We start from the raw sequence: 115343 nt of genomic DNA on the forward strand, positions 1-115343 counted from the left end.
ATCCGGCAAAGCTCCAATCATTTCCCCTAATTTAATTTCAAATCGAAAAATATTTCAATGAACGTTTATCCTTTATATAGTCATACTTCCCAATGATTCACATACTCCTTAACCGGACACTAGTAATAGTATATCTAAAATAAGACTTTCCAAAAGTAAGATTATTTAGAATTTTATAGTTGCAACCCAGATAAATGTTTAATTTCGCGTTGAAATTTTTGGTTCGGATGTGAATTTTTTCACGCCGATTAAAAGGGAATCAGGAAGAAGACGAAATATTAGAAGTTTTACTTCATATTTTAAACTTCGCAAAGCCTGAGCTGTTCCCGCAACTGTAAGCTTAATTCCGATTTCACATCGGAATGTTTGTTGTTATCACTTCAAAAACCACTGTTCCTTTTTGGAATGGGAAGGTAAACAACAAGACGCGAGCCAGGAGACCTGCCAGAATATAACCAATAAATTCTTAGACTTTCGGGATAAAAGTCAGAGGGCAGATGAAAATAACGCGAAATTACATTTTATTTCTTGGCTTGCTTTGTGGCTTGCCGGTACTTGCTCAAAACGATACACTAAACGTTTTGGACGAGGTTTTTTTGACCGATACCAAGTTGAAAGATTTTTCTACCGGCCAGCAGGTTACTGTTTTAAGCGATTCGATTTTAAAGAAAAACGGGGCGCTGCTAACTTCAGCCTTAAATTTTAATACCCATATCTATTTTAAAGAGAATGGCCTGGGAATGGTTTCCTCGCCTTCTTTTCGGGGAACCACAGCTTCCCAAACCGCCGTTTTGTGGAACGGGATCAATATCAATTCCCAGTTTAACGGACAAACCGATTTTAATACGCTAAATGCCGGCGGATTTGACAATATAAGCGTGCGTGGTGGGGGTGGAAGCGTGGTTTATGGAACGGGTGCTATTGGTGGTACCGTTCATTTAAATACCAATCTTGATTTTAGCGGAAAAACGAAACAGGATATTTTCTTACAATACGGAAGCTTTAATACCTTGGATGCACGCTATAAAGTAAAAATTTCTGGAAAAAAATGGAGTTTGAGTATAGCCGCAGCCAGGAATTCTTCAGCTAATGACTATGAATGGCCGGTGGAAGGCAGGCAGAATGAAAACGGCGAATTTTATAACAATAACCTGAATGTTGGCCTGGCTTATCGTTTAAATGAAAAAAACACCTTAAAATTTTTTAGTGAGGTTTTTGATGGAGAACGCCATTTCTCATTAATTCGTCCCTCCGAAACCAAAACAAAATACCAGAATTTTGATACCCGAAACCTACTGGAATGGGTAAGTGAATTTGGGGATTTTGTCTCGGTGGCCAGGCTGGCACTTCTGGATGAAAACTACCGGTATTACGCGAATATTACTTCTGAAAATTATTCTTTTGGAGAAGCTCAAACCCTAATTGGCAAATACGATTTGAATTATTCGGTATCCAAAACGTTGGAGTTTAATGCCGTATTGACGAATACTTATACAGACGGTACCGGGTCTGGAATTACAGAGAACACCCGAAATATCTTTTCTTCAGCATTATTAATGAAGCATAGGCCATTTGAAAAGCTGCAATACGAATTGGGAATCAGGAAAGAATTAACCCGTAATTACGAGAGCCCGTTATTATTTTCTGCAGGAGCACATTATGAATTTACCGATTTCTATAGCTTAAAAATGAATGTTTCCAGAAATTTTAGGATCCCTACCTACAATGACCTTTACTGGGCTGGTGCCGGAAATCCAGAGCTTAATCCCGAAACTTCCAATCAGGTGGAACTGGGAAATCATTTTAGGCATAAAGACTTTAAATTTAGCCTTACCGGGTACTATATCCAAATTAATGATATGATACGCTGGCTGCCTTCAGAAAATGGTGTTTGGCGTCCCAGAAACGAAGAAAAAGTAGAAACCTACGGCCTTGAAGCCCTGGCCGGCTGGAAAAAGCAAATTTTTAAAGGCCACGAGATAAGTGCTTCGGGTACTTACGCCTATACGGTTTCAGAAAATATGAATACCGGTTACCAGCTTATTTATGTGCCTTTTCACAAAACCACAGGGGCACTTACTTACGCTTTTAAAGATTTCAGTATTGATTATCAGCTTTTATATAATGGAGAAGTTTTTACGAGATCTGATAATAATTCCCGTTATAATATGGATGCATATTTGGTCTCAAACCTGGGGCTGTCATACGATTTTAACAAAAAAAACACCTATAAAATTGGAGCAAGAGTGCTTAATATTTTTGATGAGGAATACCAAAGTGTACAAGACCGCTGGATGCCCGGTAGAAATTTTAATATATACCTAAACCTTAATTTTTAATCAGCATGATGCTGTATGTAAATAGGCATTACACCGGATTATTTTAAACCGCCTATTTGCTCAGCTTATTGCTAAAATTTAAAACCAATGAAGAGAATCAGTAAATTACTAACAATGGCCATTTTAAGTGGCTTATTTTTGAATTCATGTAGCAGTGACGACGATGCTATTGATAACATAGAAGAACCGCAGGCTCAAGGAGCCTTTACAAATGGTTTTTTTGTGCTAAACGAAGGGGGCTCGGGAGCAGGTAGCGTTACTTTTATAGATAATGAATTTCAAAATGTAGAACAGGGAATTTATCAGCAAGTAAATGGTGGAGATGATCTTGGGCAATTTATGCAATCTATTTTCTTTAATGAGGAGCTCGCTTATATCATTTCTAATGGCTCTAACTTGATAACCGTGGTAGATCGCTACACTTTTGAGCTGGTAGGGAAAGTGGATAGCGGATTGCAGGTTCCCCGATACGGAGTTGTTGAAAACGGGAAAGCTTATGTAACAAACCTTGCCGCCTTCGATAGCAGCACAGATGATTATGTAGCCGTTATAGATTTGGAAACTTTAGAGGTTGAGGAAAGCATTGCTTTGAATGCTCCTGCAGAGCATATTATAGAAGAAAACGGATTAATTTATGTGCAAAACGCTGTCTTTGGCTCAGGCAATGGAATTTCAGTTATTGATGCAGCTTCTTATGAAATCGTGAATACCATTAAGACTAAAGAAAACCTTAATTCTTTTCAAATTAAAAACGGGATGCTTTATGCATTAAGTTCTGCCACTCTTGAAAAAATTGATTTGGTATCTGGAGAGGTTTCTGAGATAGCTATTGTTTCTGATGCCGGAAGCGCAGCCAACCTTGATTTGGAAGATGGAATGATCTATTACACTATAGGGAATTCAGTATTCGTGATGGAGGAAAACGCTGAAACAGCACCTGAAGAAACCTTACTTTCTTATAGTAGCGATTCGCAGTGGGGAGTGATGTATGGTTTTGAAGTTAAAAACGGAAGAATTTATATAGCCGATGGTGGAGATTTTGCTTCAAATAGTTTTATTGAAGTTTATACTGCCAACGGGGAATTACTTGAGAATATAGAAGTAGGAGTAGGGCCTAATGGTTTTTACTTTAATGAATAAAATATTCTATTGAATTGAATTGCATAAAAAAGCCCCGTTTCAGCTAAGAAACGGGGCTGTTAGATTAAATATGGTTTTGAAGTTATTTTTTGATTTCAGCAGCTTTTTTCCTGATTTCTTCAGGAATTTCGTCTACATACATTCTTTGATAATCAATATCAGTCTCACCACTTTCTCCAATTTTAGAAAATCGCGAATCATAAGATAATGTCGGTATTGCCATTCTGTTACCGGTAATATCAGCAAGTGCTGAGGCTAACAATGGTTCTTCTGTTGTACCCAGTTTAATAAGATTTAAAATATCTTCTTCCGCTTCTATATCAGGAATTAATCCTTCCTCAGAATAAGCAACATCATTGGAATTTCTAGCTTCATAAATAAGTGGTTGGATAACATATTTATGATTTGGATTGCGGTTTTGTCTTGTATAGTTGGGAGAATCATATAAAGGAGCTGCAGCCTGGAATTTTCCAACCGTGCTTTCACCTACATGGATTACATTAATATAAGGGGCAAGGCCGTTCATTACCAGTTCACTGGCTGAGGCAGTAGAAGAAGTACCTATAATGTAGACTTTACTTAAGTTAAGGCTGTTAATAGTTTCACCTGTTCTAATTTCGTCATTAAACCTATCTACCAATTGTTCTTCTGTAAACTGGTTTTGTAAAAGGTCGTTCCAATTTTGTTTAGAAAAAATCTCACCATTAAACTGGCCTGTAACCATACTGGAAAGATCTACAGCACTTTCTACAGAGCCACCCCCGTTATATCTAAGGTCTAAGACCAACTCATCAATACCCTGAGCTTGTAAATCTCCGAAAACAGCGTTTAATTCATCATCAAAATCTGCAGTAAAACTATTATACATAACATAACCTACATTAATGCCGTCTATATCCAGAACTTTAGAAACTAAAATCGGATTTTCGGTGATTTGTACCTTGTTAAGCTCGAAAGTTTCACCAGTCTCGCTAATTTCATTATTATCATTAACTTCTGCTATAGAAATTGTATAGCCATCTCTGGCTAAAAGAGATTGGTAGTTGGTTAAATTCATAGCTTCCCCATCAATTTCTGTAAAAAGCATTCCTCTGGTTACCCCGGCTTCATCGGCAGGACTTCCTAAGATTACATAGCGAACGTAAGCTAAAACGCCGGCTTCCCCATATCTTACTAAACCGTATTTCATTCCTGTGGTGGTTCTTATACCACTCTGGTTGTTTTCTAAAATAGTATAGTCGTTTGTAATAAAACTAAAGCGGTCTTTTGGAGCTGGTACCTTAAGTCCGTTTCTAAAAAGGTCTTCCGGTGAATCAAAACTTGCCAACCACTCGTTTTTGTCTTCTTCAGAATCAAAATAATCTTCTCCCAGTTCTGGAACATCGGCTTCATAAACATAATAAATGCTCATGGCATCATATAGATAATTTTCGATTTCCAAATTAGGAGTCTCCCCGGGTTCTTCTCCACCTTCCACAACCGGAAAGCGTTCGTCATCTTGGTCTTTGGAGCAGGAGCTCAATATTCCGGTGGCAAGGAATAAAAGTAAAATCAGTTTATTAATCTTCATAAATGTTATGTTTGTTTTAGATTGCTAAAAATACCCACAATTAATTAAATTCAAAATCCTATTGTAACAAATATCATTGCTAATCGTTTTATAGATAAGAAGGTTATTAAACCAACCATAAATGAAACAACAAGCCTTCCTGGAAAAAATTAACCCGGTAAAAGATAAAATGTACCGGCTTGCTTTACGACTGCTTATCTCTAAAGAAGCGGCAGAAGATGCTACCCAGGAAGTAATCCTTAAATTATGGGATCGGGAACATAAGCTCAAGGATTATACCAATATTGAAGCTTTTGCAATGACATTAACAAAAAATTACTGTTTAGATGAATTAAAAGCGAAAAAGAATAATAATTTAAGAATTGTTCATCAGAATTATGAAAATAAATCAATTTCTCTTCAAAAAGGATTAGAAATTACAGATGAACTTAACTGGATAGATAAAATTGTAAATGAGTTGCCCGAACAACAAAAAATTGTTTTTCAGCTTAGAGATATTGAGCAATTAGAATTTGACGAAATTACTGAAATTACGAGGATGAAGCCAACTGCCATTAGGGTAGCTTTATCCAGAGCGAGAAAGAGAATACGGGAAAGCTTAACAAACAAGCATAATTATGGAATTACAAAAAATTAGAGAATTACTGGAAAAATATGATGCCGGTAAAACCACATTAGCCCAGGAAGATATGCTTCGTGAATATTTTCAACACAATGAAGTGCCAGATGATTTAAAAAGCTATCAGTTAATATTTGCTTTTTCAGAAAAATCAAGAAAACCAATTATGGAGCGGAAGGTACAATTGCCTGCTTCAGAGAAAGGGAATAAGTACTTATGGACGGCTATTGCAGCGAGTGTAATTCTGGTAGTAGGGCTATTCTTTTTTCAGAATAAACCTATGGAAATGAACGATAGCGATCTTGGCACTATTCAGGATAAGGAAGAAGCTTTACAAAAAAGTATGGAAGCTTTAAAAATGGTTTCCGAATTGATGAACGAGGGCAAGGAAGACCTTATTTATTTAAAAGAATTTAATAACACCAAAAATAAATTTATAAAAACTGAATAACCCATGAAAAAGATAGCAATAGTTATTATAATTGGCCTTTTGCCGGTAATAACGCAGGCCCAGTCTTTTGCCAAGTATGAAAACATGAAAGATGTTGATGCGATGGTAATGACCAGCAAGATGTTTAAAATGCTTGCCAAAGTAGATTTAAGCGAAGATAATCCTGAAGCCAGGGAATATTTGAAACTGATAGAGAATCTTGATGAAATTAAGATGTTTACCAGTACTACTGCTTCGGTAAGGAGCCAGATGCAAAAAGATGTAGAGAACTATTTAAGTTCAAATTCTTTAGACCAGTTAATGCGGGTGAAAGAAGATGGTAAGAATATTCGTTTTTACTCAAAAGGCGGAAAAAATGATAATTACGTAAACGAGCTGTTTATGTTTATGGAAGGTGAGAAGGAAGGGGAGCCAATTTCTGTGATTCTAAGTATCACTGGAGAAATAGACCTCTCGCAATTATCTCGCTTAACTTCAGACCTTAAAATTCCCGGGGCGGAAGAACTTAAAAATGTAGAAAAAAAATCTTAGATTAATTTTAATTCAACAAAAATGAAATCAATAAAAATTTTAGGTTTGGCTTTGGCCGCTGTTGCATTTGTTTCTTGTGCCAACGAGCCGAGTTTGCAGGAGTATTATGTAGAAAATCAACAGGATAATAAATTTATCGCTTTAGATATTCCTACTAGTATGTTCGCGAAAACTGAAGAGCTTGATGAGAATCAAAAAGAAACCCTTGAAAGTGTGAAAAAGATAAATGTCCTGGCTTTACCCGTAAAGGAAAGCAAAAAAGAATATGAAGCTGAAAAAGCAAAGCTAACCGATATTTTCCAGGATGAAAAGTATCAGCTTTTAATGAAATACGGTTCAAACAATCGCAGAGCGGAAATCTATTTTACAGGAGATGAGGATGCTATAGATGAAATTATCGTATACGGTTATGATGATGCTAAAGGAGTTGGAGTTGCCCGTCTTTTAGGAAAAGACATGAACCCACAGAAATTAATGGAATTAATGAAATCACTGGATAAAGGTGATATAGATGTAAATGGCCTTAAGGGAATAACAGGAATGTTTAAAACCGAACTTGAAGAATAGTTTTATTAGTTGAAATGAAGAGGTTGTTTGAAAGTGGCCGTCAATCTGAACTTGTTTCAGATCTAACTTGTTAGACCCTAAAATCAGGTCAGGGTGACATAAATGTCTTTCAAACAACCTCTTTTTTAGTTTAAATCCCCGTATAATTCTGCGGGGTAATTTTTTTAAGTTCTTCTTTTACTGCTTCAGAAACATCCAAAGTTTCAATAAAATCTGCGATGCTTTTTTTATTGATTTTTTCGTTGGTTCGGGTTAGCCCTTTTAGGGCTTCATAAGGGTTCTTGAAACCTTCCCGGCGCAAAATGGTTTGAATTGCCTCGGCAACTACCGCCCAATTGGCTTCCAGGTCTTGATTCAGCTTTTCTTCATTCAGCAATAATTTATCCAGGCCTTTTAAAGTGCTTTTAAATGCGATACTTGTGTGTCCCATCGGTACGCCAATATTTCTTAGCACCGTACTATCGGTAAGGTCTCGTTGCAGACGACTAAGTGGTAATTTTGCTGAAAGATGTTCAAAAATAGCATTGGCAATACCTAAATTCCCTTCGCTGTTTTCAAAATCTATAGGATTCACTTTATGCGGCATTGCCGAAGAACCTATTTCCCCTTTTTTAATCTTTTGTTTAAAATAATCCATAGAAACATAGGTCCAGATATCGCGATCTAGATCTATTAAAATGGTATTTATCCTTTTTAAACTATCAAATAGAGCAGCCATATGGTCGTAATGCTCAATTTGGGTAGTGGGAAAAGAATGGTGTAATCCCAGTTTTTTCTGAACAAAATCAGTCCCAAATTCTTTCCAGTCGGTATTTGGATAAGCTACTTTATGCGCATTGAAATTTCCCGTGGCTCCGCCGAATTTCGCCGCGTGAGGAACTTTATTTAAAAGATCGAGCTGAGACTCTAAACGGGTGATAAAAACTTCTATTTCTTTTCCTAAACGGGTTGGGGAAGCCGGTTGGCCGTGCGTTCTGGCCAGTAAAGGTATATTGGCCCAATCTTGAGAAAGTTGGGTGAGTTTAGCGATAATTTGTTCTACTTCCGGAATGTACTCAGCTTCAATCGCGTCCCTTAAACTTAAAGGAACGGCTGTATTGTTGATGTCCTGGGAAGTGAGGCCGAAGTGAATAAACTCTTTATGAGCTTCCAGTCCTAATTCATCAAACTTATTCTTTAAAAGATATTCTACGGCTTTTACATCGTGATTGGTGGTTTTTTCAATCTCCTTCACCGCTTGTGCATCAATAGTGGTGAAGTTCTCATAGATAGCACGCAAGTGGCTAAAAACCGAATGATCTACATCTTTAAGTTGAGGTAGCGGCAATTCGCAAAGCGCAATAAAATATTCCACTTCAACCTTTACACGATACCTTATTAGAGCTTCTTCGCTAAAATAAACTGAAAGTTGTTTGGTTTTGGAATGATATCTTCCATCTATTGGGGAAATGGCGGTTAGCGGTGTCATGTATTTGATTTAGAAATTAAAAGGCGTAAAGATACTGCTTCCAGATAATCTTTAAAACCGCAGTGGCATTTCTTTTTCCTTTTTTAGCTTTAGTTTTTTAAGCTGAATTTATCAAATCCTGTACAAGCTTAGTAACTCCTACTGAAGCCTTTTTAGCAATAATATGAAGGTTTCCTTTTTCTGAGATATTTGGTTTAGGGTCTATAAAGTAAACAGGGATCTCTTGAGCTGCAAAATCTACGAGACCTGCCGCCGGATAAACCTGCATTGAAGTTCCTATAATAATAAGTATTTCGGCTTCGGTAACAATTTCCATAGCTTTTTCAAACATTGGAACCGCTTCACCAAACCAAACTACATGTGGCCTAAGCTGATGGTTGAACTCGCAGAAATCACCAGGTTTAATATCCTGTCTCCAATCCATTACAAGTTTTTCATTAAAAGTGCTCCTTGCTTTTAATAGCTCGCCGTGCAAATGGGTGACCCTGGTACTTCCGGCTCTTTCGTGGAGATCATCGATGTTCTGCGTTATAATTTCTACATCAAATTTTTTTTCCAAATCGGCTAAAGCTTTATGTGCAGCATTTGGTTCTACTTCAAGTAATTGCCGCCGTCTTTTATTGTAGAAATCCAAAACTAACTCTTGATTGCTTTCCCATCCCATGGGAGAGGCCACCTCCATCACATCGTGACCTTCCCAGAGGCCATCAGCGTCCCTAAAAGTTTGTATACCACTTTCTGCACTAATCCCAGCTCCGGTAAGAATTACTATTTTTTTCATATTAATATAGTTTGCGAATCATTTTTATAAACCTTAACACCCGTTAAAACGTCCTATCCCGTATCTACAAATAGATCTGATAATTAAAAAAGCATTTGATTGCGTTTTATTGACTCTAAATTTATTAATAACTAAGTTTTTAAAAAATTAAAAATATTTCTTTTGAAACCGCCCGACTTCCTGTCGGGTTTTTTAATTTTAGCCTATGCAAAAAATCAACCTTCTGGCCCATCTGGAAACTTTTCTTACGCCAAGGCGTATTGCTTTATTTGACAAGGTGATTTCGCAGCGAACCAATCATTTTACGGTTGCTACGCAGGATGTTTATCAGCTGCATAATACCAGCGCTGTAATTAGGAGTTGTGAGGTTTTTGGAATTCAAAATATTCACGTAATAGAAGAACGAAAACCTAAACGAATTGACCGGGAAATTGCAATGGGCGCCCAAAAATGGGTAGATGTTAATCGGTATTCTACTTCAAAAGAATGCATCAAAGAATTACGAGCCAAAGGATATCAAATTGTGGCCACAACACCTTACGGAGAAAGTACAGCACTCAAAGATTTTGATATAGAAAAACCCTCGGCTATCTTCTTCGGAACAGAAAAAGACGGCTTAAGTGAAGAAATTTTGAAGGAAGCCGATTGTAGATTAAATATACCCATGGTGGGTTTTACTGAAAGTCTTAATATTTCAGTTTCTGCAGCTATTATTTTACAGAGTATTACTTCCAGATTAAAAAGCAGTGAAATTGGCTGGCAATTATCTGAGGAAGAAAAAATAGCTCTTAAATATCACTGGTTGAAAAAGTGTATAAAAAATTCAGATTCAATTATAGCACAGTACCAAGCAGAAAATTCATAAATTAGTTGAATAATTTTTTCTAATGACCCTTTTTTTCTACCTACTTATAGCATTTATTACGTTTATTGCTTTTCTACACGCCTGGGCGAAGAAGAGATATGACATCAGCCGAACGATGGTGATTAATTCTCCTCGCGATGTGGTGTTTAGCTATGTAAGGCAATTGAAGAAGCATCCACTTTGGGTACCCTGGTTTTCAAAACATCCTCAAGTTGTTTTAAAACATAAAGGTGAAGATGGTAAACTAGGTGCGGCTATTTACTGGAGAAGTAAAAACAAGGAAATAGGAGAGGGTATTCAAAAGATTATAAAAGTAAAACACCCCAGAGTTTTTGAAACAAGGATTTTATTTGTGAAGCCGGTTAAGGTTAGTTTGCTAACCTATTTTGCAGTAAAAGAAATAGAACCCGGAAAATCTAAAGTCGTTTGGGGAATTAGAGGAAATCTGCCATTTCCGCTTTCAGTTATAAGCTTGTTTTATAGTCCCGATAAATTGATGGGGCAGGATCTTGAAAAGGGCCTGATTAATTTAAAAACTAAAATGGAAAAAAGAGTAAAGGTTTAGTTGCGTTGTAAAACCCGATATTCTTCGTAGCATCCACTTAAAGCATCCAAAATTTGAAGATCGTTTGCCGATCTTAAAAAATCTTTAGAATAGCTGCAGCGTTGCAGAATTTCATCTATCTCTACCTTATTTATTGGAAGCAGGGCGATAAGAGTTTCCCTGTCAAATTTATTTCTAAGCAGTGTTCTAATTTCATCATCTTCTTTCATCTGCCTTAATTTCCGCATTTGTTTTGGTTTTTTTCCAAAAATATTATGCATCAAATCGGCAGGATTAAAGATTGCTCCTAAAGTACGGGAAACCGCACTGGCTGAGTTATCTCCACCTTCATAACCGGCATTTAATCCTGAGATGCTGTAGCGGTTATTCTCATAAATCGGAATATTTCTGGCGTCAATCTCAAGATATCCGGTAAGTGTTACAGGTTTTAAAACTACTTCTTCCAAAGCAATTCCCAATTCGGTCATTTTTACCTTTACATTTCCGTATTTAAGCCAGTCATTGGTAACTCTAACCTTAATAGATCTGAATCCTAAGTAAGAAAAATACAAAGTATCATTAACTGTCGCCTGCAGTTTAAAAGTTCCATCTTCTTCACTAACTGCACCTTTAACCTGGTTGAGGTTCACGATATGCACTTTTTCAATAGGTTTATCATCGGCCGCATTCATAACGGTTCCTGATATAACATCCTGTGAGAATGCCTGGAGAGATAAAAAAAGTAATAAAAGGGGAAAAAAGAATTTCTTCATAACAATTGGCGCCTAAATTATAAAATACTTATAAAAAACAATGCCATAATTTAAAATTTAGGCGCCAGATGTGAATTTAATTTTTGCTGCGTCTTCTTTTTAAGGAACTTTCAATGTTACTGCTTCGGTTACCGGATTTTTTTCCTCTTCCCGAATCACCAGAACCTTCTGATCGCCTGCGGCCACCACCTTTAAAATCAGGCTTTTTACCACTCTTGTTGAATTTGCCGCCTTTTCGGCCGCCTCCGCCACCGCCGCCACGTTTTCCCCGACCGCCGGTATCTGTAGTTTCTTCAACATTTATAAACCTACCCTGATGCTTAAAGTCTTTAAAAGTAGTTAAAACAGTATCGGTATTTTTTGTATCTGTATTAAAGAAAGAGAAACTGTCTTTTACATCAACTTTATAAACATCGTCACGTCCAAGATCCAGAGTTGCCTTAAGGAAATCCTTTAAGCTCATCCAATCGAATCCGTCTTTGGAGCCAACATTAATAAAGTAGCGTGTAGAATCTCCGGAACCTCCTCCATCTGCAGGAGCAGAAGGAGAACTTAATCCTTCAGAATTTTTGTAATAGTTGAAGAAACGGGTGAACTCTACAGAAAAGAACTTTTTGATAAGTTCTTCTTTAGTAAAATCTTCCAAAACTTCATTAATACTAGGTAAATAAGCTTCTATCTCAGGGTTAATCTTTGTTTCCTTAATATCATTGGCAAGGTGAAACAACTGAACACGACAAATTTCCATTCCGTCAGGAATATCTTTTTGTTCGAATTTCTGCTGAATAATACGCTCAATACTTTTGATCTTACGCATTTCACTTTTGGTAACAATAACCATGGAAACTCCACTCTTTCCTGCACGACCGGTACGGCCACTACGGTGAGTATAAGTTTCAATCTCATCAGGTAGCTGGTAGTTGATTACGTGAGTAATATCATCTACGTCAATTCCACGGGCAGCAACATCTGTAGCCACCAACATCTGGATTTGTTTGCTTCTAAAACTTTTCATTACCAAATCACGTTGGTTCTGGCTAAGGTCACCGTGCAATGCTGCAGCGCTGTAACCGTCTTCAATAAGTTTTTCAGCTACTTTTTGAGTATCTCTTTTTGTTCGGCAAAAAATTACCGAAAAGATATCTGGATTGGCATCTGCCAGTCTTTTTAAGGCTTCGTAACGTTGTCTTGAATTTACCAGGTAAAACTCGTGGGATACATTAGATGTTCCCTGGTTTTTAGATCCTACGGTAATTTCAATAGGAGTACGCATAAATTTCTTGGCGATAGTTGCAACTTCTTTTGGCATCGTTGCAGAAAATAACCATGTATGCTTTTCTTTTGGTGTATGTGAAAGGATAGCTTTAATGTCTTCGAAGAAGCCCATATTAAGCATTTCATCAGCTTCATCTAAAACACAATACTCAATTTTAGAGATATCTACCAGGTTACGATTAATCATATCCTGCATACGTCCCGGGGTAGCTACAATAATTTGCGCTCCACGTTCAATTTGTCTGGCCTGGTCTGTAATGCTGGCGCCACCATAGATGGCAACCGGGTTAAGACCTTTTTCAAATTTAGCGTAATTCTTTATTTCGTTGGTAATCTGCAGGCAAAGTTCACGGGTTGGTGAAAGAATTAATGCCTGGGTATGTCTTTTACTTACGTCAATTTTCTGGATAAGCGGGAATCCAAAAGCAGCTGTCTTTCCTGTACCGGTTTGGGCTAATGCCACCATATCGGTATCTTCGTTTAGTAAAACAGGAATCGCTTTTTCCTGTATTTCACTGGGGTCTGTAAAACCCATTTCTTCGACTGCTTTAAGAATAGAAGGGTTTAAACCTAATTGTTCAAATTTGTTCATATAAAAAATTAAATAAGCGGCAAAGGTACGGCTTAGATAGCAATTTACAGCTATCTACTTCCTTTATTTTGAAAGATAGGCGATTAGCGCTCTAAAAGCTTTTCCGCGATGACTAATCTTAGATTTTTCGCTTAAATTCATTTCAGCAAAAGTATATTCAAAATCATTGGGTTTGAAGACCGGATCATATCCAAAACCTTTGTCGCCACGTTGCTCTTTTATAATTTCTCCTTTACAAATTCCGGTAAAAAGATTTTGGTTCTCATTTAGATTTAAAGCGATAGCTGTTTTAAATTGCGCGTTTCGGTTTTCTTTGTTTTCTAACTGGCTAAGCAATTTTCTCACATTTGCGGTATCATCTTTATCATCGCCTGCATAGCGAGCAGAGTAAACCCCGGGTTCCCCGTTTAGCGCTTCTACTTCAAGTCCTGTATCATCGGCAAAACAATTATAACCGTAACGATTCTTTACGTGCTCAGCTTTTAAAATTGCGTTACCTTCTATAGTATCGGAAGTTTCCGGTATTTCTTCAGTACATCCAATATCATCTAAGGATAAAAGTTTTATGTAGTGCGGCAAAAGTGCCTTGATTTCAATCAGTTTATTTTTATTGTGTGTGGCGAATACAAGTTCCATAGGTTAAGTTTAACGGTGGTGGTAGGGTTCGTTTTTTAAAATAGTGAAAGCACGATATAATTGTTCGGTAAAGAATAATCGCACCATTTGGTGGGAAAAGGTCATCTGTGAAAGTGCGACTTTAGCATCAGCTCTTTGGTAAACCGCTTCAGAAAAACCATAAGGACCGCCAATCACAAAAATAAGCTGCTTGAGACCGCTGTTTAATCGCTTTTGAATATATGCTGAAAATTTTTCCGAAGAAAATTCTTTTCCATTTTCATCTAAAAGTACCAAATAGTTTGAATTCTGAACTTTAGCAAGGATTAATTCCCCCTCCTTTTCTTTCTGCTGATTTTCATCAAAATTTTTTGTCTTTTTTAGGTCTGGAATAATTTCAATTTCAAATTTATTATAAAACTGAAGTCGCTTTTTATAAACCTCAATAAGTTGTTTTAGCTCCCGGTTATCGGTCTTTCCTATGCAGAGTAATTTTATGGTCATTCGGTAGATTTAACGCAGACTTTGCTACATTTACAAAAATAAGTATTGCAAATGATCTCAAAAGAACAATTTGAAAAAGAAATAAACCTAATAATAGAAAATGCGCTTAGGGAAGACGTTGGAGAAGGTGATCATAGCTCCTTAGCCTGTATTCCTGCAGGAGCCAGAGGAAAAGCCAAACTTCTAGTAAAGGATAAAGGAATTTTGGCGGGTGTGGATTTTGCCCTGAAAGTTTTTGAAAAACTTGATCCTGAACTGAAAATTGAAGTTTTAATTAAAGACGGGAAAGCTATAGACCGTGGCGATATTGCATTTTATGTTGAAGGAAGTTCCCAGTCTATTTTAAAGGCTGAAAGATTGGTGTTAAATGCGATGCAAAGAATGAGCGCTATAGCTACTAAGACTAACACTTTTGTGCAAAAATTGGAAGGTACGAATACCAAAATTTTGGATACCCGAAAAACCACTCCCGGCATACGCGCTTTAGAAAAATGGGCAGTAAAGATTGGGGGAGGAGAAAACCATAGGTTCGCTTTATACGATATGATCATGTTAAAGGACAATCATATAGATTTTGCCGGCGGAATTTCCAAAGCTATTAACAAAACTAAAGATTACCTTAAGGCAAATGAACTTGATCTTAAAATAATTGCTGAGGCAAGAAATTTAAAAGAAATTGAAGAAATTTTAGAAAGCGAAGGTGTTTATCGAATTCTAATAGATAACTTTAATTATGAAGATACGCGGGAGGCGGTAAAACTTATAAATGGCAAATGCTTAACAGAATCCAGCGGTGGAATTACTCTGGAAACCGCACGTAAATATGCAGAATGTGGAGTAGATTATATTTCCAGTGGTGCACTAACGCATTCAGTTTACAATTTAGATCTCAGTCTAAAAGCAATATAATGTATGGCTCGAAATAAAGCTTTTCTAACTAAACTAGAGCAATTTTCAAATTGGTGGGAAAGTAAAACCAAAGGAATAGTATTGCCCGGTTTTGATGGTCTATCGCTTTACGATCTTTGGATAATTTATTCTGGCGGAATTATAAAAGGTACCTTTTCTACAAGAGCAAGTGCCATTGCCTTTAGCTTTTTTATGGCATTGTTTCCGTTTTTGCTGTTTATGCTTAACCTTATTCCCTATATTAATTTTATAGACGATTTTCAGCTACAGTTCCTTATTTTTATGGATTCTTTGCTTCCTCCCAATACCTCAGATTTTTTTAATGATATCTTTCTGGATATTGCTAATACGCCTCGTGGTGGTTTACTTTCAATAGCCTTTCTTGTATCAATTTTTTTAATGACCAACGGTATAAATGCTATTTTTACGGGTTTTGAATTTTCTTATCATACCAATGCGAACCGCTCTATTGTAAGACAATACCTGGTAGCGGTAAGTGTTTCTCTAATTATGTCTTTACTTTTATTAATTACCGTAATCTTAGTAGTGTATTTAACTTATGCCATAAGTGATTTTAATGAATTAGGTTTAGGATTTATGAACATTAATTCGGCTATCGTAAAATACCTTTTATTTATCCTGCTTATTTATATTGCAGTAGCTACCCTGTATTACTTTGGAACTAAAGAGGCCCGGCAGGCCCGTTTTTTTTCTATAGGAGCATTCTTCACCACCATCCTGATTTTGATCTTTACTTACTTATTTGGTTTATACATAGAAAATTTTTCTACCTATAATGAGCTTTATGGCTCGATTGGTGCATTATTAATATTAATGGTGTATATCTGGTTAAATTCTAATATATTGCTCTTAGGATTTGAATTAAATGCATCTTTAATAAAAATGAAGAAAAAAATTAAATAACTTAACACCCTAAAACCACATTAAAAATGAAAAAACTATTAGTTCTATTTGTGGCCGTCTTTGGCTTAAACTTAACTTCAGCACAAACCGAAATAGGTGGTGCTACATTACCTAATACTTTAGAATATGGTTCTGAAGAAATGATGCTTAATGGGGCCGGAATAAGAGAAAAGTTCTGGATGGACATGTATGCCGGTGGACTTTATCTGAAAAATAAATCGGGGAATGCTACGGAAATAATGAATAAAGATGAAGCAATGGCAATTAGATTGCATATTGTTTCAAAAATGATAACCAGCGACCGTATGATTGACGCGGTGACTGAAGGTTTTGAAAACGCAACCGGCGGAAATACGGCATCAATTTCAACAGAAATCAAAAAATTTATCAGCTTTTTTAAGGAAGAAATTAATAAAGGAGATGTTTTTGACATCGTTTATTTGCCCAGTAGAGGTTCAGTAATCTACAAAAACGGAAAAGAAAGTGGCTCAATTCAGGGAATGGAGTTTAAAAAGGCTTTATTTGGGATATGGCTTTCCAATAAACCGGCAGATGAAGACCTAAAAGAAGGTATGCTGGGTAAACAATAAAATTTAGAGATAATGAAAACCAAATTCAACTTACTTAACCTATTCCTTTTTGGATTTATCCTGATTTCTTCAGGGCTCCAGGCGCAAGGGGTATTTGGTAAATGGAAGGTAGTTAACGATGCCGGCCGTGTAAATTCTATCGTAGAGATCTACGAGGAGGACGATTTTGTCCATGGAAAAGTAATTAGGATTACAAAAGAAGAACACCGTGATCAAAAATGTACCAAATGCCCGGGTAAACTCAAAAACACACCTATAGAAGGCTTAAACGTAATTCGTGACTTTGTAAAAGAAGGCGACGAATATGTAGATGGTATCTTAATAGATCCAAAGTCTGGAAAAGAGTACAGTGGGAAAATTTGGGTTGACGACAAAAATCCCGATATACTAAACGTGAGAGGGTATATTGCTTTTTTCTATAAAACTAAAGTTTGGGAAAGAGTAGAATAATATTTTTGAAAATTTAAAACAATAAAAGCCATTCTTTTTTAAGGATGGTTTTTATTTTTGGAAAGCTTACTAGTTTGTAAGCATAGAAATGCTCTTGCGCAAGAGCCGCATATCTTGTAAATTTTTCAATTTAATGACCTGGGATTGTACCAGGGTACTTTACTTCGTCAATATGTCGTATTTTATAGATGTTATTTTACCACTTCCTTTACAAAAGCGCTTTACCTATGCAGTAACAAAGGAGGAAGCCGGTTTTCTGGAAGAAGGGATGCGTGTTGCTGTTCCATTTGGAAAGTCTAAAGTTTATACTGCTATAGCGGCTAAAATTCATCAGAACCCTCCGCAGGTTTACGATGCAAAGCCTATAAACCAGATTTTAGATAGAAGCCCTTTGGTGACAAAGCATCAATTAAAATTTTGGGCGTGGATCGCTTCCTATTATATGTGTGCTGAAGGTGATGTGCTAAAAGCAGCATTACCCGGTGCATTTTTACTGGAAAGTGAAAGTATAGTTCAGCTAATTAAAGATGCTGAAATAGATGAAACCCAACTTAAAGATGAAGAGTATTTGGTGATTGAAGCCTTGCAACGGCAATCCTCGGTAAAGATCCAGGAGGTGATGAAAATTCTGGATAAAAAAACCGTTTTACCTGTTCTTAATGCTTTGGTAGAAAAAGGTTTGGTGGTGCTTAATCAGGAAATTTATGAGCAATATAAGCCGAAAAAAATACGTTTTGTTCAATTAAATCCGGTTTATTATAATGAAGCTGAAATGCACCAGCTATTAGACGACCTGGAAAAAGCACCAAAGCAGAAAGAAGCATTATTAAGTTTTTTCAGCATAAAAGCACAACATAAAAAACCTCTAAAAGTTAAAGAGTTAAGCGAGAAATCGGGCGTTTCGGCAGCAATTATAAAAAGTCTGGTTAAAAAGAAAATTCTCGAGGAATATTATGAGAAGACCGATAGGGTAACTTTCAAGGGGGAATCTTCAGAAGCGGGAATTCAATTAAGTGAACTTCAGCATAAAGCTTTTTCAGAAATAAAGACCGGCCTGCAAGAACAGGATGTGTGTTTATTTCATGGTATTACCTCTTCAGGAAAAACCGAAATCTACATTAAACTTATTGAAAAAGTAATTGAGCGAGGTCAACAGGCACTTTATGTTTTACCTGAAATTGCTTTAACCACGCAATTAATTGAGCGACTGCGCGCTTATTTTGGAGATAAAGTTCTGGTATATCACAGTAAATATTCGGTGAATGAAAGGGTAGAGGTGTACCGGCATATTTTAGAAGATTCAGAAAAAGCACGAATTGTAATTGGTGCGCGTTCTTCTATATTTCTTCCGTTTGTAAATTTAGGCCTTGTGGTGGTAGATGAGGAGCACGAAACCTCTTTCAAGCAATTTGATCCTGCACCTCGTTACCACGCACGGGATGCCGCAGTGGTTTTAGCAAATTTCTTTAAGGCGAAAACTATTTTAGGATCGGCCACGCCTTCATTAGAATCTTATTTTAACGCGCAACATCATAAATATGCCCTGGTGGAATTAAACCGAAGATATGGCAATGTCCTGGAGCCTGCGATTGAAATTGTGGATATAAAAACCAAATACAAAAAGAAAGAGATGAAAGGGCATTTCTCTGATAAAATGCTCGCTGAAATTAAAGAAACTCTTAATGTTGGGGAACAGGTGATCTTATTTCAGAACCGCAGGGGGTTTTCTCCGGTGCTGGAATGCAACACTTGCGGGCATTCGCCTCAATGCCCTAACTGCGATGTGAGTTTAACCTATCACAGTCATAACAACCAGCTGCGCTGTCATTATTGCGGTTATCATATTGCGATGCAAAAAAAATGTATGGCTTGTGATAGTTCTGAAATTACTACCAAAGGTTTTGGAACCGAGCAGATAGAAACAGAATTGAAATCAATTTTCCCTGATTATAAAACCGCAAGAATGGATCAGGATACCACCCGTGGTAAATATGCTTACGAGAAATTAATCACTGCTTTTGAACAAGAGGAAATAGATATTTTAATCGGAACCCAAATGCTTACTAAGGGGCTTGATTTCAGAAAAGTGAATCTTGTAGGAATTATGAATGCCGATAATTTACTGAATTTTCCGGATTTTAGAGCGCACGAACGCAGTTTTCAACTGATGCTTCAGGTTGCGGGTAGGGCAGGAAGAACAAAAAAACGTGGCAAGGTTTTAATTCAAAGTTATAATCCGCATCACCAGATTATTCAGCAGGTTTCCATGGGCGATTATGCGGGGATGTATAAAGATCAGTTAGAAGAGCGGTATAACTATAAATACCCGCCTTTTTATCGTTTGATAAGGATTACATTGAAATGCCGTGATTATTCCAAAACCAACGAGGCTGCAGACTGGCTGGCGATAGGAATGAAAAATGTTTTTAAAGAGAACGTGCTTGGCCCGGAATTTCCACCGGTGGCCAGGATTAGGAATGAATATTATAAGAATATTCTGCTTAAAATTCCGCAGCAGCAATCATTGGGAAAAACAAAACAAGTACTTCAGAGAATTATGGAAAGTTTTAAAGCTATTGGAACTTTTAGAAGCGTAAAAGTGGTTATTAATGTAGATCCTATATAAAAGGAATTGAATGTTTATTAACACGTTATTCTGAACTGGTTTCAGAATGCAGGCTGGTTAACAAAGTAGGACCTGGAGACAGGTTCAGGTTGACGAGGAATTATAAAGTATATAATTCAATCCCTCATTGAGGGTTAATTACCCTAGGCTCCCCGAGGTTCTTGATTTAATTTATTGAATTGCACTCAATGCTTCAACAAGGTTATTTTTCTTGTGGCGGCTAAGCGGTAATTTTTGTTTATCGATCTCAATATTTTTAGAATTATAGCGCTCAATTTTATCGAGGTTTACAATGTAGGATTTATGGGTTCTTAGAAATTTATCGTTGGGTAGTTGCTCTTCAAAGGATTTCATTGTAGCAAGAACCACAAAGTTTTCTTTTTCGGTCACGAATTTAACGTAGTCTCCCAAAGCCTGGATGTACTTGAGCTTATTCAGAAAAACCTTACGATTTTTGAGGTTGCTTTTTACGAAAATGTAATCATCATCTTCAGGCGGAGCAGCGATTTGATGTTTTAATTTATAGAGGTTTATCGCCTTACTCACTGCATTGTTAAAGCGTTCTTTAGTTACCGGTTTATGAATATAATCTACCGCATCGTAATCAAAAGCTTTAAAGGCATATTGCGTTTTTCCTGTAACGAAGATAATTTGTGGTTTGTTGGGCAAATCGTCCAGAAGTTCAAAACCTGTTAACACCGGCATTTCAATATCGAGAAATATTAAATCGATTTCATTATCGAGGAGGCCATTTTTTGTTTCAATAGCGTTATTGTACTCGGCAACCAGTTTTAGGTTAGGATGATCTTTAATCAGCTTCACTATAGATAGACGTTGCAAGCTGGAATCATCAACGACAATACATTTGAGTAAAATTTCTTCCACGATAGTTAGGTTAAGTAATAACAATATTAAACATAATATCTCATAATAACAAGATAATCTTTACATTCGTCGAACAAATTTGAACTTAATCCTTCCTGATTAAGTGCGATTTAGATGTTCTGATGATAATGTAGAAATTTTGTAGTTTGTTCTGTTTAAATATTATGTTATAAGCCTTGAAGTTAGTTTACTTTTAAGCTTTGAAAATAGAAATAAATGAGCTACTTTTGCAGCCAAATTAATTTAAAGTAAATTTTTATGAACACTTATGAAACTGTTTTCATCTTGAATCCCGTTTTATCTGATGAGCAGATAAAGGAGACAGTTCAGAAATACGAAGAATTTCTTGTTTCTAAAGGGGCCGAGATGGTATCGAAAGAAGATTGGGGGCTTAGAAAATTAGCCTATCCAGTTCAACACAAAAAAAGCGGGTTTTATCACCTGTTTGAATTCAAAGCTCCAGGAGAGGCTATAGAGCCGTTGGAACTTGCTTTTAGAAGAGACGAGCGTATGATGCGTTATTTAACTGTAAGGTTAGACAAACACGCTATCGACTGGGCTGAGAAAAGAAGAAATAGAAGACAACAAGAAAAAGCGTAAGTATGGCTACATCTATTGAACAACAAGCAAAAGGTAAAAAAGACGGAGAGATCAGGTATCTTACTCCTCTTAATATAGAGACCAGTAAAACGAAGAAGTATTGTCGTTTTAAAAGGTCTGGAATTAAGTATGTCGATTATAAGGATCCAGATTGGTTAATGGGTTTCGTGAACGAGCAGGGTAAATTGTTACCTCGTCGTCTAACCGGTACTTCTTTAAAATACCAAAGAAAAGTGGCTGTTGCTGTGAAAAGGGCACGTCATCTTGCGTTAATGCCATATGTTGGTGATTTACTAAAATAAAAAGAGGCAATTATGGAATTGATACTTAAACAAGACGTAGATAATTTAGGCTTTAAAGATGACTTGGTAAACGTGAAGAACGGTTACGGCAGAAACTATCTTATTCCTCAGGGATATGCACATCTTGCAACTCCTTCAGCTAAAAAAGTATTAGCTGAAACCCTGAAACAAAGAGCTTATAAAGAACAGAAAAATATCGATGAAGCTAAGAAGCAGGCAGAAAAACTTAATAACGTAGAGATTAAGTTAACTGCTAAAGCTGGTGCCGGAGACAAATTATTTGGATCTATCACTAACGGCAATCTTGCCGAAGCTTTCGCTAAAGAAGGCATCGAAATTGATAAAAAATATATTAGCATAGCAGGTGGAAACATCAAGAGATTAGGACAGTACGAAGCAACTTTGCGTTTTCACCGTGAAGTAGTTACTACTTACAATTTCGATGTTGTAGCTGAAGCTTAATTTATTTTATTACAAAGTTAAAAGCCCGCTCCAGTAGTGGGCTTTTCTTATTTTAGTGAGACCCTAATTTACAAATAGCGAAGCTACGGAGTAAATTAGTAGGTCGAACTAATCCCGACGAAGGTCGGGATCCTTATTTTCGTCAAGCTGAACTGGTTTCAGCTTCTAACATGTTTTAATATACCAACAACTTAGATCCCCGATAAAAATCGGAGCAGGCTCTGAAATAAATTCAGGATGACTATTTTTTTTCGATATATTTTAATTTTACCAGAATGAAATATTCCAGATTAACAAAAGAACAGTTTGAAGAAATGAAGCAGGAATTTATCAATTTCCTGGCTGCACAATCCATAACTGCTGAAGAGTGGGATGATATTAAAAAGAATCAGCCAAAAGCGGCAGAGCAGGAGCTGGATGTTTTTAGCGACCTTATTTGGGAAGGTGTCTTAAATAAAGTGGAATTCCTGGAACATTTTTCGGCGAATCAAATTTATTTATTTCATATAACCGAAGTCACTATTCATCTCATTGCCATTAAAATAGAGCACGAGGGAGTAGATCTTACCACCCGAAAAGGATATAGCTGGTTGCAAACTAACTTGCTGGATGAATCTGTGAATATTTATACTTCATCCAAGGTTTTAAGTGACGACAGAAATAAAGATATTTTTGCACTTATTAAACAAGGTGCCAACATCACTAAAGGAGATCTTTATCGTTATTTCGATAATATGGTGGAAAGTAAATAATTACGATTGAAACTTTTCTTTTGCGAAGGTTGGAGATTAAGTTTAGAAAACTCCTATTCATCAAATAGAAATAGTATAAAAAAGGTAGCGTGGAATTGTTTGCAAATTCAGGGAAATCTAAGTTATCCTTAATATAGACCGATTTTCAACAGTATACAATTTACATTATCCAGTATTACTCATATCTAAGCGACTCGATAGGATCTTGTTTAGCTGCTTTTGCTGCGGGATAACTTCCGGCGAGAATAGCTACTAAAATCGTAATAGCGGTTGCCCAGATTATCGCAACCCAAGGGGTGGTAAAATTGAAATCGGCTGCGGCAGAAACGCCTATCCCGATCAATATTCCGAAGATAATTCCTACCAGCCCACCAATCTGCCCGATAATAAGGGTTTCCATAAAAAACTGTGTGGCGATGGTTTTGCGTTTTGCACCAAGGGCTTTCCTTACTCCAATTTCCCGGGTTCTTTCCGTTACGCTTACCAGCATGATGTTCATTAAAGCAATTGAAGAACCAAAAATGGTGATAATAGAAATAATCCAGGCAGCGATATTAAGGTAGCTGGTTATAGAAAAAATCCGGTTAATAAGATCGTCACTGCGTTCCAGGCCAAAATTATTTTCTTCCATAGGATTTAGTTTTCTGATACTCCTAAAGGTTAATATCGCTTCGTCCTGAGCACCTTCCAGTAATTCTTTATCGTCAACTTTAACGCTTACTGCATAATTTATTTGCGGCTGGGTAAACATAGACCTGGCAACCTGTATGGGCATTAAAATCCGTAAATCCTGGTTGTTCCCGAACGTAGAACCTTTAGATTCCAGGATTCCAATAACCCTGAATTTCCCTCCCCTAATACTAACAATTTTATCAATGGGATCCTGGCCTTTAAAAAGTCCTTCGGCTTTCGCGAAATCGGCTCCAAGAATAACCACGTTATTATTATTCTGAATATCAAAAATGTTGAATTCCCTTCCCGCCTCTACATTCAAACCAGAATTCTCCATGAAGTTTTCATTTACGCCAAGAACCCTTACTTCAGGATCGGTTTTTTCGTTGATGTATTTTACTTCCGCGCCGGAAGTCCCGGTAAAAGAAACCGCAGTTTGAGCCTGTGGATATTCGTAATTTTCTTCAAATTTCTTTACTTCCCGGTAACTGATTACCGGATTAATTTTTTCAACTTCCCCGCCGCCCTGGCGTTGGGAATTAAATTCATACCGCTGAATATTAAAAGTATTAGCACCCATGGAGGCGAAATCGCTACTAATAGTATTTTCCAGTGCGGTTACCGCACTCAAAATTCCAACCAGCGCAGTGATCCCGATAGCGATGATCAATACGGTAAGTATGGTTCTAAGTAGCTGACTTTTAATGGAATTAAAAGCAATGCTTATGTTTTCTTTGAACAATCCGAACATAGAATGTTTTTTCAGTGCTATTAAGTTAGACTTCAGAAGTTCCGGAATGTTACTTAAAATCTGAAATTTGTTTGGGTTCGGTTAAAATTTAAGATATTTGCAGCATTGTTTCAGCCGGTTTGCGGCGCTAACTTTAAACCAAAAACGGGAATTATCCCCTAAGATTTTATGGCACAAAAACCTTCTATTCCAAAAGGAACTCGAGATTTTAACCCGGCCGAAGTTGCCAAAAGAAATTATATTTTCGACATGATTAAAACCGAATTTAAAAAATTTGGCTTTCAGCCTATTGAAACGCCAAGTTTTGAAAATTCTGATACCTTGATGGGAAAATACGGGGAAGAAGGAGACCGTTTAATTTTTAAAATTCTGAACTCCGGAGATTTTCTAAAAAAAGCAAACTCTGAAGCTTACCAGGCCAAAGACAGTTTAAAAATCACTTCCTCTATTAGCGAAAAAGCCCTGCGTTACGATCTTACCGTGCCTTTTGCCCGTTACGTAGTACAACATCAAAACGAGATAGATTTTCCGTTTAAACGTTATCAAATTCAGCCGGTTTGGCGAGCCGACAGGCCTCAAAAAGGACGTTTCAGAGAGTTTTTTCAATGCGATGCCGATGTGGTGGGAAGCAAAAGCCTGTGGCAGGAAGTGGAATTTATACAGTTATACGACGCTGTTTTTTCGGCTTTAAAGCTAGAGGGTGTAACGATTAAAATTAATAACAGGAAAGTGCTTTCCGGTTTTGCCGAAGTGATTGGCGAGAAGGATAAGCTCATCGATTTTACTGTTGCGCTGGATAAACTGGATAAAATAGGAGAAGAGGGCGTGAAAAAAGAAATGCTGCAAAAAGGAATTTCTGAAAGTGCTATCGAAAAGATTCAGCCGATCTTTGGTTTACAGGGAAATTTTACCGAAAAAATCGCGGGGATTAAAGAAATCCTGAGCTCTTCTGAAACCGGAATGGAAGGGATTAAAGAGCTGGAATTTGTTGAAAAAGCCCTCCAAGAAATGCCGTTAAAGACCGCAAATCTGGATATGGATGTTACTTTGGCCCGCGGACTCAATTATTATACCGGGGCGATTTTTGAAGTTTCAGCTCCTGAAAATGTAAAAATGGGATCTATTGGCGGTGGTGGCCGTTATGACGACCTTACCGGGATCTTCGGCTTAAAAGATATGAGCGGCGTGGGAATTTCTTTTGGATTGGATCGAATTTACCTGGTACTTGAAGAACTCGGTCTTTTTCCTGATGCCGTCACCCAAAATACCAAAGCACTTTTTATCAATTTTGGCGACGAGGAAGCACTTTATGCTTTAAAGGCCGTTAACCGCTTAAGGACTGAAAATGTTATTGCTGAGTTATTTCCCGATGCAGCTAAGATGAAAAAACAAATGAATTATGCCAACAAACGCGAAATTCCATTTGTAATCCTGGCCGGGGGCGAAGAAATGCAGGCTGAAAAATTCACCCTTAAAAATATGAAATCTGGCGAGCAGCAAAAAGTAGGATTCTCTGAATTGGTAAAAGCTTTAGGTTAAAAATTGATCATCCTTAACCTTTATTGAGAAGATAATTCGACATTAGGAGAATTGTGATACTGTATTCTTTTCTTAATTTCTGAATGCTTTTTACAGGTTAATTTTTCTCTGGATGAGATTGCTTCAGCCGCCAAAAAAGCGGCTTCGCAGTGATGTCTGGCTTTATTTTTTCCGTCATTGCGAAGCTTTTTAGGTGAAGCAATCTCAAAGCAATAACGAATTTTTATTTCCTACGCGGTTTCACTCGCTTTATTCAAAGCTTCCATATCTTCTTTAGATAGCGAAACTTCAACTGCTTCAGTAAAAGATTTGAGGTGGGAAGATTGAGTAGCGCTGGCAATTGGGGCGCTTACCCCGGGCTTGTTCATTAACCAGGCAAGGGCTAAACCGGCTTGTGAAATATTGTGTTTTTCTGAAATTTCATCAAGGGATTTCAGAACTTTTTCTCCACGTTCATTCAGAAATTTATCGGCGAATATTTTTCGTTCTTTGCCTTCAAAATCTTCTTTTTTACGGTATTTTCCCGTGAGAAAGCCACTTGCGAGGGAAAAATAGGGGATCACCCCTAAATTATTTTTAGTACAAATTTCTTCGATTTCTCCTTCAAATTTATCGCGTACCATTAAATTATATTCAGGCTGAAAAACCTCATAGGAAGGTAAATCTTTGTCGGCGGCATCGTCTATTGATTTCTGTAATCTTTCCGCAGAAAAATTTGAAGCTCCTATATGTTTTATTTCACCACTTTCCATAAATTTTTGGTAAGCTTCCAGGGCTTCATTTACCGGGGTTTCCCCATCATCGAAATGCGTAAAATAAAGATCAATATAATCGGTTTGCAGTCTTAAAAGTGAATCTTTAACCGCGCCGGTAAGATAATCAATAGAACTATTTTTAGGCCCACCGGGCTGTAAACTGGAACCGCCCTTGGTGATTAAAGTGATCTTATTCCGTATTTTGCGTTCCTTCATCCATTTTCCAATAATCCTTTCTGAAGTGCCGTGCGGAACGCCATTGGCCCAACGGGAATAAACATCTGCCGTGTCTATTGTGTTAAAACCCAGCTCAAAAAGCTCATCCAGCATTTTAAAAGATTCTTTTTCGTCTAAAGTCCACCCAAAAACATTTCCACCAAAAATAATCGGTGCTGATTTTAATCCAGACTTTCCTAATTTAACTTTATCCATTTTATTGCTTTTTCTAAAATTAGGCATCAGTTAAAAGAAATAAGAATTATGATTAGGGTTTTGGATAGATTTAACTTTGATATCGTCTGGGATAATTTAAATGAACTTAATCGAGATGATGGTAAAATATAGACAGTGAGATTAATAATCTGTACTATTTTCTTCTTCCGTATTGGTTCTCTTTCGCCATATCACGTAAATAGCAGCAATTGTTCCCAATCCTAATACTAAAGCAAATAGTTTTGGAGGTGCATCCAACGTATTTGCCTGTTCAAAAGTAAAGGAACCAAACATGACGAAACTTCCTGCTAAAACTCCAAGCGTCATTAATATTTTTGATACGAGTTTCATACACCTTATATTTTCAAGATTCGATTGCGATAGAAGTTTTAAGATAACCGATATGAACTAGCGGAAGGTTAATTTAAGGTCAACTAATTGTTAAGACTGAATTTTATTTAATCAGATATTTATTTATATATTTTTTACAGGTTTTTAGTCACTTTTTAGATGGTGGGAGCAAGGAGTATTTCTTATACTAATGAGACTTGAAGAAATGAAAAGCAATGGAAGTTTTTACAATTTTAATTTTTGGTTTGTTGCTACGACAGTAATGACATTATTCAGTTACGTGTTTTCTAATTTTAAATCGAAACAGTTTAAGGCGCCAGAGTTGCTGAATAGTTTAATTTTCAGATCTGAAATAATTAAACTAAAACCTTCAAAAAATTACTTTTTAGCTTGGTTTATACATTTTGGAATATGTGGTTTGTTGCCGGAATTATTGGGGTCTTCGGTTGGAAAACGATGTTTAATTAAAAAGGAATCCGTCTGAAATTGACTTCCGCCAATTCTATCTACAACTTATTATCGCCCATATTTTATTCGGAATAAGCGCGGCTTTGTTACTCTCTTATTTCTAATTGATTTGCTCTGGAATTTCAGTAATTCCTAAAACAGAAAAATCAGGATTTTCAGCTAATTCAAATAAATTTTTCCCGGGCCTTTCAACAAAACAGGTTTGAAGTTTTGCCCTTTTTGCCCCCATAATATCCCAGGCGTGGGCGGCAACCATCAATGCCCTTTTTGGAGTTACCTGATATTTTCTAAGAATATGCTTATAGCTTTCAGGATGGGGTTTGTATTTTTTTATTTCCTCAACACTATGGATTCCGTCAAAATAAGAATCAATTTCAGCAAATTTCAGCTGTACTTTTAGAATATCTGGTTTACCATTACTAAAAGCAATCAGCTTATAACCTTCATTTTTCAATTGTTCCAAACCGGGTTTTACATCGGGATAGGGCGGAAGCTTCGTGATTTCCGAAAGAATATTCTTAATTTCTGGATCAGAAAATTCTTTATCAAACTTTCCCGAAATCATCTTAAAGGTAGCTGCGGCAATTTCACTAAAATTGCTGTAATTTCCGGTAGTGGTTTCCACCAGTGAATAGTGTAGCAGTTTGGGGAACCAAACATCAAAACCCATTTCGTTTTGCAGCGCGGCATTTACCTCTTCCTTTAAAGGGATTAAATTTAAAAGGGTTTCATTTACATCAAAAATTATGATTTTGGGCTTCATTACTAAGAGGTTTTGAAAAGGAAAGATAAGTTTTCTTTAGATAAAAAGCATAAAAAAATCCCTCCTGAAAAGAAGGGATTTCTTGTAGCGAGACCGAGATTTGAACTCGGGACCTCCGGGTTATGAATCCGACGCTCTAACCAACTGAGCTACCTCGCCATTTTTATTGTAATCCTGCTAGTAGCCTGACTTTACAAGCATTCGAGGTAATTGTGAATGCGGGTGCAAATATATAAACATTTTGTATTGCTACAAACATTATTTTCTAAAATATTTATTTTGTTTTCTTTTTATCCTTCCAATTAATATCTATATTGCCCGAAACTAATTAAATCTAAAAATGGAAGATAAGATAAAGTACGAAATGGAATTTCCAATTCAAGCTTCTCCTTCATTGTTATACCAATATATATCAACCCCTTCAGGATTAAGTGAATGGTATGCAGATAATGTAAATTCACGGGGCGAATTGTTTACTTTTATTTGGGAAGGAAGTGAAGAAAAAGCCAAATTGGTAAGCAAAAAAAGTGATGAACGCGTAAAATTTAAATGGCTTGATGATGAAGACACTCCATATTTTTTCGAAATAAGAATTCAGGTAGACGAAATCACCAAAGATGTCTCAATAATGATTACCGATTATGCCGAAGATGACGATGAAATTGAAGAAGGCAAAATGCTTTGGGAAAATATGATCTCAAACCTTAAACAGGTGCTGGGATCGGTTTAATATTCCTTAGATAAACATTACCTTTGCCCCGTTCTAAAAACGGGGCTTTTTTATGATAAATCTAAACGGAAATTTAGTAGAAGACAACCAGGCATCGCTTTCGGTAACCAATCGCGGATATGCCTATGGCGATGCAGTTTTTGAAACCATTCGCATAATTAGCGGAAAAATAATGTTCTGGGAGGATCATTATTTTAGGCTTATGGCTTCTATGCGTATTATGCGTATGGAAATTCCCGCAAATTTCTCTCCTGAATTTCTTGAAGAAGAGATTCTTGATCTGGTTAAAGAAAATGGCCTAGATACCACTGCGGCGCGTGTAAAATTTTCAGCCTATCGCGAGGAGGGTGGATATTACAGGCCTGTAACCCGTGAAATTGGATTTATAATCACTACGGAAGAACTTTCTGACGCTTTTTATTTGTTGAATGAAGATAATTATGAAGTAGAACTTTTTAAAGATCATTACATTACCAGTGGCTTATTCTCTACCATTAAATCAAACAATCGCGCGATAAACGTTCTGGGAAGTATTTTTGCTTCTGAAAATGGATATGAAAACTGCTTTTTAATTAATGAAAAGAAAAACGTGGTTGAAGCTTTAAACGGAAATTTATTCTTGGTAAAAGGCGACAAGATCAAAACACCGCCGCTAACCGATGGGGCATTGAACGGGATTACAAGGAAAAAATTACTGGAAATCATAAAAACCCTACCGGAATTAACCTTAGAAGAAACTTCAATTTCCCCCTTTGAACTTCAGAAAGCTGATGAATTGTTTATTACCAATGTAATTAAAGGAATACAGCCGGTTACAAAATACCGTAAAAAGAAGTTTGAGAATAAAGTAGCAAAAGATTTGCTTTCCAAATTAAACGTGAAAGCGAGATTGGGTTAGTTGTAACTTGGGTTTTCAGGGGCGTTGGACCATAAAAGGTATTCTCCGCCAAGTTGCATCATTTTATCTTTCCAGAAAGAGCGGTAAGGACGCTCTATAATATCTTTAGGATCTTCGTTGGTGGTAACTATCCAGGAATGTGAATTTAGCTCTTCGTTCAATTGATTTGCATCCCAACCGGAATACCCCAAAAAGAACCGTATTTCTTTTTCGCTAATTAAATCCTGATTAATAAGCTCTGTAACCACATCAAAATTACCACCCCAGTAAATGCCATTGGCAATTTCTACACTTTGCGGAATAAGATCCGGTATTTTATGAATAAAGTAAAGGTTGTCCTGTTCTACAGGTCCGCCATTGTAGATTTTAAAATTTGCGGAAAGGTCTGGAACGAGGTCTTTTAAAGTAAAATCCAATGCTTTATTAAGTATAAAACCTACAGAACCCGCTTCAGAATGATCTGCAAGCAAAACCACAGAGCGGTTAAATGCTACATCCCCAATAATGGATGGTTCTGCTACCAATAGATGGCCTTTGGTTGGTTTTAAAGCGATCATTACAGCATTGTTTTTAACTAAGCTAACATTAATTTAAAAAAAAATCAAATAAAATGCTAAAGTATTTTAATTTAAAAAGCCTCCCGGCTGGGAGGCTTTCAATCTTTTACTAATACAAATTATTAGTTTACAGCTTTTTGTAAATCTGCTCCGGCCTTAAATTTAACTACATTTTTAGCAGCAATTTTAATGGTTTTTCCGGTTTGTGGGTTTCTTCCTTCACGGGCAGCTCTTTTAGAAACTGACCAAGATCCAAATCCTACTAGAGAAACACGATCTCCTTTTTTAAGAGACTTTTCTACGTTTTCCAGGAAAGATTCTAAGGCTTTTTTTGCTGCTGCTTTTGAGATTCCAGCGTTTTCAGCCATTGCATCAATTAAATCTGTTTTGTTCATAATTTGAATTTTAAATAAATTGTTGGTTAAACATTCTGTTAAATTGCTTTACAAATTTATATGGAATTCTCGGCCGTGCAAGTAATATCAAGGGAAATGCAGGATATTGTTAATAAGTCGGCTATTTTGTTAATAAACAAGTCTAATTTTAGTTGATTTTTATCCGTTTCAGCAACCATAAGGCCTTAGCGGAATTTTGCTGTTTCCGAAAAATTGTATCCGTTTAAAAGTGATTTCACATCCATTTTTCGCTTTCCTGGAAGTTGTAATTCTTCAATAATAAGATAACCGCCCTGTGCTGCTACCTTCAGCATTTTATCTTCAATAATAATGCTTCCATTTTCCAGAGCATGACTTGCAGATTCTTTTCTACAATGATAAATCTTTACTTTTTCTTCTTTCTTATCGTTAAACAAAATGCACCAGGCTGCCGGATAAGGGTTTAGACCCCGAATCAGGTTATAAATTTGATTTAACGGATTGCTCCAATTGATCTTAGTATTCTCTTTATTTAACTTGGGGGCATCTTTTAGTAACTCGTCTAATGGCTGGGGAGTAGGAGAGAGATCGCCTTTTTCTATAAGCTGAAGGGTTTCTACCACCAGGCCAGAGCCCAGTTCCATTAGTTTATCGTGAAGTTCGCCAGCGCTTTCTTTAGGAGTTATATCAATTTCTTTTTGAAGGATCATCGCACCGGTATCTATCTTTTCATCTAAAAAGAATGTTGAAACACCGGTTTTTGTTTCATTATTAATAATGGCCCAGTTTATTGGTGCAGCGCCCCGATACTGCGGGAGCAGGGAAGCGTGAAGGTTAAAAGTGCCATATTCTGGTAAGTCCCAAACCACTTTAGGCAACATTCTAAAAGCAACCACGACCTGAAGGTTGGGGTCAAGAGCTTTAAGTTCTTCAATAAACTTTCCATCTTTCAAATTTGTAGGCTGTAAAACCTTTAAACCTTTGCTAACTGCGAATTTCTTTACCGGGCTCTCCTGTAATTTTCTTCCGCGACCAGCCGGTTTATCAGGGGCAGTAATTACACCAACCACATTATAATCGGCGTTTAGGATGCTTTCCAGGCTTGCCACGGCGAAATCTGGCGTACCCATAAATACTATTCTTAGTGATCTCATCATTTATTTATTTTGTAAATATTCCCTGACTTTCGGGAAATTAGTTCTTTGTCTAATAATAAGCGTAATACCTCTAAAACCTGTTCTTCAGGATAATTTATAACTCCAGTTAATTCTCTTGAAGAAGATTCTGAAGTTTTTAAAACTTTTATTATCTCTTTGTAAATCGCATTTTTAAGTTCCCTGGTTAAGGGCGCAGCTTGTTTTAGACAAACTGAGCAGATACCGCAGTTTTCTTCTTTTTCTTCTCCAAAATATGCCAGGAGTTGTTTACTCCGGCAAATCTTATCGTTTTCTAAATAAGCTAAAACCGAATCAATTTTTTCTTTTTTAGATTTATTATGTTGCTTTATATATGGCGCTAGCGGAAAAATCACCAAATCGTCTTCCCGTGGAACCAAAAATAATACGGTAGCATCGTGTTCGGTGAAAACGTATTCCAGCACCTGGTCTTTTTCCAGTTCTTCGAGGAATTTAAGCGCCATTTTCTGATCTACGTTAGATTTTTTGCACACCGAAGCCAGGTCTATCACGGTTTTATTTTCCAGGATTCCGCCATAAGTCCGTAGAAGAGCTTTTACAAAGCTTTCGTATTTCTGATTTTGATCTAAATAATACTGAAGTTGCCGGCCGGAAATCGTAAAATAAGCGCTTGTTTTTTTATGAAATTCCTTTGAGAGTTTTAACACGCTGCACCGATCTAAAAGCTGAAGTACCTCGTATGTTTTTGAGAATGGAAGTTCGTATTGGGCGCAAAATTGGGAAAAACTAAAATTGTGTTCGGTTTCTTCCCCTTCTCCATAAGCGATCCGAAAATAGGTGTTTAGCTTTTTATAAACCAGTTTTACATCTTCCAGCTGCGGTAAATTTGCAAGAAACTGATTCTTTAAAACCGGAACATCGCTTTTATTGGTAAGAATAGTTGCGAGAGCTTTTTCGCCATCCCTACCGGCGCGGCCGGCTTCCTGAAAATAACTTTCTATAGATTCAGGAAGATTTAAGTGAATTACCTGCCTAACATCAGGCTTGTCTATTCCCATTCCAAAAGCGGTGGTGGCTACCATTACTTGATGCTTGTTTTCCAGCCAACCGTTCAATCTTTTGGTTTTCTCTTTGGGTTGTAAACCGCCGTGAAAAGCATCAGCTTTATAGCCTTTTTTGTTTAATAAGTCAGCAATCTCCAGGCTTGCTTTTCGGCTTCGGACATAGATTATCGCTGCTTCGTTTTTATTATACAGTAATTGGTATAAGCGGTAATATTTATCTTCAGCTATTAAAACATTGTAGGCAATATTCGGCCGATAAAAAGAATCTTTTAGAACTTCAATATCTTCCAGTTCTAACTCCTTTACAATATCTTTTACCACCGCCGGAGTTGCAGTTGCGGTAAGTGCGATAAATGGTGTGCCGGGCTTTAAATCTTTTAAGAGCGAAATATTGCGGTAAGCTGGCCTAAAATCGTGGCCCCACTGCGAAATACAATGTGCTTCATCTACAGCGATAAGGTTTACATTCATCAATTTAATACGTTCCTGTACCAGATCCTGTTGTAGCCTTTCAGGAGAGAGGTAAAGAAATTTATAATTTCCGTAGATACAATTATCCAGAGCGGCATCAAGATCGCGATAAGCCATTCCGCCAATTAAGGCCATTGCTTTTATGCCCTTTTGTTGAAGCGCGTTTACCTGATCTTCCATTAGAGCTACCAGCGGAGAAACTACAATACAAATTCCTTCCTGGATTAATGCAGGGATTTGAAAACAAATTGATTTTCCTCCCCCGGTTGGCATTAAGGCCAACACATTCTTTTGCTCCAGGAGCCTTTCAATTACGGGTTCCTGTAGCGGTCTGAAGGACGAATGTCCCCAGTATTTTTTTAGTATGTGGTGCGCGTCCTGCAAATAGCCTGAATCAAATTTGATTTAAAATAAATGAGGTTCTATCAATCACTGAGGTTTTTGGGACTTCAATAGGGCTGTAACCGTAATTTTTGTAGGTTTCAAAAAGATGTTTTGCGATTAGACTGGCTTCTTTAAAAGATTCGTAGCGTTCGTTGTCGCTTTGGTAAATTTCTTCCCAGGGTGGTAAAAAGAATATCTTGTCGTAAGAATATTCTATACAGGCATCATTGAAATAAGAAGAATATTCAGTTTTAAAATAATCCATATAAGCCAGTACATCGGGGATGCCGCGGTCTATAAATATGGTTGAAGCAGAAAGCATATTGGCTTCACGATGCTGAATTTTTCGGCCTTCCAGTAATTTTTCGCTAAAGAGCAAAGGTTTTTCAAGAAATAACTGGTCTATTCCCTGTTTTTGGGCTTCTAAAGTAACCTGTCTGGAAATTTCATGAAGACATTCGTGCCCGCGTTTTTCCAACTGTCGGATTATAGAAGATTTTCCGGTACCGGGACCACCGGTAATTACAATTTTCTGTTTTTTCACGTTGCAAATTTCGACATTTGAAATTGATTATAAAAATGTATGTAATCCATGTATCTTTGCAGCCAAAATTTAAGTTAGAAAATTATGAGTGGAGCGAAAGATCAGGAAGAGTTTTATAACAAATTAAAATCACAGTTACAGGACACATCCCTGTGGCCATCTGAGTACCTTTATAAATTTATTGTGCCCGCAAAGTCAAATCAGGTTAAAGTCATTGATAAGATTTTTGATAATATGGGGGCGGTAATTACTACAAGAAAATCGAAAAAGGGAACTTATATAAGTACTTCGGTTAATGTACGAATGAAAAACCCCGATGCGGTAATAGAAAAATACAAAGAAGTCGCAGAAAAGGTAGATGGTGTAATCTCTCTTTAATCCCTCCAGAGGGGTTAATTCCCAATAGACTTGCCCCAATTGTGAGAGTATTTTCCGAATTACACCTAAAGGGCTTGCCTTGAAGTTTTAGATTTTTAATTTCTCAAATTTTTATCTATCCCGATAATATTTAGTATTTTGCAGCGATTAACTTCTACAGAAAATTACCTCGCAGTGAGCCTACGAGGCATTAAATGGAAGAACTTTTGATTTTGAGGCATGCCTCAGCGTATTTTAAGTCTCGATTATCGAGTAAAGTATCACCTTATAAATTTCAATTTTGACACACGCATTAGAATATAACTCCGAAAGGAAACACTTAATTATTCCCGAATATGGGAGACATCTTCAAAAAATGGTGGAAGAAGCCGTGGAAATTGAAGATGATAAAGAACGTAACCAGGTTGCGAAATCTATTATTGCCGTAATGGGTAATATGCAACCGCACCTTCGTGATGTACCCGATTTTCAGCATAAATTATGGGATCAGTTATTTATAATTAGTGATTTTAAGCTTGATGTTGAATCGCCTTTCCCTAAACCTACCAGGGAAATGCTGGCAGAGCGTCCTGAAATGTTAGATTATCCTCAGAACTTTCCGAAATATCGTTTCTACGGAAATAATATCAATAGGATGATTAATGAGGTTAAAGATTGGGAAGAAGGTCCTTTAAAAGAAGGTTTGGTTTTAACGATAGCCAACCATATGAAAAAATCTTACCTTAACTGGAATCGTGATACAGTAGAAGACGAGATAATCTTTGAACATCTTCGGGAACTAAGCGGCGGAAAAATTAATTTAAAGAACGCCGATGAAGATCTTAGCGATGCTTCCAGTCTAATTAGAAATAAGAAGAAGCACACCGGTAAAAACACTAATCCAAAAAAATCCAACCGCAAAGGTGGAGGTGGCCGTAAGCGTTACTAAAAATATTTTACTTTCATGGGAACTTTCCAAATTGAAGGCGGGCAGCAACTTAGTGGTGAAATTCAGCCACAAGGAGCCAAAAATGAAGCCCTGCAAATTCTTTGCGCCGTATTATTAACTTCAGAAGAAGTTGTGATTAATAATATTCCAGATATTCTGGATGTTAATAAACTAATCCAACTCCTGGAAAATCTGGGGGTTAAGATCAAAAAACTTGGAAAAGGATGCTATTCCTTTAAAAGTGATGATCTGGATTTAGATTATTTAAGCAGCGACCAGTTTAAGAAAGACGGTAGTGGTTTGCGAGGATCAATTATGATCGTTGGGCCTTTACTTGCTAGATTTGGCAAAGGATTTATTCCGAAGCCGGGCGGCGATAAAATTGGTAGAAGGAGACTGGATACGCATTTTGAAGGATTTATTAAACTGGGTGCAAAATTCAGATATAATAAAGAAGAGCGTTTTTACGGTGTAGAAGCTCCAGACGGATTAAAAGGTGACTATATGCTTTTGGAAGAAGCTTCAGTTACCGGTACCGCCAATATTGTAATGGCTGCTGTTCTTGCTGAAGGAGCTACTACTATATATAATGCTGCCTGCGAACCTTATCTGCAGCAACTTTGTACGATGTTGAACTCAATGGGTGCAAAAATTAGCGGAGTTGGTTCCAATCTTTTAACTATAGAAGGTGTAAATTCTTTAAAAGGTTGTGAGCATAGGATTTTACCCGATATGGTTGAAATAGGCTCTTGGATTGGGATGGCAGCTATGACTAAAAGCGAAATTACCATTAAAAACGTTCGCTGGGATATGTTGGGGATTATTCCAACTACCTTTAGAAAATTAGGAATCACTATTGAACGCAAAGGGGACGATATTTATATTCCTGCGCACACCAATGGTTATGAGGTGCAGAGCTTTATAGATGGCTCTATAATGAATATTAGCGATGCCCCATGGCCTGGTTTCACACCGGATTTATTGAGTATAGTTTTGGTTGTGGCCACGCAAGCTCGTGGAAGTGTACTTATTCATCAAAAAATGTTCGAAAGCCGATTGTTCTTTGTAGATAAACTGATAGATATGGGTGCTAAAATCATTTTATGTGACCCGCATCGGGCTACTGTAATTGGCCACGATTTTCAGTCGCAGTTAAAAGCTACTACGATGACTTCGCCAGATATTAGAGCGGGAATTTCCTTGCTTATCGCTGCGCTTTCTGCTAAGGGAACTTCTACCATTCATAATATTGAACAGATAGACAGAGGTTACGAAAATATAGATGAACGTCTTAAAGCACTTGGCGCGAGAATAGAGCGCGTGGCTTAAGGTTCAATTTTGAAATGATATAAAAAGTATTCGGAATATCTTGTTTTCGTCAAGCTGAACTTGGTTCAGCTTCTAACTTAACTGGAATTACAAATAATTTAGATCCTGGAATAAATTTCGGAGCAGGCTCTGAAATAAACCCGCCTGAACGTACGGGCAGGTTCAGGATGATGTATAAATAAAAAAATCCGGATGATTCATCCGGATTTTTTTATGCTGAAAATTTCAGAAACTAAACTTCAGTCTCGGCTTTTTTCTTGTTTTCTTTATAATGGAAAAGATTGTGCTCTTTAATCATTTTCGTGGTTTTTTCCGGAAGCATATCTTCCCAACCTTCTTTTCCTTCGCTAATCATTTGTAGTACTTCTCTCGAGTAAACATCAAGAATTTCAGGATTGTAGTTTTCGATATCTTCAACTCTTCCGTTATACTTAAAGAATTTATACAATTCCTTCATTCTTGGATGAACTTTTAAATTCTCACTGGTAGTGATTTCTCCAGTTTCAGGATCCTTAAGCGGATAAAGATATACCTTGAGGTCTTTAAAGAATAATTTACCAAAGGCTTCCAAAATACCACCACTTAAATGTCTATAATATTTCTCATCAAAAACATCAACCAGATTATTTACCCCCATAGTTAAGCCCATTCGCTGTTTGGAATATCTTGAGAAATATTCTACTACGCGATAATACTCCTGGAAGTTAGAGATCATTACGGTTTGGCCCAGGGAACATAAAAGTTTTGCCCGGTCCATAAAATCTCGTTCATCAATTTCGCCTTCGGCCCTAAGGTTAGAAAGAGTGATTTCAAAAATAACTTCAGTATTCTCTTTTTCTACTTTGCTTTCCTTCAGGAATAATTCAAGCGAACGCTCATACATGTCCATGTTTACCTTGGTCACCGGTCTAAAACTTCCACGAAGCGCAAGAATATTCTTTTTATAAAGAATTTTAGCAGGTAGTACGTTGTTCCCATCAGGCGCAAACATTACAGCATCCGTCATTCCGTTTTTAACAAGTTGTAAACTCATTAAACGATTGTCCACACCTTCAAATCGAGGTCCGCTAAAATTTATGGTATCAATCTCTATCTGATCTTTGTCTATATGATCGTAGAGATAACGTAAAAGTTTTTTGGGATTATCGTACTTGTAATAAGCGCCGTAAATTAGGTTTACGCCAAGTATTCCAAGAGTGTTTTGCTGATGGCGGGCATCGTTTTCGTGGAATCTAACATGCAGGCTAATCTCATTATAATCTTCCTCCGGACTCACCTGGTATCTGATTCCTACCCAACCGTGACCTTTATATTTTTTGGCGAAATCTATAGTTGCGACGGTATTGGCATAGCTAAAGAAAAGTTTATTAGGATGCTTTTCACGGGAAATTCGCTGTTCAATTAGGCCAATTTCATGGGAAAGCATCTTTTTTAGTCTTGCTTCTGTTACATATCTCCTATCATCTTCAACTCCGTAAATAGCGTCACTGAAATCTTTATCGTAAGCACTCATGGCTTTAGCAATGGTTCCAGATGCACCTCCAGACCTAAAGAAATTCCTTACGGTTTCCTGGCCGGCACCAATTTCAGAAAACGTTCCGTAGATATTTTCATTTAAATTAATGCGAAGTGCTTTGCTTTTTATAGAAGGAACGTTTTCAAATTCCTTATCGCCCATTATTGTAATTGGCATAATTTTTCTTTTAAGTGTGATTTCTTTTTTGTGTATACCAAAGGTACTAAAAACGGTAAGGTATTGAAAAAAAATATCTTTACTTTTGCATAAAACATAGAATTTTTGGAAGTAATATTTTTAGGCACAGGAACATCTCAGGGGATACCCATAATAGGAAGCAAACACCCTGTTTGTCTTAGTGAGAATCCAAAAGACAAACGGCTTAGGGTATCGGTTTTAGTAAAATGGGAAGACTATAATATTTTAATTGATTGTGGTCCCGATTTCAGGATGCAAATGCTCGAAAATCCTATAGAAAGCCTGGATGCAATATTATATACGCACGAGCATAACGATCATACCGCGGGTTTAGATGATATTCGTCCTTTCTTCTTTCGTCAGGGTGATATTCCTGTTTTTGCCCATAAGCGAGTATTAGATTCCCTCCGGAGACGTTTCGATTATATTTTTACTTCCAACAATAAATATCCTGGAGCGCCAGGTGTAAACGAAAACGAAATTGTAAACGAGGCTTTTTATTTTAAAAATCTTAAGATTACTCCAATAGATTACAAACATAACCGCTTGCAGGTTTTTGGGTTTAGGCTTAAAGATTTCGCTTATCTTACTGATCTTAAATCTATTGAAGAAGAGGAAGTTCAGAAATTAGATGGGGTAAAGGTTATGGTGGTAACTGCCTTAAGGATTGAGCCACATCATTCTCATTTAAACCTCGAGGAAGCACTGGAATTTATTGCGCGAGTAAAGCCAGAAAGAGCTTATTTAACCCATATTAGCCATTTGCTCGGCTTCCACGATGAAGTGCAGGAACAACTTCCCGAAAATGTATTCGTAGCCTACGATAACCTAAAAATCACTATTTAAGATGCGCAAGAATATATTGCTCTACCTTTTTATCTTTTCTCTTTTGTTTACCATTTTTATTTATGTGAACGATAAAAAAATCCTTGATTCCAGGGATGCCGATATTCAGGATTTAAAAGCCCAGGTTGAACGCCTGGAGATGGAAACCGATTCTTTAGCTGAATTAAACGAAAATGCGGGTTATTTCTCTTTGCTTGAAAATGAAGACGCGATGAGCTATTTTGAAAATAATGGGATTGAAGCTGCTGTTGTTTCTGAAACGATCGAAAATGAACTGATAAGTCAGAATAAAATAGATACCGATAATTCTTATGTACCTTTTGACGGAATGGAAGGTAATATGCACATTAACAAGGTCAAAATCCTAAATCATAAATGGGTGATTGCCGATTTTACCGATGGAACTTACTGGGGCGAGGTATTCTTTACCTATTTTATTGATGAAGAAGGAAAACCAGAACTTATAGCTGAAAAATCCTTTCTATATCCTGCAGCCAATTAAATACGCTTTTTAAGCCATTCCCGTAATTCAAAGAAATTCTGCGGAGCCACACCGTGACCTACCGGAAATTCTGAATAGCTGTTTTCGATATTTAGTTCGTCCAGCACAGGTTTGGTTTTACGAGCCCATTCTACAGGGATTACCTGGTCTACCGAGCCGTGAGAACAATAAAATGACAGCTTTGAAAAATCATTTTCCTCAAATTCCGGTTTCAAAATTCCTTTATTTATATAACCGCTAAGCGCGATAATATTTTTAACTTTTTCAGGATAGGAAAGAGCAACTGCATAAGCCAAAATACTTCCCTGGCTAAATCCTAATAGCGTTACATTTTTAGCATCTAAACTATAAGCTTCAATCGCATCATCTATAAATCCAGCGATTATTTCGCGTGATCCTTTAGCCTGCTCGTCATCGCTAAATTTTCCATCCTGGTTATCCCAGTGAATCGCATACCAGGCATTCCCGTAAGGTTGCATAGCGTAAGGCGCTTTTACCGATATCACGAATAACTCATCAGGTAATTCTTCAGCAAAAGAGAAAAGATCGTTCTCATCGCTTCCGTAGCCGTGCAGCATAATAAGCAATGGCGGCTTTTCGGTTTGAATTTTCGGTTTTCTTATAAGGTGTTGTAGAGAAAGTTCTTTGGTATTCATTTATTGTATTGTACTAAACCATTTTTGATAATAAGTCCCAAGAATTGGCACTTCTTTTTGTTCGCCCTGTATAGCGGTCACCAGGCCATAAATGCCTAAAACCGCAATAAAAATATAAAAGGCAGATGAAATTAGCCAGCTGTCAAACATTCCAACCAAAACTCCTAAAACGTAAAAAGTCACGTGAATTCCAAGTGCCTGCCTAATGTGAAATGAAGCAAACGGATTTTTATGCTCGTTGTTCATAAAATAGGCGATAATGGTGCCAATAATCGTAAGATAGGCAACAATGGCTGGGGTTTTTCCTTCTTCGGCAACAGTTTTCATAGCTGGTTATTTAAATACAAAGGTATTAAATTTAGCATGAAATTATAAACCAAAAACCCCCGCTTTGGTAATAATTCCCAAAGCTTTCCCTTGAAGTAGGTGTCCTTTAAAAATACTGTTTTTTGAAGTGGAATAGATATGCGCTTCAGAAAACTCGTATTTTTTCTTCGGAAGAAAGAAACTTAAATCCGCCGGATTTCCCTCTTCAATTTCTATGTCCTCAAGACCAAATCTTTGCTTTCCTTTGCATAAGATCTCAACAGCTTCTTCCGTAGAAAAGACCGTGCTTAAAGCTCCAAAAGCAGATTCCAGGCCAATACTACCATACAAAGCATTATCAAACTCTACTTTTTTATGTTCGGTGTCAATAGGGGTATGATCGCTGGTGATCATATCTATTGTTCCGTCTTTTAAACCTTTAATAAGGGCTTTTATATCCTCTTTTGTCCTTAGGGGAGGCAAAACTTTTGCACTGGTTTCAAAATCCTGCAGGAGTTCGTCGGTAAAGATTAAATTATGAATAGCAACACTACAACTTACATCCAAACCTTTCTTTTTGGCTTCCCTGATCAAGGCTACAGATTTTTTTGTCGAAATCGTTGGAATATGTAATTTCCCGCCGGTATATTCCAGAAGATAAAGGTCTCGTGTTATCTGTAATTCTTCGGCCAGGTTGGGGATTCCTTTTAATCCCAGCGAAGTACTGTTCTGTTCTTCGTTCACCATTCCTTTTCCGGCAATACGGTCTTCCTGCGGAAAAGATTGCACTAAAGCATCAAAATTTTGAGCATATTGAAGTGCTATTTTCAATAAATTAGGGTTTTTAATAGCCCGCTTATAATCCCCAAAAGCAATGGCGCCTCCCTGTTTCATATCAAAAAGTTCGGCAAGGTCAACACCTTCGCTTTTAATAGTTAAAGCCCCGGTAGGGAACATTTTAACCGGGTGATGCGCCGCCTTTGATTTTACTGAAGTAATCGCCCCATTATTATCAATTATCGGGTAAGTATTGGGATTTAGCGCAATGCTGGTAAATCCGCTTTTTGCGGCGGTATCCAGGCCGTTGGCTATGGTTTCACGCTCTTCAAATCCGGGTTCTCCAAAACTCACACTACTGTCAAACCAACCCCTGGAAACGTGAAGGTTTTCTTCATTAATCACTTTATCGGCTTTGGTGGAGATGTCTTTCCCTATTTTTTTAATGACCCCGTTTTCAATAAGAAGATCCAGCTTTTTATTGTTGTAAGCTGAATGTTTATCTATGATTTTGGCCGATTTTATGAGTAGTTTCATGTATTTATAATTTTAATCCGAATGTGTTGCAAATTTCTGATTCCAGCATCATACTGGTCATTTAAGATATTTTAAGAGGAGCATCTCTGCGGTTAAAAATATCAGCGCAAAAATAACTAAGCATTTCCAAAGCTCGTTGCTTTGGCCAGCTGCTTTTACTTCATCAAAATAAGATCCTATATCAGGGTGTATTTTTATGTTTTCTGTTTCCTTCGGAATATTATATTCCATTTCGCTTTCGCTTCTAGGGGAATTAAAACTAATAAAACCCTGGTTTTCGCCTTTATATTCCAGGGAATAGTTTCCTGGAGCAATGTCCAATCCAGTGGTTAAGATTTCTAAATTATCACCCATTACACGTTGCTGCGGAATAAAATTTTCGGTATCTGAAACGATGTGGACCACTTCGTCCTGTTGTGTTTCAAGCGGAATTTTAATTTCATCTTCTTTCCCGGTTTCGTAATAAAGGTTTGGCGTTTTTAAAGCCGTAAGTCCCATGTTATAAAAAACCGGAACTATTAAAGGAGAGTTTCTGAAATTAGAATTTTCAGTATTTAATGCTGCGGAAAATAGAAATACATTATTTCGTTCCTGTAAAAACCCGGAATTATCCTGAAATGAAATTACGTTACTTCCGTTTTGCATATTATAATAAGTCTGGACTTTTGGATAATCAAAATTCTCAACCCTTTCCTCAAAAATTCCGGTTAGCAAAGGATGATCAAAAGCGAGTTCGGTAATTAATTTTTCCTGGGTTCTTAATTCAGAGAATCTAGGTGCATTGAGCCTGCTAAGCAGATTATTATAGGAGTTTAGATCCATTTTTTCTGAAGGAATAATAACCAGTCCCACCGCATTATTTTGAAGGTTTACCAGGTTAGATTCCAGTGCACCGGAAAGTGTTTCCAATTCATTAAGTATTACCAGGTCGGCAGCATTTAGCCGATTAAAATCAAGCTGATTAATTTCAAATATTATAGTGTTAAATTCGGGAGGGGTAAGGATGCGGGTTAGAAAACTGGCATCTGTATCCTGGGTTATGACAACCACCTCGGCGGGTTTAAGTTTATTTAAGCTGAAAAATAACGAATTATCGTATTCTAAAGAGGCATCTTCAATGCTTATAATTCCGTTAGCAATTTCTTCTGCATTAATTTTAAAACTTGTTACTATGCTTTGATTTTCCTCAAAATTTACAGCTGTTTTTGCTAGAAGTTCTTCCCCGTTATACACCGAAACACTCACCGGTTCTAAAATCTCTGAAGTACTGCTCAACAAAACCTGTAAACTAATTTCCTCAGCTTCACGATTGCTTATAAACATTGAATCCAGGCTAATATTTTGCGTGTTTTCTGGAACTGCGGGAATAAGATGATAATTTAAAGCAGTAGAATCGATTAATTTTTCTGTATTGAGGTTTTGCTGAAAATCCGATATTATAATGCAATCTTTTTCGTTACCTGAAGCTTTTAAAAGTTGTTCTGCTCTTAATTTCAGGGTATTAAAATCTGAAGAATTTTCAGCGAAATCGAGGTTTTGAAGTTCAGGAATTAATTCTTCCGCAGAAAGGTTTCGGAATTCAGTATTATGGGTGAAAAGGCTTATTTCTTCGTTTTCAGGAAGGTTTTTAATCAAATCCTGAATGGCAGCTGACAGGAGTTCGCCGTTTTGTCCCGAGGCCTGCATACTGTAAGAATTATCTAAAAAAATCACTTTATTACTTGAAGCGGCTTCAGGGTTTTCGGCAGGAAAATAGGGCTGGGCAAAGGCGAGAATTAAAGCAGATAACATGAGCATTCTCGTAGCCAGAACCAACCATTTTTTTAATCGGGAGCTCTTTCGGGTTTGCCGAATCACCTTTTTTAGAAATTTTACGTTGGTAAAATCTTCTTTCTGGAAGCGGCGTAGTTGAAATAAATGAACAGCCAGCGGTATGAGTAGTAAAAACAGGGCATAAAGTAGTTCCGGCTGTTTAAATTCCATAAGGCTTTAAAAAGTTTTTCAAATATATGAAATGGAATTTAAGCTAAGGCCGTTTAATTTTGAATTTAAAAGTGGTGCCCTGGTTTTTTTCTGAAATAACATCAATAGAGCCCTGCATTTGATCGATATGCTTTTTCACTGTTGCCAGCCCGATACCGCTGCCGGGATTTCCGTGCCTGTCCTTTGCATCTAGCGTGGCAAAGAGTTCAAAGATCTTTTCAATATCATTTTTATTTATGCCATTGCCATTATCGCTTACTGCAAAACAATAATAAGTCTCTGTTGTTTTAAAGGTGATATCTACTTTTCTAATTTCCTTGTTGTTATATTTTAGAGCATTGCTTATAAGGTTCATAAAAACCTGACTAAGAGCGGCTTTATTGATATTTTTCAGATGGCCACTGTCCGGATAAGTGATTTCTACATTTTCTTCCAGCGAATATAGATCGGTGATCTTTTTTAATAGGGTGGGTAGGTGTACATCTTCAAAATCTTTTTCCAGAATGTGGTCACTACGGTAAAAGCTTAGAATGCCATCTACATAATTGCGCAGCGAATAGGAGGACTCTACTAGAAAGTCAAGATATTGCCTGCTTTGTTCGTCCAGCTTTTCCTTGTTTTCATCTTTGAGTAATTCGGTTAGAGAAATAATATTGGCGAGAGGCGATTTGATATCGTGTGAAACCAGGCTTGCAAATTTTTCCAGGTCTTTATATTTCTGCTTTAATTTTCGCTGAACGTGTTGAAGTTTTGTTTTTTGCTTTCGCGACTCAAAAAGATTTAAACTTTGATTTGCCAAAGCAAGTAAAGCTTTTTTCTGATCTTCGTCTAGTTTCCTGATTTTTGTATCAAAAATGCAGAAAACCGCTATGGCGTGACCATTTGAATTTAGTAGCGGCACCCCGGCATAAAAATGAAATTTGCGATCGTAAATTGGCTTCGCATTCTCAAAAAATTCAGGGTGGTCGTTGCTGTTAATTATAAAGATTTCTTCATCGGCATAAATTGTACGTTCGCAAAAGGAATTTTCTCTTTGATTTTCGGCCTGCTGGGTTCCATAAACCGACTTATACCAGATATTATTTTTTCCTATAATACTAATCTTGGCCACGGGAACCTCGCAAATTTGCGCTGCTAAGAAAGTTAGTTGATCGTAATCTTTATCTTCCCCAGATTTGAAGATGGCATATTCAGCAAGAGCTGACCGACGTAATTTTTCGTTTGAAGAAATATTTTTTTGCTGCATACCATCGGCTAATTTGCTCATTATTATTGATTTGAGAAGCTGAAATGCGTGATCAGGATTTTGTTTTATTTATCCCGACATCTTTTGATTTTGCAAACCATAGCTTAATTTAAGATAAAAAAAAATCTTGAATTCTCCGTGAAAAAGCAGTACCAATTAAGGTTTTCGCCTGATTGAAAAATTAAATCGAGTACCTATCCCTATTTCAGATTTAACTTTTAAATTTCCACCTAAATTTCCAACTAATCTTTTTACGGTAGATAGTCCTATGCCATTGCCTTTATTACCAGAACGGTCACTTATGGCTACGGTAGTGAAAAGTTTAAAAATATCATCCTCTTTTTCCTTAGGGATACCTATGCCGTTATCTTTTATACTAAAGTAATAGAAATCGGGGTTTTGGGAGAATTCTATATCAATTATAATTTTTGGCTTATCGTTATACTTTAGGCTATTGCCTAATAAATTTAAAAATATTTGTTCCAGGGCCGCACGGTTGGAGCTAATTATTGTATTATCTTCAGGAAGATTTATAATGCAATCTTCAGTAATATGTAAAAGGTCTATAATCTCTTCTAATAATTGATGAACATCAAATTCCTCATTATTTGAAGCGGCAATTTGATCGCTCTCATAATGATCTAAAATACCATTGATGTATCCACTAAGTCTTAATCCGGCTTGCTTCAGGTTCTTTAAATAATCTAAACCTTCCTCCCCAAGTTTTTCGCTGAACTTTGCTTTTAGAATATCTGCAGTGATAATCATATTTGCCAATGGCATTTTCATATCGTGAGAAACCACGCCTGCAAAATCTTTAAGCATTGCGTTATGTTCATTAAGTTGCTTTTGAATGTTCTCCAGATAATCGTTTTTTCTTTTTAATTCCAGAAGGATTTCTACTTGTTTAGCCAGTGATTTAAGGGCCTTCTTTTGATCCTGGTTTAATTTGTTAGGTTTTGTATCAATTACGCAAAGTGTGCCTAGAACCATTTTATCCGATTTCAGCGGCATCCCGGCATAATAAATTATAGGATCGTTTTCGGCAATTACAAAAGGATTATCTTCAAAACGCTTGTCTAACCTGGTGTCTTCAACTTCCATCAATTCTTCAGGTTCCAGAATGGCGTGACTGCAAAATGAAACATCACGATCTGACGAACATAAATCGGTGCCATATTTAGATTTAAACCATTGCTCGTGTTCGCCAACAAGGGAAATCAAGGAAATTGGGGTTTTGCAAATAAAGGAAGCTAACTGGGTAATATTATCGAATTCCTTCTCTGTAGGAGTGTATAGGATGTTAGCATCCTGAAGCGCTAGCAGTCGTTGACTTTCGTTTTCTGGAATCGCAGGACGTAACATATAATAGAAATTGAATTAAATCAAATTTAACAAATTTAACTGAATCCTGTTAAAGACTTCCTAATATTTTTCAAACACTCCCAGACCAAATAATGCAAAATCATATTTCACGGGATCTGTTGGATCCAGTTTCCTTAGCGAAGTATCTAACTCAGCTAAAGCTTTAGCATCATTAGCTTTTCGCTTTAAAAGTTTTAATTTTCTGGCTACATTCCCAGAATGTACATCTAAAGGGCAACTTAATTGAGAAGCATCAAGTTTTTTCCAAAGTCCAAAGTCTACACCGGCCTGGTCTTTTCGCACCATCCAACGTAAATACATATTTATTCTTTTTGCAGCAGAATTTTTCAGTGGATCACTTACATGTTTTTGTGTTCGGTGAGGATGTGAAATTTCAAAAAATACTTTTTTAAATTCGTGAATGGCCGGTTGTAGCGATTTTTTTTCAGCATTTTCAGTGAAAATAGCTTCAATCCCGTTGTGGTTTTTATATATGTTCTTTAAAGCTGAAATAAAATAAATAAGGTCTGTTTCGTTGAAAGTACGGTGAACAAATCCGGTTAAATTCTCAAGATCGCTTTCAGTATGGTTTAAAATAAAGTCATGCGGACTTCGATCCAGCATTTCCATTAGTCGATTTGCATTTTTAAGAATGCTTTTTCGGTTGCCCCAGGCTATGGTTGCAGTAAGAAATCCGGCAATTTCAATATCTTCTTTTTTACTGAATTGATGCGGAATTTGCACTGGATCTGAATCTATAAATTCAGGCGTGTTGTATTGCTCAACTTTAAAATCGAGAAAAGATTTGAGTTCACTTTTTTTCAAATTCCTAAATTTCCTTTTTGTCTATAATTTTTCCGTCCTGCATAGTGATTTTCCGGTCGGCCATATCGGCGAGTTCTTCGTTATGGGTTACAATCACAAAGGTTTGCTGAAATTCGTCGCGCAGCCTAAAGAATAATTTGTGAAGGTTTTCAGCAGATTCGGTATCTAAATTTCCTGAAGGTTCATCGGCAAAAATAACAGCCGGATTATTAATAAGAGATCTTGCGACAGCAATTCGTTGCTGTTCACCACCACTAAGTTCGGCGGGTTTATGATGTGCCCTGTTTTTGAGCCCTAAGAAGCCTAAAAGCTCCATGGCGCGTTCTTCAGCCTTTTCTTTGGGCGTATTATGAATAAATGCCGGGATACAAATGTTTTCTAAAGCGGTAAATTCAGGTAGCAACTGGTGAAACTGAAAGATAAAACCAATATTTTTATTTCTGAATTTAGATAATTCCCGGGAAGAGAGTTTATAAATATCAGTATAGTTGATTTCAAGCGTAGAATCTTGGTCTTTTTCAGGTTTATCCAAAGTTCCTAATATTTGAAGCAAAGTGGTTTTCCCGGCTCCCGAAGCTCCCACAATAGAAACTATTTCGCTTTTTTTGATATGGAGATCGAGACCTTTTAATACATGCAGGTCTCCGTAATATTTATGAATATTTTTGGCTATAATCATTTGTTTGTTCGATAATCGAGATTTTAAAAGCTTCAGGACTTTCCTCAAAATTAAATTAATACTCCCTAAAATGCCCTGTAACCTGGTTCGAGATATTTACACGAAATCAAGAATTATTTTCCAATAATGCCTCCTGGGGCTTGTCCCGAGGTAGTTTACTAAGGCTCGTGAAAATTAGCCAAATTAAGGAAAACCCCCAAGTTAGGAATGGAATATGTTTTTAACCTGATTGTAGTCTATATAATATACAATTCGCAGGCTAAGATTATGTCTAGCCGGCCTGTCAAACAAATTATCCATACTTCTTTGAAAATCCAGATAGCTTAATTCATCCTGGTTAAATATTGAATTTCTATACAATAAAATGGCCTCACTTCCCGGCGCAAATTGCCAGCGGTAGCTTAAGTCGAGGTTCCAGATATTAAAATTTGCATCCGGGTTGTAATTTTCTTCCCGATCATAATTTATTGAAGTTAAGCTTCCATCTTTATTTAATTTTGAAAATTTATCTTCTCCAAATTGCGCGACTGACCAGAAGTTACGAAAGCTTAAATTTAAAGCCTGTCTTGTGGTAAAATTATAATTCGCCTGAAGCGAGTTTTCAAAACTTTTCATATCCCTGTTTCCAAAGATAATGTCGCGGGGCTGTAGGGTCACGAAACTGGGACGATTAATCTCGTTATCATATTCAAAACCATAGATCACCAGAAACCTGTCGTTAAACCGAATCCTGGGTTTAAAACTGAAATTAAAACTTTCACGTGAATTTTCGCCAAAAACCTGATATGTTGAACGAACGTCTAATGCCAGTTTTTTTCTATAATCTGAAGAAATCCAGGCGTTTCCTGTAATGTTGGGTTGGTAGGTTATAAAAGTGTTTTCCCTGCGCGGTTCAAAAAAATCTTTAAAAGCTGAATTCACTTCGGTAAAACCTCCAAAGGCAAATCGGTCGCGGGTCATGGCAAACAAGCTTAGCCCGGCACCGCTGCCCATATCTATATCGGGACGGTAACGTCGCTGATGGTTTGCATATAACTGTATACTGTATTGATTAAAAATCCCGGTAGGCTCGAAAGTTTGATAGGAAGTATTCAGGAAAAAATTATTGTAATTGTTGGTGAAACTTATTCCTAAGTCATTAATATCATAAGTTTCGTTAGCTAGTTGGTGGGAAAGGCCGTACCTGAAATTTCCCTTGGTTCGTTTAACTGAAAATAAGGAAGCAAAACCGGTTTCATTTTGCCCTGGCAAATTCACGTTGCTCATTTTCGCTTCGCCAATTACATTAAAGGAGTTCGATTTATTAAAGGCGTCAAATAGAAATGCTGTGACATTTCCATCCCTAAAATGACCTTCCCTGGTCACGTTGGTATTGATTAAACTTATGGAAGAATTCTTATTAAAGCGCTGGTCCAGCACCAGGATATTATAATTAGCCAGCGGCTCTGTGATTTTTTCCCGGTTATTTCCAGTAAGAGTATCTCTAAAGATTGCCTTGGTTTCAGCCGTTACAGCATTAAAAAAGCCAACTCCCAGGCCGCGTTCGGTTCTTCCTGAAATTTTTAATGCATTTAAAAGATCGGTTCTTTCAGGGTTTTCCAGAATTTCTTCATTTTCAAGTTTTTCACGCTGTGCTTCATTAAAACCAATGGGAGTATTTCCTACCCGACGGGAATAAAAAAGATCGCCTTTAGTAAAAAGTTCGGTTCCTTCAGTGAAAAAAGCACGGTTCTCTCCAAAAATTTGCTCAAAAGGGCCTAAGTTGAGCTCCACATCATCATAAGCGACCTGGCCAAAATCGGGAACTAAAGTCATATCTAAGGTGAAGGCTTTGTTTATACCATATTTTACATCAAGACCGGCGTTAAAATTGTTTTCAGTTTGCCCATCAAAATTATCTATTTCGGCCGAAGTATAAGGATAAAAACTGAGTCGGGTAGGAGGTTCTATATTTTCTATACCGTTAAGCAAGCCGGTTTGCTGGCTCATTAATCCAACTGCTTTATTTACATAATTCCAGGTATAGCTTTCATTTCTATGAGAAATTTGACGTAAAAACTGAATTCCCCATTCCTGTTCCTGTTTTTCAGGAAAACGTAGCGCTGAATATGGAATGCGAATTTCAGCATACCAGCCATTCTCATCTTGAGAAACCGCAGCCTCCCAAACGATATTAAAACCAAAATCTGCATTCTCCCCGGTTATTTTGGCGTCTGCCCGGGTACCCGCTGCAGTAACCGCAAACCTTATTTGATTTTCACCATCGTCATAAGTATTAATATCTATCTGAAAGTAATCACTTTGCTCCAAATTATCCCTTTGTGTAAATTGCTTTACTATATTTTCAGGATTGTCGTCCATTAAAGAGGCGCCGATATAAATGGCGTCATTATCATAAGCTAATTTTACAGTGCTACGATGAGTTGCCGGAATGGGATCTCCATCCCCGGGGTAATACATCACAAAATCCTTTGCTTCTGAAAGGTTTTCCCAGGCTCCATCGTCTAAGATTCCATCTATAATAGGCGAATTCTGAATTTTAGTAGCTGAATAGTTTTTTCGCGGAATATTATCCACCTGCGCATTAATTTGATGACTAAAAATGAAGAATATTAAAATCAACCAGATTTTTGGATGCATTAATTGAGGATTAGGATGAAAAAGAGCTCAAATATATCATAGTTCTCAATCTCGACCAAAGCTTTGATTTAAATTCAAGTTAAACTCTCTATTTTTTGTTTATTAATACCTTAAATTTGCTAAACAAAATTAATCTATGAATTCAGAAAATTTAGAATTGGCAACTTTAGCTGGAGGTTGCTTCTGGTGTACCGAAGCCGTTTTTCAACGTTTAAAAGGAGTAGAACAGGTGCTTTCTGGCTTTACCGGTGGGAATATAAAGAATCCCGCTTATCGCGAGATCATTACCGGCAGAACAGGCCACGCTGAAGCTATTCAAGTTAGATTTAATCCAGAAATAATAAGCTTTCAGGAATTGCTGTATGTGTTTTTTGCCACACACGATCCCACAACGCTTAACCGTCAGCAAAATGATGTAGGTACACAATATCGCAGTGCCGTTTTTTATCATTCTGAAGCACAAAAAGAAACTGCTGAAAAAGTAATTGAGGAGCTGGAAGAAAGGGATATTTTTGAGAATAAAATTGTAACCGAAATTAGCGCGGTAAAAGATTTTTATATTGCAGAAAAAGAACATCAGGATTTCTATAACCAGCACAGGCAGCAGCCATATTGCCAGTTTATAATAGACCCTAAAATAAAAAAACTAACTGAAGTCTTTTCAGATAAACTGAAATAATAAAAAGATGGCTTATAAATTCAAAGAAGAATATAATATTGAAGTTACTGACGGGCTTCAGGAAAACTATAAAAATATCCTTGACGGAATTGGGGAGGATATAAGTAGGGAAGGTATAGAGAAAACACCAGAACGGGCAGCGAAAGCTATGCAATTCTTAACCCAGGGCTACAAAATGGATGCAGAAACCATTTTAAAGGAAGCCATGTTCAAGGAAAGTTATGACGAAATGGTGGTAGTAAAAGACATCGAATTGTATTCGCTGTGTGAACACCATATGTTGCCATTCTTTGGAAAGGCCCATATTGCGTATATCCCCAACGGCCATATTGTTGGTCTAAGCAAATTACCAAGAGTGGTAGATGTTTTTGCCAGGCGACTGCAGGTACAGGAACGCTTAACCCACGATATTCTGGAATGTATAAATAACACCCTTAAGCCAAAAGGAGTTGCGGTGGTTATTGAAGCAGTGCATATGTGTATGATGATGCGCGGTGTACAAAAACAAAATAGTGCAACTACAACTTCCGGATTTAGAGGACAATTTGAGAAAATAGAGACCAGGAATGAATTTTTAAAATTAATTAGCTCTAATCTTAGATAGGAAATTGGCACTTTATTTGCTTTATTTAATTAAAAGCAATTCAAAATGAAACTTTTAAAAGATAGATTATTTATAAAAGGCCTGGTTTACGATGCTATAGGTATGGCTTCCATGGCAATTCCAGTGGTAGGGCCGTTTCTCGATATATTATGGGCGCCGTATGCCGCCAAGAAAATGACGGAAATGTACCCCGGAAAAAAGGGTAAAGTAGCTTCGGTAATTGTATTTATAGAGGAGATTCTACCTGGAACAGATATCATTCCAACTTTTACGTTAATGTATTTCTATACTTTTATTTGGAGTAAAAAGAAGCAACCAAAAGAGCAAGTGATTGAAGTTGAGATTATAGAATAAAGTTTCTGAAATTGACAAATAATTTATACGAAACGAGATTCCAGCCTGGAATCTCGTTTTTTTTTGCATTTGTTTCATACTATTTAAAAACTCTTTAACAGCTAGCCTTCCCTGGTTTTTAATTGTTTTGTGTAATTTCCCGTGAATGTAAAATTTATACAATGTCAAAATTTAATCAGGACAGACCAAAAATAAACAGCCCCTCAAAAATTTCATTCTCCGGCTGGAAGAAAATAGCTTTTATAATAAAGGATAAAATAGGTGAAAATAACCTGACCATTGTTTCTGCCGGAGTTGCTTTCTATGCGTTTTTAGCCATCTTTCCAGCAGTTATGGCTCTTGTTTCTATTTATGGTTTGGCGGTAACCCCGGCGCAAATTGAAAATCAATTAACACAACTTGGTACAATTATACCAGAAGAAGCTTTTGGTATTGTAGAGGAGAGGTTAGAAAATTTTATTTCAACTTCAGGAAGTACATTAGGCTGGGGAATGATTATAGGAATACTATTTAGTATTTGGAGTGCTAATAAAGGTATGAAGTCATTATTTACTGGTATTGATATTGCTTACGCTACACCAAGTGAGCGTGGATTTATAAAACAAAATGCGCTTACTTTATTGTTCACGTTTGCTGCCATAATATTAGTTATTTTAAGTATGGGTTTGATTGTGGTTTTTCCCGCCCTCGTAGAGGAGTTGGGTCTACCTCAAAATATAGAGAACCTCATTAGCTGGTTGCGCTGGCCAATTTTGGCCATAATTGTCGGCCTGTTTCTTTGCATTGTTTATAAATACGCACCAGAGCGAACTAACCCAAAATTGAGATGGGTAATTCCCGGCGCCCTGGTTGCAACTATTCTATGGTTAATCGCGTCCTGGGGCTTTTCTTTTTATGTAAGTAATTTTGGAAGCTATGGAGAGGTTTACGGTTCTATTGCAGCTGTTGTTATTATGATGTTATGGCTCTTTATTACTTGTTTTACAATTCTACTGGGAGCTCAAATCAATTCTGCTTCAGAAAGATACGCAAAGAAAATAGCATCTTTCAATTAAAATTTTAATCCCTCATTGAGGGTTTAATTCCCCCGAGGCCTGCCCGAATCATTCAGGCGGGCTCGCCTCGAAATTATAAAATAGTTTTCCAATTCATACCTAATGGGCTTGCCCCGAGGTTCTTGATTGAAATTGTCTCTCGATAAGTTCGTTAAAACTGTGTTATTTGAAATCTTTTTAACGTTACAGATGCCGAATTACTACGATATTTATTTAACCGAAATTATCGAGGTAAAACTAATAAAATAAGAATTATGAATAATCAAGTAGTAGAAACAGGATTAAAGTGGCTGAAAAGGGCTGTAATCCTAAAGGCAGGAAAAGCGATATTGAAAAATCCGGCAAGTATGCTTGGGGTTGGTGTTATAGCCGCCGGAGCCGGAATTGCGGCTTATAGTTTAATTAAAAAGAATAAAAAGAAAGATCTAACACATATTGATAATATTGAAAACAATAATCCTGAAGTTAAAGGGGATAAGAAAATTATAATATAAAATTGCTTAAATATTTAGACCTCACAGCCCCGATCGTGATCAGGACTGTGAGGTCTTTTTTTTGATTTTTTATAAAACAGTCTTTTCGAAATCCTGTTTGCTTTATTAAATTAAAGCAACCATCTAAGCGAAACCGAAATATTTCTTCCAATGTTAGAAATACCATCTGGCTTTAAGCGGGATAGATGTGAGATGTAATCTTTATTCAGAATATTATTTGCGCTTACACCAATTCTCATTTCTGTTGAATTTATTGCAAATTGACCTCCAAATCCTGCGCCAAGAAGACCATAACCCCCGGTTCTTGTTTCAAAAATACTTACGTTATTTTGATCAAATACATTTTTTAGTCTAACAAATGCATATTTACTATAAATCTTCTCATCAGGATTATCGAATTCCAACCTGAAAGTATTGGTTAAAGAATTTGCCGGAATCAATGGTAAATACTCTCCATTATTTCTTTTTCCCGTCACTGTTTCAAAACTACTTTCCAAATGTAGCCAGTCTAAAGGATGCGGGTGAATATGTACACCTATTTCTCCGCCGTACAATTCAGCATTGTTCTGAGTGTATTCAAAAACAGGGTTTCCTTCAATTAACTCGCCCGTGGGTTCCAGATAAATATAATTGTTCACCGTATTGTGAAATCCATTTACGAAAGCTTCAAAATGCTTATTTCGCCATTCTAGTGAAAGATCTATCTGAAAATTCTGTTCATTCTCAAGATTTTGATCTCCAACTTCATATCTATTGGTTCCGTGGTGGGAACCGTTGGAAGTTAATTCAGATAAATTTGGCGCCCTAAAACCGGTGGCGAGATTTAGCCTTGCGCTTAGGTTTTCAGTGACAATATATTTTGCACCCAGCGCCCCGTTAATACTTTTGTAAGAATTGTCTACGGCAGCAATTTCTCCGCCTTCATGATCGTTCTCTTCTTCATGTTCTTCCCCAGCTTGTTCATCTTCGTGTGCTTCTACGGCTTCACTATCAATACTACGGGTGTCAAACCTTAATCCACCCTGAAAATCCCATTTTTCAAAATGCACGTGGGTAGTGGCAAACACACCAAAATCTGTAGTTACCGCATTCGGAATTAAAATCTCTTCGCCGTAATTGGTATTGGTTTGGTGCATTCCCTGTACGCCTAAAATGGTTTCAAACCTTCCGGTTCGGGGTAAATTATACTGTAGGTTATAATTTAAAGTTTCCAGATGCATCTCCAGCGCAGGGTGATCGGCACCTTCTTCCTCCTCGAGGTGTTCTTCCTCTCCTACATGTTCTTCTTCCCCGTGTTCCTCTTCTTGATGACGTTCTTCAAACTCTTTTCGGTTATTGTATTGATAACCCACTTTGAAGTCCAGACTTGAATTATTTAAATAAAGTTTATTTTCTAAGCTTAGAATGTGATTATCTATTTCCTGAAAGGGCAGGAGAGGTTCTTTTTCGGTAGACTGTTCTCCTATTTCCTCGGGTATTCCAATATTCGATTTGTTGAAATTATACCTTAAATCGGTTTTGAATTTAGCATCCTGATAGCCTATTCCTGCTTTAAAATCTGTTTCATTGAAACGGGTGTTGGTCACTCTTTCGCCATCTCCTGTTTCGTAATCGCTGTGGGCAGCATAACTTCCACGAGCCAGGAATTTTAATTTTTCTCCTGAAGTTTTAGCCATCATACTTCCCTGGTATCCCTGTGTATTGCTGAAATAATTTACATCAGTTTCAGCATTTGTTTCATTATCTAAAGCATAGCGTTCAGGATTAAGGTAAAGTACGCCACCAATCGCGTCGCTTCCGTAGAGAAGGGAAGCAGGGCCTTTTATAACCTCAACACTTTCAATTCCTTTAGAGCTTATGCCAAGGCCATGTTCGTCTCCATATTGCTGATTTTCCAATCGAATGCCCTGTGTATAAACCAAAACACGGTTAGAGCTCAAGCCGCGAATTACCGGTTTTCCAATTCCAACTCCGGTAGTTAAACTTTCAACGCCGGCAATTTGAGTAATCCCGTCGCTTAAGGTTATGGCACCTTTTCTGTTTAATTGTGCTACATTTTCACGTTCTACCCGCATCACATTTTCACTCTGCAATTGGTGAAAAGGGGTAGAAACAATCACTTCTTCCATTTCTATGGCAGATTTTTCCAAAGTGATGTTCAAGCTGGAGGTTTCAGGGAAATCGAGTTCATTCGAGTAAGTAGCGAAACCTACCGATGAAACCACAATTTTAAATTTTCCATTAGGGATATTTTCTACCCTAAAATTTCCATCAATATCACTCATACTGCCTTTGCCAAGTTCTGGAAAATAAACATTGGCACTAAAAACAGGATCTCCGGTTTCAGCGCGGGTAATCTGGCCCGAAAAACTATTCTGGGCATATATAAGAGGACTAACAGCTAAAAAGAGCAACGAGAAAAGTAAACTTTTCATAGGATTTTTTTTTAAAATAATTATGTTTCTAACAAAAAAGGGTAATTAGACAGCCAAAGGTGGACCGCGCAGCTCGAAAGGAAGCTTTTGATAATTATTTAAAAAATGATAAAATTTGAAGAATTGTTTGTTGATCTCCTTTTCTAAGACCGATTCAAAATTTATAAAGTCTGCAGCCAGAACCGGACTTTGATTATAGGAGTGTAAATCGCAGTCAAGGTTGTTTTCGTGAAAATGCTTGTCAGCATAATTAGGGCACAATTCGTGGCCGTGACCTGTAAAGGTGTGTGAAAAACTGATAATAGCAGGAAGCAAAAGCAAAGCTCCCATGAGTATAGAGGTTATGTATTTAAAGATTTTCAAATAATTTTACTCACTATGTGAAATTTAAATGATCTGGGCCTTACGTGAAATCTGGTTCTCAACTTAAAGCCTTGCGCAGGGTGGTTTTACTGAAATAATTTAGCAAACCCCATTCTACTTAACATCTTTTTTTCAAAAGCCCAAAAGAATTGAAACTGGCCAAAAATCCACCCGAAGCTAACCAATAAAACCTGGTATATAGGAAAAATAAGAAAAATCCTGGCGCTCCAATAAACAGCCCAATGGGATGAAGCTTCGTAGATTCCAAGGAAATTACATAAAGGTACAGCTAGCTTAGCTGATGTAGATCCTGTAATGGCGAATACTAAAAGGATTACAAATATTTGCCAATTAGAATCTATACCCCAACGTGCTTTTAATTTATTCATTTGGCAAAAATACTAAAAGCTTCGGAGAATTAAAATAATCATTGTTAAATACGTGTAGGCACTGAGAAGCGTTGGTTATAATGCCTGCTAAAAAACACAAAGTAATTGTACAGGAGATAATTAACTTCATATCCATAATCTATATTAGGTTCATAATTGATTTCCTGTAAATAAAGATCTGGATTATAAACCTGGGGTTGTCTTACCCGCTGGTTATATTCTGAAACCAAAAAACGGTTTTTATTTTCCAAATATTGCTGAGAGTAATAACCTTCTGGGCGGGCTATAGAATTAATAAAAAGGTTAAAGCCCGGTTCAATAATTATAATCTCATATTCAAGACTATCGTTTGCAATACGAACCGTATCTTCATTGATTTGCGAATCTTTCAGGTTTCTATCGCGCGTGCTTCCGCAGCTATAAACAAATAGCCCCAGTAATAATATATAAATAAAATTTTTCATTCCTCTTTTTATTCTCACTCCGTGAGATTTATTTTTTCTGAAGTTTAAAATATAATGGTTCTATCCCTAATGTTTTAGAACAAATTATGTTCCTATAATTATTTACCGCCCAGCATTCCTCCGAGCAGGCTTCCCCCTTTTTTACCCTTTTTACCACCAAAAACCATTCCTGCAACATCGTCTATAACACTACCGTCCCCATCGGAATCCAATAAAGTTTCAACCAAAGATTGGTCGTGCAAGGCATTGGATCCCAAAACAGAACCCAATAGTCCCGCCAGCCCTGAAGCATCAACATTATCTTTCCTTTTTTGCTGGCCTAACACGCCCATCACAACAGGTGCAGCCATTTCCAGGATTTTGTTTACCGATGCTACATCCATATTAAGAGCACCGGCTATGGTTTTGCTTATGCCGCTCTGTTTGTCACCCAAAACGTGATTTAAAATTTTACTCCCTTCGCCAGTAAGCTCCTCTGGATTTTTATTTTCCAGGTTGTTTAGAACATCGCCATTATGTTTTTCGCTCTGTAATGCCTTATCCAAACTTTCAGCCCCTTGGGGATCTTTTGCATTTCGCTTCATTGCACCAAGGATTAGCGGCAAAGCCATTCCCAGGGTTGAAGTTACTTTTCCTTTTTCTTCAGAAGTCTTTGAGCTGGCTTTATTCACCAACTCTTCTCCGGTTTGCGTATTTAATAAATCAAGTATAGAAGCCATAATTTTATTTTATATCAAATGAATTTACGGCTTTTTAGTAGTTCCGGGCGTTAAAGCTTTATTATAATCTACTCGATAATCGAGATTAAATGCTCCTAGGTTTTCCTCTAAAATTAGACAATTATTCGCTATTAATTTCTACTGAGATTGCTTTGGGGTAGTTTACTTTTTAAAATGTGAAATAATTTGATTTGAAAGCTCTAAACCTATACGTTCCTGGGCTTCTAGCGTAGAAGCTCCAATATGCGGACTTAAAGAAAGCTTTTCATTCATTAACAATTTAATAGCCGGTCTTGGTTCGGCTTCAAAAGTATCTAAACCGGCGAAAGCAACCTTGCCATCTTCTATGGCTTCCAGGAGCGCTACTTCATCTATGACACCGCCACGAGCGGTGTTAATAATACCAACTCCCGGTTTCATCGCTTCTAATTCTTTTTTACCGATTAGTGGTTTAGTTTGCGCGGGCACGTGTAATGTGATAAAATCTGAATGCTTTATAAGCTCTTCTACAGGTTCTGTTTTAATCGGTATTTCAATACTTTGGTGATTGTAGAATTCCAAAGTGATTTTTGCTTCCCCAACTTCTTTATCGCTGGCAATAACCTTCATTCCCAGGCCTAAAGCAATTTTGGCAACTTCGCGCCCAATCCTTCCAAAACCTATAATTCCAAGGGTTTTTCCCCTAAGTTCAATTCCCGCTGAATAGGATTTCTTTAATTCTTTAAACCTCGATTCTCCTTCTAAAGGCATATTTCTATTAGAATCAAATAATTTTCTCACTCCGCTGAAAAGATGAGCAAAAACAAGTTCAGCTACAGAGGCTGAAGCCGCTTGTGGTGTATTAATAACTTTTATGCCTTTGCTTTCTGCATATTCTACGGCAATATTATCCAGACCAACACCACCCCGTCCTATTAATTTTAAGTTTTTACAGGCATCAATAATTGCTTTTTCTACAGTAGTTGCACTTCTAACGAGTAAAACCTCTATACCTTTTGAGTTTATATAATCAGCCAATTGCTCCTGGGCTACTTTGGTGCTTATTACTTCAAAACCTGCTTTTTCGAGCTGTTTCACACCGGCTTTGGCAAGGCCATCGTTGGCGAGGATTTTTATCTTTTCAGGTTGATTTGGGGTCGTGGGTTTATTAAAAAAATCTTCAGGTTTCATTTATTTATAATTTTAATCCCTTGTGTGGGAATTTGATACAGGTTTGTACTCATTTTCCTGTCTGTTGCCAATTTTTGCGTCCAGCATCCTGCTGGTTTCATTTATTGTATTTTTATTTATGATTGTTGTTCCAGCTGTTGCATAGCTTCAACCAGTACTTTTACACTTTCTATATCCAATGCATTGTACATAGAGGCACGGTAGCCCCCCACACTTCTGTGGCCGTTAAGTCCGTTAATGCCGGCATCTTTCCAAAGTTTATCAAAAGCATCTTTTTTGCTTTCATCGGTAAGGTTAAAGGTGGCATTCATTGGTGAACGATCTGCTACTTCAGCAAAACCTTTAAACAAAGGATTTCGGTCTATTTCACTATAAAGTAAGTCGGCTTTTTCGGCATTTCGTTTTTCCATTGCTTTTATTCCGCCGTTATTTTTAATCCATCTTAAGGTTAAAAGTGAAACATAAACCGCGTAAACAGCCGGGGTATTAAACATGCTGTCTTTTTCCAGGTGGACTTTGTAGTTTAGCATTGATGGAATCTCCCGCTCAACTTTGCCTAAAATATCTTCCTTGATCACTACCAACGTAGTTCCCGCAGGTCCCATATTTTTCTGCGCCCCCGCATAAATAAGGTCGAATTTTGAAAAATCCAGTTCCCGGGAAAAGATATCGCTGCTCATATCGCAAACGAGCGGCGCTTTAACTTCCGGGAAATCTTTAATTTGAGTTCCAAAGATCGTGTTATTGCTGGTGCAGTGAAAATAATCTACATCAACAGGAATTTGATAATTTTTGGGGATATAATTGAAGTTTTTGTCTTTTGAAGAAGCCACTTCAATCACCTCTCCAAAAAGTTTGGCTTCTTTTATCGCTTTAGAAGACCAGGTTCCAGTGTTTAAGTAGGCCGCTTTTTTATTCAATAAATTATAAGCGCACATTAAAAATTGCATACTGGCGCCTCCCTGTAAAAATAGGGCTTTATAACCTTTACCTTTAAGTCCTAAAAGTTCGAGGGAAAGGCTACGGGCTTCCTCCATCACGTCTACAAAGGCAGCGCTACGATGTGAGATTTCCAGTATAGACAATCCTGAATTCTGGTAATCTAAAATCCCTTGCGCGGCTTCTTTAAAAACTTCCTGTGGTAAAATACATGGGCCTGCGCTATAGTTATGTTTTTTCATAGTTGGTATGTTAGTGGTTAGTTCCTCACTGTGGGAGGTTCTTGATTTAAAGCTTTTCTAAAAATTTTAAAGTATCTACGCCATCGGCATAATCCCATAATTCTGGATGCTGGGTCTGGCCAAAATGAACTTTAGCTACAGTACCTACAACGCATTGCAGGTTTTCTTTATTTTGCTGCAGTTTTTCCTGTAATTGCTTTTTATCTTCATATTCTTCATAGAACAAGGTTGCGATAGGGGAGCCGAAACTTTCGTCCTTTTTCAAAATAAGGAATCCGTTTTCCAGTAATTTGAATTCACTCATTAAATACACCGCTTTATTATAATCGTAATTGTTGGCGTATTTAGCTGAATTCATTAAAGTATTCCACGGGTACATCGCTTTAAAAAAATCGTCAAAGTCATATTCTTTAGGAACGTAAAGTTTAGAAACATTGCGGCAACCCAATCCAAAATACCTAAAAATATCCTGGCCCAGCGCTTCAAGTTCTTCTTTGCTTTCTTTACCGGTAAGAATAGCTACCGAGTTTCGGTTTTTCCTGATAATGTTTGGTTTTCCGGAGAAATAATATTCAAAATACCTGGCAGTATTGTTGCTTCCGGTAGCTATAACCGCATCAAAATCATTAAGCCTGTCTTCAGTAAATGTTATTCGGTCTTCAAATTCCGGAGCTATATTCATTAAAAACCCGGCAATTACCGGCAACAATTGTTTATCGTTGGAAGATTGTTTTACCAATACTTTATGCCCGGAAATTAAAACCGAAAGAAAATCGTGGAATCCAACCAGCGGAATATTCCCCGCCATAATTATGGCCACGGTTTTTTGCCCTGTTTGGTCCAAATCATAAGGTTCTAACCATTTGTCCAAATTGCTTTTTGTTAGTGCTTTGCTCCATTGCTGAAGTGAAAAAATCACGTTTTTGCGGGTAAACCAACCGTTATAATGAATAGACTGATCTATTTTATCATTTAATTCATTAAAAAATCTTTCGTTTTGAGGGCTTATTGTTATCGAATTATTAGTCCCATCCCCAAAAAGACTCAGGAATTTTCCCAGTTGAACAAAATATGATTTTCTTTCTTCGATTGTCATTTCCTTATTTGGTTATGATAGCCAATGGCTTTAAATTTGTAGCGCGAAATTAAAACTTAAGCTGGCAAACTCCTAAAAAAGCATTGGAAATACCACCTAAGTTTTAGGTTAATTAAATTACAAAGAAAAAAAGCTATGGCAATTGTTATAACAGATGAATGTATAAACTGCGGAGCCTGCGAGCCCGAGTGCCCTAATACAGCGATTTACGAAGGCGCAGACGATTGGCGTTATGCAGATGGAACAGACCTTGAGGGCAATGTGGTGTTGCCAAACGGGAAAGAAGCCGATGCTAATGAAGCACAGGAACCTATTAGTGATGAGATCTATTATATCGTACCTGATAAATGTACCGAGTGTAAAGGATTTCACGAAGAACCACAATGTGCTGCGGTTTGCCCGGTAGATTGTTGCGTGCCCGATGATGAACATGTGGAGAGCGAAGAAGAATTACTCGCAAAGCAGAAATTTATGCACGAAAACGAATAAATTCTATTCTAAATTTTAAATATAAAAATCCTGTTTCTATTGAAACGGGATTTTTTGTTTCACTCACTTGCCAAGTGAAAATTTTATGATGTTGAAGTTGAAATTTCGACAACTTCTTATAATTTCGCTACTGAAGGCTTATGAAACCGCAAATTTTATCTCATTCCGGTAAAGCGAAGGTGGGCTTCCCGGTGAACTTCTTGAATTGCTTATTAAAATGACTAAAATTATTAAATCCGCTTTCAAAGCATACATCGGTGATGCTTATTTGTTTTTCGTGAGGTAATTTGGCCGCGTGTACCAGGCGATATTCGTTTACGAATTGTACAAAGGTTTTTCCAGTTGTCTTTTTAAAATACCTACAGAATGCAGGCACCGTCATGCTTACTACACCGGCAATTTCTTCCAGGGCGATATTTCTTTTAAATTCATTTTTCACAAAATTAAAGATCAAATTTATACGGTTATTGTCTTCCAGCTCGGTATCCAGCACAAAACCTTCCGCATTTAAGAGCGTGAAATCTTTTGCATTTTCTAACATATTTAGGATATCAAGTAAACCAAGTAGTCTTTTATAATTAGTAAGGGAATTCAAGGCTTCAATTTTGTCGCCAATCAGGTTTTTATCTTCCCCGTGAAAAACAATTCCGTTTTTAGCCCGCTCCAGTAAAACCCGCACATTTTTCATTTCGGGAATTTCCCAGAAATTTTTTCCGAGGAAATCCGGATTAAATTGAATTACGGTTTCCCGGTCATTATCGGTTAAGCTGTCGGTAAAGCCACAATGCGGCAAATTAGCGCCAATTAATATGAGATCGCCCTGCTGGTAATATGAAACGTGACTCCCAATTTGTCTTTTTCCTGAACCACCATTAACGTAAACCAGTTCTATTTCGGGATGATAATGCCAAAACGTGTGGTTTTTATTTAGGTGCTCGTGGTTAAAACTTTTAAAAGAAAATGAACTTCCAAAGCTCGGGTCAACTTTTTCAAAAGAAGGTTTGCTTGATTTTATCATATTATCAATAAATTAACTTTTAGGTAATATGGGCGTAATATGGCTCTGAAGAACAAAATTAACTCAAAAATATGCTATCTGAACACTAAATTAATATTAAATAATTATAAATGTTAATATAGAACATTTTGTTGTTTATTCATGACTATTTTGAAGGGAAACTCTAGCATATCTTTGTAAATGTAAACAAGGGGTATTAATAGTTTAAAAACAAAATTATGAAAAAACTATTGAAAAATTCGTTATTGACAGTAGCATTAGTGGCAGGATTAAATTTATATGCTGCTGATCGTGTGGAAGTTAGTGTGAACGAAGGGCAGACTCTAATTGTAGAGCTGGAAGATGTAAGTACTGTGAGTTTAAGAGATGCTTCAGGATTTATATTATTTAAGGATAGTCCGGCGCTAGATGGAGATTACAAAAAAAAGATAAATTTTAGCAGAATCCCAGAAGGTACTTATTTTTTGAACACTGAAGACCTTAACGGGGTTTATACAATGGTAATTAAAAAAACATTTAATGGTATAAGCATTGAAGAAGAAACTGCTACTGTAGTATTTAAACCCATCTACAGATTAGAATCTAACAAGGTTAGATTTTTTCTAACTAATCCCTCAAAGACCAATGCTACGTTAAGAGTATTAGATGCCAAAGGGGAATTGGTGGGAGAAGTTAAAGACAAGGCTTATACAGTAAACAAAACACTGGACTTTTCGAAAATGCCAAAAGGTGAATACATTTTTAAATTAAGTGTTTCTGGCGAGGTTTTTACTGAAAAACTTTCTATTTAATCCCTCATTGAGGGTTTAATTCCCCGAGGCTTGCCTCGAAATTATAAAATAGGTTTCCGAGTCGTACCTCGTGGGCTTGCCCCGAGGTTCTTGATTGAATCAAACCAAGGCAGGGATTTCACCTTTGAATTTCTGCTTTTTTAACTCAATTAATTAATATCAAAAAAATATTATGGCCAATTATACAGGAAAATTACCAATAGAATTAATTGAAGCATTAAGTAAAACTGCAGAAATCCACCAGGTTCCTGAAAATAAAATTATAGAAAAAGCATTGAGCCTTTATCTTGAACAAATTAATAGGGTAGAAGCTTAAGATTTATCTCTTAGTTAGAGTTGTTTTACTGAATAATTAGAAAGCCGAAGTTGTAGATAACAACTTCGGTTTTTTTATGCCAGGCTGTTATATACTTTTAAATTTTTTTTGATAGATTTTAAGTATTTTCAGCGTGAAACAGAGTTTTTATTTGTTAATTTATTGAAGCTCCATAATTTCAATTAATAATGATTAACCTCTCTCAATTAAAAGAAGTATTCCAATCTTTTCCAGATAACTGTTTATTATTAAAGCCCGATGCTCCGAAATTCACAATAGCCAAGGTAAACCGGGCTTTTGAGAAAAGTACCGGTTTTGCCAGAGATCAACTCTTAGGAAACGGTATATTGGAAGTTTTTGGTAAACGAACTGGAGATGAAGAATTTATCGATACACTTTCCAGTTCTCTAAAAAATGTATTAGAATCAGGGAAACCAGATCATATTCCCGAGGTTAGATATGATCTTATCGACCCGGAAACCGGCAATTTACATAGGAAAATTTGGGAAGCAGATAATATTCCTGTTAATAATGCTAAAGGTGAAACTGAATTTATCTTACATCGCGTTCGTGATATCACTCATGTTATTAGCACCAAAGAAAAAGAGCAAGCCTCATTAAAAGACCTTCGGAAAAACGAAAGTTTATTAAAGCAAACTCAGGAAGTCGCTCAAATTGGGAGCTGGGAATTAAATTTAGAAGAGGACAGCCTTTGTTGGTGCAGTTCACTCAAAAAAATTCACGAAGTTTCACAAGATTTTGCTCCGGTTTTAGAGACAGCCATAGATTTTTATAAAACTGATAAGGATAAAAGCATAATAAGAAATGCAGTTTCAGAAGCCATAGAAACCGGTGAACCTTTTGATCTTGAACTGGAAATTGTTACTGCTGAAAATAATGAAAAATGGATACGTGCTACCGGTAAGACTGAATTTAAAAACGGAAAGTGCGCCCGGGTTTTTGGCGCAACACAAGATATTACGTCCCGCAAATTAGCCGAAATAAGGCTTGAGAATATAAACGATAATATTCCGGGAGTTGTGTTTAGGTATAAACTTAAACCAGATGGGGAAGATGAAATGATTTATGTTAGTAAAGGTTCCAGGGAGGTTTGGGGTATCTCACCCAGCGAAGCAGCTCGTAACACTGATAAAGTTTGGGACTTGTTTTATGATGATGATATAGAAGAGTTTAAAGAAAGTATTCTTGATTCTGCCAGGAATTGGAGTTTTTTCACTTATGAATGGCGTATTAAACATCCAGAAAAGGGGATGAGATGGAGCAGGGGATTTGGCTCTCCTCAAAAACTTTCTGACGGCAGCATAGTTTGGGATTGTATAGTTTTAGATGTTACCGAAGAAAAACTGGCCTACGAATTACTTGAGTTAAATGAAGCGAGACAACGCAGTTTACTGGAATCACAAACCAATTACGTGATTAGAACTGATATTGAGGGAAATTACACCTATTACAATAATAAATTTGATGAAGATTTTGGCTGGATCCACGAGGAAGAAGGATTAATTGGCGAAAGCTGTATGATGTCAATCATTGAAGAAGACCGGCTTAAGGTAGAGGAAACCGCTATAAAATGTATTGAAAACCCCAATAAAACTTTTCAAATAGAAATAGGAAAACCAAGACGGGATGGGAAGGTTCGTACTACGGTTTGGGACTTCACTGGTTTAATTAATGCTGAAGGGAATCCTATCGAAATTCAATGTGTTGGCATAGATATTTCAGAAAAAAAGGAGGCTGAGATCAAGCTGAATCAAGCAAAAGAGCAATATGAAGGGCTAGTAGAAAGTATAGCCGGTATTTTTTGGGAATTAGATGTGGAAACCTTCGAGTTTATTTTTGTGAGTGAGCAGGCTACAGGTCTTTTAGGAATTAAACCTTCAGATTGGTATAAGAAACCTAAATTCTGGGAAAATCATATACATCCTGAAGACCGTGACTATGCGGTTAATTTTTGTTTGAGCCAGGTAGAAAAAGGAAATGACCACAGTTTTGAATACAGAATGCTCAAAGCTGATGGGAGCTATATCTGGATACGCGATGTAGTTTCTGTAATTAAGGAAAATGGAAAACCACGCTGGTTAAGAGGTATTATGACCGATATTTCTAAAAGGAAACGTATAGAAGAACAACTTCAGCTTAGTGAGCAGCGTTTTAAAGGTTTGGTACAGGAAGGCGGTGATCTTATCGCTTTATTAGATGAAAAGGGGGATTATATGTATGCAAGTCCTACTTCAACTTCCGTTTTAGGCTATACCCCTGAAGATTTTGAAAACCGAAATGCTTTTGAGTTTATTCATCCGGAAGATGTAGAAAGAGTTCTAAATAAATTTCAAAAGATATTCCGGCAAAAAAGAGTGCAAATTAGTATGCTTAGGTTTAAACATAAAAATGGTGGTTGGCGCTGGCTGGAAACTACGGTAACCAATCTTCTTGATGATCCTGCGGTTAAAGGCATTGTCTCTAATTCCAGGGATGTTACCGAAAAAAGACATTTTCGGGAACTTGAAAAGCTGGAGCGCAAGGCCCTGGAAATGAATTTCCAAAAAACTTTCAGATTAAAAGAAATCTTGAACTTCTATGTTGAGAACCTGGAGAGGATAAATTCTAATGCCTATTTCTTAATTCAAAAACTGGACAATGAGAAATTATACAAATGGGCATCAGGAGCAATTCCTGCTAATTTTATTGAAGCTTTAGATGGTAGGGGAATTAAAGAACAAGATGGTATTTGTTCTTTCTTTGAAAACGGGACGCCAACTATTTTAAAAATCGAGGAAGCTGATGATTCCGATTTAAAGACTTTAGCGCTAAAAAATAAAATTAATTCCTGTTGGTCTTATCCTATTATAGATTCTAAAGGCCAAAACCTGGGGATTTTTTCGGTTTTCTATAAAAACGATCCTTTTCCGGAAGAGCAACAGGAGCAAAGAAGCATTAAGAGATCGGTAGGAATTCTACAATTAATAATAGAATTTCAGTTAAAAGAAATCACCTTATTGCGCAGTAATCAGCGTTACGAATTTGTAAATAAAGCTACCGAAGATGCTATTTATGATTGGGATGTGATAAACGATGATTTGAAATGGGGTGAGGGTTTTTATAAAATGTTCGGATATGATCAGGAAGGAGGTAAATTTCCACTTGAAAAATGGAGTGCCTCTGTACATCCCGAGGACGTAACTAAAGTCACCAGGGATTTAGAGGCCTGTCTTAAGGATAAAAATATTAATAAATGGAATTCTGAATATTGTTTTGAAAAAGCTGACGGTACTTATCTGGATATTGTTGAGAATGGTTATATCATTAGAAATAATGAAGGAGAGCCGGTAATAATGATAGGGGTTTTACGTGATATTAGCCATATTAAAGCTTATGAAAAAGAACTGGAAACGGCCAATGAAAGATATCGTTATGTAACTAAAGCAACCTCTGATGCTATCTGGGATTATGATGTTGTAAACGATAAATTATTTTGGGGAGCCGGTTACGAGACCTTATTTGGTTATAAATCAAGTGAACTTACGTCAGATTTATCATCATGGTATGATAATATTCATCCCGAAGATCGGAAAAATGTTATCAATAGCGTTCAGAAATTTATTAAAGGAAATGGGATTATCTGGGAAGAAGAATATAGATATAAAAATACTCACGGTGAATATCTGAATGTTTTTGACAGAGGTTTTGTGGTGCGTGACAACAAGGAAAAAGCGCTGAGGGTAGTAGGAGCTATGCAAGATATCACCCGTAAAAAACAATACGAGATCTCTCTAACAAAATTGAATGCTGATTTAAAGGAGAGGGCTAAAGAGCTGGCAACATCAAATGCCGAGCTGGAGCAATTTGCTTATGTTGCATCCCACGACCTCCAGGAACCCCTTCGTATGGTAACCAGTTTTCTAACGCAATTAGAAAAAAAATATGCCGATGTATTAGATGAAAAAGGCCTGCTGTATATAGACTTTGCGGTAGATGGAGCAAAAAGAATGCGCCAAATTATCCTGGATCTGTTGGAGTTCTCCAGGGTAGGGAGAACAGAAGACAAATTGGAGGAGATAGTGGTAGACGATATTCTAGATGAAATAAAACATTTATATCGAAAAAGGATCGAAGAAAAAAATGTGAAGATTATATACGGTAATTTGCCGGTTATAAGAGCACCTAAAAGTCCGATTCGACAGGTATTTCAGAATCTTGTTAGCAACGCCATTAAATATAGTAAGGAAGAGGTTGATCCAGAAATTAGCATAAGCTTCAGAGAAACTGAAAATTTCTGGGAATTTAGCATTAAAGACAATGGTATTGGCATAGACAAAGAGTATTTTGATCGTATTTTTGTGATTTTTCAGCGTTTGCATCGACGTGATGAATATTCCGGTACAGGAATGGGGCTGGCGGTAACTAAAAAAATTATCGAAAACCTTGGTGGTAAAATATGGTTAGAATCAGCTGAAAGGGAGGGAAGTAATTTCCATTTTACCGTTTCAAAAGAGATTGAAAAGTTGTAATAAATTTCTTACACCTACATCAGCTTTGGCTTTATTAAAATTTTAGACGGGGGCGTTGTATTTCAGCATTAAATCCCTATATTTTCCCATTGATAATTTTCACATAATTTATAGCTATGGAATCTATTCACATACTTTTAGTAGAAGACAATGAAGGAGATATACTATTAACTTCTGAAGCAGTGGAAGAGGGTAAAATTTTGAATAAATTAAGTGTAGTTAGAGATGGTAAAGAAGCTATAGATTTTTTGGATAAAAAAGGGAGTTTTGCAGAAGCAAATACGCCAGATCTCGTTCTTTTGGATGTGAACCTGCCAAAAATAAATGGTCATGAAGTTCTTAAATATATAAAGCAGCATAAAGACCTGAAGACAATACCGGTTATTATGCTTACTACTTCCTCTTCACAGGAAGATATTGATAGTTCTTACCGAAATTATGCAAATTGTTACATTACAAAACCTATAGAAGTTGAGGATTTTATGGCAGCAGTTAACCAAATTGAAGAATTCTGGGTGAATTTGGTAAAGCTCCCTTCCAAATAATTATTTTTCTTAAAAACATAATTAACAGGAAGTTTAATTTTTTGTTAATTAAAATATTAAGGCTTTGTTTTAACTTTTTGCCCTATGCCTTATATTAGCGCCACAACTCCATGAACTACTTATGAGCCAGGAAACGAAGTATACCGAAGATAATATACGGTCTTTAGACTGGAAAGAACATATTAGGATGCGTCCCGGGATGTATATTGGGAAGCTGGGTGACGGCTCCAGTGCCGACGATGGTATCTATATACTTCTCAAAGAAGTACTGGATAACAGTATTGATGAGTTTGTGATGGGATCTGGCAAAACCATTGAGATCTCGGTGCAAAATCAACGCGTTATTGTTCGGGATTACGGCCGTGGAATTCCGTTAGGAAAAGTAGTGGATGTAGTTTCTAAAATGAATACGGGTGGGAAATACGATTCCCGTGCTTTTAAGAAATCGGTTGGACTTAACGGAGTTGGTACTAAAGCCGTAAATGCGCTTTCTTCTTATTTTAGGGTAGAATCTTCGAGAGATAATAAATCTCACGCTGCCGAGTTTGCGCAGGGAGAATTACAGGAAGAAGAACATTTAGATGAAACTTCCCGTCGTCGCGGTACCAAAGTAACCTTTGTACCCGATGAGGTTATCTTTAAGAATTTTAAATTCCGGAATGAGTATATAGAGAAAATGCTGAAAAATTATGTTTACCTGAATCCCGGGTTAACCATAATTTTTAATGGTGAGAAATTCTATTCAGAAAACGGACTTAAAGATCTTTTAAAAGATAGCATTCACGAAGATGAGCGTTTATATGAAATTATCCATATGCGCGGTGATGATATTGAAGTAGCTCTAACTCATAGTAAAGCCCAGTACAGCGAAGAATATCACTCTTTTGTAAATGGGCAAAACACTTCCCAGGGAGGAACACACCTTGCCGCTTTTAGGGAAGCAATCGTTAAAACGGTGCGTGAGTTCTACGGAAAAAATTACGATGCCAGCGATATCAGAAAATCTATAGTTTCAGCAATTAGTATTAAAGTGATGGAACCGGTTTTCGAAAGTCAGACTAAAACAAAGCTGGGTTCCACCGATATGGGGGGGGATATGCCTACGGTTCGGACGCACATTAATGATTTTCTAAAAACACAGCTGGATAATTACCTGCATAAAAACCAGGAAACTGCAGATAGACTCCAGCGCAAAATCTTACAGGCAGAAAGGGAACGTAAAGACCTTTCGGGAATTAGAAAATTAGCTAAAGACCGGGCGAAAAAAGCCAGTTTACACAATAAAAAATTACGCGATTGCCGAATTCATCTTGGAGACAGCAAAAAAGAGCGCTACCTGGAAACAACTTTGTTTATTACCGAGGGAGATTCGGCCAGTGGTTCTATTACTAAATCCCGCGATGTAAATACGCAGGCGGTTTTCAGTTTAAAAGGAAAACCTTTAAATAGTTACGGACTAAGCAAAAAGATAGTTTACGAGAATGAAGAATTCAATTTGCTGCAGGCCGCGCTTAATATTGAAGAATCCTTAGAAGATCTTAGATATAATAATATTGTAATTGCTACTGATGCCGATGTAGATGGAATGCACATCAGGTTATTATTAATTACATTTTTTCTTCAGTTTTTCCCTGAGTTGATCAAGGAAAATCATTTATATATTCTGCAAACCCCTTTATTCAGGGTTCGGAATAAAAAAGAAACTATTTACTGTTATAGTGAAACAGAAAGAAGAAATGCGGTAGAAAAACTAACCGGAAAAGCCGAAATCACCCGGTTTAAAGGTTTGGGCGAAATTTCTCCGGATGAATTTCAGCATTTTATTGGAGATAATATTCGCTTAGACCCCGTAATGCTGGATAAAGAAAAGTCTATAGACGAAATGCTTAATTTCTATATGGGGAAAAATACTCCAGACAGGCAGGAATTCATTATCGATAATCTTAAAGTAGAACTTGATCTTATTGAAGAGTTAGGCTTATGAGATTCACCAATAAGAATGAAGTAAAAGTAGTTCCCTCTATTTACATCGTTTTGGTGGCGATTTTTGTTACCAACATCTTTGTGAATATTGAACTTATGAGTAGTGATGAGCCGATGAGGTTTAGTCATTATCTTCCTAATATAGTGGTGCTTATCCTTGGTTTCTATGTGCATAGAATAGGGCAGAGTTTCGATTTTGATAGCGATGGTGAGACTTTGAATCTAAAGAACAACGGAGTTTTCTTTTCAAAATTTATGGAATACCGGGTAAAAAAAGCCGAATTTCCAAAAAGAAAACTTGCTAAGTTCAGGATAAGCGATTACTTTTTTTATTCCGCAGTAACAATTTATATAAGTTCGCGCAGAAGACGCGGCTACAAAAAATATACCTTTAACACTACTTTTCTCACCCGTAAGAAGAAGCGTGGCATGATAGCTTCGATGCAGAAAATAGTAGACAATCAAAAAACTACAGCTTAATGGAAGAAAACCAGGAAGAAGCTAAAGATGAACACCTAGAACAACCAAAAGAAGAGCTTATAAAGGTAACCGGGATGTATAAAGACTGGTTTCTGGATTATGCTTCTTATGTGATTCTTGAGCGGGCAGTCCCCGCCATGGAAGATGGTTTTAAGCCGGTGCAGCGCCGTATCATGCATTCTATGAAAGACCTGGACGATGGCCGTTACAACAAAGTAGCGAATATCGTAGGGCATACCATGCAGTATCACCCACACGGTGATGCCAGTATTGGTGATGCTATGGTGCAAATTGGCCAGAAGGATATTCTTATAGATACCCAGGGGAACTGGGGAAATATTTTAACCGGAGACCGTTCTGCGGCCCCAAGGTATATTGAGGCCCGACTGTCTAAATTTGCTCTGGAAGTTCTTTTTAATCCAAAGTTAACCGAATGGCAGCTTTCGTATGATGGGAGAAAAAAGGAGCCGGTAAATCTGCCGGTAAAATTCCCAATGCTGCTTGCTCAGGGTGCTGAAGGTATTGCGGTAGGTTTGAGTACCCGTGTACTTCCGCATAATTTTAATGAACTTATAGATGCATCTATAAGACATTTAAAAGGAAAAAAATTCACGATTTTTCCTGATTTTCCAACCGGGGGGATTGCTGATATTTCTAATTATAACGACGGAAAACGCGGTGGCCGGGTTAGAGTGCGGGCAAAAATTAGTCAGTATGACAAGAATACCCTGGCTATTACGGAAATTCCCTACGGAACCACAACCACTACTTTAATTGATTCCATTTTAAAAGCGAATGATAAAGGTAAAATTAAGGTCAAGAAAATTGAGGATAATACCGCTGCCGAAGTGGAGATCCTTATTCATTTGCCAAATAATATTTCTCCGGACAGAACTATAGATGCGCTTTATGCATTTACTTCCTGTGAGAATTCCATCGCACCGCTAGGTTGTGTAATTATAGACAATAAACCAATCTTCCTTGGAGTTTCCGAAATATTAAGAAGCTCTACCGATCATACGCTTCATTTATTAAAGAGAGAATTAGAGATTACGCTCGAGGAACTAGAAGAGCAATGGCATTTTTCCTCTTTAGAGCGAATTTTTATTGAAAAACGGATTTATCGCGAAATTGAAGAAGAAGAAACCTGGGATGGTGTGATCAATGCGATAGATGAAGGTTTAAAACCCCATATAAAACATTTGAAGCGCGCTGTAACCCGGGATGATATTACAAGGCTTACCGAAATTAGAATTAAAAGGATTTCAAAATTCGATTTAGACAAAGCGCAGCAGAAAATTGAAGCCCTGGAAGATGAGATCGCAAAGGTGAAACATCACTTAGATCACCTGGTAGATTATGCGATTGCCTATTTTACCAAACTCAAAAAAGATTACGGGCAAAATAAAGATCGAAAAACAGAGCTTCGCATTTTTGATGATATTGAAGCGACAAAAGTCGTTATTAGGAATTCCAAGCTTTACGTAAATCGTAAAGAAGGATTTATTGGCACCGCACTTAAGAAAGACGAATATGTTACTGATTGTAGCGATATAGATGATATAATTTGCTTCACTGCCGACGGGAAAATGATGGTGACCAAGGTAGACAGCAAAACCTTTATCGGGAAAGATATTATTCATGTAGCCATTTTTAAGAAAAAAGATAAGCGTACTATTTATAATTTGATCTACCGCGACGGTAAGGCTGGCGCATCGTATATTAAGCGTTTTTCCGTGACATCGGTAACCCGGGACAAGGAATACGATTTATCACAAGGAAAAAAAGATTCTAAAGTGCATTATTTTTCAGCGAATCCTAATGGTGAAGCTGAGGTGGTAACCATTTTCCTGAGACAGGTGGGAAGCATTAAGAAGTTGAAATTTGATGTAGACTTTGCTGATATGCTTATTAAAGGCAGAAATGTAAAGGGAAATATCGTTACCAAATATGCTATAAAACGCGTAGAATTAAAAGAAGAAGGAGTTTCTACTTTAAAACCCAGAAAAATCTGGTTTGACGAAACGGTAAAAAGACTGAATGTAGATGAACGCGGAGAACTTCTTGGAGAATTTAAAGGGGAAGACCGTATTCTGGTCATTACCCAGGATGGAATTGCAAAAACCATAATTCCAGAGCTTACTACACGTTTTGATGAAGAAATGGTAGTGCTGGAAAAATGGGTGCCGAAAAAACCGATTTCAGCAATTTATTGGGAACCGGAAAAAGAGCGTTTCTATGTGAAACGATTTTTAATTGAAAATCCTGAAAGGGATGAGAAGTTTATAAGCGAACACGAGAATTCTTATTTAGAACTGGTTTCTACCGATTATTATCCGCAAGCGGAAATTGTTTTCTCCAAACAACGCGGTAAAGAGCAGCGTCCCAACGAGGAAGTTAATATTGAAGAATTCATTTCGGTAAAAGGTATTAAGGCTCTTGGAAACCAATTGACTACCGATAAAGTAAAACAGATAAATCCGTTAGAACCTTTACCTTACAAAGAAGAAGAAGATATTCCTGCTGAAGAGATTGAAGTGGTCGAAGAGGAGTCAGTTTCAGAAGACAAAAACAAGCTAAATATTGTTAGAAAACAAAAAGATTCTGATGATTCTTCAAAAAGTCAGACAAATTTATTTGATGAGTAAATGAGCATTATAAAAGAATTCAAGGAATTTGCCATAAAGGGGAATATGGTAGATATGGCCGTGGGGATCATAATCGGTACGGCATTTAATTCGGTTGTCAACACTCTTGTGAAGGAGGTAGTGATGCCGCCGTTAAGCCTAATGACCGATGGTATTGAATTCGCTAATAGGAAATGGGTGCTTCGGAAAGCCGTTGCAGAAGCAGAAGGTGTTCAACTCGTAGAAGAAGTCGCTGTGGGTTATGGCGCTTTAATTGAATCTTTCCTCGATTTTCTTATAATCGGGCTTACCATATTCCTGGTCATAAAATTTATGAATCGTTTTAGGAATAAAGCCCAGGATCCCGAAGATAAGCGGGAGGTCACTCCAAAAGACATCGAGCTTTTATCTAAGATGAATAAACTTATGGAAGAACAAAATCAGTTGCTTAAAAATAACTTTTCAGAAAGAAAATAGCTTATTTAACCCGGTTTACAGAGCCACGTTGTTTTTTATCCTGCCCAACAATACCGTATTCAAAAGTATAACCATCTTTATTGGTGGTCAATATCTTGATGTGTATGGGCTTTTCTTCAGCCATACTTTTCGGGTTTACATTTTTGAGAATATATTCGCATTCATTGATCCATCTAACCGATGAGGTATCAGATTTCCCCTGGAATCTATCAATTTCTATAGAATCATTCCTTATAAAGGTAGAAGTGGCTAATTCGCCGTTTAAATAGGTTTTGTACTCAAATGTACCGGTTTTATAGTCGGTGCAATTTCTTTCCGGCTCAAAACAGCTTGTAAAAATAAAAAGGAGGCTAAATACCGCTAAAAGCTTCTTCATCATGGCAATTACTTTAGAATTGCAAAATAAACCTATTTTCTCCGGACTGTCAATTTTCAAAGGCCTCAAAAGTGCCATCTTCATAAAAAATAACAATCTTTCTAATTGGTTTATTCTTTCCTTGTTGCGGAAAAGTGAATGGCATTTTATTATTTTCCGGGCTGGTTGCTTTTTCTGGAAGTGGAGTGTTAGGAGTTTCATGTTTTGCCTCAAATTTTGGAGTAGGTGTTTCAGAAGGAGGGAAACTTCCTTTTCCATTCAATAGCCAATACAATTCAACTTCGGGAAAAGACTTTACAACCTTCATCACAAAATCTAAACTCGGCTTATTTCTGCCGGATAAAATATGTGAAATAGAAGAGCGTCCTACTTCAATTTTATCGGCAAAACCTGCAGCCGATAATTCATAAAATTCAAGGATTTTATGCAGCCGTTTAGAAAAATCTTCTGTGTTTACCATTGTAAATTCGATTGTGCGAAATTGCTATTTACAAATGTAATCAAACCCTTTGTAGCCTGCAAATTACAATTGTAATTAAATTATATCATATAAACTATAGCTTTATATTATATAGTTTAAAATACTAAAAATTAGATTATTAATGTACAAATATAATTATATAGGATATATTCCATGTAACTAGTTTATTAAGACGAACCAATGTTTACACTTGTAACTAACAAAAGTAAATTTACATGTTTACAATTGTGAAATTTGTATTGTTTACTTTTGTAAACATGGAAGAAACAGTTTTATTTAAACAACTATTTAGCGATTATAATTCATTTAAAAATCAGGAGATTTCCGGGAGGTATATTCGGCAAACTGATATACAAAGTTTACTAGATGATTTGGGAAAAGAATTCCTTCTAAAAAAAATTGGAGAGTCGGTTTTGGGAAAACCTATTCATAGTATTCAATTTGGTAACGGACCAGTTAAAATTTTCGCCTGGTCGCAAATGCACGGAAATGAATCTACGACCACCAAAGCCGTTTTCGATCTGCTTAGCTATGTAAGCAAATATAAGGACGAAGCTCTGGTAAAATCTCTTTTAGAGAAATGCAGCTTTTGCATCATTCCAATATTGAACCCTGATGGTGCCGAGGCATATACCCGCGTTAATGCCAATTATGTAGATTTAAACCGGGATGCCCAGGATTTAAGTCAGCCAGAAAGCAGAATTTTACGGAAGATATTTGATGATTTTAATCCAAATTACTGTCTAAACCTGCACGATCAGCGTACTATATTTAGCGCAGGCAATAAGGCAGAACCCGCGGTTTTATCGTTCTTAGCGCCATCTATGGATAAGGACAGGCAAATCTTCCCTTCTCGAATTAAAAGTATGCAGTTAATCACTAAAATAGCCTCAGATCTTTCAGGCCTACTTCCCAATAGAATTGGTAGGTATGATGATGCTTTTAATATTAATTGCACGGGGGATACTTTTCAAAGCACCCAAACGCCAACCATTCTTTTTGAAGCCGGGCATTTTCCGGAAGATTATAACCGGGAAGAGACCAGGAAATATGTGTTTTTGGCTTTAATCTCTGTCCTGAAAGCTATAATTGAAAAAAGTTTTAAAGAAATAGATCATATAGATTACCAGAGAATTCCTGAAAACGAAAAGTTATTTCATGATATCATTTTAAGGGATGTGAAAACTGAAAACGGGGTAGTGGATATTGCTATTCAATATAAGGAAGCAATTAAGGGCGGAAAATTTCTCTTTTTGCCGGTAATAGAAAAAATTACCCCAAAAATTACCAAGTTCGCACATAAAGAAGTCTTTTGTGAGAATAAAAAAATAGAGGTTAATGAAGAAAATAAGCTCACCGAAAACGTTATAGTTAATAAAATCGTCTTAAATGGAGTAGAATTGCTTCTTAAATGTGAATAATTCTCAAAAACCTTAGTAATTGTTCAAGGATTTTGTATTAATTTTGCATTTCATATAAATAAAGAAATTTAAAAAATGGCCAAGTTTAAATTAGACGAAACAGATCACCAAATTCTCGATATGTTAATTGAGAATACGAGGACACCATTTACCGATATTGCTAAAAAGCTTTTAATATCGGCTGGAACGGTGCACGTTCGGGTTAAAAAGATGGAAGAAGCAGGAATCATAAAAGGTTCTTCTTTAACTCTGGATTATAAGAAATTAGGTTATGCATTTATTGCCTATGTAGGCGTCTTTTTAAAGAATACTTCTCAAACCAAATTTGTACTGGAACGTATCAATGAAATTCCTTTTGTAACTGTTGCGCACGTAACTACAGGTAAATTTAATGTGTTCTGTAAAATTAGAGCACGTAATACCCAACACGCTAAGGAAGTAATCTTTCAGTTAGACGATATTGAAGGAGTTTACAGAACAGAAACTATGATTTCTTTAGAGGAGAGCTTAAACGATAAGAAGCGTTTAATGCACTCTATTTTTCAGGACTTGTAAGCAATCCTAAACTTATTATAAAAACCCTTTAGGCTTACGTGTTTAAAGGGTTTTTTTATAACTTTAAAACTAATCTTAATCAACTAAAATTTATTATGCACAGAGAACCAAAACTAGAACGTTTTAATGAAAGCGTACTTTCAAAATATCAGGTTTATAATAGTATATTTTTAACGCTGCCTTTTGACGATATTAGTAAGACGGGATCCCTGCTGCCTCTTTTTCAGGAAATATGTGAAGCGGGCTTTAAGGAAAACAAAAATCCTTCAGAAATTATTGAGAGTTTCTTCAGTAAATATCAGGATGATCCTTCAGAAGAACATCAAATCAGTTTATTGTTCAGGTTTATTCAGTATATAGAAAGACAGGTAGTGCTCTTTGATGCTATTGAAGATGCGTCTTTTCCTATAGTAAACAATATGGATGGCCGCGGAACCCTTAGGAATGTGAAAGAGGAAGCCGAAGCAAAAGATAAAACTCCTGAATTACGGGAATACCTGAAACGTTTTAACGTAAGGCCAACTTTAACTGCTCACCCTACACAATTCTATCCGGGAGCGGTTTTAGGAATTATTACAGATCTAGATAAAGCTATTCAGAAAAACGATATTACGCTAATAAAGAAATTACTGGCGCAACTTGGGAAAACCCCGTTTTTCAAAAAAGAGAAACCAACACCTTATGATGAGGCAGTAAGCCTAATCTGGTATTTTGAGAATGTATTTTACCAGAGTGTAAGCAAGATTTATAACTATATTCAACAAAATATTTTTGATGGTGAAGATATAGGCAACCAGGTTATCAACTTAGGATTTTGGCCCGGGGGAGACCGTGATGGAAACCCGTTTGTAACCACTGAAATCACCTTAAAAGTTGCCCAGAGATTAAGAAGCACCATTTTGCTTAATTATTATCGTGATATTAGAGCGCTTAAAAGAAGAGTGACCTTTAACGAAGTCGATGCGATTATTGCTGAAATAGAAACTCCCCTCTATCAAAGTGCAATCTCCAAGACTGGAAAGATTAAAATGTCACTTGAAGACTTTAAGTCTAAACTGCATCAGATTAAGGATATAGTAGAAGATAAACACCAGGGGTTATTCGTTGAAGAAATCAATGGTCTAATCAATAAGGTTAATATTTTTGGATATCATTTCGCGACGCTGGATATTCGTCAGGATTCAGGGAAACACGACGAGGTTCTTAAAGAAATCCTTAAAACACAACCGGAGTTATTCCCTAAAAATTATGCTTCACTTTCTAATGAAGAACAAATAGAAGCGCTTACAAAAGTTGAAGGGAATATAGATCCTGAGAATTATGAGGATGGAATAGTTAAATCTACACTCTCTTCAATTTATGCTATGCAGAAAATTCAGGAGAAAAACGGAGAAAATGGAGCTAATAGATACATAATTAGTCACAGTGAAGTACCGCAAAGTATTTTAGAGCCGTTTGCGTTCTTAAGGCTATGTGGATGGAAGAAACCATCGGTAGATGTTATTCCTCTTTTTGAAACCGTACCCGATTTAAAAGCTTCACCAGACGTCATGGAGACTTTGTATAAGAATCCTGTTTACCGTGAACATTTAAAAAGCAGAGGGGATAAGCAAACGATTATGCTTGGATTTAGTGATGGAACTAAAGATGGTGGATATTTAATGGCCAACTGGAGTATTTATAAAGCTAAAGAAATGCTTACCGAAGTTTCCAGGAAACACGGAATTAAAGTGGTGTTTTTTGATGGCAGAGGAGGACCACCGGCTCGTGGTGGTGGTAAAACACATCAGTTTTATGCTTCTTTAGGTTCAAATATTGAAAATGAAGAAATTCAATTAACCGTACAGGGACAAACCATTAGTTCTAATTTTGGAACCCGGGATTCTTGTAGATATAACCTTGAGCAATTGCTAAGTTCAGGTGTTTCAAATGAGATTTTTAGTGACGATAAAAACCGGTTAACCGATGAAGATCGGGAAACTATGACCAGACTTGCTGAGATTAGTTATGAAACTTATACTAACTTCAAGCAACACGAGAAGTTTATTCCGTATTTAGAGAAGATGAGTACGCTAAAATACTATGCTAAAACCAATATTGGTAGCCGCCCGTCTAAAAGAAATAAATCGGCTGAACTTAATTTAAACGATCTTAGAGCAATTCCATTTGTGGGAAGCTGGAGCCAGTTAAAACAAAATGTACCCGGATTTTTCGGTGTAGGAACTGCCCTGGAGAAGTTTGAGCAAGCAGGTGAATTCGATAAGGTGAAACACCTTTATAACAATTCAGTTTTCTTTAAAACCTTATTGGAGAATTCCATGATGAGCCTTACCAAATCTTTCTTCGCGCTAACCGCTTATATGGAGCAGGATAAGGAATTTGGCGAATTTTGGAAGATTATTTATGCTGAATATAAGCGTAGTCATGCCATGTTATTAAAAGTAACCGGTTATGATGAACTTATGGAAAATGAGCCTGCAGGAAGAGCTTCCATTCAGGCACGTGAGCGTATTGTGCTACCTTTATTAACCATTCAGCAGCACGCGCTTAGAAAAGTACAGGAACTTCAGGACCAGGGCAAAAGCGCCGAAGAAATGCTTGAAGTTTATGAAAAGATGGTAACACGTTCCCTGTACGGAAATATTAACGCAAGTAGAAATTCAGCTTAAGATGATAATAAAAAATCTTGATTCTGATGAGTATAATGTGTACTACGACAGATATTTACAAAAAGTCCCCAGCGATTTAGAGCTGGGGACTTTACTTCTTGAAAATAGGGAAGAGTTCCTTAGATTACTGGATAAGATGAAGCCGGAAGACCTTAAGTATAGTTATGCTGAAGGTAAATGGACTGTAGCTGAAGTGCTTCAGCATCTTCTTGATGTTGAACGTATTTTTCAATATAGGTCACTAAGCCTGGCCAGGGATCCAGGAGTTAAATTACCTGGCTTTGATCACGATGCTTATGTTCCCGCAAGTTCTGCTCGAAACCGGAAGCTAAAGGGTTTTAAGAAAGAATTTAAAGCCGTAAGAAATGCCGGTATTTCGCTGTATCAGAGTTTTTCAGAAGAAATGCTAAAAAATAAAGGATTTATTAGTGGTAGTTCAGCTAGCTGTCGGGCCTTAGGTTTTATTACTGCCGGTCACACCAAACATCATATTGAAATATTTAAAGAGAAATATGATATTTTATGAAATTTCTGAAGACCTCCTGGTCACTTTTTAAAAATGCATACATAAGCTGGAATAGGAACGAACCCTATGCCCGAAGTGCAACTATAGCTTATTATGCCTTGTTTTCTTTACCTTCCTTATTGATTATTGTTGTAACCATTGCAGGTTATTTCTTTGAGCAGGAAGCTGTACAGGGGAGGTTGACTTCAGAAATTAGTGGTTTTATAGGTCAGGAACCGGCTGAAGCTATTGAAAGGATGATTGCCAGCGCAGCTCTGGCAACAGAATCTACGTGGGCCCTAATATTTGGTATAGGTATCTTACTATTTGGTGCTACCGGGGTGTTTTTCCAGCTTAAAATGGCAATGAATAATATTTGGAATGTTGCTGCTAAACAAACCAATTTCCTGAGAATTTTATTAGATAGACTTATTTCTTTCGGAATGGTAATGGTAATAGGTCTTTTGCTTTTACTATCCCTGGTTATTTCCGCTTTAATTCGTATTCTAAAAGATGAAATAGAACATTATGCGCCCAATGTGACCGAATTTATGGTGGATGCTGCTAATTTTGGTATTTCATTTCTTATAATTACTACCTTATTTGCTGCTATTTTTAAATTACTTCCGGATATTAAATTGCGCTGGAGGATTACTTATGTGGGTGCCGCGCTTACTACCATTTTGTTTTTAGTAGGGGAAGCTTTAATTAGTTTTTACTTCGGAAAAAGTAAACCTGCATCGGTTTACGGTGGGGCTTCTTCCGTAGTGCTTATTTTGCTTTGGGTTTACTATACCTGCCTAATTTTATTTTTTGGTGCCGAATTTACCGTGCAATACGCTTTGATGAAAAATGAAAGAGTAGTTCCTAATAGATATGGAGAACCTGCAATTTATCAGGAACTGGAAAAATTACAACAGAAGCGTACCCAATTAGAGGAAGAAAAGGAAATAATAGATACGCTTAAAAATAATATGGATTGGGAGAAAAACAGGGGGAAGGATCAAAAAATTAAGAATAAGGATAAGAAATAGCCTTATTTTGTAAATTTTTAAGAGAATTAATAAAGTTTAACTTTAAGTGGATTCTCTTTTATAATGTCCTTAGCACACTATCTTTTATTCATATTTTATCTTTGATTGAACCAAAAATGAAGATGAAATTATGAAAAAGAGAATAGCAATTTTAGCCACAAACGGATTCGAAAAAAGTGAACTTTTTTCACCGAAAGAGGCTTTAGAAAATGAAGGTTTTAAAGTAGATATTATTAGCCTGGAAAAAGGAAAAATAAAAGGTTGGGAAGGCACCAACTGGTCTGGAGAAATAGAAGTTGATTACACCTTAAAAGAGGTGAGTGCGAAAGATTACAATGCTTTGGTGCTTCCCGGAGGTGTAATTAATCCAGATAAACTTAGAAGAAATGAAGATGTTTTGGTATTTGTGCGCGATTTCTTTAAGCAAAGTAAGCCTGTAGGAGCAATTTGCCACGCAGCCTGGACGCTAATTGATGCTGAAGTAGTTGAAGGCCGAACAATGACCTCCTTTAATTCTATCAAAAAAGACCTGGAAAATGCAGGAGCTTTATGGGTAGATAAAGAAGTTGTTGTAGATGAAGCTTTTGTTACTTCCAGAAATCCTGATGATTTACCAGCGTTTAACGCTAAAATGATCGAAGAGATTAAAGAAGGTAAGCACGATTTGCAACACGCATAATGCTTAATCCGAAATATTAGAATTAAAAAAGCCTGTCTGGAATTAATCCGACAGGCTTTTTTAATCCCTCATTGAGGGTTTAATTCCCCGAGGATCTTATTATTTAAATGTCAGTATTTTATGCTTTTTGAAGCTCTGCTGCCACTTCATCAACTTCATCCATCACTCTTAATAAATTCTCTCCCCAAAGTTTGGCGATTTCTTCTTCAGAATAACCTCTTTTTACCAATTCTTTGGTAACATTCAATGTTTCTGAAGCATCCTGCCAGCCGTCAATTCCGCCGCCCCCATCAAAATCAGAACTAATACCAACATGCTCAATTCCTATTAGATCTACCATATAATCTATATGATCTACAAAATCGGCAACATCCACAGGTGCAATTTCTTCTTTCAATAATTCAATTTCAGGAGCAGCTGCAGTTCTTACTTTTTGATAATCGGCATAATATGCATTTCTATTTTCATTGCTTAAGGCCCTTATACTATCGCGGGGTAAAATTTCAAAACTCATTTCTTCGGCCTTTTTCTCATAAACATTAGTAGTGGCCTCACTAAACGCTTTATTTTTTTTAGTGTTTACATAAGCACTAAAGGCAACGGTTTGTACCACCCCGCCGTGCTCTTTAAATAACATTAAAAGCTCATCATCTAAATTCCGACTGTGGTTGCAAAGTTCGCGGGCAGAGGAGTGGGAAGCGATTAGCGGGGCCTTAGAAAGCTCAAACATCTGCTTGATAGCCTCTTTTGAAGGATGTGAAACATCTATCATCATTCCAAGTCGGTTCATTTCAACAATCACTTCTTTTCCTAAATCGCTAAGGCCATTGTGCAGCCATTCATCATTATCTTCGCCTGTGTTAGAATCACTTAATTGGCTATGGCCCTGGTGGGCAAGCGACATATATCTAGCGCCAAGCTCGTAGAACTTTTCCACGTTCTCAATATTTTTCCCAATAGAATAGCCGTTTTCTACGCCAATCATCGCGACTTTTTTTCCTTCAGAAACCAGATATCGCACTTCCTGAGAATTGGTAGCCAATCCTATTTCGTTTGGAGCGAAATTTTTAACCAGTTTATGGATCGCATCAAACTTGCTCATCGCATTTTTATAAGCGTTTTTAAAGCCATCATCAGTAAGTTCGTCCTGTCCTGTATAAACGATAAACCAGGCGACATCCAGTCCGCCGGCCTCCATTTTAGGAAGGGTTACCTGGTTTTCCAGGTCCATCGTATAATTCCTGTCTTCAGTAAAATTATTGATATTGATATCGGCGTGAGTATCTATGGTAATTACGTTTTCGTGAATTTCTTTGGCTTTTTCTAGTAAAGCTTCATCGTTGTTTTGCTGAGCAAAGACCAGATTCCCCGTCAAAATCAGCGCAAGGCTAAGAAGGTTTAATTTCATATTGCTGTGTTATATTTTATTTAAACCCTGAAAATACTAATAAAATTTTTAGAAATAAATTGAATAGCTTATTTTGATAAAAATCATTTAAAACATATTCAATTTTCTCCTACATTTGATAGAATTTTCAATTGCTCAATGAATAAATATATAATAGTAAACCAACCCGAAAAGTGGAAACTAAAACTGGATAACGTAGAGATTATTTCAGCGCAATCCTATCTCACTAATCCTGAGTTCGCCAAAATCAAAAATGCCAGGATCTTCAACCTCTGTAAAGATTATTCCTACCAGTCTAAAGGTTATTATGTTTCACTTTTAGCCGAAGCCCGTGGGCATATGGCTATTCCAACGGTAAAAAATATTGTTGATTTACGGGAGCCGAAACTGGTAAAAATAGTTTCAGAGGAGTTTGATGATTTAATGCAAACCAGCCTGAAAAGTATAAAATCCCAGGAGTTTACGCTCAGTATTTATTTTGGTCAAAACGTAGCCCAAAAATATAAGGAGTTGAGTGCGATGTTTCACAGGCATTTTCAAATTCCGTTTTTGCGGGTTAAATTTAATTATACTACCAAGTGGAATATAAAAAGCATTAAAGCTATATCTGAAGCTGAAATTCCAGAGGAACATTTGGAAAGTGTGTATGAGTTTGCAACTCAATATTTTGCGAAAAAGCGCTATGATACGCCCCGTGCTAATACCTCGGAATACGACCTGGCTATTTTAGTACAGACCGATGATCCCGCTCCGCCAAGTAATGCCAGGGCATTAAAGAAATTCGTGGAAATTGCTGAAAAAATGGATTTTTATGTAGAAATAGTTTCCCCAAAAGACCTTTCACGTTTATCAGCTTTTGATGCTTTATTTATTAGACAAAGCACCGAAGTTAATAATGAAGCCTATGCCTTCGCCCGCAAAGCACAGCAGGAAGGCATCGCAATTATAGATTACCCTGATGCCATCTTGAAATGTTGCAACAAAGTTTATATGGCTGAGGCTTTGGAAAACGCCAATATTCCTACGCCTAAAACGGTGATAATTCATAAAGAAAACATAGATAAGGTTTTAGAAATTACCGGGCTTCCTGTGGTTTTAAAATCTCCAGATTCTACTTTTTCCTTTGGGGTAAAGAAAGCGACTACGCCCGCTGAATATCAGGAATTAGTTACGATGATGCTCAAAAAGTCAGAATTGGTGATCGCCCAGGAATTTTCACCTTCAGAATATGACTGGAGAATAGGAATTCTTGATAATAAACCTTTTTATGCCTGCCGTTATTATATGGCCAAGGGGCATTGGCAGATCTATAATTGGGACGCCAAAGTAAAAGACGATCAGGATGGAAATGCCGATTGCTTACCAATAGAAAAAGTTCCGAAGAAAATACTTGAAGCCGCTTTAAAATCGGCTAAATTAATGGGAACTGGTCTTTATGGGATAGATATCAAGGAAGTAGGAGGAAAGGCTCTTGTAATTGAAATTAACGATAACCCCAATATAGATTTTGGAGTTGAAGATGCCTATTATGGCGAGCAGGTTTATGTGGAAATTATAGCCGCTTTAAAAAACCGACTGATAAAGAAATAATTTATGAAATATCATCTTTTTGAAGTTTTTGGAATTGAATTGGAATATATGCTTATTGATGCGTCCAGTTTTAAAGTGAATCCAATTGTAGATCAGCTTTTTATCAGTAAGAATGGGGAAATCACCTCAGATATTGAAAATGGGAAAATTGAATGGAGTAATGAATTGGTTGCGCATGTGGTAGAACTTAAAACCAACGGACCAACCGGAGATCTGGATAGTTTAGATCTTCTTTTTGCTGAAAATATTAAAGAAGTAAACCTTTTACTGAAAGAGAAAAATACCAGGCTATTACCTTCTGCTGCACATCCATTGATGGACCCTGCAACTGAAACCCAGCTATGGAAACACAGCAATAACAAGATCTACGCACTTTACAACCGTATTTTTGATTGTAGCGGCCATGGCTGGAGCAATGTGCAAAGTATGCATATTAATCTTCCGTTTTTTGACGATAATGAATTTGATAAACTCCACGCGGCGGTACGTTTGCTTTTGCCTATAATGCCTGCCTTAAGCGCGAGTTCTCCTATTTTTGAAGGAAAAGATACCGGCTTTAAAGATGCCAGGATGCTTGTTTACAAAAGCAACCAGAAGGAAATTCCCGAAATGACGGGAAAAGTAATTCCGGAACAGGTTTTTAATAAAGCCGATTATAATAAAACTATTTTTGAACCGATAAATAAAGCGATAAAACCCCATGATACCGAAAATATTCTGGATCAGCATTTTTTGAATTCCAGGGGAGCTATTGCAAGATTTGACCGAAATGCCATAGAAATTCGTGTATTAGATGTTCAGGAATGCCCAAAGGCCGATATGGCAGTCACTATTTTGATTATTGAATGCTTAAAGTTGCTGGTTAGTGAAGAATTAATTCCTATAGACGAACAGAAGAAATGGCACGAAGACGAACTATTTAAAATTTTTGACGCAGTAATTAAGGATGCGGAAAATACCAAAATCAGTAACAAAGAATATCTCAGGATTTTCGGACTTTCACAAACCATAGAAATTAAAGAAATTTGGCGTATTTTATTTTCAAAAGTGAAAAGAAATATGGCATACAAGCATCAGGAAAGTATTAAGTTTTTGATGAATAACGGAAGTCTTTCTACCCGGATTTTAAAATCTATAGGTGATGATTTTTCAGAAGAAAATATTAGGAAAACCTATTTAAAATTAGCCGATTGCCTGGAGGAAAATGAATTTTTTAAACCGTGAAACTGGTCCTAACCTGCGAACACGCTTTTAATACAATTCCGAAAGAATACAAAGGTTTATTTGTTGATTCAGAGGAAATACTTCAATCCCATCGAGGCTACGATCCAGGGGCCTTAGATTTATTTAAGGAACTGGAAGTTTTAGCCGATTTCAGCCAGATTCAGGAAACTGGGAGATTGCTGGTTGAAGTAAACCGATCTAAAGGCCACCCTTATTTATTTTCTGAATTTACAAAGGATTTATCTCTACGACATAAATCGAAAATTTTAGACAAATATTATTTTCCTTATCGGGATGCTGTAGAAAATAAGATTTCCGCATTTATAAAAAAAGGGGAGAAGGTACTGCACTTTTCGGTACATACTTTTACTCCGGAATTAAAAGGAATTGTAAGAAATACGGATATTGGATTGCTGTACGACCCGGTAAGGGTTGGAGAAAAAGAATTCAGTAAAAATTTTAAGCAGCATTTAAAGAATCAAAATCCTGATTTAAAATATAGATTTAATTATCCCTATATGGGAAAGGCAGACGGTTTTACCACTTACTTACGTAAAAAATTTCCCGAAAATTATTGGGGAATTGAGTTGGAAGTGAACCAGAAATTTGCAGCCCTTAATAAAATGGACTCCAGGATCAAAAAATCAGTGTTTTTAGCTTTAAAAGATTCATTCAGCTAGCGCTCATGGCAAGCTTTGGGTAATTAAACATTCAGTGAGGGATAATAATGAAAAGGTTGTCTGAGAAATCTAATTTCGTCAAACTTGTTTCCGCTTCTAACATGAATTGTTTACTAAGATCTTAGATTCTAAAATAAATTACCATTGACGGAGATTGATTTTATTATTTATTAGAGAATTATTAGAGTAGGTATAAAATACTTTTTAGAAAATTTAAGTGGCCTATCGAAAATTGATCGTGAAATTTGAAGTGAGATGTCGTTTAAATTTTCTGCTGTTTGAGCGACATGTCTTTTTCTCGTTACTCACATTTTTCCTCGCGAGTTCAGAAAATTTAGACATCGAACGAAAAATTTAGATCCATTTTCGTAAGCCTAGATTTTTTGGTTCTTTTTCATCAATGGAAAAAGAACAGAACACCAATCAATTTCAGCCTCATTAATAAATTCAATAATATCATATTTATCTGTCATTTCCCTCCGCTAGATAAAATTTTTTATCACGGGTCTCAGAATGACGAGTTGAAAAACATTTCAGACAACCTTCTATATTTTAAACCTGACTTTCTATTGAATCAGTTGAGACTCTAAGGTGATTTCAGTCTTAAGTAATTTAGAAATTGGGCAATTCTCTTTAGCATCATTGGCTATTTTATCAAATTGCTCTTTGTCTATGCCTTTTACTTTTGCTTTCAAAATTAAGTGTGATTTTTTCACGGCACCATCTTCAAAAGTAATTTCAGATTTGGTTTCTAACTCATCTGGTTCAAAACCTTCTTCAGTTAAATTGGCCGAAAGTTGCATTGTAAAGCATCCAGAATGGGCTGCGCCTATAAGTTCTTCAGGATTGGTGCCCTTGCCATCTTCAAACCTGGTTTTAAAGGAATATTGTGATTTATCTAAAACACCACTTTGAGTACTAATTGTACCTTTACCTTCTTTAAGATTTCCTTTCCAAACTGCGGTTCCATTTCTTTTCATAATAATAATTTTTTATTGGTTTACCTTAATATAGAAATCATTGTGCCCAAAGAAAAATTATTATCAAAACCTTTACCTAAAGCTTAAAATTTACAAAACAAAAAAGCCCGGAACCAAGAGGCTTCGGGCTTTTAAATATAAGTTATAAGAACTTACTTTATCTCTACTACTTCAAGATCAAAAACAAGGTCTTTTCCTGCTAATGGGTGATTTCCATCTACCACAATAGTTTCTTCCTTTACATCTTTAACCACAAGGTTCATTTCCTGACCGTCAGGGCTTTTAGAAACAAGTCCCATTCCTACTTCTGGCTTAATTTCTTCGGGAAGTTGACTTTTTTGTACTTCTTGCACAAGTTCTTCTCTTGGCTCTCCGTAAGCTTCTTCTTTAGGAATATTTATGGTTTTCTTCTCGTTCACTTTCATATCGATAAGGCCATTCTCAAAACCAGGAATAAGCTGTCCTTGTCCCATAGTAAATTCTATAGGCTCACCTCTTTCTACAGAGCTGTCAAAAACCTGCCCGTCAGCTAGTTTACCTGTGTAATGTACCTTTACCGTATCGTTTGCTTTTACTTGACTCATAATGTTGTTTTTCAAAAATTATAATGGGCTTTATTAAAAATATGCCCGTTAAAGAGTGCAAAGGTACAGTTATAATATGCCCTTCCAAATTATGAGGGCTTTAATCCCGGAATCTTTTAAAAATATTAACATTTCCTAAAATACTAATCTTCTATATGTTAGGATCTGAAAGACAATGGCTTAATATTTAAATTGGAATTCACATAATAAGTAAATACATTTATTAACTCAAATTTTAGAAAAATATACAATTAGCTTAACCGGCTAAAATTAAAACCCCGATAAATATGAAAAAAGACGAAGCCCCGAAATCTAATTCCAGAAGAAGTTTTTTGAAAACCACCGCACTTGCAACAGCTGGTATTAGTATTATTCCCAGACACGTAATGGGAGGTCCCGGATTTTTAGCACCAAGTGATAAACTGGTAATTGCTGGAATTGGAGTAGGAGGAAAGGGTGAAAGCGATATCAACAGCTTTTATCAATCTGGAAAAGCTGATATTGGTTTTTTATGCGATGTAGATAAGAAAAGAGCCGCAAATTCTGTAGCCCGTTTTCCAAAGGCTAAGTTTTATACCGATTATCGGGAAATGCTGGAGAAAGAATCTAAAAATATAGATGCGGTTTCAATATCTACACCAGATCATGGTCACGCAGTACAGGCATTGGCTGCGATGGAACTGGGGAAACCGGTTTATGTTCAAAAACCACTTACCCACGATATTTACGAGGCCAGGCAATTGACTGAAGCAGCCGAAAGATACCAGGTTGTTACTCAAATGGGAAATCAGGGGGCTTCAGGAGATGGTGTTAGAAAAATGCGCGAATGGTATGACGCCGATCTTATAGGAAAAGTGCATACGGTTTATGTATGGACAGATCGCCCGGTTTGGCCACAGGGAATTCCATGGCCTGAGGGGAAAACAGCAGCTGTGCCTGAAGGTTTAGACTGGGATTTATGGTTGAATACAGCACCGAAAAGGGAGTATATAGAAGGTTTGGTTCCGTTTAACTGGCGTGGCTGGTGGGATTATGGTACCGGGGCATTAGGCGATATGGGCTGCCATTTAATTGAAGCACCTTATCGTGTTTTAGGTTTGGGCCATCCAAAAGATGTTCAGTGTAGTGTGGGAAGTGTTTATGTAGATGAATTTAAAAGAGGTTATTTCCCTGAGAGTTGCCCACCTTCAAGCCACGCGGTAATGACGTTTCCAAAAACTGATAAAACCAGTGAGGATGTTACCCTGCACTGGATGGACGGTGGCATTAAACCAAAAAGACCGGAAGAACTTGGGCCAAATGAAACCTTTGGTGATGGTGGCAACGGAGTGTTATTTATTGGTGATAAAGGAAAAATGATGTGTGGCACTTACGGTCGAAATCCGCGATTATTACCTACTTCTAAAACCGACGAAGTAAATGTTGCTGAGAAATATGAGCGCGTTCCCGGTGGAGAAGAAGGCCATTATGCACAATGGGTAGAAGGAGCAATTGCAGGTTATGGAAAGATAGAATTAAGTTCTCCTTTTGAAATTGCAGGACCACTAACTGAAACTTTATTAATAGCCAATCTGGCGATTAGAGGTTATGATGTTAGAAACGAAAAAAGACGTGATAATGGGGATACCTACTTTGATTACCCCGGACGTGATATAAAAATGCTTTGGAATTCAGAAGATATGCGAGTGACCAATTTTGATGAAGCCAATCAATTTGTGCGTAGGGAGTATCGGGGCGGCTGGAAGCTAAGCTAGATTAATCCCTCATTGAGGGTTTAATTCCCAGAGGCCTGCCCGAATCATTCAGGCGGGCTTGCCTCGAAATTATAAAATAGTTTTTCAATTCATACCTCGAGGGCTTGCCCCGAGGTTCTTGATTAAAATTATAAGTTATGAAAATCCTTGTAATTGTATGGTTAGTAGTTTTTTACTTCAGTTTTTCAGCCTGTAATTTCAATAATAAAGAGTCCGAGCCAAAAATGGTATGGGATACCTTAGAAGTTACGGCTTCAGCATATAATTCCCTGAGCTGGCAAACCGGAACCGGTGGCGCCAATATTACGGCCTGGGGAGATACTTTACAACCCGGTAGTAAAGTAATTGCAGTTTCCAGAGACTTGATAAAAAAAGGTTTAGATCACAATACCCCCGTTAAAATTGAAGGTTTTGACGGGGTTTTTCTTGTAAAGGATAAAATGCATTATCGCTGGAAGAATAAAATAGATATCTATATGGATGAGGATGTGCAAAAAGCCAGGAATTTTGGACGTAAAAAATTAAATATCTATTACGAGGTTCCTGTAGACTCTCTTACGAAGAAAAAGGATTAAAAATACGGTTTATAAATTAAACCATTTTGGTAGACGAAAGTAAAAAATAGAATCTTTTTTGTTTCTAATGACTTTTTAATCAAACCTGAATGTAGGCTTAATGCATGATCAATAGATTTGCTTCCTCTTTAAAAAACGAAGCTTTAAAAAAATCTATGAAATCTATTTCCTCATTTGCAGCCTTACTTTTACTTTTTCTAAATTCAGCAGTTCTTGCGCAAACTGATACTACCGATCAAATTGAAGATCCAGAAAAAAAAGGAGAGCTTACGTATGAAACTCAAAGTGGTTTACCCGTAGCGGCTTCTAAAATTTATTTTTCAGATAAAAAGTTTACAATTTCCGGCTTTGGTGAAGCCGGATATACCGAATACTTTGGTGGTAAAGACAGGTCTAGCGAAGATCTGGAATTATATATGAATGAATTATACAGGTTTGTAACGTATCTGGCCTATAAGCCAAAACCCTGGTTGATACTTTATGGAGAAGTTTTTGCAGAAATGTACCGTGATCAGGAAACTAACGAGCGGGACCATGAGATATTTTTTGAGGTTTTTGCCGATTTTTTAATCGATGAAAAATTTAATTTAAGAGCTGGAACCCATCAAGTACAAATTGGATATATGAATACCAATGATGAGCCAATTCTTTATCATTCTGTAAACAGGTCTCCCGTAGAACGATTAATCACACCTTCCACCTGGATTGATCTTGGAGTTATGGCCTATGGTAAACTAACAAATAAGCTAGATTATTCCCTGTCTATTTACCAGGGGTTGGATACTCAGAATTTTAATGGTGGCACCTGGATTAGGAGAGGTAGGGATAATGGCCTTCGTGGAAATTTTGACGGATATGTATTAAATGGAAAATTGGGTTATCAAATAACAAAAGATACAGAATTTGTGGTTAATGGAGTTTGGACGCAGGCTGGAAACAACCAGAGAGTTATCTCAGGGAATAGTGCCAAAAGGCTTAGTGCCAATACCTTTTTAACCACATCTTATTTAAGACACCAATGGAATAGCTTGAGTATAATGGCTTTAGGATCATACGGTAGAATGGGCCAGACCGATCTTATATTTGACCTTACAAAGCAAATGGGAACCGGGGGACAGGAAATGGCTGGACAGGTTTTAGGTAGCGAGGTCTTTGGTTATTATTTAGAGCTAGGTTACGATATCCTCCCAATGTTAAGGGGCGGTAAATCTGATGGCAGCTTAGATAACTTTTTATTTAAAGGTAACGAGTTTAAACTTCCGCTATTTTTAAGATATGATAGATTGGATACTCACAGTGAAGTAGTTGATCAATTAGAAAACGAAACACGCTTTCAAACTAATTTAAAAGCCTTAACACTTGGATTGAATTTTAATCCAAGAAGAAATATTGTATTCAAAGCAAATTACATGTTTAGAAATAATTCCAGTCCAATTGTTGGAACCAACGATTTTGAGGGGGACCGATTTGAATTTGGTGTAGGGTTTATATTTTAAAATTGTGCTGCTGAAAACATCTAATGCTCAAGTAAATCAAACCTTAATAATCAAAAAATGAGGCTGTCTGAAAAAGTCTAATTTCGTTAAGCTGACTTGTTTCAGCTTCTAACATGTTTGGATTATCAACATCTTAGATTCTGAAATAATCCCGAAGCTTTGGGACAAAATGACGATTAAAAAAACTTTTCAGGCAGCCTCTTTAAAATATTAATCCTATAATATTTATTTAAAAATGTGGTTCATAAATTAACCTGAGAAAAGAACTGAAGCGTTCTTCATCGCGATTAAGGGAAATCCCCGGCACTATACCTATTTTAAGCGAATCTTTAATTTCTACACGCATTTGGGGTCTTAAGACAGTTTTTAATTCACCGTCCATAATTAGTTGGTTTACCTCTAAACCTATAAAATTTCCGGTTCCCGGTATCATATAATGAAGGTTGGAGTTAATCTCATAGGCGAAATAGTTTTCATGATTGTTCCATCCATTGAAAAATCTGGGCCCGGTATAAATCAACCCATGCCATTCTGATGTAAATCGCTTCGCTGCAATTAAAAAAGGATTAAATAGCACACCCTGGGTTAAATTATTTAAAGACATTGTATTAAGATCAGTAAATTCAAATTCTACAATATTTCCAAGAGCCATAGAAGTTTGATATTTATCTGAAACCCAGAAGGTATATTGAGCGGCTAATTTTAGGCTTTCTACACGATCACCGGGCCTGCTTTCTGCGCCGCGATTAAAAGCATTGGGGGAGAAGACGGTTACAGGTACTTCTACTTCCAGTCCCAGTCTGTCGGCTACTGCCCATTCGTACTCAACAAGAAATTCATAAGAATCGAAGTCTAAATTATCGGTTATTCCAGCTCCAAGGTTCCATTCTTTCTCTCCTTTCCTGGCCCCTAAATCACGAATAAGATCTATATAAAGCGGTTCGGCATGTTGAAGTTTTAAAGGAAGGTCTTCTTCGTTTGCCTCTTCCTGGGCATAACTAAATGTAGCGCTTAGAAAGATAGTAAGCGAAAGGCAAATTTTAAGGCTTTGTTTCATTTTAAATTTTTGGCAAACAAAACTCTTTCAGATTAAATAGTTATAAAAATAGCATTAGAATAATATTAAAATTGAAGTAATGGGAACTTGATGCTGACTACAGTTCCCTGACCTGCTTTGGTTTCAATGTCTATATTGCCTTTATGAATTTTAACGATATCTTTCGTGAGCGCAAGTCCAATGCCGTGACCTTTTTCATTTTTACCATTTTTACCACGATAAAATGGGGTGAAAATCTTATCGAGATCTGACTTTGAAATTCCGGAACCAAAATCCTGAATATTAATTACATTGAATTTTGAAGTTTGTCCCAGGGAAATATGAACCTTTTCATTACCAGAATATTTCAGGGCATTTTTTAAAATGTTGCTTATCGCAATTTCTATCCACAACCTGTTCCCTAAGATCTCGAATGAGTTTTCATTGAATGATTCTATTTCCTCGTAATTCAAACGAATTCTATTACCGGAATTCAATTTATTTAAACGTATGCTTATTTGTTGTATGAGTTCATCTATTCTAAATATCTCAAAACCTTTATTAGGTTGTTCTGCCTGTACTTCAGAGAGATGTAGTAAGCTGGTGAATAATTCATTTAGATGAGTAGCTTCATCATAGATCTTGTTCAAGGCCACCTCTGTGTTTTCCTTTTTGGTAGATTGTAAAGCATAATCTGCTTCCCCCATAATAATAGTGAGGGGTGTGCGTAACTCATGCGAAGCATTTTCTATGAATTTTTTCTGGGAATAAAAAGAAGTTTCTAATCTTAGCAGCATAGCATTAAATGTTGCCGCCAACCTTGAAATTTCGTCTTTTCCATCTCCTTCATCCAATCTCAGTTCTAGATTACTGGCGGTTATTTGCTGCACACGGGTAATCATGTTATTAATGGGGTTGAGCAAAATAGAAGCAAAAAATAGGGATATAGCCAGAATAAGGATTAAACTGAATAATGAGGTTAAGAATAAGATATTCATAAGATGGGAGAGTTGGTTTTTACCTTCCTCATCTATAGCCGAAACTACTGTAATATAATCCCCCTGATTATCCTCGTAGAAAATACTGACTGCTTGTTTTCCATTTGTTTCGAAAAAAACGTGTTCCCCTTCCAGGTTTTTTAAGAATGCTTTTTCGTTATAATAATGTTGGTCCCCCGATTCTTTAGATATTTCATTATTTTCTACCTTAAAGAAAGTTTCTTCCTCCTGGGGTAGATTTCTTAAATATTGCCGGGTTAAACGCTCATACTTCCCTTTGCTGAATTCGTCTTTTTCCAGTAAAATCTTAGCAGCAGTATATGCACGGTCTAGAAGACGTTTATTAAATTGTTCATAGGTATTATTTGCGACCCTGGTGTAAATAAAAATGCAAACAAACCCGATTATCAAAGCGAAAATCAGGGAGAAAATTGCCGCTATTTTATACTTGATTTTCAACTTACCTTACTACATAACCCATCCCAATAACCGTTTGAATAAGCCTGTCTTCTGAATTATCTTTTAATTTTTTACGAAGGTAGTTAATATAAACATCTACAACATTGGTTCCCAAATCATATTCTACTCCCCATACTTTTTCAAGTATTTGCTCGCGGGAAAGTACTTTGTTGTTATTCTCAATAAGAACTTTTAGAAGCTTATATTCTGTTGCGGTTAGTTTTATTTCTACCTTATCTTTAAAAACCCGCTTAGCTCCATCGTCTATAGCAATATTGTTGAAGATAATTTTCCGCTCTTTTTCTTCTGTTGAGGTTTCGGACTTTAATTTCCTGCGGCTTACGGCATTTACTCTGGCAAGAAGTTCATCTATCTTGAAGGGTTTTACAATATAATCATCAGCTCCAAGATTTAAACCTTTTACCACAGTTTCTGTTGTATCCAGGGCTGTTAATAAGATGATTGGAGTTTGATTTTTGGCTTGTTGAAGTTCTTCCAGTATTTCCAGCCCTGACTTGTCCGGTAACATAATATCCAGGAGTACCAGGTCATAATTTTGACTAAGAATTAAATCAAGGCCCATTTGGCCATTTGTGGCAATCCCTATACGGTGGCTTTTTTCAGACAAACATTTATGAAGCAGGGATGCCACGTTTGGCTCATCTTCAACTAACAGAATATTCATTGGGATCAAATATCAGAAATTTATAGCTTTTGAAAATTAGAATAGGATTAGAATTCAGAATTTGTATTTCCTAAATACTCCTAAATTATGTATGTTGTGAAAATAACCAAAATGATCTATGAAACAGCTTTATTTCTTCCTCACTTTTTGCATTTTTCTTTCTAGTATAAACTTATCAGCACAGGATTCGATTATTAATGATAAACTTGTTATAGGAATTACCCCCACACCACCTTTTGTAATGCAGGAAAACGGGGAATACAACGGTTTGAGCATAGACTCCTGGCAATTGGTGAATGAAGACCTGGATTTAGATTATGAATATAAAGAATATGCTTCTCTTGGTGATTTATTAAACGCGGTTGAAAACAAAGAGGTAGATTTTAGTATTAACCCGGTTACGGTGACCAATAACCGAATGCAGCGAATGGATTTCTCTCAGCCATACTTTATATCACATACCGGTGTGGCTAAAAGAAGTGAGTCGCAGATTTTTAGTTATTTAGGTAACTTATTTAGCTGGAATTTTATTTCAGCAATACTTATTTTACTGGCGGTAATTTTCATTTTCGGCTTTCTGGTTTGGATCTTTGAGCGTAAAAAGAATGCCGAAGAATTTGGTAGCGGTTCCCGGGGAATACTTCAGGGGTTTTGGTGGAGTGCGGTAACTATGACCACCGTAGGTTATGGAGATAAATCGCCCAGAACTACGGGCGGCCGGGTAATTGCTCTTATCTGGATGTTTATGGCGATAATAATTATTTCCAGTTTAACAGCCGGAATAGCCTCATCACTTACGGTTCAAACCATGAACGATGAAATTACCGGAGTACAGGATTTATCTAAATTTGAAGTTACTACTGTAAAAAGCAGTAGTGCCCAGGAATTATTGAGTTTATATAACATTCAGCATAAAGAAGTATTTAGCGAAAAGGAAGGAATGCAACTTTTAAAGGATAAACAAACCAGGCTTTTTGTTTATGATGAACCCATTTTGCGCTATGAGTTAAAACGAAGAGGACTCGATAATGAAATTGAGGTTCTTCAAAAAACACTTAAAAAAGATTATTACGGGTATAGCTTTCCGAAGAATTCGGCATTGCTGGAAAAAATCAATCCCGTTTTAATTGGAGTTATGAAAACTATGGAGTGGAACTCAATAATGGCAGATTACGAATAGGTTAAAACTAAAAACCAACCTGCCCAAGGAGGAACCATAAAATTATAAAAACAATAATAATTCCTATACATCCACAGCCGCCACCTAATTTTTTCGCGCCCCACCCAGCTAGAATAGCCCTGATGATATTTTTCATACTTACTTAGATATTTATAGGTTAAGTTGGGCTAATTTAGCTGAAATCAAATCCCAAAATTTAGAATTAGCAAATATTTAGCAGCATTTCAGTAAGAAGACTTAAAAAAATTAAAACTTCTATTTCGTATCTTTATAAAAATTAATAAGATGAAAACACATAAACTAAAACTCGTTTTTATAAGCCTAATTATTAGCAGTGTTACCTTTGCGCAAAGCACTTCAGCTACTTTAATTAAAAAAGTGGAAGGCTTTAGCCATCCAGAATCTGTTGTTTTTAATGAAGATAAGAATGAATATTACGTCTCCAATATGGCAGATAAAGTAGAAGGTGACGGATTTATTTCCAGGGTTTCTTCTGAGGGAGAGATTATCGAGTTAAAATGGATAGAAGGTTTGAAAGACCCAAAAGGTTTACTTATAAAAGATGATAAGGTCTATGTAACCAATAATACCGAACTTATTGAGATTAATATTGAAGATTCAGAAATAACCAGGAGAATCGCAGTTGAAGGTGCCATTTCTTTAAATGATATAACAGTAGATGCGATGGGAAATATCTTTATCTCAGATTCAGGGAAAAGCGCGATTTTTTTGATGCCAGGCGATAAATCAAATATGATGATCCCAGAAAATGAAGAAGGAGAGATTATTGAATATTTAAACACTACCAGATTAGAATATGTAAACGGGCTATATGCTCAAAAAGATCAACTCTATGCGGCTGCCTGGGGAGAAAATACCGATGGTAATTTTCTAAAAATTGATATGGATACCCGTGAGATCACAAAGATTTCTAAGAACGGAATTGGAAATCTGGATGGGATTCAGCCGGTTGGTGAAGATGCTTTTTATATATCAGATTGGGCTACCGGTAAAATTTACCTGGCCGGGAAAAACGGGGACCTGGAAGAAGTTTTAACTTCAGGAAAAAGTGCCGGGGATATCCTTTTTGATGCTAAGAAAAATCAACTGGTTTTACCAATGAATCATCAAAACGCCGTTTGGTGGTATCAACTCCAATAATTTAAGACTACCTTATCATTCTTAAATTATTGAAATACTAATTTTTAAAAAACTAAGCAAATGGAACTTAAGAAAGACAAAGAGGAAAAAGATTATATTTTAAAGGATAATAAGAAGACCAATTTCGGGATAGGATTTATCATCACGATCTTACTCATTCTAATTGTTGCGGTAGTAATCTCCGGTTTTTATTTTGGGTTTTGGTAATAGTTAAAAATCAACCTGAAGGGCTTAAGTGTTTTTTCGTATAAATTAAGGGCGTGGTGAACCACCCCTTTCTTCAGCAAAGCTGAATTCATTCCTCTTCTTTGAAAGGAGGGGAGCTTTTATCTACTTCTTAATCTCATTAATCAACAAAAACGCCTGATTCACATATTCTTTTTCTAAAAAGAGCGCAAAATAGTTTGAGGTAGAGATCATTTCAAAAATTGGGATTCCTTCGTAGGCCAGTAGTTTAAAGAGATAGAAATACAGGCCTACAAACTGCGAACTGTTTTTGGGCAGGGCAATCGTTATAGACGATAGTTCCTCTTTTATAGATACCCGCCTTTCATTTCTGAAACAATCTTCAACAAGATTGGTAAGACTTGAGGAAACCAGGATATTGCTTTCCTGATAATTACTGGAGTAATTGAGATAAACCCCCGTTTGATCTTTTACCGCATCGAGCAACCTCGCTTTATTGGCAATTATGGTATTGGAATTTAAAAAAGTATACTCGGTAATTCCAGATCGTACTACAATATCTCCCAGCTCCCTTAAATGTTGCATATTTATTTTAGTCCGGCGGGGAGCATAGCGTCTTAAAGCCATAATAATAGAACCCTGTTTTACAGGTTTTCGCATTTCTTTTTCTACCTGGGGCTGAATATCATCGGCCAATCCGCTAAAATTTACAATATCTCGCGCAATCGCATCATCCAGAAAAGGTTGGTGTCTTATTATATCGTGAACACAGGTAGTTATAGTTTTCATTGTTAAATATTATACATTTTGTGCAAATGTATATAAAATGAAAGATAATTTTTGTCACAGCGGGCTTTAATTCTAATTATGCACTGAGTTATTTCAAAGGAAGGAATATAAACTTTCCAAATAGTAAATAACATATAAAAAATTTAAATCTCACTAAGAGTAAATAATTAGTAATGAAAGTATTAAAGTTTGGCGGAACTTCTGTAGGATCTGTAGAGAGCATTAGAAATGTAAAAAACATTTTAGCTGCAAGAAGTGGGAAGAAAGTGCTGGTACTTTCGGCAATGGCCGGGGTGACTAATAAACTGGTTGAAATTTCAGAAAACATTAAAGCTGAAGATTATTCAGCCATTAATACTATTATTGCTGAGTTAAAACAAAAGCACGAATCTACGATAGATGAGCTTATAAATGAACCAGGCTTAAATTCGCAGGCAAAGGATTTTGTGAATAATGTGCTTGAAGGTTTACAGAAACTAAGCCGCAGTAAATATTCTGAAGGAGTGTATTCGGAAGTTGTAACTACCGGTGAGACTATGCTTACCTACATTTTTTCAACTTTTCTTACGAGTTCAGGAATTCAGAATAATTTCCTGAATGCCAGGGAATTTATGCAGGTTTCAAATCTAGAAAATCCTGATACAGATTTAGTAGGTAAACTATTTCAGCAGAGTATAGAAAACCTTGAACCAACAGATATTTATATTACTCAGGGTTTTGTGAGAATTGATGCGCAAAATTCCATTAGTACTCTCAAAAGAGGTGGAAGCGATTACAGCGCTACCATTCTGGCTGCAGCGGTTCAGGCTGAAGAAGTACAAATATGGACAGATATTGACGGGTTTCATAATAATGATCCCCGTTATGTTGAAAACACACACGCTATTGCCGAGTTAAGTTTTGAAGAAGCAGCAGAGCTTGCTTATTTTGGAGCAAAAATTTTGCACCCACAAACTATTTCTCCGGTTATAAAAAGGCAAATTCCTTTATTTTTAAAAAATACCTTTACCCCAGAACTTCCCGGAACTAAAATATCATCAGAGATTCATACACTCGGACTTAAAGCGATTTCAGCAAAAGACGGAATTACTGCCATTAAAATTAAATCTAACCGGATGCTGATGGCACACGGATTTCTTAAAAAAATCTTTGAGGTTTTTGATAAATACGAAACCGCAATCGATATGATTACCACTTCAGAAATAGCGATTTCCTTAACCATAGACGACGACAGGAACTTAAATGAAATTCTGGAAGAGTTAAACGCTTATGGCGAGATTACCGTCGAGAAAGATCACAGTATTATTTGCATTGTAGGTGAAGGCCTAATTGAAGATAAAAGTACCAGCCGATTATTCGAATTATTAAATGATATTCCTGTGAGAATGATTTCTTATGGAGGAAGCAATAACAATATATCTTTACTGGTAGATACCAAAAATAAAATACAAACCCTGCAGGGTTTAAACCGCAAATTGTTTGAGGACCGAGCAATACCTCAATTTGTTTGATTTCTGTTTGTGAACAGGAAACTGTTCCTTTTGTGTAGTGAAAACCGCTGGTAGGTTAAATTTAACCAGCGGTTTTTTATGTTTAAAATCCTTTGAAAACTACTGCTTTATAGTCTTGTTGAGTTTACTTTTCTCCTTTTCTTCAATGAATTTCGCCATAAAATAGGTACTTCTATGTTGATGATGTTGTAGCATTTTTCCTATAAAATTTCTTTGTCTGTAGACATTTATATTTTGAATAAGATCTGATAATCTATTGGAAAATTCTTGACGATGTTCTTCTTTATCAAACCTTGAAGCAATAATTTCAAAACCACTTCCTACCGACTTTTCCCAAAGTTTTTCTTCTGAATATAATTGCACAGCTTTTTTTGCAAAGTCTTTTGCATCGTTAGAGATAAATCCGTTCCAGTTGAGGTCTCCGGCAATTCCCTCGGCTCCAATTATTGTGGTCACTGAAGGCGTTCCGCATTGCATTGCCTGTATAAGTTTCCCTTTTAAGCCTGCTCCAAAGCGTATTGGTGCCAGGCAAATTCTGGCATTTTTCATAACCTTTTCGGCATTTTCGACACGACCTTTTACGATAAAACCTTCTTTTTCATTGTGAAGGTTCCAGACTTTCTGAGACGGATAAGCCCCGTAAATTTCCAATTTTGCTTCAGGGAGTTCCTGCTTTATCAAAGGCCAGATTTCTTCTTTTAAATATAATACCGCGTTCCAATTGGGTTCGTGTAAAAAATTACCAATACTTATAAAATTTTCACGTTGTTCAAATTTCGGTAATTTAAGCTGTTTTTCTCCGGATACAGGTTCCGGGAGGAAGGGCAGGTAATGCAAAAGATTTGTATGTATGCTGAATTCATCCTGCAGAAATTGCTTTTCAACTTCAGAAATTATAAGGCTAAGGTCACAGCGGTAAATACTCGCGATTTCCCTTTTGGTAATGTCGGCATCGAAATAAAGACTTTCCGCAGAAATATTCTTTTTGAAAGCTTCAGTGCGGGTTTTTCTTAAAAAATGGAGGTCTTCAGTATCTAAAATTTTCACCGCTTCCGGGTAGGTTTCATCAACTCTCCAGCCAAATTGCTCTTCCGTCATAAAACGATCAAAAAGCACCAAATCTGGCTGAATTCTCTTTAACATTGCATCAAAAGAAGGATGGTTCATTTTAATTACTTCAGAAGGGATATTCATCTTTTCTAAATCTACAGCAAACTCGCTACGAGCCGCAGTAGTTACAAAGGTGATTTTATAATTTTTGGAAAGAAAAAACTCTAATAACTGCAGCATTCGGCTACCTGCGGCCGAAGAATGAGGTTCGGGCCAAACACAACCAATTACAAGTAAACGCGACATAAAGTTTTTTTCAAAAATACCTGAAATTAAAGCAGATTCCTAATTAAAAACTAGCAGAAAGTAGGAGGGAAGCCGTTACCCAGAGCACCAAAGACACGGTACCGCCAATAATGAAAAAATGCCTGAAGCGGTATATACCCATCCCGTATATTATGGTGTTTGTTTGGTAACCAACGGGAGTGAAAAAACTAAAATTAGAAGCAAATAAAACCGATAGAATAAAAGGTTTGGGATCCATTTGCATACTCGCCGCAATACTAATAGCGATTGGGGTGATAATTATTGCCGTAGCATTATTGGAAATAAATCCGCTTAAAATCATCGTGACCAGGAACAGGATTCCAATAATAATAGTATCGGTTTGATTTTCGAAAACCAGCATTAATTGATCTGAGATCCATTGATCGGCGCCGGTATTGCTCATCGCTACACCCAGCGGAATCATTCCAGCCAGTAGAAAAATAATCTGCCAGTTTACCTGCGCATAGATTTTCCCTAAATCTATACACTTTGTGAAAATCATTAGGAAGCATCCAATAATTGCGCTTTTTAATATTGGAAAAATGGAAAACGCCGAGAGTCCAATAACCACTAATAAAATGGATAAAGAAAGGTATCTTTTGGTTTTTGTGGTGACTTCAATATTTTTATGCTGCTGTAAAATGGTGACATTTTCAATCTTCTGTAATTCATCTAGGGCGCTTTCGCTAACTTCTACCAATAACCGGTCTCCAACCCTTAATTCAATTTCATCTGTCCCTCGGTTAAAAATTCGTCTTCTCGGATTTCTAAAATTTCTTCGCTTTCTTATCGCCAGGGGAACAGCCCCGTGAAGATCGTACCAGCCCACGGTTTTTATACTTTTTCCAATTAGGGGAGAGTTGGGAAGCATTAAAATTTCTACCACCTGAACGTTTTCTTCCAGTTCTTCAGAATCGATTATGGGATCTGTGAGTTTTTTATTGTCGTCTTCTTTAATTACTGTAAAACCCTCGGCATCTTTGAGTTTTATTAAATTTTCAAGATTACAGCGTAGCAAAAGTTGATCACCTGCTTTAAGCGTTGTGAATTTACCCGGTCTATCGTTTATAATTCCGTTACGCTTCAGCCTCAAAACCTCAATATCCTCTTTATCATATAGAAAACTTTCGCGAATACTTTTTCCTATTACACTCGAATCATTTGTGATAATTACTTTGGTAATATATTCATCCAGATTATAATCTTCACTAATTTGAGTTTTTTTGGCTCTGGGAAGCAATTTCACCAGGGCACTCACAATTATTATAGTGATTATCATAAAAATGACACCATACCAGGTAAATTCAAAGAAGCTAAAACGTTCTACACCTCGATCTACTGCCACTGCATTTACAATAAGGTTTGTAGAGGTTCCCATAAGTGTGCAACTTCCGCCAATAATACCGGCAAAGGAAATTGGTAAAAGTAACTTTGAATTAGGGATATCGTACTTGGCCGATAATTCTGTAATAATTTTAATAAAAACGATTACGACCGCTGTAGTATTGATAAATGCCGAAATACTTCCTGCTATAAACATAAAAACAGGTACCATTAGAAATACCGGAAGCATTCGCAAACTTTTTAGGCCGCTGGCAAGCCAGTCTATTACTCCATTGGTTTCCAGTCCAATTGCTATGATCATTAACGAGAGAACTGTAATAGTAGCCGGACTGGAAAACCCGGAAATAGCTTCCTCGGGGCTAACTACATTGGTCATTAATAATGCTGCAAGAATAAAAAAAGCGATTTTATCTACCGGAAAAACTTCCAGTGCAAAAAGCACAATTACCACGATAATGATAAAAAACAATATGGCTATCTCTACGGTCATCACTTAAATTTATAAAATAAAAATAAGGGAATACGCCTTTGCAAAATTCTTCTTCTGAAATTTTTATGAATTAATAAATACTTATAATTTTTATCGAGTCATATTAATTCCTATTTTGGAGATTAAAATAAATTATGAGCCGAGGATTTGTAAAGGAAGACGACCAGGAAGAAGCTCCAATGATCCCGCCAAGAGCGGCTTTACCTGCCGGAGAAACCAATTATGTGACTCCAAACGGGTTAAAAGAATTAAAAGATGAAGAGGAAGAACTTATAGAGGAGCGAGCCAATCTTGACAAAGAGAATGATACCGAAAGAAGAAGGGCTCAGGCGGTTATAGATGGTAATCTTAAATTACTAAGAGAACGAATTAATACTGCCAGAACCTTAGATCCCAAAGATCAGCCAGAGAATGAAGTGCGCTTTGGTGCTTTAGTAGAAATAAATCAAAAAGGAAATATTCAAAAATTCCAAATTGTAGGGGTAGATGAAGCCGACGTGAAAAGGCAAAAGATCGCCTTTGTAGCGCCTATCGCCAAAGCCCTATCTGGGAAGAAAGTAGGTGATATCGTTGAATTTAAATTAGGCGAAGAAACCCGAAAACTAGAAATCCTGAAAATAACTTATTAATGGCCGTATATATTGTGATGGGCGTTTCCGGATCCGGTAAAACTACCATTGGAAAACTACTCGCTAAAGAATTAAATTTAACCTTTTATGATGCCGATGATTTTCATCCTCCCGAAAATGTAGAAAAGATGAAAAACGGGAATCCGCTACAGGATGAAGATCGAAAAGGCTGGTTGGCGGTTTTAGCTGAGAATATTCAAAAATGGAATAAAAGTGATGGTGCTGTTTTGGCTTGTTCGGCGTTAAAAGAGAAATACCGGAAGCAATTAACTTCAATTCCCAAAGAAAACCTAAGATGGATTTTTCTATGGGCCGACTTTAAAGTGATTTTGGAAAGGCTGGAATCCAGAAAAGGCCATTATTTTAAGCCTGAAATGCTCACTTCGCAATTTGAAATCCTGGAGGAGCCAAATTATGGTTTGCGAATAAATGTAAATACTTCTGAAGAAAATATTTTAAAGAGAATTATGGTGAATTTAAATGCTTCCGAAGCAGAAATAGGGCTAATAGGCCTTGGAGTAATGGGCAAAAGCCTGGCGCTAAACCTGCTTTCAAAGAATATTGAGATATCTGTTTTTAACCGGCACGTTTCCGGTAAGGAAGAAGATGTAGCTAAAGATTTTGTTCAGGAAAATGCTGATAAATATACTTTCAAAGGTTTTGATGATTTAAAAGAATTCGTTTCATCCCTAAAACGACCCCGGAAAATCTTATTAATGGTGAATGCCGGTGCCGCTGTTGATGCTGTGGTTGAAAGTTTACTTCCTTTTTTAGAAAAAGGCGATATCATTACCGATGGTGGAAATTCCCATTTTAAAGATACTTTACGGAGGGAACAGGCTTTAAAAGAACAAGGAATTCATTTTATGGGTTGCGGAATTTCCGGCGGGGAAGAAGGAGCCTTAAAAGGTCCGTCTATAATGCCAGGAGGTTCTTCCGAGGCTTATAAACAAGTTGGTTTAATTTTAGAAAAAATCGCTGCGAAAGATAAAAATGGAAATCCCTGCTGTACACATATAGGACCCGATGGCGCGGGGCATTTTGTGAAAATGCTGCATAATGGAATTGAATATGGTGAAATGCAGTTAATCGCTGAAATTTATCATTTCCTACGATTTCATACCAATATAGATCCTGAAGCTATTGCCGATCTTTTTGAAGCCTGGAACGAGCAAATGAAAAGCTATTTACTGGAAATTTCAGTAGATATTCTTCGGAAAAGAGAAAGTAAAGGTTTTCTTCTCGATAAAATATTAGATGCGGCCAAACAAAAAGGTACAGGTGGCTGGTCTACCAATGCCGCTTTAGAACTCGGTGTTCCTTTAGATACTATTACTGCGGCAGTTTTAGCCAGGAATATTTCGGGAATGAAAGAGCTTAGGGTGGAAGTTTCAAATTTGTATAATCCCATTAATAACCAAAATGGAAATTTAGATGAAATTAAAGATGAATTATTCCGGGCTTATAAAACAGCCAGTCTTATAAACCACGCGACAGGTTATGATCTGCTTCGGGTTGCGTCTTCAGAATTTAGCTGGAACCTCAATTTATCTGAAATTTCCCGGGTTTGGACCAACGGATGTATTATTAGATCGGGCTTAATGGAAGATCTTGTAAATATTTTTAAAGATTCAAATAACCATTTATTACTGAATAAAAATATCATTTTTGAAATCAAGGAAAATCAGGCTTCATTAACTAAAACAGTCGGGGTTTCGCTGCAGGCGGGATATGCTGTTCCGGTTTTATCGGCTGCAGCCAATTATTTATTGAATTTTACTTCGGCTCAAAATGCGGCTAATATGATACAGGCGCAACGGGATTATTTTGGCGCTCATACTTATGAGCGAACTGATAAACCCCGCGGGGAATTTTTTCATACCCAATGGAAAAACAATAATTAATGGATTTACAATTACTCTTTGCCGTTTTCGCCGGAATTGCGCTATTGCTTTTTCTTATTTTAAAATTAAAAATCCAGGCTTTTCTTGCCTTATTAATTGTTTGTATTGCCGTAGGTATTCTTGCCGGAATGCCCGCTACAGAAATCCTGGACACGATGAAAGACGGGATGGGCAGCACGCTTGGTTTTGTGGCCACGGTAGTTGGATTGGGAGCTCTTTTCGGTGGAGTTCTGGAACAATCCGGTGGAGCACAACGTCTGGCATCATTCCTACTAAAAAAAACTGGCGATAAAAATGCGCCGTGGGCAATGATGGTTACCGGGTTTGCCGTGGCCATCCCGGTATTTTTTGATGTTGCCTTTATTATTCTCGTGCCGGTAACTTATGCGTTGAGCAAAAGAACTGGAAAATCCCTCTTGCTTTATGCACTGCCTTTACTGGCCGGTTTAGCGATTACCCATGCATTTATCCCACCAACGCCTGGCCCAATTGCGGTGGCAGATATTCTGGGCGCAGATTTGGGTTGGGTTATCGTTTTTGGTTTTTTAGCGGGAATTCCTGCAGCAATTATCAGCGGACCAATTTTCGCCAGATATATTTCTAAAAGAATCCAGATTGAACCTAAAACCTTTACCGAAGAAATTGAATATGACGAGGAAAAAGCACCTTCCCCGGCACTAATCATATCCATTATTTTAATTCCTATTTTTCTCATTGTAGCAAATACCTTAGTGCAAAGCCCTTTGTTTGATGGGGTTTCAATTCCGGAAGGGGTTTTATACGCGATAGAATTAGTGGGACATCCATTTTCAGCATTGATTATTGCAAATCTTGTAGCCTGGTATTTTCTTGGAGTGAGAAGGGGTATGCAAAAAGAATTTTTATTGAAAGTAGCTACAAAATCTTTTCAGGCCGCCGGGATAATTATTTTACTTACCGGTGCCGGTGGCGCTTTTAAACAAATCCTGATTAATACCGGTGCAGGAGAAATGATTGCCGAAGCTTTAAATAACGCCTGGTTCAACCCCTTGGTTTTTGGGTTTATTATAGCGGCTTTGGTCAGGATTTTACAGGGATCTTCTACGGTTGCAATGATCACTGCAGCGGGAATCACAGCTCCGGTGTTGACCGGTGGCGGCTATTCTATGGCGCAAACTTCGCTTATAGTAATTGCAATTGCCTCGGGAGCTTCCATTTTATCGCACGTTAACGATAGCGGGTTTTGGTTGGTAGGCCAGTATTTGGGTTTAACCGAAAAACAAACCTTTAAATCCTGGACGGTAATGACCACTTTAATCGCGGTGGTAGGCCTGGTAGTTTCCCTGATTATATGGTTTTTGATCTAATTCACTAAGTGAAATTTAATACGGATTACAGGAGCTTGGCCGGCCTGTAAGTATTAGGGCGGCTTTGTGCTGTTATGCCTGGGCTTTTTTCTATTCGGCTTCAATTGTAAATTCCAGGGTATCTACTATATCCCCGTATTCATCTACCTGGATTTCAAATTCAACCGGCTGGCTGGCGAAGTAATCAAGTTTCTGCATTTGCACAGGATCAATTTCAGCAGTGTAATTTCCGGGTTTTAATCCCAGGTAAGTAAAGTAACCGTCACCTTCGGTTAGGATTTCTTTCACCAGGTTTCCATTTTCATCAAGAATATTTACCGTAATCCTTCCCTGGCCACGAAGACTGTTTCCTTCTTTAAAATAGACCATTCCGGCAACTTCGCCTAAAACTTCTACCGGGACTTCAATTTCTTGAAATTGGTTTGGTACCGTATGTACTTTAATCTTTTCGTTTTTAACTTTCCAGGCAATATTATCCAGACTGTTTGGATCAACTTCAAGGATTATATCTATATAAGGTTGAAGTTCGGTAATTCGTAAAACGGTTTCATCTTCATTATAAGAAAGTCGGCCGGAAGTATTTTTAATTTCCATTCCGCGCACAGCCGGCTCCATAGGATCCCTTTTTCCGTTAGAATTATAATCCAGGAAGGGAATAACGCTTATTGCGGCCCTGGATATTGCTGTACGGTTATTTGCCATAATATAGCCCGTATTATCATCTAACATTAAACTCCCGCGAGCCGATTGCACAAAAGAATTATTCCGGTTACCCAACCGCGAGGTTACCGAAGTTTGTGCAAAATTTAAAGCATATCTTAAACCGACCTCAAAAATATGGGCATCACGAAGCATATTATTTTCATAAGCCACATTTAGAAATCCATTTTCAAAAACCGGACGTTCTATTTCCAGGATTATATTATTGAATTGGTTCCGGCTAAAATCGTACTGTACCTGGGGTGAAAACAGGAATTTATTTGGAAGCCGGTAATTCTGCGAAATCGAGGTATAAATTGTAGGTTGTTTTACCCGATCGTTATAAATCCCGTAGGTCGTAAGATTTGTACTAATCCCCATAATTGCCCCGGAAAGTAATAACTGTGCCGTAGTGAACTCGGTAGTAGGCATTATGATCTGATTCAGACTAAACCTGCTGAACATCGAGAAATTTTTGCTTCTAATAGGAGCCGAAAAACTTATTTTTCTTTCTTCCAGGTAATTAAAATTGATCGCGGTCTGATCTTCATCGTATTTTATATAATTAAGATCTACCTGAATATTTCCGGGGGTGCGGTAACTTAAAATCCCTTCTCCTTTAACTCCGTGCATATATTCTCCTGTAAATAGAAAATTAGAAGCAAAACGAATAGAAGAATTTACAAAGGGCATCACTTCGCCACTAGTCACGCCGGTAAGATATTCGGCACCACCACCGATGGTAACAGAATTACTAAGTCCGTAATTAAAATTAACCCGGGAAAAACGGTCAAGGTCTTCATTTTCTACTATCCCGGCGCTAAGGGTATATTCCATTTCATTCTTCGGAACAAAATTATACGGAATATTAATCACTCTTTCCTGGATACGCTCTTCCCCATAAGGACCATAAAACCTTAGACTTACCGCGGTATTCCCGTACATAAGCGGTACATCAAAAGTGTAAAAACCTGAAGCATCAGCCTGGGTGAATTCAACTAAAATATTATTCACGTAAAGTTCTACCGTCCAGCGGGGTTCGGTATAATCATTAAGCACATAGGTTCCAAAGGACCTCCGGTTTTGAAATGGGCTGTTACTAATTTGCACCCCGCTTACCGGAGCGAACAGGGAAGAGGTAGCCCGGGTAAATATTCTACCTGCTGTTACCTGTCTAAAGACCTTATTGTCATTATTAACATATCGCCATTGGTAAAACTGGTTTCTGGAATCAAAAGGTACCCTGGTAGAATAATTCAGCATTAAATTGGTTTCGCCACCAAGAAACATGGTACCGAGGCCTAAAGATAATCGGTTGTCATTTTGAAATTCACTTTGCTGCGTGGTGACCACACCCCAGTCTAAGGCACCACCTTTAAAAAGCGGATAACGTCTTTCCATCGTAGTATCGGGTTCTACGATTCCCTTTACGCGGTTTAAATTTTCCCTTACTTTTTTAAGCCGCATTTCCTTTATTACCGGTAGGTCTTTTTCGGTTTTCATTGTTACCGAAAGACTTCTAAAAGAAAAATTGGTATTTAAGCCGAAGATTTCCCCGAAGAGATTCGATTTTAAATAAAGATTTAGCGGTGTTTGAATATATTCTTCCTCGCTAAGCACAAATTCTTCATTTTTATAAAGAATCTTATTTTCTGAAGGATTTATCTGGTAGGTAGAATCCGGGTTTATAATAAAGCCTTCTATGCCATTTGAGGTTTCCTCATTTTTGATCTTTAAATAATCAAAAAGTTCTTTTACGGGAATATAAGCATCCTGACCTTTAATAGCGATGGGAATCTCAATGGTGCCGAGATCCGGAACGTTCATTTCCACGCTTAATTCATCATATTCCGGAAAATCTTCCTGAGCAAATCCTGTAACGGAAATGAGCAACAAGAATGTAACCGGAAAAAGTTTTTTGTAAAACTCAATAGAAAAAGCGCAGGTTGGGGTTTGCATTAAGCCTAGCGTTCTTACTATTGATGAATAAAGTTAAGGGTAAAAGTACCAAAATAGGTGCCGGGCAGATTTCCCGAATTATCTGGAGGAATTTGTAAAGTTCCGCCAACAAAAACTTCATTCGGTGTTTGTGCATTGGGTGCCTGGGTTACAAAAGTTCGCTGCCCCGTGCTGAAACTGTTTATTAACATCTGAATTTCTATACCTGTGTCCTGATTTATCAGTGGATATGACCCCATATCTTCAATTTGGATAATTGTGCCGGGATTGGCATAAACATCGAATAAGGCAGCAGAAACCGGCTGACCAAAATTCAGTTCAAATATATCACCATCTACAGTTCTTTGGTCGTCATAACTTACGGTGACATTCCCGCCGGCACTTCCTGCTGTAAAGGAGCCAAAATTTAGGTTTCTGGAAGTCCTTACTTCTACCTCTATTGGAATTGGCGGATTTTCCTGAGCGGTAATTTCAACTATGGAACACATAAATAGCAATAGCCAAAAAGATGTTTTATAAAAACTGAAACTATGCATAGTGTTTTCTTTATTTTTTGATTACTACTTTTTTAGCGTATTGGGCTTTTCCAAGCTGCAGGTTGATTATATAAACCCCATTACTTGTAATACCTTCAAAAATAACTCTGTCTTTTCCACCGGCTTCTTTTACCTGAAGAATTTGCCCCGTCATGGTACTGGCTCTTAAAATTCCTTCCTGGTTTTCTTCCAAATTTAGGCTTACCACTACATTCCCATCTTGAACCTCTACATCAAATGGCTCATTGAATGCAATTGCGGGGCTTTTAACGTCTTCTTCAGAAAACATTAATTCAAACCTGGAATTATGCGTTCCCTTTTTTATACTGAAAGTATATTCAGATTTTTTTCTTAGGTTTTGACCCTTATTTTTTACGCGATCTATAAGGTAAATATTGAAATTCGGACTTAAGTTTTCTACCGATGCCAGGTTTATCTTCATTTCCCCATTTTGATCGGCCTTAATGCCTAATGGAATTTTTTTATAGCTTCGGCTTCCAGGAAAAGGGATTGCGTTAATGGCTAGTTCCTTTTTATCTTCGGTTAGATTATAAAAACTTGGTACAGAAGGATCGGTATTCATCAATTTATGTGCGTCCATTTCTTTTTCAAAATTCGGCGTGGCATAAGATGAAAAATAGATAACCATAGGATCCTTACGATAAGCCGCTTTAAATCCGGCTTCCAACCGAATTATAGATTTTTGATCCGTCATTTGTGTTCTTAGAAATTCCTGCTCAAAATCGGTTACCCGTACGTTATTGTCCATTCCAAAACTTCCGGTGACTAAATCCTGAGTATCAGAATCGCTTACTTTAATAAAAAAGCCTTGCATAGAAGGAATTATATTTGATGAACGGCCATCTTCTGTAGAAATATTATTTACATAAGCAGTATAGGTGCCGGTATATTGACTAGTATCACTTGCAGTGAAAAAGTAAATGCCGTCGTCAATATTATCTTTGACCCAACCCTGTGCAGCATCCCAATCTATAGGCGAGGGGTAAGGATTTCCTACTAGATGGAATCCCCTGGTGTATTCGCGATGATTATTTAATAACTGGCGTGCGGGAATTGTTCCATTGTTAACTTCCCCAATTAATTCTATAGTTTTTGCGGTTGTGGAGGTGCCAAAATTGAGCGCATAACCTTCGGCTAGGTTTAAATTATTCCCAGGGTCGGTATAAACTTCCCAACCGGTAGCATCAAGGTCAAGGCTGTCTATTCTTCGATTTTCCTCATAGCGGTAAAAATTTGGGAATCCGGTAACAAGGTCTTGAAAATTCAGATAAGGTTCAAAGTCGCCTACCACTGCATTTTGAAAAGGAGAGCTAAAATATTTGTAACCAAAAGCTTTGTCAAGATAGCGCTGCATACTTACCAGACCAATAATTTCACCATTTCCGCTGCCATCGATAAGTGCGGTTTGAGTTGCATCTGAAATTAAAGTTAATTCATTGCCTGTATCAAAATTCCCGATTTCTACATTTAGAACTCCGGTAACTTCAATTATGGCTTGTGAAGTTACTCCCGAGTTATTATTAATCCTTAAATTTTGAATTCGGTTATTTTCAAAAGCGGCAAATGGGATTATCTGGGTATTTGTACCTTCAAAAGAAACACTCCCGGTTTGAGTATTTAGCAGGCCGACGTTTGATAAATTACCAGCTATTCGTAACCAATTATCGCTAACGATTACACTTGCGTTATTTTCAATAGTTAAATCTTTAGCAAGAGCATTGCTTCCGGTATTTATTTCAGGATAATTTCCTGAAGCTAAATCTTCGGGAATTAATACATTGGTTTCAATATCAGGTATGCGATTGCAACTCCAGTTGTCAGGATTATTCCAGTTAGTATCTATACTTCCAGACCAGTAATTATCATTGTTCGCGGTAAAAGGCTCAGATAATGAATCATAACTTAATTCAACATCCGGATTTATAGAGCTTATACCAATTCGGTAATCATCCCTAAAAGCAATATCAATGGGTATTTGAAAAGTCAACTGAATATCTGCGACTGCATCATTATTGTCAGCAGGTTGGATTGGTGATTTTTGAATAACAGGATCTGTAGCAAGAATTAATGTATTTTGCTCGGGATTTAAATAGCCTAAAAATATTTCATATTCTGTATCGGTAGTAAAACGTTTCGGTTTCCCTCGTCCATTCTCAACCGTAAAATTAATCTGAATTTCAGATCCAACGCAAACAGGAATTTCAGAAACAGTAGGCATTCCAATAGTCTGTGCAAATCCATCGATTCCTGTAAGAAATCCAAATAGTATATAGATTGAAATTATTATTAATCGTGAAATGAACGATTTCTCTAACATCTATTCCAATTGTTTTTCTTCGGTGGCTAAAGTAGCTCCTTTGTCCTCAGAGTAATTCACTTTTAAATGCCCGGAATTTAGATCTACTTCTCCAGCATTTCTAAGTTCAAAACTGAAATATCTTTTTTTATTTGGTGTATAGACAGAAACCCCTTTTACCATTCCCACTTCAGTTTCAGTTCCATTAGGGGAGATATGAGTAGCGGTTAAATTTCCGTAGACTGACATATTTCCGGAGCGATTAATTACAAGAGAAAGTTTAGGGTTTTCGCCTTCGGTATTTAAAGAAAGGTCGTTTAGGTTTAAATCTGTAGTAGAAGTTCCTTCCCTGATAATAATTGGAATACTAATTCCAAAAACGGTTTTAATATTAATGGAAATACCTTCGCTTTCTTCAGCTTCTTCGGCGCCAAGTGCGGTTTGCTTTTCTACCGCACGAAAATACATATGAGAACGATATTCGCCCTGTTCCAGGTTTCCGGTTCTGGTAAGCTGTACACGAATGGTTTGAGCTTCATTAGGAGCCAGGGAAACCCTTCTTGGAAAATATCTTAGAAAATCGGTAGCAAAACGCTGACCTTCTTCGGGTTCTTCAACCTGTTCGAAATTTCCTCTTTCGGTCATTTTATAATTCACAAAAGAAATTGCGTATACTGCGGTGTCGCTACCTGTATTGGCAAGGTTTATTTCCTGTGAACGCTCAGATCCATCAA

General features: G+C 36.9%; 109 protein-coding genes, 1 tRNA gene and 1 riboswitch (1 of these 111 running past the window's edge). Of the genes, 58 read left to right on the forward strand and 52 right to left on the reverse strand.

Annotated elements, in window-relative coordinates; translation table 11 throughout:
* Nucleotides 1-202 precede the first annotated feature (202 nt).
* A riboswitch (cobalamin riboswitch) is annotated at nucleotides 203-463 on the forward strand.
* A 34-nt stretch (nucleotides 464-497) separates the two neighbouring features.
* Both LB467_RS04350 and LB467_RS04355 read left to right on the forward strand, forming a co-directional pair.
* A complete protein-coding gene (locus LB467_RS04350; RefSeq protein ID WP_224472802.1) occupies nucleotides 498-2339 on the forward strand; it encodes a TonB-dependent receptor plug domain-containing protein in 1842 nt (613 codons plus the stop codon).
* Nucleotides 2340-2426: 87 nt separating this feature from the next.
* On the forward strand, nucleotides 2427-3479 hold the full coding sequence (locus LB467_RS04355; protein ID WP_224472803.1) for a YncE family protein: 1053 nt from the start codon (nucleotides 2427-2429) through the stop codon (nucleotides 3477-3479).
* Nucleotides 3480-3561: 82 nt separating this feature from the next.
* On the opposite strand, the gene LB467_RS04360 is transcribed toward LB467_RS04355, so the two are convergent.
* Nucleotides 3562-5049: a S41 family peptidase gene (locus LB467_RS04360; protein WP_224472804.1), complete on the reverse strand. Its 1488-nt coding sequence runs from the start codon at nucleotides 5047-5049 to the stop codon at nucleotides 3562-3564.
* Nucleotides 5050-5170: 121 nt separating this feature from the next.
* On the opposite strand from LB467_RS04360, the gene LB467_RS04365 reads away from it, so the two are divergent.
* Genes LB467_RS04365 through LB467_RS04380 form a run of 4 tightly spaced genes read left to right on the forward strand, consistent with a single transcriptional unit; the run spans nucleotide 5171 to nucleotide 7217 of the window.
* A complete protein-coding gene (locus tag LB467_RS04365; protein WP_224472805.1) occupies nucleotides 5171-5686 on the forward strand; it encodes an RNA polymerase sigma factor in 516 nt (171 codons plus the stop codon).
* Nucleotides 5667-6119, forward strand: a complete 453-nt coding sequence (locus LB467_RS04370) for a hypothetical protein (protein WP_224472806.1) — start codon at nucleotides 5667-5669, stop codon at nucleotides 6117-6119. The genes LB467_RS04365 and LB467_RS04370 overlap by 20 nt, the downstream gene beginning before the upstream one ends.
* A 3-nt stretch (nucleotides 6120-6122) precedes the next feature.
* Nucleotides 6123-6650: a DUF4252 domain-containing protein gene (locus tag LB467_RS04375; protein ID WP_224472807.1), complete on the forward strand. Its 528-nt coding sequence runs from the start codon at nucleotides 6123-6125 to the stop codon at nucleotides 6648-6650.
* 21 nt (nucleotides 6651-6671) lie between these two features.
* Nucleotides 6672-7217: a DUF4252 domain-containing protein gene (locus LB467_RS04380; RefSeq protein ID WP_224472808.1), complete on the forward strand. Its 546-nt coding sequence runs from the start codon at nucleotides 6672-6674 to the stop codon at nucleotides 7215-7217.
* Nucleotides 7218-7347: 130 nt separating this feature from the next.
* Here LB467_RS04380 and purB read toward each other — a convergent pair whose 3' ends face one another.
* Together purB and LB467_RS04390 are read right to left on the reverse strand one after the other, a co-directional pair.
* Nucleotides 7348-8685, reverse strand: a complete 1338-nt coding sequence (purB, locus tag LB467_RS04385) for an adenylosuccinate lyase (RefSeq protein ID WP_224472809.1) — start codon at nucleotides 8683-8685, stop codon at nucleotides 7348-7350.
* A gap of 97 nt (nucleotides 8686-8782) precedes the next feature.
* Nucleotides 8783-9466, reverse strand: a complete 684-nt coding sequence (locus LB467_RS04390; protein WP_224472810.1) for an SIR2 family NAD-dependent protein deacylase — start codon at nucleotides 9464-9466, stop codon at nucleotides 8783-8785.
* Nucleotides 9467-9671: 205 nt separating this feature from the next.
* On the opposite strand from LB467_RS04390, the gene LB467_RS04395 reads away from it, so the two are divergent.
* The gene (locus LB467_RS04395) at nucleotides 9672-10331 is read left to right on the forward strand and encodes a TrmH family RNA methyltransferase (RefSeq protein ID WP_224472811.1); all 660 of its coding nucleotides are present in this window, start codon (nucleotides 9672-9674) and stop codon (nucleotides 10329-10331) included.
* Between the two features lie 22 nt (nucleotides 10332-10353).
* Nucleotides 10354-10896, forward strand: a complete 543-nt coding sequence (locus LB467_RS04400) for an SRPBCC family protein (protein ID WP_224472812.1) — start codon at nucleotides 10354-10356, stop codon at nucleotides 10894-10896.
* Here the strand turns inward: LB467_RS04400 and LB467_RS04405 are convergent.
* From LB467_RS04405 to rlmH, 4 genes are all read right to left on the reverse strand, one after another.
* Nucleotides 10893-11648, reverse strand: a complete 756-nt coding sequence (locus LB467_RS04405) for a carboxypeptidase-like regulatory domain-containing protein (RefSeq protein WP_224472813.1) — start codon at nucleotides 11646-11648, stop codon at nucleotides 10893-10895. The two genes, LB467_RS04400 and LB467_RS04405, sit on opposite strands and share 4 nt — an antisense overlap.
* A gap of 76 nt (nucleotides 11649-11724) precedes the next feature.
* Nucleotides 11725-13515 (reverse strand): DEAD/DEAH box helicase, encoded by a 1791-nt coding sequence (locus LB467_RS04410; RefSeq protein ID WP_224472814.1) that lies wholly within the window; start codon nucleotides 13513-13515, stop codon nucleotides 11725-11727.
* Nucleotides 13516-13578: 63 nt separating this feature from the next.
* Nucleotides 13579-14151 carry a non-canonical purine NTP diphosphatase gene (locus LB467_RS04415; RefSeq protein ID WP_224472815.1) on the reverse strand — a complete coding sequence of 191 codons (573 nt, stop codon included), beginning with the start codon at nucleotides 14149-14151 and terminating at the stop codon, nucleotides 13579-13581.
* A gap of 9 nt (nucleotides 14152-14160) precedes the next feature.
* Nucleotides 14161-14634, reverse strand: a complete 474-nt coding sequence (gene rlmH / locus LB467_RS04420) for a 23S rRNA (pseudouridine(1915)-N(3))-methyltransferase RlmH (protein WP_224472816.1) — start codon at nucleotides 14632-14634, stop codon at nucleotides 14161-14163.
* Nucleotides 14635-14685: 51 nt separating this feature from the next.
* On the opposite strand from rlmH, the gene nadC reads away from it, so the two are divergent.
* The 5 genes from nadC (at nucleotide 14686) to priA (ending at nucleotide 20133) form a co-directional block, all read left to right on the forward strand.
* Nucleotides 14686-15543, forward strand: a complete 858-nt coding sequence (nadC, locus tag LB467_RS04425; protein ID WP_224472817.1) for a carboxylating nicotinate-nucleotide diphosphorylase — start codon at nucleotides 14686-14688, stop codon at nucleotides 15541-15543.
* A gap of 3 nt (nucleotides 15544-15546) precedes the next feature.
* Nucleotides 15547-16467, forward strand: coding sequence for a YihY/virulence factor BrkB family protein (locus LB467_RS04430; RefSeq protein WP_224472818.1), 921 nt, complete (start codon nucleotides 15547-15549; stop codon nucleotides 16465-16467).
* Nucleotides 16468-16493: 26 nt separating this feature from the next.
* Nucleotides 16494-17057: a chalcone isomerase family protein gene (locus LB467_RS04435; RefSeq protein ID WP_224472819.1), complete on the forward strand. Its 564-nt coding sequence runs from the start codon at nucleotides 16494-16496 to the stop codon at nucleotides 17055-17057.
* A gap of 12 nt (nucleotides 17058-17069) precedes the next feature.
* On the forward strand, nucleotides 17070-17507 hold the full coding sequence (locus tag LB467_RS04440; protein ID WP_224472820.1) for a DUF2147 domain-containing protein: 438 nt from the start codon (nucleotides 17070-17072) through the stop codon (nucleotides 17505-17507).
* A gap of 172 nt (nucleotides 17508-17679) precedes the next feature.
* Nucleotides 17680-20133 (forward strand): replication restart helicase PriA, encoded by a 2454-nt coding sequence (gene priA, locus LB467_RS04445; protein WP_224472937.1) that lies wholly within the window; start codon nucleotides 17680-17682, stop codon nucleotides 20131-20133.
* Between the two features lie 171 nt (nucleotides 20134-20304).
* Here priA and LB467_RS04450 read toward each other — a convergent pair whose 3' ends face one another.
* Entirely contained in the window at nucleotides 20305-21018 is a 714-nt protein-coding gene (locus tag LB467_RS04450; protein ID WP_224472821.1) for a LytR/AlgR family response regulator transcription factor, read from the reverse strand.
* A 258-nt stretch (nucleotides 21019-21276) separates the two neighbouring features.
* Here LB467_RS04450 and rpsF point away from each other — a divergent pair, with 258 nt between their 5' ends.
* The 4 genes from rpsF (at nucleotide 21277) to LB467_RS04470 (ending at nucleotide 23134) form a co-directional block, all read left to right on the forward strand.
* Nucleotides 21277-21618: a 30S ribosomal protein S6 gene (gene rpsF / locus LB467_RS04455; protein ID WP_224472822.1), complete on the forward strand. Its 342-nt coding sequence runs from the start codon at nucleotides 21277-21279 to the stop codon at nucleotides 21616-21618.
* Nucleotides 21619-21620: 2 nt separating this feature from the next.
* Nucleotides 21621-21920, forward strand: coding sequence for a 30S ribosomal protein S18 (rpsR, locus tag LB467_RS04460; RefSeq protein WP_224472823.1), 300 nt, complete (start codon nucleotides 21621-21623; stop codon nucleotides 21918-21920).
* A 12-nt stretch (nucleotides 21921-21932) separates the two neighbouring features.
* Complete coding sequence (rplI, locus tag LB467_RS04465) at nucleotides 21933-22382, forward strand: 50S ribosomal protein L9 (protein ID WP_224472824.1); 450 nt, start codon at nucleotides 21933-21935, stop codon at nucleotides 22380-22382.
* A 275-nt stretch (nucleotides 22383-22657) separates the two neighbouring features.
* On the forward strand, nucleotides 22658-23134 hold the full coding sequence (locus tag LB467_RS04470) for a DUF6495 family protein (protein WP_224472825.1): 477 nt from the start codon (nucleotides 22658-22660) through the stop codon (nucleotides 23132-23134).
* A 175-nt stretch (nucleotides 23135-23309) separates the two neighbouring features.
* On the opposite strand, the gene LB467_RS04475 is transcribed toward LB467_RS04470, so the two are convergent.
* Nucleotides 23310-24557, reverse strand: a complete 1248-nt coding sequence (locus LB467_RS04475) for an ABC transporter permease (RefSeq protein WP_224472826.1) — start codon at nucleotides 24555-24557, stop codon at nucleotides 23310-23312.
* Nucleotides 24558-24725: 168 nt separating this feature from the next.
* Between LB467_RS04475 and hisS the strand changes: the two genes are divergently transcribed.
* Nucleotides 24726-26096 (forward strand): histidine--tRNA ligase, encoded by a 1371-nt coding sequence (hisS, locus tag LB467_RS04480; RefSeq protein ID WP_224472827.1) that lies wholly within the window; start codon nucleotides 24726-24728, stop codon nucleotides 26094-26096.
* A gap of 230 nt (nucleotides 26097-26326) precedes the next feature.
* Here hisS and LB467_RS04485 read toward each other — a convergent pair whose 3' ends face one another.
* From LB467_RS04485 to LB467_RS04500, 4 genes are all read right to left on the reverse strand, one after another.
* On the reverse strand, nucleotides 26327-27283 hold the full coding sequence (locus LB467_RS04485) for an aldo/keto reductase (RefSeq protein WP_224472828.1): 957 nt from the start codon (nucleotides 27281-27283) through the stop codon (nucleotides 26327-26329).
* A 141-nt stretch (nucleotides 27284-27424) separates the two neighbouring features.
* Nucleotides 27425-27634, reverse strand: a complete 210-nt coding sequence (locus LB467_RS04490; protein WP_224472829.1) for a hypothetical protein — start codon at nucleotides 27632-27634, stop codon at nucleotides 27425-27427.
* Nucleotides 27635-28202: 568 nt separating this feature from the next.
* On the reverse strand, nucleotides 28203-28865 hold the full coding sequence (locus LB467_RS04495; protein ID WP_224472830.1) for a haloacid dehalogenase type II: 663 nt from the start codon (nucleotides 28863-28865) through the stop codon (nucleotides 28203-28205).
* Between the two features lie 85 nt (nucleotides 28866-28950).
* Nucleotides 28951-29024, reverse strand: a tRNA-Met gene (locus tag LB467_RS04500).
* Between the two features lie 181 nt (nucleotides 29025-29205).
* Between LB467_RS04500 and LB467_RS04505 the strand changes: the two genes are divergently transcribed.
* Together LB467_RS04505 and LB467_RS04510 are read left to right on the forward strand one after the other, a co-directional pair.
* On the forward strand, nucleotides 29206-29595 hold the full coding sequence (locus LB467_RS04505) for an START-like domain-containing protein (protein ID WP_224472831.1): 390 nt from the start codon (nucleotides 29206-29208) through the stop codon (nucleotides 29593-29595).
* 52 nt (nucleotides 29596-29647) lie between these two features.
* The gene (locus tag LB467_RS04510; RefSeq protein ID WP_224472832.1) at nucleotides 29648-30493 is read left to right on the forward strand and encodes an aminotransferase class IV; all 846 of its coding nucleotides are present in this window, start codon (nucleotides 29648-29650) and stop codon (nucleotides 30491-30493) included.
* Here LB467_RS04510 and LB467_RS04515 read toward each other — a convergent pair.
* From LB467_RS04515 to LB467_RS04535, 5 genes are all read right to left on the reverse strand, one after another.
* On the reverse strand, nucleotides 30490-31050 hold the full coding sequence (locus LB467_RS04515) for a YqgE/AlgH family protein (RefSeq protein WP_224472833.1): 561 nt from the start codon (nucleotides 31048-31050) through the stop codon (nucleotides 30490-30492). The two genes, LB467_RS04510 and LB467_RS04515, sit on opposite strands and share 4 nt — an antisense overlap.
* 122 nt (nucleotides 31051-31172) lie before the next feature.
* Complete coding sequence (locus tag LB467_RS04520) at nucleotides 31173-31445, reverse strand: HU family DNA-binding protein (protein ID WP_006990442.1); 273 nt, start codon at nucleotides 31443-31445, stop codon at nucleotides 31173-31175.
* 185 nt (nucleotides 31446-31630) lie between these two features.
* A complete protein-coding gene (fmt, locus tag LB467_RS04525) occupies nucleotides 31631-32578 on the reverse strand; it encodes a methionyl-tRNA formyltransferase (RefSeq protein WP_224472938.1) in 948 nt (315 codons plus the stop codon).
* Entirely contained in the window at nucleotides 32578-34479 is a 1902-nt protein-coding gene (locus LB467_RS04530; protein ID WP_224472834.1) for a RecQ family ATP-dependent DNA helicase, read from the reverse strand. The genes fmt and LB467_RS04530 overlap by 1 nt, the downstream gene beginning before the upstream one ends.
* 10 nt (nucleotides 34480-34489) lie before the next feature.
* Nucleotides 34490-35023 (reverse strand): AAA family ATPase, encoded by a 534-nt coding sequence (locus LB467_RS04535; protein WP_224472835.1) that lies wholly within the window; start codon nucleotides 35021-35023, stop codon nucleotides 34490-34492.
* An 84-nt stretch (nucleotides 35024-35107) separates the two neighbouring features.
* Between LB467_RS04535 and LB467_RS04540 the strand changes: the two genes are divergently transcribed.
* The 3 genes from LB467_RS04540 to murA all read left to right on the forward strand — a co-directional run bounded on the left by LB467_RS04540 (nucleotide 35108) and on the right by murA (nucleotide 37658).
* Entirely contained in the window at nucleotides 35108-35401 is a 294-nt protein-coding gene (locus LB467_RS04540) for a DUF493 family protein (protein WP_224472836.1), read from the forward strand.
* A gap of 280 nt (nucleotides 35402-35681) precedes the next feature.
* Nucleotides 35682-36329: a DUF4290 domain-containing protein gene (locus LB467_RS04545; protein ID WP_224472837.1), complete on the forward strand. Its 648-nt coding sequence runs from the start codon at nucleotides 35682-35684 to the stop codon at nucleotides 36327-36329.
* 15 nt (nucleotides 36330-36344) lie between these two features.
* Nucleotides 36345-37658 (forward strand): UDP-N-acetylglucosamine 1-carboxyvinyltransferase, encoded by a 1314-nt coding sequence (gene murA, locus LB467_RS04550; protein WP_224472838.1) that lies wholly within the window; start codon nucleotides 36345-36347, stop codon nucleotides 37656-37658.
* A 232-nt stretch (nucleotides 37659-37890) separates the two neighbouring features.
* Here the strand turns inward: murA and LB467_RS04555 are convergent, their stop codons facing one another.
* Nucleotides 37891-39351, reverse strand: coding sequence for a TonB-dependent receptor (locus LB467_RS04555; protein WP_224472839.1), 1461 nt, complete (start codon nucleotides 39349-39351; stop codon nucleotides 37891-37893).
* A gap of 105 nt (nucleotides 39352-39456) precedes the next feature.
* Here LB467_RS04555 and LB467_RS04560 point away from each other — a divergent pair, with 105 nt between their 5' ends.
* On the forward strand, nucleotides 39457-40218 hold the full coding sequence (locus tag LB467_RS04560) for an MBL fold metallo-hydrolase (RefSeq protein WP_224472840.1): 762 nt from the start codon (nucleotides 39457-39459) through the stop codon (nucleotides 40216-40218).
* Between the two features lies 1 nt (nucleotide 40219).
* Nucleotides 40220-40720: a hypothetical protein gene (locus tag LB467_RS04565; protein ID WP_224472841.1), complete on the forward strand. Its 501-nt coding sequence runs from the start codon at nucleotides 40220-40222 to the stop codon at nucleotides 40718-40720.
* Here LB467_RS04565 and LB467_RS04570 read toward each other — a convergent pair.
* The 9 genes from LB467_RS04570 to LB467_RS04610 all read right to left on the reverse strand — a co-directional run bounded on the left by LB467_RS04570 (nucleotide 40717) and on the right by LB467_RS04610 (nucleotide 51734).
* A complete protein-coding gene (locus LB467_RS04570) occupies nucleotides 40717-41376 on the reverse strand; it encodes an alpha/beta hydrolase (protein WP_224472842.1) in 660 nt (219 codons plus the stop codon). The two genes, LB467_RS04565 and LB467_RS04570, sit on opposite strands and share 4 nt — an antisense overlap.
* Nucleotides 41377-41703, reverse strand: a complete 327-nt coding sequence (locus LB467_RS04575) for a DUF4870 domain-containing protein (protein ID WP_224472843.1) — start codon at nucleotides 41701-41703, stop codon at nucleotides 41377-41379.
* Between the two features lie 42 nt (nucleotides 41704-41745).
* Complete coding sequence (locus LB467_RS04580) at nucleotides 41746-42996, reverse strand: dihydroorotase (protein ID WP_224472844.1); 1251 nt, start codon at nucleotides 42994-42996, stop codon at nucleotides 41746-41748.
* 57 nt (nucleotides 42997-43053) lie between these two features.
* A complete protein-coding gene (locus LB467_RS04585) occupies nucleotides 43054-44979 on the reverse strand; it encodes a BatA domain-containing protein (RefSeq protein ID WP_224472845.1) in 1926 nt (641 codons plus the stop codon).
* A 43-nt stretch (nucleotides 44980-45022) separates the two neighbouring features.
* A complete protein-coding gene (locus LB467_RS04590; protein ID WP_224472846.1) occupies nucleotides 45023-46246 on the reverse strand; it encodes a sensor histidine kinase in 1224 nt (407 codons plus the stop codon).
* A gap of 135 nt (nucleotides 46247-46381) precedes the next feature.
* Nucleotides 46382-47590 carry a sensor histidine kinase gene (locus tag LB467_RS04595; protein WP_224472847.1) on the reverse strand — a complete coding sequence of 403 codons (1209 nt, stop codon included), beginning with the start codon at nucleotides 47588-47590 and terminating at the stop codon, nucleotides 46382-46384.
* 60 nt (nucleotides 47591-47650) lie between these two features.
* Nucleotides 47651-48415, reverse strand: a complete 765-nt coding sequence (locus LB467_RS04600; protein ID WP_224472848.1) for a TIGR02757 family protein — start codon at nucleotides 48413-48415, stop codon at nucleotides 47651-47653.
* Nucleotides 48416-48419: 4 nt separating this feature from the next.
* Entirely contained in the window at nucleotides 48420-49094 is a 675-nt protein-coding gene (locus LB467_RS04605; RefSeq protein WP_224472849.1) for an ABC transporter ATP-binding protein, read from the reverse strand.
* A 201-nt stretch (nucleotides 49095-49295) separates the two neighbouring features.
* On the reverse strand, nucleotides 49296-51734 hold the full coding sequence (locus LB467_RS04610; RefSeq protein WP_224472850.1) for a DUF5916 domain-containing protein: 2439 nt from the start codon (nucleotides 51732-51734) through the stop codon (nucleotides 49296-49298).
* A gap of 136 nt (nucleotides 51735-51870) precedes the next feature.
* Between LB467_RS04610 and msrA the strand changes: the two genes are divergently transcribed.
* From msrA to LB467_RS04635, 5 genes are all read left to right on the forward strand, one after another.
* Complete coding sequence (gene msrA / locus LB467_RS04615; RefSeq protein ID WP_224472851.1) at nucleotides 51871-52413, forward strand: peptide-methionine (S)-S-oxide reductase MsrA; 543 nt, start codon at nucleotides 51871-51873, stop codon at nucleotides 52411-52413.
* A gap of 7 nt (nucleotides 52414-52420) precedes the next feature.
* Complete coding sequence (gene folE / locus LB467_RS04620; RefSeq protein WP_224472852.1) at nucleotides 52421-53017, forward strand: GTP cyclohydrolase I FolE; 597 nt, start codon at nucleotides 52421-52423, stop codon at nucleotides 53015-53017.
* 45 nt (nucleotides 53018-53062) lie between these two features.
* Nucleotides 53063-53371, forward strand: a complete 309-nt coding sequence (locus tag LB467_RS04625; protein WP_224472853.1) for a hypothetical protein — start codon at nucleotides 53063-53065, stop codon at nucleotides 53369-53371.
* 161 nt (nucleotides 53372-53532) lie between these two features.
* Nucleotides 53533-54426 carry a YihY/virulence factor BrkB family protein gene (locus LB467_RS04630; RefSeq protein ID WP_224472854.1) on the forward strand — a complete coding sequence of 298 codons (894 nt, stop codon included), beginning with the start codon at nucleotides 53533-53535 and terminating at the stop codon, nucleotides 54424-54426.
* A 254-nt stretch (nucleotides 54427-54680) separates the two neighbouring features.
* Nucleotides 54681-54920 (forward strand): hypothetical protein, encoded by a 240-nt coding sequence (locus tag LB467_RS04635; RefSeq protein ID WP_224472855.1) that lies wholly within the window; start codon nucleotides 54681-54683, stop codon nucleotides 54918-54920.
* Nucleotides 54921-55030: 110 nt separating this feature from the next.
* Here LB467_RS04635 and LB467_RS04640 read toward each other — a convergent pair whose 3' ends face one another.
* The 8 genes from LB467_RS04640 to LB467_RS04675 form a co-directional block, all read right to left on the reverse strand.
* The gene (locus tag LB467_RS04640) at nucleotides 55031-57355 is read right to left on the reverse strand and encodes a TonB-dependent receptor (protein WP_224472856.1); all 2325 of its coding nucleotides are present in this window, start codon (nucleotides 57353-57355) and stop codon (nucleotides 55031-55033) included.
* A gap of 45 nt (nucleotides 57356-57400) precedes the next feature.
* On the reverse strand, nucleotides 57401-57718 hold the full coding sequence (locus LB467_RS04645) for a hypothetical protein (RefSeq protein ID WP_224472857.1): 318 nt from the start codon (nucleotides 57716-57718) through the stop codon (nucleotides 57401-57403).
* 86 nt (nucleotides 57719-57804) lie between these two features.
* A complete protein-coding gene (locus LB467_RS04650) occupies nucleotides 57805-58107 on the reverse strand; it encodes a DUF6787 family protein (protein WP_224472858.1) in 303 nt (100 codons plus the stop codon).
* Nucleotides 58108-58151: 44 nt separating this feature from the next.
* Nucleotides 58152-58571, reverse strand: coding sequence for a DUF6146 family protein (locus tag LB467_RS04655; RefSeq protein ID WP_224472859.1), 420 nt, complete (start codon nucleotides 58569-58571; stop codon nucleotides 58152-58154).
* Between the two features lie 98 nt (nucleotides 58572-58669).
* Nucleotides 58670-59290 carry a DUF937 domain-containing protein gene (locus tag LB467_RS04660; protein WP_224472860.1) on the reverse strand — a complete coding sequence of 207 codons (621 nt, stop codon included), beginning with the start codon at nucleotides 59288-59290 and terminating at the stop codon, nucleotides 58670-58672.
* 162 nt (nucleotides 59291-59452) lie between these two features.
* Nucleotides 59453-60406, reverse strand: a complete 954-nt coding sequence (locus LB467_RS04665) for a D-2-hydroxyacid dehydrogenase (RefSeq protein ID WP_224472939.1) — start codon at nucleotides 60404-60406, stop codon at nucleotides 59453-59455.
* A 170-nt stretch (nucleotides 60407-60576) separates the two neighbouring features.
* Nucleotides 60577-61641 (reverse strand): 3-phosphoserine/phosphohydroxythreonine transaminase, encoded by a 1065-nt coding sequence (gene serC / locus LB467_RS04670; protein WP_224472861.1) that lies wholly within the window; start codon nucleotides 61639-61641, stop codon nucleotides 60577-60579.
* Between the two features lie 46 nt (nucleotides 61642-61687).
* The gene (locus LB467_RS04675) at nucleotides 61688-62737 is read right to left on the reverse strand and encodes an acyl-CoA reductase (protein ID WP_224472862.1); all 1050 of its coding nucleotides are present in this window, start codon (nucleotides 62735-62737) and stop codon (nucleotides 61688-61690) included.
* 135 nt (nucleotides 62738-62872) lie between these two features.
* Here LB467_RS04675 and LB467_RS04680 point away from each other — a divergent pair, with 135 nt between their 5' ends.
* Nucleotides 62873-63226: a 4Fe-4S dicluster domain-containing protein gene (locus LB467_RS04680; RefSeq protein WP_057483042.1), complete on the forward strand. Its 354-nt coding sequence runs from the start codon at nucleotides 62873-62875 to the stop codon at nucleotides 63224-63226.
* A gap of 160 nt (nucleotides 63227-63386) precedes the next feature.
* On the opposite strand, the gene LB467_RS04685 is transcribed toward LB467_RS04680, so the two are convergent.
* Entirely contained in the window at nucleotides 63387-64244 is an 858-nt protein-coding gene (locus LB467_RS04685) for an AraC family transcriptional regulator (RefSeq protein ID WP_317196339.1), read from the reverse strand.
* Between the two features lie 218 nt (nucleotides 64245-64462).
* On the opposite strand from LB467_RS04685, the gene LB467_RS04690 reads away from it, so the two are divergent.
* From LB467_RS04690 to mscL, 8 genes are all read left to right on the forward strand, one after another.
* The gene (locus LB467_RS04690; RefSeq protein WP_224472863.1) at nucleotides 64463-65035 is read left to right on the forward strand and encodes a T9SS type A sorting domain-containing protein; all 573 of its coding nucleotides are present in this window, start codon (nucleotides 64463-64465) and stop codon (nucleotides 65033-65035) included.
* Between the two features lie 172 nt (nucleotides 65036-65207).
* Complete coding sequence (locus LB467_RS04695; RefSeq protein ID WP_224472864.1) at nucleotides 65208-65351, forward strand: hypothetical protein; 144 nt, start codon at nucleotides 65208-65210, stop codon at nucleotides 65349-65351.
* A 188-nt stretch (nucleotides 65352-65539) separates the two neighbouring features.
* Nucleotides 65540-69880: a PAS domain-containing protein gene (locus tag LB467_RS04700; RefSeq protein WP_224472865.1), complete on the forward strand. Its 4341-nt coding sequence runs from the start codon at nucleotides 65540-65542 to the stop codon at nucleotides 69878-69880.
* A 116-nt stretch (nucleotides 69881-69996) separates the two neighbouring features.
* The gene (locus LB467_RS04705; protein ID WP_224472866.1) at nucleotides 69997-70425 is read left to right on the forward strand and encodes a response regulator; all 429 of its coding nucleotides are present in this window, start codon (nucleotides 69997-69999) and stop codon (nucleotides 70423-70425) included.
* Between the two features lie 121 nt (nucleotides 70426-70546).
* Nucleotides 70547-72409, forward strand: a complete 1863-nt coding sequence (locus LB467_RS04710) for a DNA topoisomerase IV subunit B (protein ID WP_224472867.1) — start codon at nucleotides 70547-70549, stop codon at nucleotides 72407-72409.
* Nucleotides 72406-72888 (forward strand): hypothetical protein, encoded by a 483-nt coding sequence (locus LB467_RS04715; protein ID WP_224472868.1) that lies wholly within the window; start codon nucleotides 72406-72408, stop codon nucleotides 72886-72888. The genes LB467_RS04710 and LB467_RS04715 overlap by 4 nt, the downstream gene beginning before the upstream one ends.
* The gene (locus LB467_RS04720; protein WP_224472869.1) at nucleotides 72888-75536 is read left to right on the forward strand and encodes a DNA gyrase/topoisomerase IV subunit A; all 2649 of its coding nucleotides are present in this window, start codon (nucleotides 72888-72890) and stop codon (nucleotides 75534-75536) included. The genes LB467_RS04715 and LB467_RS04720 overlap by 1 nt, the downstream gene beginning before the upstream one ends.
* A complete protein-coding gene (mscL, locus tag LB467_RS04725) occupies nucleotides 75537-75992 on the forward strand; it encodes a large conductance mechanosensitive channel protein MscL (protein ID WP_224472870.1) in 456 nt (151 codons plus the stop codon).
* 1 nt (nucleotide 75993) lies between these two features.
* Here the strand turns inward: mscL and LB467_RS04730 are convergent, their stop codons facing one another.
* Complete coding sequence (locus LB467_RS04730) at nucleotides 75994-76368, reverse strand: DNA topoisomerase IV (protein WP_224472940.1); 375 nt, start codon at nucleotides 76366-76368, stop codon at nucleotides 75994-75996.
* A 49-nt stretch (nucleotides 76369-76417) separates the two neighbouring features.
* On the reverse strand, nucleotides 76418-76828 hold the full coding sequence (locus tag LB467_RS04735) for a helix-turn-helix domain-containing protein (protein ID WP_224472871.1): 411 nt from the start codon (nucleotides 76826-76828) through the stop codon (nucleotides 76418-76420).
* Nucleotides 76829-77064: 236 nt separating this feature from the next.
* On the opposite strand from LB467_RS04735, the gene LB467_RS04740 reads away from it, so the two are divergent.
* The 6 genes from LB467_RS04740 (at nucleotide 77065) to LB467_RS04765 (ending at nucleotide 83712) form a co-directional block, all read left to right on the forward strand.
* Nucleotides 77065-78270, forward strand: a complete 1206-nt coding sequence (locus tag LB467_RS04740; protein ID WP_224472872.1) for a M14 family zinc carboxypeptidase — start codon at nucleotides 77065-77067, stop codon at nucleotides 78268-78270.
* Nucleotides 78271-78345: 75 nt separating this feature from the next.
* Complete coding sequence (locus tag LB467_RS04745; RefSeq protein ID WP_224472873.1) at nucleotides 78346-78825, forward strand: Lrp/AsnC family transcriptional regulator; 480 nt, start codon at nucleotides 78346-78348, stop codon at nucleotides 78823-78825.
* A gap of 95 nt (nucleotides 78826-78920) precedes the next feature.
* Entirely contained in the window at nucleotides 78921-81494 is a 2574-nt protein-coding gene (locus LB467_RS04750) for a phosphoenolpyruvate carboxylase (RefSeq protein ID WP_224472874.1), read from the forward strand.
* Nucleotide 81495: 1 nt separating this feature from the next.
* A complete protein-coding gene (locus tag LB467_RS04755; RefSeq protein WP_224472875.1) occupies nucleotides 81496-82020 on the forward strand; it encodes a DinB family protein in 525 nt (174 codons plus the stop codon).
* Nucleotides 82017-83033, forward strand: a complete 1017-nt coding sequence (locus LB467_RS04760; protein WP_224472876.1) for a YihY/virulence factor BrkB family protein — start codon at nucleotides 82017-82019, stop codon at nucleotides 83031-83033. Before LB467_RS04755 ends, LB467_RS04760 begins: the two co-directional genes overlap by 4 nt.
* Nucleotides 83034-83163: 130 nt before the next feature.
* Nucleotides 83164-83712, forward strand: a complete 549-nt coding sequence (locus tag LB467_RS04765; protein WP_224472877.1) for a type 1 glutamine amidotransferase domain-containing protein — start codon at nucleotides 83164-83166, stop codon at nucleotides 83710-83712.
* 118 nt (nucleotides 83713-83830) lie between these two features.
* Here LB467_RS04765 and LB467_RS04770 read toward each other — a convergent pair whose 3' ends face one another.
* Nucleotides 83831-85120, reverse strand: coding sequence for a dipeptidase (locus LB467_RS04770; RefSeq protein WP_224472878.1), 1290 nt, complete (start codon nucleotides 85118-85120; stop codon nucleotides 83831-83833).
* 138 nt (nucleotides 85121-85258) lie between these two features.
* On the opposite strand from LB467_RS04770, the gene LB467_RS04775 reads away from it, so the two are divergent.
* From LB467_RS04775 to LB467_RS04785, 3 genes are read left to right on the forward strand one after another with little or no spacing between them, the layout of a single operon-like run.
* The gene (locus tag LB467_RS04775) at nucleotides 85259-86710 is read left to right on the forward strand and encodes a RimK family protein (RefSeq protein WP_224472879.1); all 1452 of its coding nucleotides are present in this window, start codon (nucleotides 85259-85261) and stop codon (nucleotides 86708-86710) included.
* 3 nt (nucleotides 86711-86713) lie between these two features.
* A complete protein-coding gene (locus LB467_RS04780; protein ID WP_224472880.1) occupies nucleotides 86714-87934 on the forward strand; it encodes a carboxylate-amine ligase in 1221 nt (406 codons plus the stop codon).
* Nucleotides 87931-88614 carry an N-formylglutamate amidohydrolase gene (locus tag LB467_RS04785; protein ID WP_224472881.1) on the forward strand — a complete coding sequence of 228 codons (684 nt, stop codon included), beginning with the start codon at nucleotides 87931-87933 and terminating at the stop codon, nucleotides 88612-88614. The genes LB467_RS04780 and LB467_RS04785 overlap by 4 nt, the downstream gene beginning before the upstream one ends.
* Nucleotides 88615-89180: 566 nt before the next feature.
* On the opposite strand, the gene LB467_RS04790 is transcribed toward LB467_RS04785, so the two are convergent.
* A complete protein-coding gene (locus LB467_RS04790) occupies nucleotides 89181-89594 on the reverse strand; it encodes an OsmC family protein (protein WP_237690398.1) in 414 nt (137 codons plus the stop codon).
* Nucleotides 89595-89746: 152 nt separating this feature from the next.
* A complete protein-coding gene (locus LB467_RS04795; RefSeq protein ID WP_224472882.1) occupies nucleotides 89747-90178 on the reverse strand; it encodes an FKBP-type peptidyl-prolyl cis-trans isomerase in 432 nt (143 codons plus the stop codon).
* A gap of 287 nt (nucleotides 90179-90465) precedes the next feature.
* On the opposite strand from LB467_RS04795, the gene LB467_RS04800 reads away from it, so the two are divergent.
* The 3 genes from LB467_RS04800 (at nucleotide 90466) to LB467_RS04810 (ending at nucleotide 94003) form a co-directional block, all read left to right on the forward strand.
* A complete protein-coding gene (locus LB467_RS04800; RefSeq protein WP_224472883.1) occupies nucleotides 90466-91932 on the forward strand; it encodes a Gfo/Idh/MocA family protein in 1467 nt (488 codons plus the stop codon).
* A 137-nt stretch (nucleotides 91933-92069) separates the two neighbouring features.
* On the forward strand, nucleotides 92070-92507 hold the full coding sequence (locus LB467_RS04805; protein ID WP_224472884.1) for a 3D domain-containing protein: 438 nt from the start codon (nucleotides 92070-92072) through the stop codon (nucleotides 92505-92507).
* Nucleotides 92508-92662: 155 nt separating this feature from the next.
* Nucleotides 92663-94003 (forward strand): hypothetical protein, encoded by a 1341-nt coding sequence (locus LB467_RS04810; RefSeq protein WP_224472885.1) that lies wholly within the window; start codon nucleotides 92663-92665, stop codon nucleotides 94001-94003.
* 229 nt (nucleotides 94004-94232) lie between these two features.
* Here the strand turns inward: LB467_RS04810 and LB467_RS04815 are convergent, their stop codons facing one another.
* From LB467_RS04815 to LB467_RS04825, 3 genes are all read right to left on the reverse strand, one after another.
* A complete protein-coding gene (locus LB467_RS04815) occupies nucleotides 94233-95060 on the reverse strand; it encodes an HAEPLYID family protein (RefSeq protein WP_224472886.1) in 828 nt (275 codons plus the stop codon).
* Between the two features lie 65 nt (nucleotides 95061-95125).
* The gene (locus LB467_RS04820) at nucleotides 95126-96496 is read right to left on the reverse strand and encodes a sensor histidine kinase (RefSeq protein WP_224472887.1); all 1371 of its coding nucleotides are present in this window, start codon (nucleotides 96494-96496) and stop codon (nucleotides 95126-95128) included.
* A 1-nt stretch (nucleotide 96497) separates the two neighbouring features.
* A complete protein-coding gene (locus LB467_RS04825; RefSeq protein ID WP_224472888.1) occupies nucleotides 96498-97181 on the reverse strand; it encodes a response regulator transcription factor in 684 nt (227 codons plus the stop codon).
* Nucleotides 97182-97299: 118 nt separating this feature from the next.
* Here LB467_RS04825 and LB467_RS04830 point away from each other — a divergent pair, with 118 nt between their 5' ends.
* The 3 genes from LB467_RS04830 (at nucleotide 97300) to LB467_RS04840 (ending at nucleotide 99729) form a co-directional block, all read left to right on the forward strand.
* Entirely contained in the window at nucleotides 97300-98361 is a 1062-nt protein-coding gene (locus tag LB467_RS04830; protein WP_224472889.1) for a transporter substrate-binding domain-containing protein, read from the forward strand.
* A 285-nt stretch (nucleotides 98362-98646) separates the two neighbouring features.
* Nucleotides 98647-99522, forward strand: coding sequence for an NHL repeat-containing protein (locus LB467_RS04835; protein ID WP_224472890.1), 876 nt, complete (start codon nucleotides 98647-98649; stop codon nucleotides 99520-99522).
* Nucleotides 99523-99582: 60 nt separating this feature from the next.
* The gene (locus tag LB467_RS04840; protein WP_224472891.1) at nucleotides 99583-99729 is read left to right on the forward strand and encodes a hypothetical protein; all 147 of its coding nucleotides are present in this window, start codon (nucleotides 99583-99585) and stop codon (nucleotides 99727-99729) included.
* A 123-nt stretch (nucleotides 99730-99852) separates the two neighbouring features.
* Here the strand turns inward: LB467_RS04840 and LB467_RS04845 are convergent, their stop codons facing one another.
* Nucleotides 99853-100497: a hypothetical protein gene (locus tag LB467_RS04845; RefSeq protein WP_224472892.1), complete on the reverse strand. Its 645-nt coding sequence runs from the start codon at nucleotides 100495-100497 to the stop codon at nucleotides 99853-99855.
* Between the two features lie 173 nt (nucleotides 100498-100670).
* Here LB467_RS04845 and LB467_RS04850 point away from each other — a divergent pair, with 173 nt between their 5' ends.
* Nucleotides 100671-102008, forward strand: a complete 1338-nt coding sequence (locus tag LB467_RS04850) for an aspartate kinase (RefSeq protein ID WP_224472893.1) — start codon at nucleotides 100671-100673, stop codon at nucleotides 102006-102008.
* A 99-nt stretch (nucleotides 102009-102107) separates the two neighbouring features.
* Here the strand turns inward: LB467_RS04850 and LB467_RS04855 are convergent, their stop codons facing one another.
* Both LB467_RS04855 and LB467_RS04860 read right to left on the reverse strand, forming a co-directional pair.
* On the reverse strand, nucleotides 102108-103364 hold the full coding sequence (locus LB467_RS04855; protein WP_224472894.1) for a glycosyltransferase: 1257 nt from the start codon (nucleotides 103362-103364) through the stop codon (nucleotides 102108-102110).
* A gap of 43 nt (nucleotides 103365-103407) precedes the next feature.
* Nucleotides 103408-105219, reverse strand: coding sequence for an SLC13 family permease (locus LB467_RS04860; RefSeq protein WP_224472895.1), 1812 nt, complete (start codon nucleotides 105217-105219; stop codon nucleotides 103408-103410).
* 134 nt (nucleotides 105220-105353) lie between these two features.
* Here LB467_RS04860 and LB467_RS04865 point away from each other — a divergent pair, with 134 nt between their 5' ends.
* From LB467_RS04865 to LB467_RS04875, 3 genes are read left to right on the forward strand one after another with little or no spacing between them, the layout of a single operon-like run.
* Entirely contained in the window at nucleotides 105354-105848 is a 495-nt protein-coding gene (locus LB467_RS04865) for a GreA/GreB family elongation factor (protein ID WP_224472896.1), read from the forward strand.
* The gene (gene gndA, locus LB467_RS04870; protein WP_224472897.1) at nucleotides 105848-107752 is read left to right on the forward strand and encodes an NADP-dependent phosphogluconate dehydrogenase; all 1905 of its coding nucleotides are present in this window, start codon (nucleotides 105848-105850) and stop codon (nucleotides 107750-107752) included. Before LB467_RS04865 ends, gndA begins: the two co-directional genes overlap by 1 nt.
* The gene (locus tag LB467_RS04875; RefSeq protein WP_224472898.1) at nucleotides 107752-109098 is read left to right on the forward strand and encodes a GntP family permease; all 1347 of its coding nucleotides are present in this window, start codon (nucleotides 107752-107754) and stop codon (nucleotides 109096-109098) included. The genes gndA and LB467_RS04875 overlap by 1 nt, the downstream gene beginning before the upstream one ends.
* Before the next feature lie 90 nt (nucleotides 109099-109188).
* Here LB467_RS04875 and LB467_RS04880 read toward each other — a convergent pair whose 3' ends face one another.
* The 4 genes in view from LB467_RS04880 to LB467_RS04895 are tightly spaced (at most 17 nt apart) and all read right to left on the reverse strand, a layout consistent with a single transcriptional unit that may run on beyond the window.
* Nucleotides 109189-111756 (reverse strand): hypothetical protein, encoded by a 2568-nt coding sequence (locus LB467_RS04880; RefSeq protein ID WP_224472899.1) that lies wholly within the window; start codon nucleotides 111754-111756, stop codon nucleotides 109189-109191.
* A gap of 17 nt (nucleotides 111757-111773) precedes the next feature.
* Nucleotides 111774-112292, reverse strand: coding sequence for a DUF4402 domain-containing protein (locus tag LB467_RS04885; protein ID WP_224472900.1), 519 nt, complete (start codon nucleotides 112290-112292; stop codon nucleotides 111774-111776).
* Nucleotides 112293-112302: 10 nt separating this feature from the next.
* A complete protein-coding gene (locus LB467_RS04890; protein WP_224472901.1) occupies nucleotides 112303-114630 on the reverse strand; it encodes a hypothetical protein in 2328 nt (775 codons plus the stop codon).
* Nucleotides 114631-115343: the 3' portion of a fimbrial biogenesis chaperone gene (locus tag LB467_RS04895; protein WP_224472902.1), read on the reverse strand. Its footprint extends 19 nt past the window's final position; 713 of the gene's 732 nt are visible here — the last part of the coding sequence; the start codon falls outside the window, past its right edge — the gene reads right to left on this strand; it ends in the stop codon at nucleotides 114631-114633.

The sequence above is a fragment of the Salegentibacter tibetensis genome (assembly GCF_020164485.1).
GTDB classification, from domain to species: Bacteria; Bacteroidota; Bacteroidia; order Flavobacteriales; family Flavobacteriaceae; genus Salegentibacter; species Salegentibacter tibetensis.

Excerpts from the sequence above, each read along its gene's own strand:
- LB467_RS04350 (WP_224472802.1), top strand. The coding sequence starts at position 498 with ATGAAAATAACGCGAAATTACATTTTATTTCTTGGCTTGCTTTGTGGC.
- LB467_RS04355 (WP_224472803.1), top strand. The coding sequence starts at position 2,427 with ATGAAGAGAATCAGTAAATTACTAACAATGGCCATTTTAAGTGGCTTA.
- LB467_RS04360 (WP_224472804.1), bottom strand. The coding sequence starts at position 5,049 with ATGAAGATTAATAAACTGATTTTACTTTTATTCCTTGCCACCGGAATA.
- LB467_RS04365 (WP_224472805.1), top strand. The coding sequence starts at position 5,171 with ATGAAACAACAAGCCTTCCTGGAAAAAATTAACCCGGTAAAAGATAAA.
- LB467_RS04370 (WP_224472806.1), top strand. The coding sequence starts at position 5,667 with ATGGAATTACAAAAAATTAGAGAATTACTGGAAAAATATGATGCCGGT.
- LB467_RS04375 (WP_224472807.1), top strand. The coding sequence starts at position 6,123 with ATGAAAAAGATAGCAATAGTTATTATAATTGGCCTTTTGCCGGTAATA.
- LB467_RS04380 (WP_224472808.1), top strand. The coding sequence starts at position 6,672 with ATGAAATCAATAAAAATTTTAGGTTTGGCTTTGGCCGCTGTTGCATTT.
- purB (WP_224472809.1), bottom strand. The coding sequence starts at position 8,685 with ATGACACCGCTAACCGCCATTTCCCCAATAGATGGAAGATATCATTCC.
- LB467_RS04390 (WP_224472810.1), bottom strand. The coding sequence starts at position 9,466 with ATGAAAAAAATAGTAATTCTTACCGGAGCTGGGATTAGTGCAGAAAGT.
- LB467_RS04395 (WP_224472811.1), top strand. The coding sequence starts at position 9,672 with ATGCAAAAAATCAACCTTCTGGCCCATCTGGAAACTTTTCTTACGCCA.
- LB467_RS04400 (WP_224472812.1), top strand. The coding sequence starts at position 10,354 with ATGACCCTTTTTTTCTACCTACTTATAGCATTTATTACGTTTATTGCT.
- LB467_RS04405 (WP_224472813.1), bottom strand. The coding sequence starts at position 11,648 with ATGAAGAAATTCTTTTTTCCCCTTTTATTACTTTTTTTATCTCTCCAG.
- LB467_RS04410 (WP_224472814.1), bottom strand. The coding sequence starts at position 13,515 with ATGAACAAATTTGAACAATTAGGTTTAAACCCTTCTATTCTTAAAGCA.
- LB467_RS04415 (WP_224472815.1), bottom strand. The coding sequence starts at position 14,151 with ATGGAACTTGTATTCGCCACACACAATAAAAATAAACTGATTGAAATC.
- rlmH (WP_224472816.1), bottom strand. The coding sequence starts at position 14,634 with ATGACCATAAAATTACTCTGCATAGGAAAGACCGATAACCGGGAGCTA.
- nadC (WP_224472817.1), top strand. The coding sequence starts at position 14,686 with ATGATCTCAAAAGAACAATTTGAAAAAGAAATAAACCTAATAATAGAA.
- LB467_RS04430 (WP_224472818.1), top strand. The coding sequence starts at position 15,547 with ATGGCTCGAAATAAAGCTTTTCTAACTAAACTAGAGCAATTTTCAAAT.
- LB467_RS04435 (WP_224472819.1), top strand. The coding sequence starts at position 16,494 with ATGAAAAAACTATTAGTTCTATTTGTGGCCGTCTTTGGCTTAAACTTA.
- LB467_RS04440 (WP_224472820.1), top strand. The coding sequence starts at position 17,070 with ATGAAAACCAAATTCAACTTACTTAACCTATTCCTTTTTGGATTTATC.
- priA (WP_224472937.1), top strand. The coding sequence starts at position 17,680 with ATGTCGTATTTTATAGATGTTATTTTACCACTTCCTTTACAAAAGCGC.
- rpsF (WP_224472822.1), top strand. The coding sequence starts at position 21,277 with ATGAACACTTATGAAACTGTTTTCATCTTGAATCCCGTTTTATCTGAT.
- rpsR (WP_224472823.1), top strand. The coding sequence starts at position 21,621 with ATGGCTACATCTATTGAACAACAAGCAAAAGGTAAAAAAGACGGAGAG.
- rplI (WP_224472824.1), top strand. The coding sequence starts at position 21,933 with ATGGAATTGATACTTAAACAAGACGTAGATAATTTAGGCTTTAAAGAT.
- LB467_RS04470 (WP_224472825.1), top strand. The coding sequence starts at position 22,658 with ATGAAATATTCCAGATTAACAAAAGAACAGTTTGAAGAAATGAAGCAG.
- LB467_RS04475 (WP_224472826.1), bottom strand. The coding sequence starts at position 24,557 with ATGTTCGGATTGTTCAAAGAAAACATAAGCATTGCTTTTAATTCCATT.
- hisS (WP_224472827.1), top strand. The coding sequence starts at position 24,726 with ATGGCACAAAAACCTTCTATTCCAAAAGGAACTCGAGATTTTAACCCG.
- LB467_RS04485 (WP_224472828.1), bottom strand. The coding sequence starts at position 27,283 with ATGGATAAAGTTAAATTAGGAAAGTCTGGATTAAAATCAGCACCGATT.
- LB467_RS04490 (WP_224472829.1), bottom strand. The coding sequence starts at position 27,634 with ATGAAACTCGTATCAAAAATATTAATGACGCTTGGAGTTTTAGCAGGA.
- LB467_RS04495 (WP_224472830.1), bottom strand. The coding sequence starts at position 28,865 with ATGAAGCCCAAAATCATAATTTTTGATGTAAATGAAACCCTTTTAAAT.
- LB467_RS04505 (WP_224472831.1), top strand. The coding sequence starts at position 29,206 with ATGGAAGATAAGATAAAGTACGAAATGGAATTTCCAATTCAAGCTTCT.
- LB467_RS04510 (WP_224472832.1), top strand. The coding sequence starts at position 29,648 with ATGATAAATCTAAACGGAAATTTAGTAGAAGACAACCAGGCATCGCTT.
- LB467_RS04515 (WP_224472833.1), bottom strand. The coding sequence starts at position 31,050 with ATGATCGCTTTAAAACCAACCAAAGGCCATCTATTGGTAGCAGAACCA.
- LB467_RS04520 (WP_006990442.1), bottom strand. The coding sequence starts at position 31,445 with ATGAACAAAACAGATTTAATTGATGCAATGGCTGAAAACGCTGGAATC.
- fmt (WP_224472938.1), bottom strand. The coding sequence starts at position 32,578 with ATGAGATCACTAAGAATAGTATTTATGGGTACGCCAGATTTCGCCGTG.
- LB467_RS04540 (WP_224472836.1), top strand. The coding sequence starts at position 35,108 with ATGAGTGGAGCGAAAGATCAGGAAGAGTTTTATAACAAATTAAAATCA.
- murA (WP_224472838.1), top strand. The coding sequence starts at position 36,345 with ATGGGAACTTTCCAAATTGAAGGCGGGCAGCAACTTAGTGGTGAAATT.
- LB467_RS04555 (WP_224472839.1), bottom strand. The coding sequence starts at position 39,351 with ATGCCAATTACAATAATGGGCGATAAGGAATTTGAAAACGTTCCTTCT.
- LB467_RS04565 (WP_224472841.1), top strand. The coding sequence starts at position 40,220 with ATGCGCAAGAATATATTGCTCTACCTTTTTATCTTTTCTCTTTTGTTT.
- LB467_RS04570 (WP_224472842.1), bottom strand. The coding sequence starts at position 41,376 with ATGAATACCAAAGAACTTTCTCTACAACACCTTATAAGAAAACCGAAA.
- LB467_RS04575 (WP_224472843.1), bottom strand. The coding sequence starts at position 41,703 with ATGAAAACTGTTGCCGAAGAAGGAAAAACCCCAGCCATTGTTGCCTAT.
- LB467_RS04580 (WP_224472844.1), bottom strand. The coding sequence starts at position 42,996 with ATGAAACTACTCATAAAATCGGCCAAAATCATAGATAAACATTCAGCT.
- LB467_RS04585 (WP_224472845.1), bottom strand. The coding sequence starts at position 44,979 with ATGGAATTTAAACAGCCGGAACTACTTTATGCCCTGTTTTTACTACTC.
- LB467_RS04590 (WP_224472846.1), bottom strand. The coding sequence starts at position 46,246 with ATGAGCAAATTAGCCGATGGTATGCAGCAAAAAAATATTTCTTCAAAC.
- LB467_RS04595 (WP_224472847.1), bottom strand. The coding sequence starts at position 47,590 with ATGTTACGTCCTGCGATTCCAGAAAACGAAAGTCAACGACTGCTAGCG.
- LB467_RS04605 (WP_224472849.1), bottom strand. The coding sequence starts at position 49,094 with ATGATTATAGCCAAAAATATTCATAAATATTACGGAGACCTGCATGTA.
- LB467_RS04610 (WP_224472850.1), bottom strand. The coding sequence starts at position 51,734 with ATGCATCCAAAAATCTGGTTGATTTTAATATTCTTCATTTTTAGTCAT.
- msrA (WP_224472851.1), top strand. The coding sequence starts at position 51,871 with ATGAATTCAGAAAATTTAGAATTGGCAACTTTAGCTGGAGGTTGCTTC.
- folE (WP_224472852.1), top strand. The coding sequence starts at position 52,421 with ATGGCTTATAAATTCAAAGAAGAATATAATATTGAAGTTACTGACGGG.
- LB467_RS04625 (WP_224472853.1), top strand. The coding sequence starts at position 53,063 with ATGAAACTTTTAAAAGATAGATTATTTATAAAAGGCCTGGTTTACGAT.
- LB467_RS04630 (WP_224472854.1), top strand. The coding sequence starts at position 53,533 with ATGTCAAAATTTAATCAGGACAGACCAAAAATAAACAGCCCCTCAAAA.
- LB467_RS04635 (WP_224472855.1), top strand. The coding sequence starts at position 54,681 with ATGAATAATCAAGTAGTAGAAACAGGATTAAAGTGGCTGAAAAGGGCT.
- LB467_RS04640 (WP_224472856.1), bottom strand. The coding sequence starts at position 57,355 with ATGAAAAGTTTACTTTTCTCGTTGCTCTTTTTAGCTGTTAGTCCTCTT.
- LB467_RS04650 (WP_224472858.1), bottom strand. The coding sequence starts at position 58,107 with ATGAATAAATTAAAAGCACGTTGGGGTATAGATTCTAATTGGCAAATA.
- LB467_RS04655 (WP_224472859.1), bottom strand. The coding sequence starts at position 58,571 with ATGAAAAATTTTATTTATATATTATTACTGGGGCTATTTGTTTATAGC.
- LB467_RS04660 (WP_224472860.1), bottom strand. The coding sequence starts at position 59,290 with ATGGCTTCTATACTTGATTTATTAAATACGCAAACCGGAGAAGAGTTG.
- serC (WP_224472861.1), bottom strand. The coding sequence starts at position 61,641 with ATGAAAAAACATAACTATAGCGCAGGCCCATGTATTTTACCACAGGAA.
- LB467_RS04675 (WP_224472862.1), bottom strand. The coding sequence starts at position 62,737 with ATGACAATCGAAGAAAGAAAATCATATTTTGTTCAACTGGGAAAATTC.
- LB467_RS04680 (WP_057483042.1), top strand. The coding sequence starts at position 62,873 with ATGGCAATTGTTATAACAGATGAATGTATAAACTGCGGAGCCTGCGAG.
- LB467_RS04685 (WP_317196339.1), bottom strand. The coding sequence starts at position 64,244 with ATGATAAAATCAAGCAAACCTTCTTTTGAAAAAGTTGACCCGAGCTTT.
- LB467_RS04690 (WP_224472863.1), top strand. The coding sequence starts at position 64,463 with ATGAAAAAACTATTGAAAAATTCGTTATTGACAGTAGCATTAGTGGCA.
- LB467_RS04695 (WP_224472864.1), top strand. The coding sequence starts at position 65,208 with ATGGCCAATTATACAGGAAAATTACCAATAGAATTAATTGAAGCATTA.
- LB467_RS04700 (WP_224472865.1), top strand. The coding sequence starts at position 65,540 with ATGATTAACCTCTCTCAATTAAAAGAAGTATTCCAATCTTTTCCAGAT.
- LB467_RS04705 (WP_224472866.1), top strand. The coding sequence starts at position 69,997 with ATGGAATCTATTCACATACTTTTAGTAGAAGACAATGAAGGAGATATA.
- LB467_RS04710 (WP_224472867.1), top strand. The coding sequence starts at position 70,547 with ATGAGCCAGGAAACGAAGTATACCGAAGATAATATACGGTCTTTAGAC.
- LB467_RS04715 (WP_224472868.1), top strand. The coding sequence starts at position 72,406 with ATGAGATTCACCAATAAGAATGAAGTAAAAGTAGTTCCCTCTATTTAC.
- LB467_RS04720 (WP_224472869.1), top strand. The coding sequence starts at position 72,888 with ATGGAAGAAAACCAGGAAGAAGCTAAAGATGAACACCTAGAACAACCA.
- mscL (WP_224472870.1), top strand. The coding sequence starts at position 75,537 with ATGAGCATTATAAAAGAATTCAAGGAATTTGCCATAAAGGGGAATATG.
- LB467_RS04730 (WP_224472940.1), bottom strand. The coding sequence starts at position 76,368 with ATGAAGAAGCTTTTAGCGGTATTTAGCCTCCTTTTTATTTTTACAAGC.
- LB467_RS04735 (WP_224472871.1), bottom strand. The coding sequence starts at position 76,828 with ATGGTAAACACAGAAGATTTTTCTAAACGGCTGCATAAAATCCTTGAA.
- LB467_RS04740 (WP_224472872.1), top strand. The coding sequence starts at position 77,065 with ATGTTTACAATTGTGAAATTTGTATTGTTTACTTTTGTAAACATGGAA.
- LB467_RS04745 (WP_224472873.1), top strand. The coding sequence starts at position 78,346 with ATGGCCAAGTTTAAATTAGACGAAACAGATCACCAAATTCTCGATATG.
- LB467_RS04750 (WP_224472874.1), top strand. The coding sequence starts at position 78,921 with ATGCACAGAGAACCAAAACTAGAACGTTTTAATGAAAGCGTACTTTCA.
- LB467_RS04755 (WP_224472875.1), top strand. The coding sequence starts at position 81,496 with ATGATAATAAAAAATCTTGATTCTGATGAGTATAATGTGTACTACGAC.
- LB467_RS04760 (WP_224472876.1), top strand. The coding sequence starts at position 82,017 with ATGAAATTTCTGAAGACCTCCTGGTCACTTTTTAAAAATGCATACATA.
- LB467_RS04765 (WP_224472877.1), top strand. The coding sequence starts at position 83,164 with ATGAAAAAGAGAATAGCAATTTTAGCCACAAACGGATTCGAAAAAAGT.
- LB467_RS04770 (WP_224472878.1), bottom strand. The coding sequence starts at position 85,120 with ATGAAATTAAACCTTCTTAGCCTTGCGCTGATTTTGACGGGGAATCTG.
- LB467_RS04775 (WP_224472879.1), top strand. The coding sequence starts at position 85,259 with ATGAATAAATATATAATAGTAAACCAACCCGAAAAGTGGAAACTAAAA.
- LB467_RS04780 (WP_224472880.1), top strand. The coding sequence starts at position 86,714 with ATGAAATATCATCTTTTTGAAGTTTTTGGAATTGAATTGGAATATATG.
- LB467_RS04790 (WP_237690398.1), bottom strand. The coding sequence starts at position 89,594 with ATGAAAAGAAATGGAACCGCAGTTTGGAAAGGAAATCTTAAAGAAGGT.
- LB467_RS04795 (WP_224472882.1), bottom strand. The coding sequence starts at position 90,178 with ATGAGTCAAGTAAAAGCAAACGATACGGTAAAGGTACATTACACAGGT.
- LB467_RS04800 (WP_224472883.1), top strand. The coding sequence starts at position 90,466 with ATGAAAAAAGACGAAGCCCCGAAATCTAATTCCAGAAGAAGTTTTTTG.
- LB467_RS04805 (WP_224472884.1), top strand. The coding sequence starts at position 92,070 with ATGAAAATCCTTGTAATTGTATGGTTAGTAGTTTTTTACTTCAGTTTT.
- LB467_RS04810 (WP_224472885.1), top strand. The coding sequence starts at position 92,663 with ATGAAATCTATTTCCTCATTTGCAGCCTTACTTTTACTTTTTCTAAAT.
- LB467_RS04815 (WP_224472886.1), bottom strand. The coding sequence starts at position 95,060 with ATGAAACAAAGCCTTAAAATTTGCCTTTCGCTTACTATCTTTCTAAGC.
- LB467_RS04825 (WP_224472888.1), bottom strand. The coding sequence starts at position 97,181 with ATGAATATTCTGTTAGTTGAAGATGAGCCAAACGTGGCATCCCTGCTT.
- LB467_RS04830 (WP_224472889.1), top strand. The coding sequence starts at position 97,300 with ATGAAACAGCTTTATTTCTTCCTCACTTTTTGCATTTTTCTTTCTAGT.
- LB467_RS04835 (WP_224472890.1), top strand. The coding sequence starts at position 98,647 with ATGAAAACACATAAACTAAAACTCGTTTTTATAAGCCTAATTATTAGC.
- LB467_RS04840 (WP_224472891.1), top strand. The coding sequence starts at position 99,583 with ATGGAACTTAAGAAAGACAAAGAGGAAAAAGATTATATTTTAAAGGAT.
- LB467_RS04845 (WP_224472892.1), bottom strand. The coding sequence starts at position 100,497 with ATGAAAACTATAACTACCTGTGTTCACGATATAATAAGACACCAACCT.
- LB467_RS04850 (WP_224472893.1), top strand. The coding sequence starts at position 100,671 with ATGAAAGTATTAAAGTTTGGCGGAACTTCTGTAGGATCTGTAGAGAGC.
- LB467_RS04855 (WP_224472894.1), bottom strand. The coding sequence starts at position 103,364 with ATGTCGCGTTTACTTGTAATTGGTTGTGTTTGGCCCGAACCTCATTCT.
- LB467_RS04860 (WP_224472895.1), bottom strand. The coding sequence starts at position 105,219 with ATGACCGTAGAGATAGCCATATTGTTTTTTATCATTATCGTGGTAATT.
- LB467_RS04865 (WP_224472896.1), top strand. The coding sequence starts at position 105,354 with ATGAGCCGAGGATTTGTAAAGGAAGACGACCAGGAAGAAGCTCCAATG.
- gndA (WP_224472897.1), top strand. The coding sequence starts at position 105,848 with ATGGCCGTATATATTGTGATGGGCGTTTCCGGATCCGGTAAAACTACC.
- LB467_RS04875 (WP_224472898.1), top strand. The coding sequence starts at position 107,752 with ATGGATTTACAATTACTCTTTGCCGTTTTCGCCGGAATTGCGCTATTG.
- LB467_RS04880 (WP_224472899.1), bottom strand. The coding sequence starts at position 111,756 with ATGCAAACCCCAACCTGCGCTTTTTCTATTGAGTTTTACAAAAAACTT.
- LB467_RS04885 (WP_224472900.1), bottom strand. The coding sequence starts at position 112,292 with ATGCATAGTTTCAGTTTTTATAAAACATCTTTTTGGCTATTGCTATTT.
- LB467_RS04890 (WP_224472901.1), bottom strand. The coding sequence starts at position 114,630 with ATGTTAGAGAAATCGTTCATTTCACGATTAATAATAATTTCAATCTAT.